Here is a 114,312-nt window from a genome sequence, read left to right on the forward strand (position 1 = left end):
GCTCAGACCTCCTCAAGTAGGTGAGTGTCCGGTCCGTGAGCAGGGCGTTTTCCGTGTCTCGTCTTATCGGAAATCAGATAAGATGTGCGGTAGGGTGTGGGGGTGGATCAAGGGGCGTTGGCGGGGATGCCGCAGCCGGGTGGGTTGTGCGTGCAGGAGTGCGACGGCGTTGTTCTGGTGACCTGTGGGCGGGTGTTGTTGTACCGGTATGACGCCGGGGATACCGGGATGCGGAATCTGGCGATCGTGGCGTTGACCGACGCCGGCCGCCGGGTTGATGAGGTCGCCGGGGTGTTCGGGTTGACCGCGACGTATGTCTCGATCCTGCGGGGGCGGGCCCGGAAGGAGGGCTCGGCGGGGTTGGTGCGCCGGCGTGGGCGGCCGCCGAAGTTGACGCCGCGGCAGGTGGCTTCGGCGCGGGCGTGGGCCGGTGGCGGCGAGAGTCAGCAGGTGATCGCGGACCGGTTGGGGGTGGCCCAGTCGGTGATCAGTGAGGTCCTGGCCCGCGGCGGCCCGCTGCCGGTCCAGCCGACGCTGCCCGAACCGGAGCCCGAGCCCGAACCCGAACCGGAGCCGGAGGCCGGGGCCGGGGCCGGGGCCGGGCCTGTTGGGTTCGGTGGTCCGGTTGCGCAGTCGGCTGCTGCGGGGGCGGGTGGGAGCGGGCCGGTGGGGGCGGTGGCCGGTGGTGGGGGCAGCGCGCGGGTGCGGGCGGGCGGGTTCGGGTGTCGGTATGCCGGGGCGATGTTGTTGCATGCCTATCTGGATCGGGTTGGCGCGGAGGCGGTTTTCGCGACCCTGGCTGGTGGCCCGGCCCGCCGGTATGACGATCTGGGCATCTTGACCTGCGCGAGCGTGGGGTTCGCGCTGGGGATGGACACCATCGAGGGGGCCAAGCACCTGCGCCGCGGTGAGGCCGGACCGGCGGTGGGGTTGAGCGTGATCCCGCAGGTGGCGACGTTGCGGGCCCGGTTGGCCGCGCTGGCGGACGGCTCGGACCCGCTGGCGGTGCAGCGGGCGTTCGCCGCCCGGATGCTGGCCGCCGACCCGGCCGGGGAGCTGGTGCTGGCCGCCGACCCGGCCGGGGAGCTGGTGTACTTCGTCGATGACCACTTCGTGCCCTACGCCGGGGCCCGGCCGGTGGCCAAGGGCTGGAACACCAAACGCCGCCACGCCCAACCCGGCCGCGACGACACCCTGCTGGTCGATGCCCGCGGCCGGGCCGTGGTGTTCGGCTCCGGTGAACCATCCGGGCTCAGCGTCACCTTGCCCGGGGTGTTGGCCCAGCTCCGTGCGGTGATCGGCCCGGACGCGCCGGTGCTGCTCGGGTTCGACCGGGGCGGGTCCTACCCGGGCGTCTTCACCGCCTGCCGCGAGGCGGGCGCGGACTGGGTCACCTACCGACGCGCCCCACTGCTCGTGACCACCGTGACGCCACGGCGGTCCGCGACGGTGCGCGACGGGCAACGGATCACCATGCTGCTGGCCGACGAGACCGTGCACATCACCGGATACGGCCCGGCTCGGCAGTTGACCCTGGTCGAGCACGACCAGCCGGTGCTGCAGGTCCTGACCAGCGAGACCCACGCCACCGGCGCGGACCTGCTCTGCTGGCTACGCTCCCGGTGGCGGATCGAGAACATGTTCAAATACGCCGCCGAACACAACGGCATCGACGCCCTGGCCGACTACCGGATGGACATCGGCCCGGACCCGCGGATGCTGCCCAACCCGGCGCGGGCCGCGGCCCGCGCCCGGGTCACCACCGCCCAAGCCGAACTGGCCGCAGCCGAACGCGCCCTGCCCCAACTCTTGGGCGATCCCGAGACCAGCCTGACGCAGAAGAACGCCCACCTGCCCGCCGCCCACCACCGGATCCACCAGGCTCAAGACGCGCTCGACCAGGCCCAAACCGCGCTGAAACCGATCCCGGCCAAGATCGCCGCGACCGAGCTGGACCCGCACGCCAAACGCGCCTACCCCCGCCTGGCCCGTCGCGGCCTGCAAATGGTGCTCCGGCTACTCGCGTTCAACGCCGAAGCCTGGCTGGCCGACCACCTCAACGCCTACCTGAACGACGACAACGAATACCGGGCCATCACCCGCCACCTGCTCCACCACAGCGGCCAGATCCACTACACCACCACCAGCATCACCGTCACCCTCGACCGGCCCGACACCCCCCGCATCGCCCGCGCCCTGACCCTACTCACCGAGGAACTCAACACCACCCCCGCACACATCCCCGGCGACCACCGACCCATCACCTACCAGGTCAAACCCACCTGAATCTCAACAGTCAACACACCCCTACTTGAGGAGGTCTGAGGCTGGTTGTATCTGGCGTTGGTCATCGATTGTTTCTCCCGCGCTATTATCGGGTGGGCCATGGCGGCTCATCCCAAACGAGAGTGTAGTTGGGGTCTGAATCCGCCGGCTTCGAGCAGACTGCGGGCAATGTAGTTGGTCAGGTTCCGGAACCCGAGGGCGGAGCCGCGCAGGTGTTCGAGCCGGCCGTTCAAGGCCTCGGTGGGGCCGTTTGAGGTGCCGGGCCGGTCGAAGTAGGCCAGGATGTCCGCGGCGCGCTTCTTCAGGGTCCGGCCCAAGGTGATGATCTCGGTGAGCGCGGCCGGGACGCCGGCGCTGATGGAGTCGATGACAGCCTGCATCCGGGCCTTGGCGGCGGCACGGTCGGGATCGCGGTAGGCGCCGATCATTCGCTGGTAGATGCCCCAGGTCGCTTCGACCTCGACATGGTCCTCAACGGCAAACAACGCCTCGATGCGGGCGCGTTGGCGGTCGGTGAGCAGATCGGCGCCGGTGTGCAGGGTCCGCCGCGCGGCATACAGCGGATCGCCTTTGCGGCCGCGGTGGCCGGTCGTGGCCTGCTGGACCCGGCGGCGTGTCTGATCGAGAGCGTCGCCGCCCAAGCGGACCACGTGAAACGGATCCATCACCGCGGTGGCGGACGGGAGTTCTTGGGCGGCCGCGGATTTGTACCCGGTGAAGCCATCCATCGCGACGACCTCGATCCTCTCCCGCCAGGCCGGGTCCCGCTCCGCGAGCCAGGTCGCGAACACCGCTGAGGAGCGGCCCTCGACCATATCCAGCAGCCGGGCCGGGCCCGTCTTGTCCCGCACCGGCGTCAGATCGATGATCACGGTGACGTACTTCTCGCCCTTGCGGGTGTGCCGCCAACAGTGCTCGTCCACGCCCACAACGGCCACACCATTGAACCGGTCCGGGTCATCGATCAACACCCGGCGTCCTTCAGCCAGAACCGCGTCGTTCGCGGTGTCCCAGGCCACCGCCAACGCCTCGGCGACCCGGGCGACCGTCAGGTGGTAGAGGACCAACGCCTCCAACGCCCAGGCCAGCGCGGCCCGGGACAGCTTCGCGCGCGGCTCGGCTGCTCGGCTGGTGTCCTGGCGCCACACCTTCCCACACGCCCCGCAGCGGTAGCGGCGGACCGTGATCTCCAAAACTGTTGGCCGCCACCCGAACGGGACATGCGCCAGCCGGCGCACCACCGTGTCCCGCACCCGGCCTTCGCTCCCGCAGCGCCGACACCACGGATCGGGCTCGAGGACCCGGCAGGCCAGCACCGCACGACCGGTCTCAAGCCGCTGCCCCGTGATGACCAGACCGAGATCATCAACACCGGTGAAGGTGTCCAGGTCGGGGCAGGTGAAGGTAACGTCAGCCATGTCGAGGTCTTCCAGATGGGAAGTGTCAGAGCTTCCATCATCGGAAGACCTCGACCCTCAACCCGGCAGCGACGCGCCACCCCCCACACTCTCGTTTGGGAAGAGCCGCCATGGCCGATCACTACCGGACCGAGTTGATCACCGACGCCATTCAGATGGCCGCCCGGAACGTCAAGCTGCCGGCCGGCGCGGTGTTTCATTCGGACCGGGGCAGTAATTATACGTCCGACGAGTACGGCCGCGTGTTGGGCGAGTTGGGGATTACGCGGTCCGTGGGTCGGACCGGGATCTGCTACGACAATGCCCTGGCCGAGTCCACCAATGGGGCGATCAAGGTCGAGTTAGTCAACCGGGAGAAGTGGCCGACCCGGAAATCAGCGTCCGCGGCTATTGCGGCGTACATCGAAATCTACTATAATCACCAAAGGATCCACTCCGGACTGGGATACCAGACCCCGCGGGAAATGTTGGACGGGTACCAAAACCACCGGCCAGCAGCCTGAGAACCAAAGTCACCGACTCCGAAAACAGTCCGGCACCCCAGCGGGCGAGTTTGCGGATTTCGGCGTCGAGGGTGTGGTCGAGGCGGGCCGCGCGCAGTCGGGTGAATAGTTTGTCGGCGCGGGCAGCGTGTACGGACAGTCGGCGGCGGATGGCGATGTGGCCGAGGGCGGTCGCGCAGTGGGTCTTGCCGACCCCGACCGGTCCGAGGATGAGCACGCCGTTGCCGGCTTCGGTGAACCGCAAGGTGGCCAGGTCGGCGAGCAACTCGCGGTCGTAGGTGAGGTCATCGAGCTCGTCCCAGGCGTCCAGCCTCATCGCTGGATCCAGCCCGGCAGAACGGGCTCGTAGCATCGCCGAGCGGGACTCGCGTCGGGTGATCTCGTCGGCCAGGACGAGCTGAAGGAAGGTGGCGTGGCTCATCTTCCGCTGCCGGGCCAGGGCGAGTCGCTCGGGCAGGGTCTGGGTCATCTGGCCGAGCTTGAGCGCCTTCAGTGTGCGGGTCAGGTCGGCTCCGACGGGGTCGATCGGCCCGGGGAGTGTGCTCGTGGTGGTGGTGGTCATGCGGTGGTCTCCGTTTCGAGTGTGGCGGTGCCGCCGTGGATGAGGGTGAGCTGGGTGGCGCCGCCGGCCATGGCGAACTCGCCGGGGTCGCGGGCGAACCGCCCGGTGGGTGAGCCGGCGGCGGGCAGGACGGGTTTGCCGCTCTCGCAGGCGCGGTCAAGCATTGCGGCGATCTTGGACACGGACACCACGTCGAGGTCGAGGGAGCGTTCGCAGGCGGCCTCGACCGGGTCGGGGCCGTAGCGGCGGATCAGCCCGAGCAGCCGGTAGACGCTTCGCATCCGGGTCCACGGCAGCGGGTCGTCCAGGACTCGTTCGGCGTAGATACCGATGTTGTGGCCGTGCCCGGCGCACACCGCGATCAGTTTGGCCAGGTCCCGCAGCGCGTACCCGGCCTTGTGTTCGGGCAGGTCGGCGCGGTCGGTGGACCGGCCGCCGGGGGGCTGGCGGGGATGGGTCTTGACCAGCTGACCACGCCAGTAGAGCTTGACCAGCTCGCTGTCGGCGCGGGTATCGAGGCCTCGGCCCAGGTACTGCTCGGGCACCGAGTACAGCGCCTTAGCGACCTCGACGTGGTAGTCACGATGCACCTTCACCGTCGTGAACACCGGCTGGTCATACGGGTCGGGAACCGGCAACAGACGGTGCGCCTCGAACTGAGCGAACGCCTCGACCGGCCGCCGTTGAGTGGTGCCATGGGTCCGCATCCCGGCCCGCTGGGCGCACCACACCTGGGCGCGGGCCTGGGCGTCGGCGAGGTCGGTGAAGTCCTCCCCGGCCCAGAAGTTGCCGCGCACATACTGCACCGCCCGCTCCACCCTCGGTTTGTCCTTGGGTGAGCGGACCCGGGCCGGGTCGGTGACGAACCCGGCGTGCTGGGCGTAATCCAACCAGCCCTGGCTCAAGCGCGGGTTGACCGCGTCGGCGTCGGTGACGACCGGTTTGAGGTTGTCCGGGATGAGCACCTTGAACACCCCACCGAAGAACACCCACGCGGCCTCGCAGCCCGCGATCACCGCGACCAGGGTCTGTGAATAGGTCAACCAGATGAACATGTGCCGGGAATAGGCGGCCGTGAAGATCAGCGCGTGGACCTTCCGCCGCCGCCCATCGACCGGGTCGAGCAGGTAACCCATGTGACCGAAATCGATCTGAAGCTCAGCCCCGGGCTCGCCGTCGGCCACACGCACCGTGGTGGCCTTGGCCCGGTACCCGCACCGTTCCGTCGCGAAGCGGTGCAGGGTCCGGTAGGGAACCACACCCCTGCCGGGCCAGCAACTCCTCGATCTTGACCAGCGACAACGGCGTGGCGTCCTTACCCCCACCCGCCACCCAGGCACGAATCTGCTCCTCGTGGGTCAGCAGCGCCTCCCAGGCGCTGCCGTGCCCGTTCGGGCGGACCGGGCGCACCGCGGCCACCACTGCGCCAACGAGCCCATCATCGACGGCGTCCAGGCCGGCGGTCCGTTCCAGCCCCGCGGCCTGCGCAGCATTCACATACCGGCGCGCCGTCTTGCGGTCCACCCCCGCCCGCTCGGCCACGGTCCGCAGCCCGGCCCCGTCAAGCCATCCGCGCAACACCTCTCGTACCTCGATCACGCTGACCTCCCTGAATCCCACGCCCGCAGACCTCCATGTCGACGACGCTGACACGGCCGATCAAACGAGCACGCGAAGAACCCACCGGCCAGGCGCGCCGGGTGGTCCCATGACTGGCAACCCAGGTGGTCCCATGAACCTGGCAGAAAACCACTCAGAGCGGTCCCATGCTCATGGCAGGCGACATCCGGGTCAGACCCGGATCCGCGAGTAGTGGTGGGGTGATCGGCGTGTGATGTGACGAAGGTGCTTGTCCTACTGGGAGAATCGGGGTTACGAAGCCTTCGATTGGCCAGCGAGGAGAAGCACCTTGTCGATGAAGAGAGTACGTGGTCGTGGCCGGGTGCGGAAGCGGGTGCGGATCGGCGCGCCGGATCCGTCGTTGACCGGGACCTCGGGGGTGGCAGCGCTCGCGGAGTTCATCGAGAAACTGGATCTGGTCGGGCGCCTGGACCGGGGGATCGGTGCGATCAAGGAGCGGGAGCGGGGCGCGACGGCCGGGCAGGTGCTGGTGTCGCTGGCGCAGTGCCAGTTGCTCGGCGGGGATGTGCTGGCCGCGTTGGACCGGCAGCGCCAGGATGTGGCCGGGTCTGCGTTGTCGGCGGTGCCGGTGTTGGCCTCGACCACGGCGGCGGGGTTGGCCCGCCGGTTCGGGCCGGCGCAGCTGGCCGGTCTGGAGGGTGCGGTCGCGGACCTGACCGGTCATGCGGTCGGGTTGTTGCCGGCGTCCCGCCGGGCGGTGTTGGCCGCGGCGGTGACGGTGGACTTGGATTCCACCGATGTGGAGGTGTACGGGCCGACGAAGCAGGGCGTGGCCTACAACTATCACGGTCAGCGCGCGGGCCGTCCGCATCTGGGGACCTGGGCCGAGGCCGGGTTGACCCTGGCCGCGGAGTTGCTCGCGGGGAATGAGGATGTGAGGCCCCGGGCCGCTGACCTGTTGCGCCGGGTCCTGGCCGGGATCCCCGAGGACATCCGCTCGGCCGCGGCCGACTGGGATCGGTTGCGGGTGCGCGCGGATGCCGGCTACTTCACCGCCGACCTGGCCCACGCCGCGGTGGCGGCCGGGTGTGACTTCGCCATCGCCGCGAAACGGAACACCGCGATGTGGCGCGCCTACGCCGCCATCCCCGAGGACGCCTGGGGTGCGGCGGAGGGGATGCCCGGCGCGCAGGTCGCCGCGGTCGACTACGCCCCGCAGGGGTGGCCGCCGCACACGTACACCATCGTGCGCCGGGTCCGCATCGAGGCCGAGGACATCTCCGACGACCCCCGCTCACGGCGCCGGCGCACCATCGAGACGAACCAACTCACCCTCGCCTTGGAGGGCGCGGCCACCCACGCCCACGCGGTCTCCTTCATCGTCACCAATATCCCCGCCAACGACCACCCGGCCAACCCCACCGAGCCGGCCGAGCCGGCCGAGCCGGCGGAGCCGGCGGAGCCGGGTGAGGCGGCCGCACCGGTTGCCTCGATCACGCAGGTCGAGTCCTGGTTCCGCCGCCGCACCGACATTGAGGACCGGATCCGGGAAGCCAAGCTCGGGGCCGCGCTGCGGCACCTGCCCTCGGGCGACCACGCCATCAACACGGTGTGGATGTGGGCTGCCCTGCTCGCCGGGAACATCTCCGTTCTGCTGCAAGCCCTGACCGGGATCGACCAGCGTCACCGCGCCCACGGCGCCCGCCTACGCCACGAACTGCTCTGCGTCCCAGCCCGCCTGGTCCGCCACGGCCGCCAGCTGATCCTGCGGCTGCCACCCGGACAGCAACTCCTGCCCACCGTCCTGGCCCGGATCCGGGCCTTACCCACCGCGGCCTAACCCGCCGCGCCCCTGCCCCGACGACCCAGGACCCCGAAGACCCGCCCACCCGAGCGCCACCGGGCCATCCACCCTGCCCGCACCCAAAAACACACTGCCACAACACAAAATCTATCCGCCGTTCACTGGCCGCCCAACCCACACGCAAGCTACTCGCGGATCCGGGTCAGAACAGCCGCTTGAATGTCCAACACTCGAAGAGGTTATGTGCCCGACTGGAGCCTAGGCCTAGGAACCCCGGCCAACTGCCAATCCCGAGTCGGAAGTCCCGCCGGAGACGTGCGAGCAAGTCCTGTCCAGACTGAGTGGCGATCTCGTTGACTGCCACGCCGAGGTCGGCAGACAAAGGCATCTCGACCCGCGTCAAGTCAAGATGGTCGCGCTGGACCTCATTGCGCTTGCTGAGCTGGGCCGCCCACCAGTCATTCGACGTGCGCGCCATGAGAAGAAGCCGAATCCGCACACGGGCCGGTGTGGGCAAAAGTAGTCGCTGAGCATATCTGTCAGTCCGGCGGCCGTCTCCGCGTAATCGACGACAAACAGGGTGTTTCTTGGCCCTGCCGCAACGTGGCGCGGCGCCGGGCTGGGAGTGTCGAGAAGATCGGACCGCGGCCGATTCGCGATAGCTCGTTGTCGCTGCTGCGCCCATTCAAGAGCGCTGGGTGCGAACACGCCAATCGCCACGACTGCTGCTCCAACCCAGGCAGCAACGCTCAACGGGCCTTGCGCCGCGACGGCGGTGGCGACGAGAACGACCAGAGCCAAGACCACCGCCGGCAGCCAGCGGGACCACTTCATGCGGGCCCCTTGCAGGACTTGTCTTCACGCCACATGAGCCACCCTATGAGGCCGCCCATCCCCGGCGACTTCTGGTCACGGGGGGGCTAGTGCGGGGAGGCATCGGGCAAGAAGCCCCTGCCGGCGAATCACCATGGGATGAGCTCGGCCGGGAGTCGGTTGGAGCTTCGCGCCGCGAACCATGTCGCCCAGGTTAGCGACCCCTTAGGGCGCGGCGGTCCATCCGGGCCTTCATGGGATCGATGCCGGGGGGCAGCTGCTGGCGGATGCCGGGGATGGACTTCAGCCGCTTGTTGACCGCTGCCATCTCCTCCTTGGTCAACACCGGCTTGAGCTTGGCCATCACGCGGGGCAGCTTGCGGACCTCGGTCTGCTCCTCGCCGTCACCGACATACAGGCTGTGCACCGGCACCCCGGGCGCGACCCGGGAGACCTTCTTGACCTCCTTGTCCATCAGCTTCTTGGCCCGCGGCAGCGGGCCCTCGCCGATGAGCACGACGCCGCACCGGCCCAGCGCGCGGAAGATCATCGCCGCGTTGGCGACCTCCTGCGGGCGGGCGGCATCGGCGGCGACCGGCTCCTTGTCGTAATACCAGCCGCGGCGCAGCATCGACAACGCGCCAGCGGTCTGCCCGGCCTGACCGGCCATCGCCCCGAACGCTGCCCGCTCCCCGCGCCGGGAGAGGGTGATCATCGCCCCGAGCAGCGCCAGCGGCAGCCCGATGAAACCGAAATAGACCGGGTGGTCGACCAGGAAGCCGATGCCGATGAAGACCGCCAGCACGACCAGGAAGACGCCCGCGATCCACCACCCGATCTTGGGGTCGATCGTCTTGACCGCCTTATAGACCGTGGGGATCTGCTTGAACAGATTGGGGCGTTTCTCCTTCGCCGGAGCGTCGGACTTCGGGGTGCGGGCCATGGCGTCCAAGGATACCGGCCGGCCGCGCCGACGCCGCGGTCGATCAGGGGCGCGGCGCGAGCAAACTCGCAGCCTCCTGGCGCGCCGGGGTCTGGCTCGCGGCCGCCAGGTGCGCCAGATTCTCCGGTATGCCGCGGCCCCACTCGCGCATGGCGCTCGCCCACAGTCGGCCGGCGCGATAGGAGCTGCGCACCAGCGGGCCGGCCATGACGCCCTTGAAACCGAGCTGCTCGGCGAACTCGCTCCACCGGACGAACTCCTCCGGGGTGACCCACCGGGCGATCGGATGGTGCTTGGGGGAGGGCCGCAGGTATTGCGTGATCGTCAGGATGTCGCAGCCGGCGGCATACAGGTCGGTGATCGCCTGCTCGATCTCCTCCGCCTCCTCGCCCATGCCGAGGATGAGGTTGGACTTGGTGACCAACTCCGCCTCGCGGGCCATGGTGAGCACCCGCAACGACTTCTCGTAGCTGAACGCCGGGCGGATCCGCTTGAAGATCCGCGGGACCGTCTCGAGGTTGTGGGCGAACACCTCGGGCCGGGCGTCGAAGACCTGGCCGACCTGCTCGGGCTGGGCGCCGAAGTCCGGCGGCAGGATCTCGACGCCGGTGCCCGGGCTGAGCGCGTGGATCTGGCGGATCGTCTCGGCATACAGCCAGGCGGCGCCGTCGGGCAGGTCGTCGCGGGCGACGCCGGTGACCGTGGCATAGCGCAACCCCATCGTGCGCACCGACTCGGCGACCCGGCGCGGCTCGTCACGGTCGAGCGGGCCGGGTTTGCCGGTCGCGATATCGCAGAAGTCGCACCGGCGGGTGCACACATCGCCGCCGATGAGGAAGGTCGCCTCGCGGTCCTCCCAGCACTCGAAGATGTTGGGGCAGCCGGCCTCCTGGCAGACCGTGTGCAGACCCTCGCTGCGGACCAGACCCTGGATCTCGGCATACTGCGGACCCATCTTGGCGGTGGTGCGGATCCAGGCGGGTTTCCGCTCGATCGGAGTCTCGGCGTTGCGCGCCTCGACCCGCAACAGCTTGCGTCCTTCGGGAGCGATCGTCACCGCGCCAGCCTACGCGGGGGCGGCGTCGTAGCGAAGGCCGTGACCCAGCCGATAGCGGTTGCCGTCGGCGTCGACGTAGGCGTAACTCATCCCCTCCGGCAGGTACTGGTCCTTGTCATAGCCGGGAACATCGTTGGGAGAGATGCACACTCCGTCGGTCACCGCGATCACTGCCTCGCTTGCCGGGAGCGTGAGCGGCAGTTTGCCGTGCGGCTGTGCGGCCCCGGTCATGACCGCGCACTGGGCGCCGTAGAACGTCGAGAAGCCGGCGATCAGGGCGTCGGCCAGCGGCTCGACATCATCGATCACCCACGGCAACGGGAAGTTCACCGAGACCACGACGGTGGCGCCGCGCTCGCGGCCGGCCGCGCACAACTCCCGGAAGCGGGCGAGCCCGCTGAGCGTCGTCTCGGTGACCGTCGAGCCGTCCACCGCGGTCAGCGTCTTGTCCTCGCAGATGGTCAGCTCGAGCAGCGCCGGGGTGGCGCTGAAGTAGTCACCGGACTGCGGGTCGAGGAAGAGCACCAGCGCGTCGGCGGTCGCGGCGTCCTCGACGATGGATAGCCCCGCCACCGTCGCCGCCTCCGCGCGTGCCTGGGCCGTCTTGGTCGCCGCCACCGCCGGGTCCTTGTGGAAGACCTCGACGTATGCCGTGGCGCCCGCCGCCAGCGGCAGCGCGCCACCGGAGTTCTTGAGCAGCACCGCGGACTTGCGGTGGACCTCCTCGGCCAACGTCCAGCCGGGGGAGGCCGAGACGGCGGCGTCCGCGGCGTCGGCGTCGACATAGGTCTTCCCGTCGAACAGGCCGAGGGCGAACATCTCGATCAGCAGCCGCTCGCAGGCCTGGTTCATCCGGCGCTCGCTGATCATCCCGGCCTGCGCGGCCGTCAACAGGTCCTCGACGTTGTTGGAGTCGGCGATCATGTCGGTGCCGGACATCACCGCCTTGGCGAACCGCTCGGGCCGGCTGAGGTCCTCGACGCCCCAGCACATGTTGTCGGTGATGCCGGAGTCGGAGTTGATGTATCCCGCAAAGCCCCACCGCTCCCGCAGCACCTCGCCGAGGAAGTAGTGGTTGAACGCGAAGCCGGTCTCCTCATAGGGGACGTCGATGTCATCGATCGCCTGCACCGCGCTCTTCTTGATCGACGGCGCGGAGTAGTAGGGCATGAAGGACGCCGCCTTGAGCGCGGCCCGGAACGGCGGCAGGTGGTATTTCTCCAGGCTGCCTGGCGTCGGGTAGCAGTTCCACTTGCCCTCGACGTAGTGCGGGTCGAAACCGTTCTCCCGGGGCCCACCGCCGGGGAAGTGCTTGATCGTGGCCGAGATCGAGTCCGGCCCGAGCTGCTCGCCCTGCAAGCCGGCGACAAGCCGCCCGATGATCTCGGCGATCAGCTCGGGGCTCTCCCCGAAGGTGCCATAGATCCGCTGCCAGCGCGGGTCGGTGACGACATCGGCCATGTACATATAGCCCTTGCGGATACCGCTGGCGTTCCACTCGGTGCGGATGGCCGCGGCGAAGCCGTCGATGATCGCGGCATCGCCGCCGTCGGCCTGGTCGCCGAGGACCGCGGCGGCGATCCCGAGCGTGGAGGGGAAGGTGGAGAAGATGCCGACGGCGTCGTTCATCCCGAACACCATCTCGCCGTTCTCGTTGCGCGAGTTGGAGGCGATGATGCACGGGATGCCGAGGCGAGTGCCCTCGCACACCTCGTTCATCGCATTCACCCAGGCGGCCACCCGGCTCGGCGGCTCGTTCTCGCGAAGGATGAAGTGGCGCAGGCCCATCCGCTCGATCGTCTCGGTCGTGCCATAGACCTTGCGGGTGGCGAAGATGCTCGTGCCCGCCTCGATCGTCCGCTCATCGAGGATCCCGTCGTGCGACTTCGGCTCGTCGGCGGCGGTCTGATAGCCGGTGAAGCGGCTGTTGATCAGCATCAGCCCGACCTTCTCCGCCAGCGTCATCTGCGCGACCAGGTCGGCGGCCCGCTCGGCCGGGCTGAGCCGCCAGTCCTCGTAGGGATCGAGCACGCCATTGCCGTTGAGATCCTTGAACCTCAGCCCATCGACCTCGATCACCTGCTTCGAACGAACCTGCAGGTCGGGTTGGTCCATGGCGCGTCCTCCGCTTCGATGCCGTTGACGATCGTCCAAACCTACCGCGACGGGCCGACGGCGGCGCGTGGCCGGCCGCTAACGAACTCGCCAGCGGCCTGGCTCCGGCGACGCCGGTGGGTGCATCTGCTCGGCCGAGGTGATCGGTCGCGCACCCGCGACGAGTCGCGCCAGGGCCGACCCATGTCGTATGCCGGTCGTCAGGCTCGCGCGCGCACAGGCCCGCTCCAGTGCGCCGAGATCGAGACCGGCAGGGCCGGCGACCAGGACCGTGTTGCCGAACCGCCGCCCCTTGAGGACATCGTGAGTGGCCATTAACGCCAACTGTCCGAAGCCAACGGCCGACCAGGTGGCCAGGCAGCGGGCCGCGAAGCGCAGCCCGGGCTCATCGGCCACATTGGCCACCAGCACGCCGCCAGGGCGCACTACCCGTCGCAGCTGGGTGGCGAACGCGCCGGTGACGAGGTCGGCGGGGACGCGGCCAGCGGCATACGCATCCACGACGATCGCGTCGGCGCTGGCGTCGGCGAGGCCGGGGACCCCGGTCGCGCCGTCGAGCGGACGCACCCGGATGCGGTGCCCGCGCGGCAGCGGCAACCGCTCCCGCACAGCGGCGGTGAGCGCGGCATCGGGCTCGAAGACGATCTGTGGCGAGCCCGCTCGGGTGTGCTGGACATAACGAGGAACAGTCAAGCCGCCACCACCGACATGGGTCACCGCGAGCGGCCCGGGCCGGAGGCTGTCGAGGACCAACCCGATGTGCTGGACGTACTCGAACACGAGCAACCCGGGATCGGCCAGGCAGACATGGGACTGCGGGTGTCCGTCGGCGACGATTGTCACGCCCACGTCGTCGTCGACGAACGCGACGCTCACCCGGCCGGGACGGCGGCGGTCAGGACGTCGGCGAGGTGCTTCTCGGCATACGGGAGGATGTCGGCGACGGTGATCGTGCGCCCGGACTCGATCGACAACGAACTGACCCCGGCGTCGGCGATGCCGCAGGGGACGATGATCTGCGACCACGACAGGTCGGGATTGGCGTTGAGGGCCAGGCCGTGCATCGTCACGTCGTGGCTGACCCGCACCCCGATCGCGCCCAGCTTGCGTTCGCCGCCGCGATCGTCAGCGCTCATCCACACCCCGGAGCGACCGTCGATTCGGGTGACGGCGACCCCGAACTCCGCGCAGATCCGGATCATCGCCTCTTCCAGGCGGCGCACGTGCGCGACCACGTCGACAGGAGACGGCAGCCGCACGATCGGATAGGCAACCAGCTGACCCGGGCCGTGCCAGGTGATCTTGCCGCCCCGGTCGACATCGATGACCTTGGCGCCATTCCACGGGCGCTCATGCGGCTCGGTGCGCTTGCCCGCGGTGAACACCGCCTCGTGCTCCAGCAGCAGCACGGTGTCGGGGAGCGTGCCCGCGACCACCTCGGCGTGGACCTCGCGCTGGTGCTCCCACGCCTGCTCATAGTCGACGAAGTGGGGGTCGAACCCGAGGTGCTCGAAGCGCATGACCCCTACCGTATGCCGCGGCGGCACCTCCCGGCGAGGACAACGCGGCGCGGCGGCCGGGCAGGGGAGGACGAGTGGTGCCTTAGTCTGGCCGGGACATGAACGGATATGTAGGCCGCCGGCGGCGGCCACGCGGGGAGCCCGGCCCCCCCGACCGCGCCCGTGGACCACGGTGGCTGGTCCTGCTGGTGGTCCTCGGCTGGCTGCTGCTGGGCAGCATCGGTGGCCCGCTGGTCGGGCGGCTGTCCGAGGTCCAGCAGAACGACAACGCCTCCTTCTTGCCGCAATCGGCCGAGTCCACGGCCGTCGCCGATCTGTTGCCCCGGTTCTATCCCCGCAATGACCTGCCCTACTTCGTGGTCATGGAGGCGCCGCAAGCGGTGACCACCGCGGACGAGGTGGCCGCCGCGACCTATCTGAAGTCGCTGGCGGACATCCCCCTGCCCGCACTCGGCCCGCGCGCGAAACTCGGGGATTACCTATCCGGCGAGCCGACCGGCCCGATCCCCAGCGCCGACGGCAAGGCCCTGCTCGGCGTCGTCAACCTCGACGCCGACAAGGCCGACGATACAATCAACGGGACCACACCGCTGTATGAGGCCGCGACCGCCATGCGCGGCGCCGTCGGCGATGTCTTCACCGGGACGACGGTGCAGACGTCGATCGGCGGCCCCGGCGGGACGCTCGCCGACTTCATCACCGCCTTCGAAGGCATCGACGGGCTGCTGCTCCTGGTCGCCCTGGCCGTCGTCTTGGTGATCCTGCTGGTCGTCTATCGCAGCCCGCTGTTGCCGCTGGCGGTGCTCTTTTCGGCGGTGCTGGGCCTAGGCGTCGCCGCGATGGTGATCTTCCCGCTCGCCAAACACGGCGTGATCAAGTTGTCGGGCCAATCCCAGGGGATCTTGTTCATCCTCGTCGTCGGGGCCGCAACCGACTACGCGCTGCTGTTGGTTTCCCGCTACCGGGAAGAGTTGCACGACACGCCGTCGTCGTGGACGGCGATCCGCGTCGCCTGGCGGGGGGCGGCGCCACCGATCCTCGCCAGCGGCGCCACCGTCATCCTCGGCCTGCTCTGCCTGCTGTTGTCCCGGCTGGGCAGCACCGCCGGGCTGGGGCCGGTCGGGGCGCTCGGCATCGCCGGGGCGATGCTGGCGTCGCTGACGTTCCTTCCCGCGGTGTTGCTGCTGCTTGGGCGCCGGGTGTTCTGGCCGGCGATTCCGCGGGTCGACCACGTCCACGACGTCGACAAGCTGCAGCGGCACGGGGTATGGGGCCGGGTCGCCCGCCTGGTCGGCACGCACCCCCGCCGCACCTGGGTGATCACCGCCGGCGCGCTGCTGCTCGCGGCCGCGTTCTTGCCGACCTTCCGCGCCGACGGCGCCTCCACCGACGAGTTGTTCTTGAACAAGGTCGAGTCGGTCACCGCGACCCGAGCCCTGGAGCGGCACTATCCGGCAGGCGCCGGTTCTCCGGTGCAGATCCTCGCCCCCGAGGAGGACACCGACGCGGTACTCGCCGCGCTCAAGAAGGAGGACGGGGTCACCGATCCGTTCGCCGGCGTGGCCAAGGGCGCTAAGCCGGAGGCGGTGGACGGGGCGATGCTCGTCCAGGCGACGCTGACCGACCCGGTCGACTCGCCCGCGGCGGTCGCGGTCGTCGAGCGGCTGCGCAGCGACTTCGACACGATCGACCGGACGGTCCTCGTCGGCGGGCAAACCGCGACCAACCTCGATGTGCGCGAGGCGACCGACCGGGACCTGCGGGTGATCGTCCCGGCGATTCTGCTCGTGATCTTCGTCGTGCTCACCGTGCTGCTGCGCTCCATCGTCGCGCCGGTGTTGTTGGTCGCGGCCAATGTGCTCTCCTTCGCCGCGACGATCGGGGTGGCGGCGGTCGCGTTCAACCACCTCTTCGACTTCCCCAACTCCGACCCGGCCACGCCGCTGTACGGGTTTGTCTTCCTCGTCGCGCTGGGCATCGACTATTCGATCTTTTTGATGACCCGGGTGCGGGAGGAAACGCCCGAACGGGGAACCCGGCAGGCGATCCTCGTCGGTCTGGCCGTCACCGGCGGGGTGATCACCTCGGCCGGCATCGTGCTGGCGGCCACCTTCTCTGCACTCGGGGTGTTGCCGCTGCTCTTCCTCGTGCAGATCGCCTTCATCGTGGCCTTCGGTGTCCTGCTCGACACCCTGGTCGTGCGGTCGCTGTTGGTGCCGGCGCTGGCCTATGACATCGGCCCGCGGATCTGGCGACCGAGCGATCCCGACCAGGAGGAGCCGGAATGGGATGAGTTCGGGTCCGAGGACGGGCCGGACCCGGAAGCGGGCGACCTGGCTGGCGCCGACGAACCGGCCGGCGCCGACGAACCGGCGGATGCCGCGGCATCGGCGGACGGCCCGGCGGATGGGTCGCGGCCGGCCACCGATCCGGCGCGCCGGTGAGACCGGCGAGATGGCGGCCGGCCGGGTGATGGCCGCGACGCCTCGCCCACGCGTCGGCGTCTGCATCCTCCCCGAGCACCCCTGGGCGGTGGCGAGGCGGATGTGGCAGCACGCCGAGGACTACGGCTTCGACCACGCCTGGACCTATGACCACATGACGTGGTCGCGCCTGCCGCACTGGCCCTGGTATGCCGCGATGCCCACCCTCGCCGCTGCCGCGACGGCGACCAGCCGCATCCAGTTGGGCACCTTCGTCTCCTCGCCGAACAACCACCATCCCGTCCAGTTCATCCGGGAGATCCTGGCGCTGCACGACATCTCGGTCGGCCGCTTCCTGCTCGGCGTCGGCGCGGGTGGCGATGTGGATGCCGTCGTGACCGGAACGTCGGTGGCCCTGGGCCAGCGCACGGCCCGGTTCCGCGAGTTCACCGAGTTGCTCGATGAGCTGCTGCGCCGGGACGGCGTGACCTGGTCCGGTTCCTACTTCGCGGCCACGAGCGCAGGCAGCCAGCCGGGCCCGGTCAACGATGAGGCGAGCAGCGGCGTGCCGCTGCTCGTCGCCGCGAACGGGCCGCGCGGCATACGGCTCGCGGTTGAGCGCGGCGACGGGTGGGTGACCTATGGCGCGAAGGCCGACGACGAGACGGCCTGGTGGGCCGCGGTCGGCGAGGCGGCGCGCCGGGCCGACGCCGAGGTGGCGCGACAATCCCGGGTGCGGCCGTTGCCGCGCTATCTGGGCCTCGACTCGGCGCCGGACTACCCGCTGCAGAGCATCGGGTGCTTCGAGGATGCGCTCGGGCGCGCCACGCAGCTGGGATTCACCGATGTGGTCGTCACCTGGCCGCGACCGGCGCAGCCGTATGCCGCGTCCGAGGCCGTCCTCGACGAGGTCGCCGTTCGCGTGCTCTCCAGACCGGTCCTACCGGGGGACGCTCCGGGGCGTTCGTTAGCCGTGAGATGTGGCGATTAGTCCGCTAGTGGGAGCGATTGATCCCTCAGTTTCCGGAGGGACGTCGAGAGCAGATTGGTCCCCCGGACGCCGACCCAACATTGGACGCGCGCTTCTTGCGTCTCTTTGGTGAGCTTCAGTTCGCGGTCGAACCTGGCAAATGGCGTGAGGGCGTATTCTTGGAAAGCAGCGGCACAGTCGACGTCGTCTGCCTGAGAATAGATGAGCTCGGCTTCATGCGGTCGATCGCACCCAAAGGAGTCACGGGGTTGTGAGTTCCGGCAAACGCGAATCGTCGAGCCTCGGCTTGTGTCCAAGAAGCGAGCAAGCGAAGTGGTCCGCTGCGACTCGGAAAGGTCCGATGCGCGGCACGACCCTGGTTCTGCTTGGGTGAGCGTTGGGAGGGGGGCGAGGACTTCAATTCCGGGATCCCCGCCCATGTATGTGATCAGTTCCGCCGCGTCGCACGTCGTGGCCTGGAACACCTCACTGTCATGCTCAACGACACACGCGACCGGCGATTGATCGGGTGCGTAGCAGCCGGGGGCATCTTCTCCGGCTGCGCCGCTATTCCCCGAGGTCTGCGCTGAGGACATCGGTGACGCGGAACCACTGCTGCTCGTCGCCGAAGGTTGGTGATTAGGGGTATTACCCGGCCCGGTCGTCTTCGCGGTGGCATACGCTCCCACCGCGATGGCGGCCACGATCCCACAGGCGATCATCAACGCATTTCTACCGGTCTTCGCCACGCGGATCTGATTCGCCAGCAGTCCGGTCAGCACGCCGACCACTGCCCCAGCAACCAGGCCGAGAATGACCGCGCCCATCAGGGTGAACCCTCGGCTGATTGGCCGGCGCGTGGGCCAGTCTCGCCTTGAATCACGACGTGCCTCAGCCCGGTCAGCTCAATTGCATGTCGTAGAGCACGGCAATTACTTGGCCAAGGCTCGTGCAGTTCTCCACCGTCTCATCGAGATAGGCGCGGAGCACGAGTGCGTTTACTCCGGATACATCGAGGCTTATTCACGAGGCTAGTTTCAGGAATTGTAGCCCGAGGACAGCGGTGATGGTTTGAGCGAATGTGTGGTAAGGCCGCCGGTAGTCGGTGTGGAGGATCCGCCAGGTTTTCAGGTGGGCGATGGTTCGTTCGATGGTGGCGCGGATCGCGTTGAGTTCTTTGTTGAATTGTTTCCGGTCGTCGGTGAGTTCTCCCTTGGGTGGCTTTTTGATGGGGGTAATCAGGCCGGCGCCGATGTAGCCTTTGTCCGCGATGATCGTGGCGTCACGGTCGCCGTCCAGGAGGCCGCTGGCGCGCAGGGCGGTCAGGTCGTGGGTGGACCCGGGAAGGGGATCGGAGACCCACAGCAGGCGACCCGACAAGGTGGCGGCGACCTGGACGTTGACACCGGTGGTGTGGTGTTTGCCGGAGTAGAGGTCGGGAACATCGGCCCAGGACCAGCACGGGAGCAGAGTTCCGTCGATGATCAGCACGACCTCGGGGTCGAGGTCGTCCGCGACCGGGATCCAGTCGGCGGTGGCGTCGGCCAGCACCGGGGTCATCGCGGCGATCGTCCGCGAGATCGTGGGCTGGGAGGTGGCGTACCGGTCGGCCAGGTCGTCTTGGGTGTGGTTTCGCCGCAAATAGGTCAGGGTGATGATGATCGACTTCCGTAATCCCAGCGACGGCGGGTAGGCCAGCGAATATCCCGCGTTCTCCAGGTCGCGGATCAGGACGACCAGACGGTCGATCTGGCCCCTGGTGTAACCGGTGGAAGAATACATTCGCGACAGTCCGATCTGGAGGTTTGAGTGTGGAAACCAAATCTTCTCTTGGAGCGGGCTGTCGCTTTGTCAGGCGCTCCGATCAGAATGTCGCGATTGTATTACATTCCCCAACGTGAATAAGCCTCATCGACTCTGAATTCGTGTGTCTCGTTGAATTGGACCCGCTGAACTTCTAGTTGTTCATTATTGCCAATAACGGCGACTTGTAGGGTTTGGGCCGATGACGGTGAGTCATTTGCTTGTCCGGCCTTAAAGCGTAGGTCCCTGAACTTGTTGGCGAGCCTGAGTTCCAAAGACCGGGTGTAAGTGCCATTGTCACCACAGTTAACGACGTCGACACCCATGCCCTTGACCTGGTTTGTCGTGGCGATGTCAAAGCGATCGTCTTTCCATTCTCCAGTCGCCGAGAATACGTCTGCCAGCGTCAGGAACCGGCTCCCGATTTCCGTGGGATCGAGGGCAGAAGGGCTCGATGAGCCGTCGCCGGGGGTGTCGGTTTCCGGAGGACCGGATGTCGTTTCCGTGGTTGGGTCGAGTGTCGACGTGGAGGTGGTGAGGCTGGAATCTGACGCTGACGGGCTCGGCGAGCTCGACTCGGTGACCGTTACCGTCTGTGGGCCGGAACTGGACGTGCTGTCCCCGCCGGAGCACGCGGCGGCCGAGAGGGCCAAACCGACCACAACCAACAGTGCTCGCACTTTCGGCACGTAGCCTTCACCCCTCGCGTCATCGTTACATGACCAGCATTTGCGTCGATCTAGAGCAATTGTTCATTGTCGCCTGTTCGCCTTCGGCAGGGCAACGAGCGCGGATGGATTGTTGACATGTTGTTATCAACGGCGAAACGAGCAGCCGTGCGAGCGTCTTATGGAACTCACCGTTGGTCGCCGGACCGGGCGGGGCCGCACGCGCGTCGTGGGGAGGCTCGACCCGGTGGGCCTTGGCCTGGTGGGATGCGCTGGCAGACGCGTCGTTCCGGCCGTGGGTGCCGGGGGGTGCCGGGGCGAGAGGGAGCCTGTGGATAACTTTCTGCGCCGATCGCCGATGTGCGCCACAGTGGATGTGCACGCGTTCCGAGGAGGCGGTGGAGATGTCAAGCCGGTCAGGGTTTCCGGAGGTTGCGGGCTATCGGCTGGACGAGCGGTGCGACAGCGACGAGGTGGGCGCCTGGTATCGCGGGCAGGCCACCTCTGGGGGCGGGCACCCCGTGTGGATTCGGGTGGTCGAGCGCTGCTCGCCTGGCGCCCGCTCGGGACCGCGCGGGGGTATGGCTGCCGGTGGGCCGATGCGGGGGAGCGGCCCACCGGCTGACGAGTCCTTGGGGCGCGGCATACTGCCGGTTCTTGAGCTTGTGCCGGTGTCGCGAAGCGGGACGGCGGCGGGCGGCGAGATTTCAGTCGCGCTGGTCTATGACGATCCCGGGGGCGTGTTGCTGGTTGACCTGCTGGCCGAGGCGGGCAGCCTGCGACCGGGCCAGGTGGCCGGGCTGTGTGGCGACATCGCGGCCGCGCTGCGCAACGGTGACGGCCAGGTAGCGGCACATGGCAGGCTCGCCCTGAGCACCGTCATCATCGACCGCGAGCTGCGGGTGTGGGTGAGCGATGTCGGCGTCGCCGAGGTGATCGGCGTCGAGGCGAGCTGCCGCAGTGACGCTGTGGCCTTGGCCCGCCTGGGCGTCCTGGCGCTGACCGGGGGGCCGCCGACTGCGGACCTGGCGGACGCTGCTCCGGCCGGTCCTGTGGCTGCTGGAAACCGAGAGGGGATGGCAAACCCACCGGACGCTGGCGAGCCGCAGGCGGGCACGCGCGAGAATGTGGGAGCGAAGACAGGAGGGCCGCACTCCGACCCGGTTGTGGCCTTGGGGCGGGACACAATCCAGGACGCGCCGGGCGCGATGGCGGCGACGCTCTCGCGACTCGCACTCCAGCCGCCGGAGGGTCTTGACGTGCAAGCCGTGGCGGATGCCGCAACCAGCTCCGCGGCACCGGAGGATCTGGTGGTGCCGCCACGGCTGCTGCTGGCCGTCGGAAACGACCTCGCGGGACGCCTGCGCGCCCTGGCCGGCGATCGGCGCGATTTTGATATCGACGGGCCGGATCACCGGTGGGTCGGCCCGAAGTCGGCGGTCACGGGCACCGGCCGACGTCTGCGCGGCTTGCTCCCCGGCGCAGGAACCGCGGCGACAGATCGCCTCGGCACTGGTCGGCACGCGACCAGCCGCACCAAGCAGCGCGGGGCCGTGGATCCACGCACGCCGGCTGCGAGGGCGGCGCGAGCCGACGGCAACGGTCGCGGGCGTTCGTCTTCGCGCGCCGGCGTGAGGTCGTCCTCCGCGGATGTGCCGCGGGCAACGCGGTCGTCCCGCTCTGGCGCTCGGTCGCGCTCGACGCCCGCCGGACCGGGACGGGCGCGGTTGTTGCCGATGGGGCGCTGGCGTAAGCGGGCGGGTGAGGAGAGCTCGACCAGGCGAGACGACACCGGGGGCCGAACGCGCGTGAGGACCGGGCGCGCCGGAGCCGCAGCAACTGCGAAGGCTCGGGTCAGGGGGGTCGTGTCGGCCCCCGCTGGGGGAGCGGTCCTCGCGCTCGTCGCGGCGCTATTACTGCTCGTGGGGGTGCGGGCGGTGACCGGGGGAGAAGGCGACGCGCCGGTGGCCGCGCCCACGTCGCCAGCCTCGCAAACCTCGACACCGGCTCCGAGCATGGGCGTCAGTGAGCGGGCGGCGACCCGCGGCGGCGAATCCAGTGCGGAAGCACGGCATACGGAGCGCAGAGCGCCGGCGACGGCGATCGAGGATCCCGCGAGCCCGGTGACGGCGACGCGCGAACTCGCCCAGGCGCTCGCCGACCTGCGGCGCCGCGCCTGGTCCGACCTCGATTTGGACGCGGCGGCCCTGCTGAACGCCCCCGGCTCCCCGGCCGCGCGGGCAGACTTCTCGGGCATCCGGCAGGCACGCGCCGACGGCGTGCGGTATGAGGGGCTGGCGTTCGTCGTCCGCTCCGCCCGCGCCCGCGATCATGACGACGACCGCGTCCTGCTCGACCTCCGCATGGATGTGCCGGCCTATTCGATCGAGACCGGCGCCAAGCCGACTCGCCGGCCGGCCGCCAAGGGGGAGCGGGTGCGGCTCCTCGTCCATTGGTCCGGGGAGCGGTGGCAGGTCGAGCGGGTGGTGAGCGCATAGCCTGGGCAATGCTGTGTCCCGAGTTCTCGGCGCGTGCGATGCGAGGAACACGATGATGGCGCTTTGATTGACCCGTGACGATCGACCACCCCCCAAAACTCGCTCCTGCAGCAGGCGTCGATGCGGCGGGGGAGACGCTTTCGCAATTCCTAGCGCGGGTGCTGAACCAACTGTCGTTGAGCGCATGGCTGCCCTCGGCATTGATGGTGCTCGGGCTATCGTGGATATTCGCCCTCGGGAGCGCGCACAAGGCGAGCCGAGGCAACCTGGGGTATTCCGCCAGTGTGGCCGTCCAACCGTTGGCCAGGATCAGCGTGGGAGGTGCGCTGTTGCTCTTCGCTGGCGTGGTGATCGCGACCATGCTTACTCAGGCGTTCTCCTTCAACGCGATCCAGTTGTTTGAAGGATACTGGGGCATGCAGTGGCCGCTGCGTCAGCTTGCCGCGGCCTGGACCACCAAGGCAGAGACCAGGGCGCGAGGGCTTCGGGAAGAGAGACAAGAGATCCTGAGGCTAGCTTTTGGAGCGGCCGAGCCACATGTTCGTCAGGCGCTGGTGAATCCCGGCCCGGACCGCTTTGCCGTCGATCCAGGGCGCCTTCGCGCCGTGACGGCCTACCTGGAAGGAACGATCCTGGGCGGGCCTTCGCTCAAGAGCGACGTGACGAAAGCCGAGGCGTTGGCTGCGACACAGACCCACTGGCGTCGCTTCGCGCCGCACGAACTGCTGCGCCGGCTCACACTTGTCGAGTGGCACCTGGAAGACCACCCCGCGGCAGGCAGATGCCTACCCACAAAACTCGGAAACGTCCTTCGTGCTTGGGAGGATCGAACGAACGACCCACAGGTGAGGACCCTGGTCCTTCGGCAATACGACAACTTGACGCCGAGCGTTCGGAGCCGCCACGACCAATATCGCAATCGGCTCGATCTTTACGGGGCCCTGGCCATGGTTGCGATGGGCTTGACGTTCGCAGGTGCACTTGCGGTCTGGGGAGACCTGGGCGATGTCATCGTCATGGCAGTCATCGGCTCTGCCGGGGTGCTGTTCTCGTATAGGGCGGCGATCACTAGCGCTCGGGTCTACGGAGTTCTACTTGTGGACATTGCCTCTCGGAGTCAGGATGTCGGCTCCGGCTGAGGCGGGTTCTGCAACTCCTGCGCGCGAACCATCTCGAAACCAGAACAATGGTCGTCAGGCTTCGCTGGCGCCTCAACCGCGTGGATGCACTTGGGATTTGAACAGATCCACATGTCCATCGTCGTGTCCTGTCGTGTCCCGACTCGGGACCAGTGGATTGTTCACGCTCCCATCATCCGCTCATCTGCTTGACGTGACAAGGGGCGCTCAGCCGCGACCCCCGTGATTGGATCCATGGGGGCCAGCTTGGCTGTCAGGCGACGGTGGTGGTGGGTCCGCGTTCGCGCAGGAGGTGAGTGTAGCTGCCTGGGGTCAGATCCCAGGTCACGCGGTGGCGGTCTTCGTCGTCGGTTCCGGGGGGTCCGGTGGTGACCCGGCCGGCCAGGCGGCGGGAGTGGACGATGTGGTGGTGGTAGCTGCAGAGCAGGGCGGCGTTGTCGAGGTCGGTGGCCCCGCCGTCGATCCAGTGGATCAGATGGTGGGCGTCAGTCCAGCCGGCGGGCCGGGTGCAGCCGGGGAAGGTGCAGCCGCGGTCGCGGACCATCAGGGCGAGGATTTGTTCGGTGGTGAATAGCCGTTTTGTCCGCCCGATCAGGACGGGGTTGCCAGCGCCGTCGAGGATCACGGGAGTGAGCCAGCCGATACAGGACAGCCGGCGGGCGGTCAGTGGGGTGAGGAACCGGCCGGCGTCCAGCCCGCCCATGGTAGTGGCGGTGCCGGTCTCGTCGGCCAGGTCGTCGGCGGGGATGATGATCGTGGTGTGGCTGCTGCCGCGGGAGGGGGTTTTGGGGTCGGCGCCGACCGCCCGGGCGATCAGCTCGCTCAGGGCGTGCGCGCGGCGGGTGGCGACCGAGCGGGGGTCGGGGGCGCCGTCGGGTCCGGGCACGGGTTTGGTTAACGGGTCCAGCGCGGCTTCGAGCAGCGCCGCGGCTTCGGGGTCTAGGCCGAGGCGGTATTCGGTCAGCGGGCCGGCGCTGGTGTGGCCGGCGGACAGGTAGGCCCGGGCCCGGGCGGCGGTCTCGTCGCGTTCGTTGTCGCTGGCGCGGCCGTACTTCGCCAGCAGCGCGGGCCGCAGTTTGCGGACCTCGGCGACATCACCGGCGGCGGCCAGGTCGGTATAGCCCTGCCAGACCACCTCGATGGCGTCGGGTTCGAGGTCGGGGATCAGGCGGGTCATCTCGGCCACCGCGGCCGCGGCCGCCCCCACCGGCGCGGCCCCGGACAACACCGCGTGCGCCAGACACTCCGGCAGTCGCTTCCCGGATGCCGTGCGGATCCCGAACGCCGCACCCATGCCACCACCATCGTTCCCGGCGCCCTCCGCGCTACCGCCCTCGGCACCTGCGCCGTCCGCACTCCCGGCCCCAACCACGCCCGTCTCAGCCGCGTCAGCGGCATTAGTGGCCTCGCAAGCCGCGGTGTCCTCGGCGGCATCCGGTGCAGGGGTGGCAGCCGGTGCGGGGCGTGCACGGTCGGTGTCCTTGACCCCGGTGGCGAGTTTGACCAGGTTCGCCGCCGACCGCCCGGTCGGGTACCGCCGGGAATAGGCACTGACATACTCATGCGGCGGCAACGGGCACTCCCCGCTGGAATGCTCCCCCCGTTGGAGGACCTCGGCCATCACCGCGACCTCGGCGGCGTCGGCGATCAACGCCACCTCGCCCAACACCCCGAGCGCCTCGGCCAGGTCGGCGCCGCCGGCCTGCCAGGTCACATCCCGCACCCCAGCCAACACTTCCCGCGCCTGGCCAAGCAGGGTCAGACAGTCAGCGAACGGGAGCGCCTCCCGCTCGGTTTGCTGTCCTGCCTGCCGCTCAGCCATGTTTAATACTATTCCTGTTCGTAGCGGATATCAAGTAGATACGCAGGGAAATTACGCAGAGAGTTCCGATTTTTGGTTGCTGTTTCTGCGGATTCCAGTGACCTGGTTGGCGGCTTGAACGGAGACAAGCCGGGCGGGCCGGTTCAGCGAGTCGGCGGTTTCGTCCCCCGTCACTCACCTCGTCCCCCTGACGACGTGCTCCCTGCCAGTGCCTCTGACGCTGGTTACCAGTCTCCCACCTGCCACCGACAACCCCCCTCGAACCGCCGTCCGCCGCCGACAGCACCAACCACTCGGCGCCGCCATGGTCGGTCCCTGGAGCCGACCAGACGGCGATCGTGGTGGTGGTCCCCCGTCGTCACCCGTGCCTCAGCCTCGCGCACTCTAGGCCGAAGTTGCGAGTGGTTTGAGGGCTGATCCCCGTTTTGACCTGCAGTGATGCGGCTTCTAACCCCTCGGTGTGTCGTCACTAAAGTGGATCGATCGATCCGGCACGGTGTGATATTTTGGCGGTATGGCGAAACGTGGTGGAGCGGTTCATGTGACCACGCACCGTCGTCACTATGTTGGTAAGGACGGGGTGGCCCGGGACTACGAGACCCACCTGTTGCGGCGTTCCTGGCGGGAGAACGGCAAGGTGCGCAACGAGACGGTCGCGAACCTCTCCCACCTGCCGGCCGAGCTGATCGAGGTGATCCGGGCCTGCCTGGCCGGGCAGGCGTTCATCCCGGCCGACCAGGCCGCCACCATCACCCGCTCCCTGCCGCACGGGCATGTGGCCGCGGTGTGGGCCCAAGCCCGGGCCCTGGGCCTACCCGGGCTACTCGGGCCGCCCGGGCGGGCCCGGGACCTGGCGATGGGGCTGATCATCGCCCGAGTGCTGGCACCCGGCTCGAAGCTGGCGACCATCTCCTGGTGGGCCGACACCACCCTGGGCGTCGACCTCGACCTGGCCGGTGCCTCCACCGACGAGGTCTACGCGGCGATGGACTGGCTACTCGGGCGCCAGGACGCGATCGAGAAGCAGCTGGCCCGGCGCCACCTGGCCGCCGACGCCAACCCCGCCCGGATGGCGCTGTTCGACCTATCGTCCTCGTGGATGGAAGGCAGCCACTGCCCACTGGCCCGGCGCGGCTACTCCCGCGACGGGAAGAAGAACCGCACCCAGATCGAGTACGGGCTGCTGACCGACCCGGCCGGTCGCCCGGTCGCGATCCGGGTCTTCCCCGGCAACACCGCCGACCCCACCGCGTTCATCGAGGCCGTCACCCTGGTGCGGGACACCTTCAAACTCACCGAGATGGTCATGGTCGGCGACCGCGGCATGATCACCACCGCCCGGATCACCGCGATCCGCCACACCAACACCGACCCGGCCACCCGAGCCGACCTCGGCTGGATCACCGCGCTCCGCGCCCCCGCGATCAAAACCCTTGCCGCCGAGGGCGGCCCGCTTCAACCAACCCTGTTCGATGAACACAACCTGGCCGAAATCAGCCACCCCGACTACCCCGGGGAACGGCTGATCGCCTGCCGCAACCCGTTCCTGGCCACCGAACGCGCCCGCAAACGCGAGGACCTGCTCACCGCCACCGAAACCGCCCTGGCCCCCACCCAGCGAGCAGTGGCCGAGGGCCGGCTAGCCGGCGCCGACACGATCGGCCTGCGGGTCGGCAAACTCCTCAACAAATACCGGATGGCCAAACACTTCGACCTGACCATCACCGACACCACCGTGGTGATCACCCGCAAAACCAGCCAGATCGCCGCCGAAGCCGCCCTCGACGGCATCTACGTGCTACGCACCCCAACGCCCGCCGAGACCCTCACCCCCGCCAGCATCGTCCAGGCCTACAAAAACCTCGCCCACGTCGAACGCGACTTCCGCAGCATCAAAGCCACCGACCTCGACCTGCGCCCGATCTACCACCGCCTCGAAGACCGCGTCCGCGCCCACGTCCTGATTGTGATGCTCGCCGCCTACCTGACCTGGCACCTACGCGCCACCCTAGCCCCCCTGACCTACACCGACGAACACCCGCCAACACCCGCCGACCCGGTCGCCCCCGCCCACCGCTCCCCAGCCGCGGACCGCAAAGCCTCCCGACACACCGACGACCACGACCAGCCCGTGCGGTCCTTCCCGGCCCTGCTCAAACACCTCGCCACCCTGACCCGCAACGACCTGCGCTACGGCACCGACCACACCACACCCCTCGTGCCCACCCTGGCCGAACCCACCCCCACCCAACGCCACACCTTCGCCCTCCTAAACGCCCCCATCCCCCTAACCATCAACGGCAAGTAGACAGAACCACCAACACCCAAACCAGCGAACCCCCTGCCCAGCAGGGGGTTCGCCACGTCAACCAGCCGTAACTTCGGTCTAGGCGCCTGCCCTTCGGACCTCGGCCGCGCCCACGGTCAGCGGCCGTCGCGACCCAACAGTTCGACCCAACCGTTCGTCCAAGATCCCCGTCCGCCCGTGCGGCCCTGCTGGTTCGGAGCTGTCCGTCCGGCTCTGTCCGTCCGGCTCTGTCCGCCCGCATCTGCTCGTTCGGATTGCGTGACCGTGCCGGCGCCGGAAGCGAACGGCGCGGCCGCAGAGCTACTCCGCCATCGTCGCGAAGCGAATTATGGCCGCAAGACCTAATCCGCCTGCGTCGCGAACCGAATAATGGCCTCCAGATCCCGATGCCGGTGCTGAAAGCCCGCCTCCACCAGCTGGGCCGGCAGCACCCGCTGGCTGGCGGTGATCTCGCCGGCGAACTCACCGACGACAACCCGCACAGCCGGCGGGGGAGCCGGCAGCCGCGCGGGGCGGTGCAAGGCGGCACCGAGTGCGGCGGCGACATCACGTTGCCGGGCAGGCTCAAGCCCGACCACGTTGACCGGGCCGGTGATCTCGGGATGGTCGATCAGGAAGAGCAGCGCGTCGACCTCGTCGGCGAGAGAGATCAACGGCCAGAAGAACCGGCCCCGACCGATCGGGCCGCCCAGGCCGAATCGGGTCAGCCGGATCAGTGGGGCAAAGGCGCCACCACCGGCGCTGGCGACGATGCCGGTCCGCGCGAACGCCACGCTCACGCCCCCACCCGGACGGCCGTCGGGCAGCGACTGCGCCGCTGCGGCACCGTTGAGCACGGACTGCGCCGCAGGGTCACCGTCGGGCAGCGACTGCGCTCCCGGGTCACCGCCGAGGATCGACTGCACCGCGCCCTCCCAGGCCTGGACGACCTCACTGAGGAACCCGACTCCGGGCCCGCGGTCCTCGGTGAGCAACTCCTCCCCGCGATGACCGTAGTAGCCGACCGCCGAACCGTTCACGAGGCGGATTGCCCGCCCACTCGCCTGGATGCCGCTCGCCACGGCCTGCGTCGCGTTGACTCGCGAGCGCAGGATCTCTCGTTTGTGCGCGGTGGTCCATCGCTTGTCGCCGACCCCGACGCCGGCGAGGTTGACGACGGCATCGACCCCGTCGAGCACCGCCGGGTCCAGCGTCCCGCTGGCCGGGTCCCACGAGCGCTCGTCCGGTCCGTATGCCGCTCGGCGCACCAGGGCGATCGCACGGTCGCCGCGCGCACGCAGCGCCGTCACCAGCGCCGACCCGATCAGGCCGGAGGCGCCGGTGACGGCAACGGTGTGCGGCATACGAACTCAGCCAGCGATCAGCCGAGAGATCCCTCGAAGTTGCCCTCCTCCAGCCGCTCCTTGACGGTCATCAAGAAGCGAGCCGCGTCGGCTCCGTCCACGACCCGGTGGTCATAGCTGAGCGCGAGGAACATCATCGAGCGGATCGCGATGCCCTCGGCACCGTCAACGTCGACGACAACCGGGCGCCGCACGATCGCGCCGGTGCCGAGCATCGCCACCTGCGGCTGGTTGAGGATCGGGGTGTCGAAAAGCGCGCCCCGGCTGCCGGTGTTGGTGATCGTGAAGGTCCCGCCCGCGAGGTCGTCCGGCGTGATCTTGTTGTCGCGGGTGCGGGCGGCGACATCGGCGATCGCCCGGGCCAGGCCGGCGATGTTGAGGTCTCCGGCGTTCTTGACCACCGGGACGAGCAAGCCGCGCGGCGTATCGACGGCGATCGCGAGGTTCTCGCTGCCGTGATAGACGATCTCCTCGCCCTCAACGCTGGCGTTGATGCCCGGGTGGGCCTTCAGCGCCTCGCACGTGGCCAGCGCGATGAATGGCAGGAACGACAGCTTGGTGCCCTCGCGCTGCTCGAAGTCGCCCTTGGCCTTGGCGCGCACGGCGGCGACCTTGGACATGTCGACCTCGACGACCGTCGTCAGCTGCGCTGAGACGTGCAGCGACTCGACCATGCGCGCGGCGATAATCTTGCGCAGCCGGCTCATCTTCTCGCGGCTGCCGCGCTTGCCCGAGGTGTCGGACGCCGGGGCAGCCTTGGGGGCGGCGGCCGGCGCCGATGAGGGAGCGCCCGCCGGGGCCGCCGGCCCAGCGGAGGCGGGTTCCGCGGGAGCGGGCTCGGGCTGCTTGGCCTTCTCGATCGCGTCGAGGACATCCTGCTTGCGGATTCGTCCGCCGATTCCCGTGCCGGTGATCGAGGCCAAGTCGACTCCGCCGTCGGCGGCTAGCTTGCGAACGAGGGGCGTGACATACGCCGACGCGTCGCGATCGCCCTCGGGGGTCGCCGGCTCGGGAGGTGGCGCCGGGGCCTGTGCCTGCGCGGCCGGCGCCGCGGCGGGTGCCGCCGCCTGTGCTACCGGCGCCGTCTGCTGTGCCGTCGTGTCCGCGGGCGCCTCGGTCGGGGGCGGCGACCCGGCGTCGGACCTCTCCGACCCGTCGGTGCCCTTCGGGGCCTCGGATTCGGTGGACGGCTGCGGCTCCTCGGTCGCGGCCTCGGTGGCCTCCTGCTCCGCGGGGGTGCTTTCCTCGGCGCCGCCGCCCGACTGCTGCGCCGGGGCCGACTGCTGTGCCGGGGCCGACTCCTGCGCCGGGGCCTGCTGCTGGGCAGCCCCGCCTCCGCCACTGACGGTGCCGCCGATGATCGCCAACTCGGCGCCGACGGGGACGGTCTCGTCCTCGCCGACCAGGATCTTGGTCAAGGTGCCGGCCGCGGGCGACGGGATCTCGGTGTCGACCTTGTCCGTGGAGACCTCCAGCAGCGGCTCGTCGACCTCGACGTCGTCGCCCTCCGCCTTCAACCAGCGGGTCACCGTGCCCTCGGTCACCGACTCGCCGAGTGCCGGCATGGTGACCGTCGTACCCCCCTCGACGCCGCCTCCACCGACGTCGCCACCCCCAGAACCGCCAGCGCCCGCCCCACCGGCCTCGCTTGCGGCTGGCGCCCCGGCCTGCGGCTCTTGCTGGGCCGCCGTCTCGGCCGGCGCCTGCTGCGCCTCGGCCGGCGCCTGCTGCGCCTCGGCCGGCGCCTGCTGCGCCTCGGCCGGCGCCGCCGGCTCCTGCGCCTGGGCAGGTGCCGCCTGCTCCTCGGCCTGGGGTTGCTGCCCACCACTCCCCGCCTCGCCGGCATCGCCGATCACACACAAATCGGCACCCACCGGGACGGTCTCGTCCTCCTGCACCAGGATCTCCGTGAGCGTGCCGGCAATCGGCGACGGGATCTCGGTGTCGACCTTGTCCGTCGATACCTCCAGCAGGGGCTCGTCGACGGCCACTTCATCGCCGACACTCTTCAGCCAGCGCGTCACGGTGCCTTCGGTGACGGATTCGCCCAGGGCCGGCATGGTCACGCGTTCAGACATGGATTCTCGAACTCCTAGGGGGAGAGGGTGTCGGGTAGTAGTTGTGGTCAGGGTCTCACGCATCAAGGCCAGGGACCAGCTTCGGCTAGCCATGGCTGTGCAACGGCTTGCCCGCCAACGCCAAGGCGGCCTCGCCCAAGGCCTCGTTCTGGGTCGGGTGCGCATGGATCAGCGGCGCCAGGTCATCGGGGAAGGCCTGCCAGTTCACGATCAGCTGCGCCTCGCCGATCTGCTCCCCGATGCGCGCCCCGAGCAGGTGCATCCCGACGATCGGGCCGTCCTTGGCGCGGACGAGCTTGACGAACCCCTTGGTCCCGAGGATCTGGCTCTTGCCGTTGCCGCCGAGGTTGTATTCGACGACCTCGACCTCCCCGTATGCCGCTCGCGCCGCCTCCTCGGTCAGCCCGACCGAGCCGATCTCCGGGTCGCAATAGGTCACTCGCGGTATGCCGCTCTCCGGCACCGGCCGCGGCGAAAACCCGGCGATGTCCTCGGCCACGAAAATCCCCTGGGCGAACCCGCGATGAGCCAGCTGCAGCCCGGGGACGAGGTCGCCCACGGCATACACACCCTCGACCGAGGTGCGGCAGCGCTCGTCGACCTCGACGTGCGCCCCCGACATCGTCACCCCGAGCGCGTCGATTCCCGGCACCGGGCCGGGGCCGCGGCCGACCGCGACGAGCAGCAGGTCGGCGACCAGCGGGTCGCGACCTTCCAGCTCGACCCGCACCTCATCCTCGCCGGCCTCCACCCCGGCCACGCGCACCCCGGTGAGGGCGGTGATCTTGCGCTGCCGGAAGGCCCGCGTCAGCCCCGCCGAGATCGCCGCGTCCTCGGCGGGCACCAGCCGGTCGAGCGCCTCGACGATCGTCACCTTCGCACCGAAGGACCGGAACACCGACGCGAACTCCACCCCGATCACCCCGCCGCCGAGCACCACGACACGCTGCGGCACCGACTCCAGGCGCAGTGCCTCGTCGCTGGTCACCACCCGCGGGCCGAGGGTGATCCCCGGCAGGACCTTGGCCACCGACCCGGTGGCGAGAACGAGGTGACGGCCGCGCAGTATACGGTCATCGACGGCGACGGTCCGGGCGTCGACGACGCGACCCTCGCCGCGCACGACCTCGATCTCGCTGCGTGAGCCGATCAGCCCGGTCAGGCCCTTGAACAGCCGGTCGACGACGCCCTGGCGGTAGCGGCCCACCTGCGCCAGGTCGATCTCGGGCTCGCCCAGCCGCACCCCGACGTGCGCGGCCGAGCGCGCCTCGTCGGCGACCTCGGCGGCGTGCAGCATCGCCTTGGTCGGTATGCAGCCGCGGTGCAGGCAGGTGCCGCCGATCAGGTCGCGCTCGACGAGCGCAACGCGCAGCCCCAGCTCTGCCGCCCGCAGCGCGCAAGCATAGCCGCCGCTGCCGGCCCCGAGGACAACGATGTCGTATGCCGCACCCGCCGCGTCCGAAGTCATCGCGCGTGCCGCTCGGCGAACGCGAGCAGCGTGGCGACGCCGAATCCGGTGCCGCCCTTGGGGGTTGCGCCATAGGCGCTGGCCTCGTTGAACGACGGGCCGGCGATGTCGAGGTGCGCCCACGGCACCGGGTCCTTGCCCTCCCGGGTGACGAACTCGCGCAGGAACAGCCCAGCGGTCAAGGCGCCACCCCACTGGTCGCCCTTGTGCTGCAGGTCGGCGGTCGTGGAGTCGAGCTTGCTGCGCAACTCCTCGGGCAGCGGCAACGGCCACATCGCCTCCCCGCTCGTCAGGGCCGCCGACAAGACCGCGTCGTTGACGTGTTCGTCGTTGCTCATCACCCCGGCGACCCGCACCCCGAGCGCGATCATGCAGGCGCCGGTCAGCGTGGCGATGTCGAGGATCGCGTCGGGGTCGGATTCGGCGGCCAGCGCCAGCCCGTCGCCCAGGACCATCCGGCCCTCGGCGTCGGTGTCGATGATCTCGACGGTCTTGCCGTTGCGCATCGTCACGACATCGCTCGGGCGCTGGGCGGTGCCGCTCGGCATGTTCTCGGCCAGGCAGAGGTATCCGCTGACCCCGACCGGCAGCTTCAGCTGGGCCGCGGCGATGACGGCGGCGATCACGGCCGCGGCGCCGGCCATGTCGGACTTCATCGCCAGCATCCCGGCGGGTGGTTTAATGCACAGCCCGCCGCTGTCGAAGGTGATGCCCTTGCCCACGAACGCGACCCGACCCGCTGGGTGGCGCGGCCGGTAATGCACCTCCATGATGCGCGGCGGCCGCTGCGAGCCCTGGCCCACGCCGACGATCCCGCCGCACCCCATCGCCGCGAGCGCTTGCTCGTCGTGGACGGTGACGTCGAGTTTGACCTTGGCCGACTTGATCCGCTCCAGAACGTTTTCGACGAAGCTCTTCGGGTAGAGCGCGTTGGGCGGGGTGTTGACCAGATCCCGCGCGTATGCCGTGGCCTCGGCCAGGACCTCGGCGCGGGCGAGGGCGGCCTTGGCGTCCTTGTCCTTGGCGTTGGGCGCGTGGATGAGGATCGCCTTGGCTTGGCGCCCGTTGTGCGTCTGCTCGGGGGCGCTCTTGTGCGCCGTGAAGGAGTAGGACCCGAGGTGGGCGCCGGTGGCGGCGGCGGTCAGCCAGTCCGCGTCCCCAACGGGAACGGAGAGGACGACGGTGTCCGCCTTGCCGATCTTGCGCAGCGCCGCGCCGACGCCGGCGTGCGTGCTGGTTGGGGTCGGCTCGGTGCTGGTCCCGGTGGCGGGGGACAGGCCGGCGAGCACGGTCTTGCGGGCGGCCAGCCCGGGAACCAGCGCCAGGGCGTGGACGTCGTCGACCTTTCCGGTGGCGCCGAGCGCCGGGAGCGCGGCGGCGAGCCAATCGGCCGCCTCGGCCGGCAGGTCGTGTCCGTCGACGAGCGCCGCCCCGTCACCGTCGGCTTTGGTGCCCACGACGATCGCGTCGGCGTCGAGAGTGGCCAGGGGTTTGTCGGTGAGGGCGAAGAGCGTCACCGGGGCAGGTTATCCCGCACCCGGCACGCGGCGCCGTAAGGCGGTACCGTCCGTTCATGAGCAATGACGCCGACCTGCTGACCTCCCCGCTGCATGACCGCCACGTCGCCCTCGGAGCCAAGATGGCCGACTTCGGTGGCTGGCTGATGCCGATCGAATACCCCGGCGGCGGGGTGGTCGCCGAGCACACCGCGGTGCGCGAGCGGGTCGGGATCTTCGACGTCTCCCACCTCGGCAAGGCGCGGGTCAGCGGGCCGGGCGCTGCGGCATACGTCAATGCGTGTTTCACTAACGACCTCGGCCGGATCGAGGCCGGCAAGGCGCAGTACACGATGTGCTGCGACGAGAACGGCGGCGTCGTCGACGACCTCATCCAATATCTGCGCAGCGACGAGGACGTCTTCCTCATCCCCAACGCGGCCAACACGGCGACGGTCTGCGAGCTGCTCCAGGCGAGTGCCCCGGAGGGGGTCAACGTCGAGAACCTGCATTCGGCATACGGGATCATCGCGGTGCAGGGGACCAAATCGGACGAGGTGCTCGACGGGCTCGGGCTGCCGACCGGGCACGACTACATGTCGTTCGCCGAGACCGAGTGGGACGGGCTGCCGGTGATCGTCTGCCGGACGGGATACACGGGGGAGCGCGGCTATGAGTTGGTCCCGATGTGGGCGAACTCCGGTGCCCTGTGGGACGCGCTCGCCGCGGCAATCGCCGATTTTGGCGGTATGCCGTGTGGTCTCGGCGCCCGCGACACCTTGCGCACCGAGATGGGATATCCGTTGCACGGCAACGACCTGTCGCGTGAGATCACCCCGGTGATGGCCGGATCGGCGTGGGCGGTTGGCTGGGACAAGCCGGCGTTCTGGGGCAAGGAGGCGCTCGCCGCGCAGCGCGCCGCCAAGACCTCCCGGCTGATGCGCGGGCTGCTGGTCACCGGCCGAGGCATCCCGCGTGCCGGGTGTGCGGTGCTCGACGCCGAGGGGACGGCTGTCGGTCAGGTGACCTCCGGGACGTTCTCGCCCACGCTCAAGCAGGGCATCGCGCTGGCGCAAATGGACCGGTCGGTGGCGATGGGCTCCGAGGTGTCGATCGACGTCCGCGGCCGCGGGGTTGCTGCTCAGGTCACCAAGCCGCCGTTCGTGGAGGTGCAAGTCCGCGAGGGTTGAGGGTGGGGCCTGAGGTCCGGGACCCTGCGCGCGTGGTAATAGCCGACGACGCGGACACTCAAACGATCAAAGCCGGTGGATTCACCGCAATTGAACGCTCAAATCAATGGTCGTGACACCCATTGATCGTTTGAGTGTCCGGCCCGAGAGTGCACTCGGCCACGTGGCCTGCGGGTCTCGCCCCCCGGCACAGGGTGGTCGCGCTGGCCAAGAGGGGCCGCGCGTCCCGAGCCTAACCAACGCCAGCCACTACCCTGCCGGGATGAGGGACGGGGAGCGCGCGGGCCAGGACGCCGAGGCCCGCGACGTGACAGGCCGTGACACGACGGGCAGTGGCACGAAGGACAGTGACACGAAGGACAGTGACACCGAAGCCCACGACATCAAGGTGACTTACGAGGAGGAGGTGGTCGACCTGCCCGACGACCTCGCGGTGAAGTGGGACTCCTGGCGCGTCACCGAGGGGCCGGTGGTCGACTATTACGCCAAGGGGCCATGCCCCGGATGCGGGGCCGACGCCCAGGGGGTCGGCAAGGACCGATTGGCGCCGATCGAGCGGCAGGGCAATCCGGCGCTCGTGCCGGAGAAGGCCGCCCGCAAGAGCGCCATCGAGGTGGCCGTCAGCTGCCGGTGCGGCTACGCACACGGACAGGACGGGGCGACCGGCTGCGGCCGGCGCTGGTCGGTGCTCGTGGACCGGACCAATTGAGATGGCCGTGAAACCCGCGCCGCGGGCATCGTGGGATGACCACCAGGCCAACGATCAGCTCGACCAGAACGAAGCCGCCCAGCTCGAGACCGTCCGGGCCCGCGCGAAGAACTGGCTCGGGATCCTCAGCGCCCTCACCGGCCTGTTGGCGACCGCGCTCGTGCTCAACGGCCCGGACAAGGTCAGCGATCTCGGGACGGGTGGCGCGGCCGCGGTCGCGCTTCTCCTCGGGTTTGGCGGCCTCCTGCTCGCCGGGGGGACCTACTTTGCCTACCGCGCGGCATACGGCAGCGACAAAGCGCTCGAGGCGGTCAACCGGCAGCCGCTCTCGGGATTGGCCACCCGCGTCCGGGCAGCGGGTGCCGCGGCTGCCGATCGCGCGTTCAAGGACCTGCGGACCGCGCTGGCGGCGACCTTCCTGGGGTTAGTGTTCATCGCTTGTGGGACGATCGCCACCTGGTTCGTCGCCGCCCCCGCCGAGCCCGAGGCTCCGGCGAGCACGTGTATTTCGTTCTCGGGCAAGGTCGTTGCCGAGATCGACGCGGGCTCGGTCGCCGTCTCGCGCCTGGCGCGCGGTGCCCGGGTCGCGCCGTGTCCGAAATGAGCCGTGTCCGAAATGACCGGTGAGCCTCGGCGCGCAGCCTAGCCGCGGTTGACGAATTCTGAATGTGTTCAGACAACTGAAGACATGGTCGCGATCACCCGGACCGTCCGGTCCTCCGAGCTGTCTCGCAATAGCCGGGAGGTCTTCGAGGCCGCTGACCAGGGACCGGTCCTGATCACGAGGCGCGATGGCGACACACTCGTCCTGACCAAAGCCAGCCAGGCCGAGCACGACCGCTTGGGCCTCGAGTTCGCGTCGGCCATTGTGGCGGCGTCCCTTGCCCCAGATGCTATTCCCTTTGTTGAGCGGCTGCGTGGGCCGTTTCCCGTGGCTGGCCCCCTGCTGCGGCCCGGAGAGCAGGAGGCTTATGCGCAGGAGGTCGTCGATGTGGCACGTGATGTGCCTCGGTCTCTCGATATGACCAGCTGCTCGCTACCGTGCACGCGTGGCGACACGGTGGTCGACGCGTGGGATTTCCTCACTCATCGCCCTGAGGAAACGACGCCCACAAACTACCGGCTGAAGGGTGATCTCGCCACCGTGACCCACGCAAACAAGATCCACGCCCGCTGGCAACACAAACTCAGCGGGGGAGCCCGGATGTGGTTCTATGTCGACGGACAGACCGTGCACCTCATCGACGTGCACACGCGGCATCCCAACGCAACGAAGTGAATGCTCGCGCCCCGCTCGACGGAGAACGACCCGGTTGCGCTGTGGAGGTTCGGTGTCCAGGTTCGGTGTCGTCAGCGCGGCACCCACAACTGCCACAACCCCGGGGGCGCCGATCAGGCCTGCGGTTCGAGCGACATTGGGCCATAGACGACAGTGTCGTGGTCGAGCAGCGTCACCGCGCTGACCCCGGCGTCGGCCAATTCCTCCCACGACTCGCCGAGCCAGGCTTCGGCGTCGGCCTGCGTCGGGAAGGCCGGCTCGGGGGCGCCGGCCACCGGCTCCTGGTCGGGGCCAAGACATCGCCAGCGATATTCGGACATCGAGCGGGCCTCCCTGTGTCTTCGCGTGCCTAAGTGAGGCTACCGGGCTGGAGGGTCGACCCTGCGGCTGTCGGCGCCGGTGGCCAGCGCCGGTCGCCAGCGCCCTGAGCGGGATGGCCGGACATTCAAACGATCAATGGGCCGCGAGCAGGCTGGCTTGCACGTTCCAACGGGGCTCCGGCGGGCTCATTGATCGTTTGAATGTCCGCCTGTCGCAGTCCGAGGGCTCACCCCACCCCGGTCAACGGCGCTACCGATCGAGAACGGCGGTGCGCACTACCAGTTACTGCGGATATTGGCCCCGGGCGACCTGCGGCCGGGGCATCCGGGTGGGGCGCATCTGCATCATCCGCATCGCGGCATACGAGGCCAGGCCCTTGAGGTTGGTGTCGGCGCCGAACTTGGCGCGCAGCTTACGTTTGATCCCGCGCCAGGCAAAGAAGCCATCGACGATCGACATGATCACCAGCACATAGATCGCCAAGAATGCGTATGCCGCCCATGTCGCCCGGATGAACTGCAGCACCAGCACGAGCACCATGAACGGAAGTAGGAACTCGGCCAGCCCCCACCGGGCGTCGATGCTGTCACGCACGAAGCGGCGCAGCGGCCCCTTGTCGCGCGGCGGCAGGTAGCGGTCGTCGCCGGTGGCCATCGCCTGGCGCATCCGCATGTTTGCTTCGGTCCGCTTGGCCCGGTCGGCCGCCTTGGCGGCCTTGCGGTCGGTGACGACGAGCGGCCGCTTGCGCGCGGCCTCCTGGTCGCGGCGCTTGGGCGTGGGCCGGTTCTTCGCGCCCTCGCGCGGGACATGGACAGGGGTGTCCTGGGTGGTGGGCTCCGCTGCCTTGGCCTTGCGTCCGAACACGGGGAAAGGATACGTCGCTAGAGTCGTTCGGGTGAGCACGCCTGGAGTCCCCGACGCCGAAGCCCTACGCACCCGCGTCCGCGAACTGCTCCCCGGGGTGCGCGCCGACTTGGAGGCGCTCACCCGCATCCCGAGCGTTTCCCTGGATGCCTTCGACCAAGCCAACGTCGAGGCCAGCGCCCAGGCGATCGCGGACCTCTTCGCCGCCGAGGGCTTCGCCGTCGAAATCGTCCGCGAGGGCGGGCGGCCCGCGGTCATCGCCCGCCGCGAGGGCCCACCCGGCGCGCCGACCGTGCTGCTCTATGCCCACCATGACGTCCAGCCCCCCGGCGCCGAATCCGACTGGGACAGCCCGCCGTTCGAGCCGACCGAGCGCGACGGCCGCCTCTATGGCCGCGGCGCCGCCGACGACAAGGCCGGCATCATGGCCCACCTCGCGGCGATCCGGGCCCATGGCGACGCGCTGCCGGTCACGGTCGTCGTCTTCGTCGAGGGCGAGGAGGAGATCGGCTCCGAATCCCTACCCGCGACCCTCGCCGCACACGGCGACAAGCTGGCCGCCGACGCCATCGTGCTGGCCGACTCCACCAACTGGGCAATCGGCGAGCCCGCCCTGACCACGACCCTGCGCGGCCTGATCCGGGTCGTCGTCACGGTCAGCACGCTCGCCCACGGCATCCACTCCGGCATGTTCGGCGGCCCGGTTCCCGACGCGATCACCGCGCTGATCCGGCTGCTCGCCACGCTGCACGCCGACGACGGCGAGGTCGCCATCGCCGGCCTGCGCTCGGGCACCGCCGCCGAGCTTCCGTATGACGAAGCTCGCCTGCGCGCCGAATCCGGCCTGCTCGACGGGGTCGCCACGATCGGTCGCGGCCCGCTGCTTGATCGCCTGTGGACCAAGCCGTCGGCCACGACGATCGGCATCGACGCCCCGAGCGTCGACACCTCCGCCAACACCCTGGTGCCGTCCGCCCGAGCCAAGGTCTCGATCCGGCTGGCGCCGGACGAGGACCCGCTCGCGGCATACGGGCTGGTCAAGGCGCATCTGGAGGGGAACGCCCCCTGGGGCGCGCACGTCGAGGTGCACCTGGACGACCAGGGCGCCGGGTTCGCCGCGCACGCCGACGGCCCGTTGTATGACGCCGCTCGCGCCGCCTTCGCCGACGCCTGGGGCCACCCGCCGGTCGACATCGGGGTCGGCGGGTCGATCCCCTTCGTCGCCGCCTTCGCCGAGCGCTTCCCCGACGCCGCGCTGCTGATCACCGGCGTCGAGGACCCGGACACTCGCGCTCACGGAGCCAACGAATCACTGCATCTGGGCGAGTTCGAGCGCGTCTGCCTGGCCGAGGCCGTGCTGCTGCGTCGGCTGGCCGGGGCGTCGCGTGTCGGCGACACCGGGCCCGGGATGGCCGACGTCGGCTCTGGCCAACCAGATCCGGATGCCTAGCCAAGGCCTGTGGGCGAACGAGGTCGCGATCTTGGATGCCGCCACGGCACTTGCCGGCCGGCTCGGCTGGTCTGACGACCACACGGTCGCCGCCGCGGCCATCGACCTGCAGGGCCGCGTGCACACCGGCGTCAACGTCTATCACTTCACTGGCGGACCGTGCGCCGAGCTGGTCGTGCTCGGTGCCGCCGCGACCGCGGGAGCCGGCCCATTGGCCGAGATCGTCGCCGTCGGGGACGGCGGGCGGGGAATCCTCGCGCCGTGCGGCCGCTGCCGGCAGGTGCTGCTCGACCAGCACCCCGACATCCTCGTGCTGATGCCGGGGGAGGAGCCGGCGCCGGTCGGCATCGCACAACTGCTCCCCGACGGCTACCGGCAGCCCGACACCCAACCCGTCGGGCGGTTCGTCCGCTTCCGCGACGACTACCACGATCCGATCCTCACCGAGCGCAAGACGGTGACGATCCGCCACGACGACCCGGTGCCCCTCGGCCCGGTGACCTTTGTCTTCGAACGCCCCGACCGGGTGGGCTACCGGCTGCTCCAAGCGAACGTCGACGCCGTCGAGCCGCGGCGCCTGGACGCCCTCACCGACGCGGATGTCCGCGGCGAGAACGCGAACTCGCTCGCGGAGGTGTTGGCCGGCGTACGACAGCACTATCCGGGCCTCGCACCGGACGCGATCGTCGACGTGGTCCGCTTCCACGTCACGCACTGAGCCGTCACGCACTGACAAGCCACGCACGGACCCAGGGCGCGCACCCGGCGTCACGAGACCCGGCGCTCGGCCCGGGCCACCAGCAGCAGCCCGACCACGATCAACGCGATTCCCAGCCACCCGATCGCGCTGATCTGCTCGCGCAGGATGACGGTGGCAAGCACGGTGGCGACCACCGGCTCGGCCAGGGCGAGCGTCGTCGCCGCCGACGCGGCCAGACCGCGCAGGCCATACCCAAAAAGCAGATACGCCAACGCCATCGGGATCAACGCGAGATAGGCGAGGATCGCCAGCCCGCGCGGCTGCAGCAGCGGCCCCGGCCCGGCCATCAGGAACGCTGGGACGAGCACGACCGCCGTCACCGCGAACAGCGCGGCCATGACCGAGCGCGAGCGGTGGCCGCGACCGATCAGCCGGGCAGCCGCCCACGAATAGAGCGCATACCCGAAGCCCGAGGCGAGCGCGAGCACCACGCCCCCAACGGGATTCGGCCCGGGGGCCGAGGACGCGGACGCGCCGAGCAGGGCGATGCCGAGCACCGAGACCGCGGTCGCCACCGCCCACGCCGGTCCGATCGGCCGCTTGTCGATCACCAACTCCAGCAGCGCGGCAAATACCGGTCCCGACCCGAGCGCGAGGACATTGCCGATCGCGACGCCGACCAGGGCCATTCCCCAGTAGTAGAACCCGGCATACGCCCCAACGCCAAGCGCACCGACAAGCAGCAGCGGCCAGGTCGAGCGGTCGGTGAGCAGCCGCCCGACCGGCCGGGAGTCCAGCGCGAGCAGCGCCAGCCCGCCGAACCCGAACGTCGAGATCCCGACGAGCGCGTGGTTGCTCCCGGCTGGGGCATAATGCGCGATCGTGCCGGTCGTGCCCCACAGCACCGACGCGGCCAGGACCGCGCCGATGTGGGCGTGCCGACCGGCCGGGGTGGCCGGCATACGGCTCAGTCTTTGTGGGTCTCGCCCGGCAGGGCGAGCATCTGATCCAACGCCTTGCGCGCGTATGCCGCAACGCCCTCGTCCACGTGGATCGGGTTGACCACCCGCCCGTCGACGAGCGACTCCAGCGTCCACACCAGGTGCGGCAGGTCGATCCTGTTCATCGTCGAGCAGTAGCAGACGTTCTTCTCCAAGAACGCGATCCGCTGGCCCGGGAACTGGTTGGCGAGCCGGCGCACGAGGTTAAGCTCGGTGCCGACCACCCAGGAGGTGCCGTCGGGTGCGGCGGCGATCGTCTTGATGATCTTCTCGGTGGAGCCGACCTCGTCAGCCAGCTCGACGACCTCATAGCGGCACTCCGGGTGGACGATCACCTTGACGTCCGGGATCTCCCGGCGCGCCGCCTCGACCGCCTCGACGGTGAACCGGCCGTGCACCGAGCAGTGGCCACGCCACAGGATCATCCGGGCATCGCGCAGCTGCTGCTCGGTCAGGCCACCACCGGGCCGGTGCGGGTCGAAGACGACGCAGTCCGCCAGCGAGCCGCCGAGGTCGCGGACGTAGGTGTTGCGGCCAAGGTGCTGGTCGGGCAGGAAGAGGACCTTGCCGGTGCCCCCCTCCACCCGGCCGTCGCCGCGCTGCCCCAGCGCCCAGCTCAGCGCGGTCTTGGCGTTGGAGGAGGTGCAGATCGTCCCGTCGTGGCGGCCGGTGAAGCCCTTGATCGCCGCGGAGGAGTTCATATAGGTGACCGGCACGGTCAGCTCCGCAACCCCCGCGTCCGCCAGCACCTCCCAGGCGTCCTCGACCTGGCTGATCGCCGCCATGTCGGCCATCGAGCAGCCGGCGGCCAGGTCGGGCAGGATCACCGTCTGCTCGTCGCTGGTCAGGATGTCCGCCGACTCGGCCATGAAGTGCACACCACAAAAGATGATGTATGGCGCTTCCGGCCGCGCCGCGGCCTCCTTGGCCAGCTTGAAGCTGTCGCCGGTCACATCGGCGAACTCGATGACCTCGTCGCGCTGGTAGTGGTGGCCGAGGACGAACACCTTCTGGCCCAACGCCGCCTTTGCCGCCCGGGCTCGCTCGACCAGCCCCGGGTCCGACGCGGGCGGCATCTCGCCGGGGCATTCGACCCCGCGCTCGGTGTGCAGGTCGCGGCCGGCCCCGAGCACGAGCAGGGGCAGCGGCGCAGGCGTCGTCGTCATCCCTCGATCGTATGCGGCCGGTGGGGTCAGCACCCACTTCCTCCGTCGGCCCTTATCCCCTCAGCGGCCGACGCTATGCCTCGCCAGCACCAGCCGCGTTGCTGACCAGGCCCGCCAAGTCGAAAGGACCCAGTCGGCACGATTCTGGCCACCAAACGTACCGACACGCTCCTCTCGACCCCGGTGTGGCGATAACACCTGACCAGCCATGGGGCGCTCACCCCATTCCCCGTTCCTCGCGTCCGGATTAACGTTCGGAGTGGGGGCAACGCTGCCGCCCGTCCCAGGTGGGACAGCAGTCTGGAGGGGAGCAATGAACAGTCGCATCTTCGGTGCCGGGGTCGCCGTGGCCCTCGCCGTGGCGCCGCTCGCGACATCCGCCGCATCGGCAGTGCCGGCCACCCAGTTCCGGCAGATCGTCGCCGGCACCTACCACTCCTGCGGGGTCACCACGGCAGGCGCTGCGATGTGCTGGGGGCGCAACGATCTCGGGCAAGTCGGGGACGGCACGACGAACGAGCGGCATACGCCCGTCGTGGTGGCCGGGCTCAGCGCCGGGGTGCGCTCGATCTCGCCCGGGTCCTTCCACACCTGCGCGGTGCTCGACAACGGCAGCGTGAAGTGTTGGGGGCACAACGCGTATGGCGCACTCGGCGACGGCACCGAGCGCACCCGGCTGCGGCCGGTGCAGGTGCTCGGCCTCTTCAGCGGGGTTGCGACCGTGCGGGCCAGCTACTACTCCACCTGTGCGCTGACCAAAGCCGGGAAGGCGCTGTGCTGGGGCAACAACGAGCACGGGCAGCTCGGCGACGGCACGACGCATTCTCGACTGACTCCGGCACCGGTCGCCGGGCTGACGAGCGGGGTCGCCGCGATCTCGCTCGCCGACAGGCACGCGTGCGCGCTGCTGACCAGTGGGCTGGCCAAGTGCTGGGGGGACAACTACTACGGCCAGCTCGGCGACGGCACCGCCCGGAACTCCCGGACGACACCCGTCGCGGTCACGAGCGTGGGCGGTTCGGTTGCGGCAATCACCGCGGGCGGATGGTTCTATACCTGCGCCCGGACCTCCGCCGGTGCGGTCAAATGCTGGGGCAACAACGAGTTCGGCCAACTGGGCTTCGGGACGTGGGACGACGACGCGCACCCGGTGCCGACACCGGTCCCCGGTCTGGCCCGCGGTGTGAACGCGATCTCGGTCGGCACGGCGCACGGTTGCGCCCGCCTGACCGGTGGAGCGATGAAGTGCTGGGGACACGGCAACAGCGGCGAACTCGGCAATGGGACCACGCCCGACTACTCTACGGCGGTCCAGGTTTCCGGTATGGACAGCGGGGCCTCCTCCATCAGCGCCGGTGACTACGTCAGCTGCGCCCTACAGGCGGGCGTGGGCAAGTGCTGGGGGACAAACGATTACGGCGAGGTCGGCGACGGCACGACGATCACGCGAACCAGGCCGGCACTTGTCGGCTGAGCAAGCCGCGACCGCACACCAACGCAGACTCGGCCCCGAAGCGCCGGGCAACACGATTGGAGAATGATGAAAACTCGTCTTCTCCGGATGGGGGTCGCAGCGGCGGTCCTCGCGGCACCACTCGCCGTCGGCGCGGCGTCGGCGCAGCCGACTTCGCAGCGGCTGTTCCGCCAGATCGTTGCGGGCGCGGATCACGCCTGCGGAGTGACGTCCGGTGGGGCCGCGATGTGCTGGGGGCGCAACGAGTCCGGGCAACTAGGAGACGGGACCAGACGAGAGCGGCATACGCCCGTGCTCGTTGCCGGCCTGACTCATGGGGTTCGATCGGTGGCGCTGGGCGACTATCACACGTGCGCCGTGCTCGACGATGGCAGCGTCAAGTGCTGGGGGTACAACTTCGTCGGGTCGCTGGGCGACGGCACGCGCCGGACGACACTGCGGCCGGTGCAGGTGCTCGGGCTCTTCCAAGGGGTCGCTTCGATTCGAGCCAGCCAGGACTCCACCTGCGCGCTGACCACCGCCGGAAAGGCACTGTGTTGGGGGGGTAACGAATACGGACAACTCGGCGACGGCACCGGCCAGGAACGGCTGACTCCGACCCCGGTGGTCGGCCTCGGCCGCGCCGTGACCTCGATCACCCTCGGAAACGCTCACGCCTGCGGCCTGCTGGCGAGCGGCACAGCCAAGTGCTGGGGCCGTAGCTGGTATGGCCAGCTGGGTGACGGGACCTGGGGAGGGGGTTCTCACTACACGCCCGTGACGGTCACGGTCCTGAAGGAGCCGATCTCTGCGATCGCCGCGGGCGGTTACGACTACACCTGCGTGCTGACGACGGCCGGTGCGGTGAAGTGTTGGGGGAGCAACTGGTTTGGCCAATTGGGCTTCGGCGGCTGGGATGAGGACGCACACCCTCAGCCGACGACGGTGCCCGGCCTGTCCCGCGGAGTGAATGCGCTTTCCGCCGGCCTTGTCCACAGCTGCGCCCGCCTGACGAGCGGAGCGATGACGTGCTGGGGCTTTGGCCTTCATGGTGAGCTCGGCAATGGTGACGAGCCGAGGTATTCCGCCCCGGTGAGAGTTGTGGGAATGAGCCGCCAGGTGTCCTCCATGAGCGCCGGCGGATATCTGACCTGCGCACTTCAGGCCGGCGTGGGTAAATGCTGGCGTAACAACGACCGAGGCGAGGTCGGCGACGGCACGACCGTGCAGCGCAACCGGCCGGTTCTGGTCAAGTAGGGAGGACGTCATGCCAGGAACACCCATCCGCCTGCTCGCCAGCTGCGCCGGCGCCGGACTGGCCCTCGTCTCGGGGGTCCCGAGCGCCGAAGCGGCGCTGCCCACCTTCCGGGTGGTCGTCGTCGGCGGCGATCACACCTGCGGCATCACCACGGCCGGTGGGGTGCGGTGTTGGGGACGCAACGACACCGGCCAGATCGGGGACGGGACCCGGGAAGACCGGTACGTCTCCACCCCCGTCGCCGGCCTGTCCTCCGGCGTCGCCTCGGTGAGCGTCGGCGGCAGCCATACCTGCGCGGTCATGGCCGACGGTGGGGTGCGCTGCTGGGGCCGCAACAGCAAGGGTCAGCTCGGTGACGGCACAAGGATCAACCGGCTGGTGCCGACGGTCGTGCCGGGCTTGAGCGGCATCGCCGCCGTGCGCGCCGGCGGCGCCCACACCTGCGCGGTCACGACGGGCGGGCAGGCCCGGTGCTGGGGCGATAACGCGTATGGCCAGCTCGGGGACGGCACCACGACCTTGCGGTTGACGCCCGTTGCCGTTGCCGGGCTGGGTCCGGTGCGCCAGATCAGCCCGAGCCTCGACTCCCACACCTGCGCCGTGACCACGGCCGGGGGCGTGAAGTGCTGGGGGCTGAACTACTTCGGCCAGTTGGGCGACGGGACGACCACCGACCGCACCCGCCCGGTCGCCGTGAGCGGGATGGGCAGCGGGGTCTCGGTGGTGGGGGCGGGCGGCTACTTCAGCTGCGCCCGAACGCCCGCGGGAGCCGTCAGGTGCTGGGGCTACAACGCCAGCGGTCAGCTCGGCGACGGCACTCGGATCACCCGGCACCGCCCGGTCGCGGTGTCCGGCTACGCCACCGGCGGAGTCGCCGGCCTGGCCGTCGGCGAAGATCATGCCTGCGTCAAGACGACGGCCGGCTGGCCGATGATGTGCTGGGGCGCCAACGGCTCCTATCAGCTCGGCGACGGCACGCCCACCGACCACTCCCGTCCGCACGCCGTGGGCAACCTGCGCACCGGCGCCACCTCCGTGACCGCCGGTCGCTACACCAGCTGCGCCATCACCCCGGGCAATGTGGCCAAGTGCTGGGGCGAGGGCACCTACGGCAAGGTCGGTCATGGCGACGAGGACTACCCCGGCGTCCCCACGTACTACGGGTACCCGGTGACCGTGCGCTAGCCGGGAGCCGTGGAACCTCTGCTAGCAGCAGTTGGCCGACCTCCGCATACCCTGCAACCTATGGGGGAGCCTGGGACCTTTGCTAGCAGACGTTCCTCGCTCCCCGGCCGGGCCCGCGGCTAGCCTGACCGGATGCACGTGGTCATTGCGCCGGACAGCTACGCCGGGACGCTGACCGCCACCCAGGCGGCGGGGGCGATGGCAGCCGGCTGGGCGCACGCGGCGCCGCACTGCGTGCTGACCCAGGTCCCGCTCTCCGACGGCGGGCCGGGCTTCCTCGGCGTCCTCGAGCGCGGCCTGGACGGACAGATGCTTGCCACCACGGTCCGCGACCCGCTCGGCCGCGAGGTTCCGGCAGGGGTGCTGGTGATCGAGGAGGAGCGGGGGCGCACGGCATACGTCGAAGCGGCGCAAGCCGTCGGTCTGCACCTGCTCGGCGCCAGCGAGCGCGACCCGGTAGTGACGACCAGTTATGGCGTCGGGCAGCTGCTGCGGGCAGCCCGAGACGCCGGCGCCACCCGGATCGTCGTCGGTCTCGGTGGCGGCGCCACCAACGACGGGGGAGCGGGGATGCTCGCCGCGCTCGGTGCCGGCTCGCCGGACGACCTCGCCCGCGGAGGCGCAGCCCTGGCCGACCTCGGCCCGGGCGGCCTCGCCGGGCTGGACCGGGTGATCGCCGACTGGAACAACATCGAGCTGATCGCGGCAACCGATGCCGACACCCCGCTCCTCGGTATGCAGGGCACCAGCGCGGTCTTCGGCCCACAGCTCGGCGCCACCGCCCAGCAGGCGCAAGACCTCGACCGTGCCCTCGGCCATTTCGTCGACCGGCTCGCCGGTCATCTGCCCCGCCGGACCGACCTGGTCTCGGGCACGCCGGTGCGGCTGGACAAGCAGCCGGGCAGCGGGGCGGGCGGCGGGCTGGGCTACGGCCTGCTCGTCCTCGGTGCACAGCTGCGCCCCGGCGTCGACCTCGTCCTGGCGGCCCTCGACCTGGCCACCCTCGTCGCCGCCGCCGACCTCGTCGTCACCGCCACCGGCACCTTCGACTGGCAGAGCCTGCGCGGCAGCGTCGTCAGCGGGATCGCGCAGCTCGCCCAGGCGGCGGCCACCCCGGCCGTCGTCATCGCCGGAGTGGTCCTTGTCGGGCGCCGCGAGACGATGGCCGTCGGCCTGTCCGGCAGCTACGCCGTGGCCGAAACCCCGGCCCAGCAGGAAGCCGCCCACGCCGACCCGGTGGGCACGCTGACGGCGCGCGCCGAGCGCGTCGCCCGGACCTGGTCGCCGCCGCCGCGGTGAGTTGCGCGGGCGTCGCATCCGGCGCCGTCGCGCGGAACCGCGTATCGTGGGGGCACTGCGGGAACACCACGCGCACCGGCTGGCGTTGACCGCCATGACGAGCCTGGTGCCGCCCCACGAGAGAGTTAGGACCTCATACATGACCGTTCAGGATCAGACGAACGTCGCCCAGACTGCCACCCACGGCGTGCTGCTGACCGATGTCGCCGCCGCCAAGGTCAAGTCCCTCCTGGAGCAGGAGGGCCGCGACGACCTGCGCCTGCGCGTCGGTGTCCAGCCGGGCGGGTGCTCCGGCTTGATTTACCAGCTCTACTTCGACGAGCGTACGCTCGACGGTGACCTGGTGCGCGACTTCGAGGGCGTCGAGGTCGTCGTGGACCGGATGAGCGCCCCCTACCTCGACGGCGCCACGATCGACTTCGCCGACACCATCGAGAAGCAGGGCTTCACCATCGACAACCCCAACGCGGGCAGCTCCTGCGCGTGCGGCGACAGCTTCAGCTGAGCCGCGCCAGACTCAGCCTCACCCAGCGGCCGGCCCGGCCTCGACCGGGCCGGCCGCGCCGTTGCCCGCGGGAACCGTCCGCCAGGCTCACCCGTCCATCTCGTATGCCGCCGCCGCGCCGCTCGATCGCCGCTCTCCTTGTGACCTTGGTCACCACGGCGGTAGTGGGCTGCGGCGCGCCCTGCGGGAGTTCGTCGAGCAGCTGCTCACCCTGCAGACCACCGGCACGGCATACGACGCCCCGAGCATCGCCGTCTACCGCATCGGCAACCCGTGGGTGCCTGCCCCATCGTCGAGCACTCCCGCCGGCACCCGCGCTCCGCAGTGGCCGCTCCAGACCCGGCCGGCGCCTTTGCCGCTGACCAGGACCAGACCTGCCTGGTCATCTCCGGCGCCGACGCCGTCCGCCTGCGCACGACGCTCGTGGGCGTCGACGCCGCCGCAACCTGGCGCATCCCCGGCGAGCCGAACCCCGTCACCTTGCTGTTCCGGCCCCTCGTGCCCGGCGACCCGGGCTGCTCGCGCACGCGGCGCTGAGCGGCAAGGCACAATGCCCCCGTGCAGATCCTCGTCACCGGTTCGATCGCCACCGACCACCTGATGACCTTCGAGGGCCGCTTCGCCGACTCGCTGGTCGTCGAGCAGCTCGACAAGATCTCGCTGTCCTTCCTCGCCCACGACCTGGAGATCCGCCGCGGCGGGATCGCCGCCAATATCGCCTTCGGGATGGCCAACCTCGGCATGCGGCCGATCCTCGTCGGCGCGGTGGGGGAGGACTTCGTCAGCTACCGCAGCTGGCTGGAGCGGCACGGCGTCGACTGCGAGTCGATCCACGTCTCGGGCACCAAGCACACCGCGCGCTTCGTCTGCACCACTGACTCCGACATGGCCCAGATCGCGACCTTCTATTCCGGGGCGATGAGCGAGGCCCGCCAGATCGAGCTCGGCCCGATCGCCCGGCGGGTGGGGGCCGCCGACTACGTGCTGATCGGGGCCAACGACCCGCAGGCGATGCTGCGGCATACCCGCGAATGCCGCGCCCGGCGCATCCCGTTCATCGCCGACCCCTCGCAGCAACTCGCGTTCAGCGACGGACCGGAGATCAAGGAACTCATCGACGGAGCCGCCTACCTGATCACCAACGAATACGAAGCCCGCCTGACCGAGCAGAAGACCGGCTGGACCCAGGCCGATATCGCCGAGCGGGTGACTCACCGGGTCACCACCCACGGCAAGGACGGGGTGACGATCGAGTCTCCGGGGCAGGAGCCGATCCATGTCGGCGTCGCCCAGGTCGCCCGCCTGGCCGACCCGACGGGAGTTGGGGATGCCTTCCGCGCCGGCTTCCTCGCCGGCCTGGGCGCCGGCTTCGGCCATCGCCGGTGCGCCGAGATGGGGTCGGTGCTGGCAGCACACGTCATCGAGACCGTCGGCACGCAGGAATACGAGCTGAGCAAGCGCGGCTTCCTGCGTCGGCTGGCCGAGGCCTATGGCGAGGAGTCGGCCACCGAGATCGCGCCGCACCTGCACTGCCCGCGCCCGTGAGCAATCTCGCCGGCCCACGCCGCTGAGCACCGATCACGTCCGTATGCCGCCGCCCGCGCCTCCCGTCGAGCCCCCGCCGAGTGGCTGGGACCTGGGCGCGGCGCTGGCCCGGGCCGGTCGCGACGACGTCATCGCGCTCGGGGCCGACCTGGAGCCGGGAACGCTCCTGCGGGCCTACCGCCAGGGCATCTTCCCGATGGGCCTGGACGGGATCCCCGCGATGGGCTGGTGGTCGCCGGTCCACCGCGGCGTCCTCGAGTCCGGCGCGCTGCACGTCAGCCGGTCGCTGCGGCGCTCGTGCCGCCACTACCGGGTCACCGTCGACCGCGCCTTCGCCGAGGTCGTCGCCGGCTGCGCGACCACCCGCACCACGGGGAACTGGATCACCCGGCCGATCGCCGCGGCATACGAACAATTGCACCGGCTGGGGTGGGCACACAGCATCGAGGTGTGGGACGCGCGTGGCGCGCTCGCCGGCGGCCTGTATGGCGTTGCCCTCGGCGGGCTGTTCGCCGGGGAGTCGATGTTTCACACCGGCACCGACGCCTCCAAGGTGGCGCTCGCCGGGCTGGTCGACGTCCTCGCCGCCGGCGGCCGCACCCACCTGCTCGACGTCCAGTGGCGCACCGAGCACCTGGCGAGCCTCGGGATCAGCGAGATCCCGCGGGCCGACTACCTCGCCCGGCTGCCGACGCTGCTCGCGCTGGCGGACGCCGATTGGGCGGGCGCATTCGCCGCCGGCTCGTGGGCAGCAACGACACCCCCATGGGCGACGTGACCGCCGGGGCAGGAGCGAACCGGACGGGGGCGAGCCCGGCGCCGGACGGGCTGATCTGGGCGTGGGCGTTGCCGCTGCTCGTGCGGGCGGTCACCTGCGGGGCGAGCGCGATCGTGGTGATGGTGTGGGCCCGGACCAGCGGGGCCAGCCAAACCCGCGACTGGTTGCAGCTGTGGGATGCCCGCTGGTATGCCCAGATTGCCGAGTCCGGTTATCCGGCCGGGATCCTGATCGCGCCCAACCGGGACCTGCTGGTCGGGACGGAGTTCGCCTTCTTCCCGCTCTTCCCCGCCGGAGCCGGGCTGCTCGCCCGGATCAGCGGCCTGACGCCCGCGTGGGCGTGCCTGCTGCTCGCCCTGGCCGCGAGCCTGCTGCTGGGACCGGTGACCTTCCGCGCCGCCCGCGGGGAGGGCGCTGGCCGGGCCGGCGCCCTGCTCGCCGTCGCGCTGCTCGGTGCGCTCCCAATGTCGGTCATCTTCATCGCCGGGTATGCCGAGGCGCTCTTCCTGCTCTTGGCCTTCCTCGCGCTCGTCGCCGCCCAGCAGCGGCAGTGGGCCCCGGTGGCCGTCTTCCTGCTGCTCGCCTCGCTAACCCGGCCGGCGGGCCTGGTCACCGCCGCCGGCGTCGGCGCCTACGGGCTGATCCACTGGCGCCGGCGCCGGGGTGCCCCGGGCGAGGCGGCCGCGATCGGTGCGGCGGCCCTGGTGGGTGCGCTCGGCATACCTGCGGTTTGGCAGTTTGTCGAGTGGCGCAGCGGCGTCGAGCGCGGGTGGTTTGTGGTGCAGGAGGCCGGGTGGGGGACGACCTTCGACCGGGGCCGCTCGACGTGGACCTTCGTCAAGCGCCTGGTCGTCGTCCGCGACCTGCCGCCGGTGTTGGCCGCGACCGTGGCCGCGCTGCTGCTGCTGGTGCTGCTGCTGACGGTGGCGCTGGTGGCCTCCTCGGCCGGGCGCCCCTTTGTTCCCTGGCTGCTGCTCGGCTGGATCTCGGTCATCGGGGCGTCGAACTTCTGGTACAGCCGTCCCCGCCTGCTGCTGGTCGACGCCGTGCTCGTCATCCCGGTCGCCGTAGTGCTGGCCGGGCGGGCCCGCTCACGGCTGGTTGTCATCGGAGGCGGCGCGCTCGTCGTGGCCAGCCTCCTCTTCGGCGCCTATCTGACCCTGACCTGGCCGTATGCCATCTGAACCCGCGCCGAGGACGACCTCGTAAGCCACGGCTCCACCGTCTCGCGGCGTTTCCGACCTCAGGGTATGCCCGCGCATCCGGCACCAGGCCGCCAGGTCGGGCCGAGTGGCGGGGTCGCTGGACAGGAGCACGAGCACCGTGCCCGGCCCGCCGCCACGTGCCGCGGCGGCGATCCGGATGATCGGCAGCGGGCAGCGCGCGCCCCGGGCGTCGACGTGGACCGGTTCGCTCACAGCTGATCGGCCCCCAGCCGGCGGCGGACGCCGGCGATGACCCGGGGGAGGGCCTCGATGAGCAACTCGACCGCTCGGCCTCGTTCCGGGGCGACCGCCTCCCACGGAAGGGTCACCCGCACATTGCCATGGGTGAGGACGCCGATGGCCGCCAGGACATGGCTCGGTTCGAGGGTCGAGGCGGTGCACGCCGACCCGGAGGCCACCGCCAGCCCGAGCCGGTCGAACTCGGTGACGATCGCCTCGCCGTCGACATAGAGGGCGCTGAAGGTGACCACGTGCGGCAGCCGGTTGTCGGGGTCGCCGACGACCTCGACGTCACGGACCGCGCCGGCCGCGGCGCGGATCCGGTCGGTCAGCTGACGGGCACCGGCCGCGTCGGCGTCCGCCACGGCGCCGGCCTGCTGCCACGCCTCGGCGGCCGCGAGCGCGAGCGGCACCCACACCGGCGAGTCTGCTCGCCCGAACTCGGCTTCGCGCGGTGGGCCGCTGCGCCCGAACCGGGTCCGCTCCGGGACCACGAGGATCCCCACCGGTGGGCCGCCGACGGTCGCGGCGTCCGCCGCCATCACGTCGTATGCCGTGGGCAGCGCCACCCGTCCCGCGCTCGCCGTCGCGTCGACGAGCAGGGGGACGCCAGCAGCGCGGCAGGCGGCGTGGGCCTGCTCCAGGGGCTGGCTGGTGGCCACTTCGCCGTTGGCGTGCTGGAGGGCGGCTACCGCCGTCCCTGGCTCCTCCACCGCGGCCGCCCAGGCATCGAGGTCGACCCGGCCGAGGCGGTCCACGGCGACCTCGGCGAGCAGCCTGGGGTCGGCGGCCTGCGCGGCGGCATACCGGCCCGGGAATCAAGATCGCGGAGTGCTCGACCGCGCTGGCGACCAGCCGGGAGCCGGTGCGCCGCCGCGGCCAGGCCAGGCCGTCCAGACCGGCGGCGATGGCGGCTCCGGCTCCGCCCGCGTGGAAGGTGACCTCACCGGGGCGGACGCCAAGGTGCCCGGCGAGCACCGCGCGGGCGTTATCGAGCAGCGCGCGAGCCTGACGCGCCCGCCGGTGCAGCCGCCTCGGATCGGCCCAGCCGGCGTCGACGGCGGCGAGCAGCGTGTCCGCGCGCCACCGGGTGCATCGGGCCCGGCGCCGCGTCCAGGCTCGGCGCGCGGCAATGACGATTGCGGCACGGAAGGTCACGTTACGGGACCCCTTGCTGCGCGGCGGGAAGGTCCTACGGTACCTTTTGTCCCAGCTCGATCCGTCCTGCACGGGCGGCCGGAAGCGTGTGAGGTTTCCATCTAGGTCAAAGAGGTGCGCGTTGCGTCTGCCACACTCCGGAACGGCCCGTCGGGGCCGCCGACGGCTCGGGATCGGGCTGACCGCCACGGCGGTCATGCTGAGCCTGGCCGGATGCGGGAAGTTCGGGGCCCAGGGCAAGCTGTCCAACGGCTACCTGCCCGAGGGGGCGACCGAGGGCGCCGACCGGGTCCGGTCGCTGTGGCTCGGTTCCTGGATCGCGGCGCTTGACCGTCGGCGTTCTCGTGTGGGGGCTGACGCTGTGGTGCGTTGTCGCCTACAAGCGCAAGAAGGACGACCCGCCACTGCCGATCCAGCTCAAGTACAACGTGCCGATCGAGATCCTCTACACGATCGTGCCGATCTTCATGATCGGAGTGCTGTTCTACTACACCGACCGGGACGAGCGTGCCCTGACCGACGTCAAGCAGACGCCCGGACGTCGTCATCAATGTCGTCGGCAAGCAGTGGAGCTGGGACTTCAACTACGTCACCGGCAACGCCCACGAGTCGGGCACCCAGGCCCAGCTGACCGGCAAACCCGGGGTCGAGGAAACGCTGCCCGACGCTCTACATCCCGGTCAACAAGCGGGTCGAGTTCCAGCTCACCGCCAATGACGTCATCCACTCCTTCTGGGTTCCGGTCTTCTTGCAGAAGCTCGACATGATTCCCGGACGGGTCAACAGCTTCCAGGTGGTGCCGACCCGGACCGGCACCTTCGCCGGCAAGTGCGCCGAGTTGTGCGGCGCCTACCACTCGCGGATGCTGTTCAACCTCAAGGTCGTCACCCAAGCGGAGTACGACCAGCACATTGCCGACCTGAAGGCCCAAGGCAACGAAGGCCTGCTGCCGCCATCGGTCCTGCGGACCCCGATCATCTCGCAGGACAAAGACAAAGTGACCACGGAGGGCAACTGACATGGCCAGCGTCACCTCGGACTCCACGCTGCTGCGCACCGCCGAGCGGGTCGAGCACAAACGCCTCGCCCCCGGGTCGACCGTCGTCAAATGGATCACGACGACCGACCACAAGGTGATCGGCAACCTCTACTTCATCACCAGCTTCGTGTGGTTCCTCATCGGCGGGATTATGGCGCTGGTGATCCGGCTGGAATTGTTCTCGCCCGGCATCCAGATCGTCGATGACGAGGACCAGTACAACCAGCTGTTCACCATGCACGGCACGATCATGTTGCTGTTGTTCGCGACGCCCCTGTTCGCCGCGTTCGCCAACGCGTTGGTGCCGCTGCAGATCGGCTCACCCGATGTGGCCTTCCCGCGGCTGAATATGTTCGCCTACTGGCTCTACCTGTTCGGCGGGTTGATCGCCGCCTTCGGGTTCTTGACCCCGATGGGCGCGGCCGCATTCGGCTGGTTCGCCTATGCTCCGCTGTCCAACTCGGTCTTCAGCCCGAGCATCGGCGGTGACCTGTGGGTCTTCGGCCTCGCGCTCGGTGGTTTTGGAACCATCCTCGGTGCGGTCAACTTCATCACGACGATCATCTGCATGCGCGCGCCCGGCATGACGATGTTCCGGATGCCGCTGTTCACCTGGACGATCCTGATCACCTCGCTGCTGATCATCTTGATCTTCCCGCCGCTGGCCGCCGCCCTGTTCGCGCTCGGCGCCGACCGCCGCTTCGGGGCCGACATCTTCGCCCCCGAGAACGGCGGACCGATCCTGTGGCAGCACATCTTCTGGTTCTTCGGCCACCCCGAGGTCTATGTCATCGCGCTGCCGTTCTTCGGGATCATCTCCGAGGTGCTACCCGTCTTCTCCCGCAAGCCGCTCTTCGGCTACAAGACGTTGATCTTCGCCACGATCGCGATCGCCGCCCTGTCGGTCAGCGTGTGGGCCCACCACATGTATGTCACCGGGCAAATCCTGTTGCCCTTCTTCGCGATCATGACGATGGCGATCGCGGTGCCCACAGGGGTGAAATTCTTTAACTGGATCGGCACCATGTGGGGCGGGCATCTGGTGTTCAGCACACCGATGATCTGGGCGATCGGCTTCCTCGTCACCTTCTTGTTCGGTGGTTTGACTGGCGTTATCCTCGCCAGCCCCGCACTGGACTTCAGCCTGTCTGACTCCTACTTCGTCGTCGCGCACTTCCACTACGTCGTCTTCGGCACCGTCACCTTCGCGATGTTCGCCGGATATTACTTCTGGTGGCCGAAACTGACCGGCCGGATGCTCGATGAGACGCTCGGCAAGATCCACTTCGTCCTGCTGTTCGTTGGCTTCCACATGACCTTCCTGATCCAGCACTGGGTCGGTCTGGACGGGATGCCGCGCCGGTATGCCGACTACATGCCCGAGGACGGGTTCACGCTGGCCAATCAGGTCTCGACGATCGGCTCGTTCATCCTGGGCGCCTCGATGATCCCGTTCATGTACAACGTGTGGAAGACGTGGAAGACGGCGCCGATCGTTGACTCCGACGACCCGTGGGGCTATGGCGCGTCGCTGGAGTGGGCGACGTCATGCCCGCCGCCGCGGCACAACTTCGAGTCGATCCCGCGGATTCGCTCCGAGCGGCCGGCCTTCGACCTTCACCATCCCGAGGCCGCACCGGCCTCGCTGCGGCGGGCCAACGCCGCGGATGCTCGTCGCCTTGCCCGGAAGGCCAACAACTGATGAAATCGAGCGTGTTGGTGTTCGGATTGATCGCCGTTTTCGGGGCGGTCATGGCACCCATCTATGGCATCGCGACCGACTGGAAAGAGCCGGTCGGGCCGGTCGGCCTGTTCCTCGCCGCCGGCCTCGGCGTCATGGTCGCCTTTTACCTGTGGCTGACCAACAAGCGCCTCGGGTACCTGCCGGATGACAACCCCGAAGGCGAGATCGCCGAGGCCGAGGGCGACTACGGCGACTTCTCGCCGCACAGCTGGTGGCCGCTGTGGCTGGCGCTGTCGGCGGCGGTCACCTTCATGGGAGTCGCAGTCGGCTGGTGGATGGTCGCCGTCGGCGCCTTCTTCGGGGTCTTTGCGCTCATCGGGTGGACGTTCGAGTACTACAAGGGCCCACATCACGCCTGACCCGAGCGGCATCGGGTCCGTGAACGCCACGTGAACGCCAGCGAGCAGAGCGCGGACGGGTTTGGCCGCGAGCGCTTTGCCGCTGCCGACTTTGACGCGGCTGTGCAGGAGGCACTCGACGCCATGCCGATCGAATTGATGAACCAGTTGGACAATGTCGCCTTCTTCGTTGAGGACGAGCCCGAGGAGGACGACGACCCCGACCTGCTGGGGATCTACGTCGGCACCGCCTTGACCGACCGGGACTCCGGCTGGGAGATGGGCAGCCTGCCCGACCGGATCGTCCTCTTCCGGGGGCCGCTGATGCGCATGTGCACCTCCCGCGAGGAGTTGCTTGAGGAGATCCAGGTGACCGTGGTCCACGAGATCGCCCATCATTTCGGCATCGATGACGCCCGCCTCCACGAACTCGGCTGGGGATAGCCGATCCGAACACAGACCTCAGCGGATCCAGGCCTGCCGGGGCTCGCGGCGCCCGACCAACCAGGCTGCCAGGATGCCCGCCAGCGCCCCAAAGAGGTGGCCCTGCCACGAGGTTCCGGGGCGGCCGGGCAGCACCCCCCAGAGCATGCCGCCGTAGACGAGGAAGAGCGTGATACCAAGCGCGATCTGTCCGGTCCGGCGGGTGAAGAAGCCGACGCTGATCACATAGGTGAACCAGCCGAAGACTAGGCCGGAGGCACCGATATGGATGCTGCCGCCCCCGCCGGTCAGCCAGGTCCCGAGCCCGCCGAGCAGCCAAACGATGGCCGTCACGAGCAGCCACCGCTGCAGGCCGGTGCACAGGATGATGAAGCCCAGCACGAGTACGGGCAGCGAATTGGCGAGCAGATGCCCCCAACCGCCGTGCAACAGCGGCGCCCACAGAATCCCCACCAGCCCATCCTCGGTGCGCGGGCGGATCCCGAGGCCGTCCAGGCGGTTGCCGACCAGCGTGTCCACGAACTCGCTCAACCAGAGCACGGCCACGAAAGCCGTGCTGCCGATCGCCGCGGAGGCGATCACGCCGCGGGAGCGGGTGCCCTCACGAGGGGCGGCCACTCGGCGGTATGCGGAGGAGGACATGGCACGACGATAGCCGAGCTCTCTGGGAGATCCCTCAACGCGAACGGATCGGCATCCGAGCCCCGGACTCGGCTGCCGGCCCGAGCGGGCACAATCACCCCCATGACCTCCACTTCGCCCACCGGACGCGGACGAGGCTCCTTCTTGGGTCAGGGGGCGCGCTTCGTCGTCATCGGCGGCCTCGGCACCGCGCTGTATGTCGGGTTGTTCTGGGTGTTCGCGCTGGTGATGGGCACCCAGAGCGCCAACATCTCCTCGTGGGTGCTCGCGACGGTGCTCGGTAATCTGCTGCACCGGCGCTACACGTATGGCGTCCGGGGCGGCCACTTGCGCCGCACCGACAATGTCGTCACGTTCGCGACCGCGCTGGTCGAGTTGGCGGCCAGCGCCGCCCTCCTGGAGGCGTTCAGCGGCGCCGGGGCGCTGTCGCAGGGTGGCCTGGTTGTCCTTGGGACGGTCGTCGGAGGCGCCCTGCGCTTCGTGCTTAACCGGGTCTGGTTCGCCCGCTCCGCGCCGAACATGAACGTGGCTGCGGCCGTCGACGCCTCCTCCTGAGGCGCCGCCGGCGGCCGACAGCCTTCAGTGCGTGCCGGTCGACCTCAGTGCGTGCCCGGCCCGGGAACCTTCCCCCGCCTCAATGGCCTCGTGGGCGTGACCGTCGTGATGCGCGGCGGCCAGCTCCTCCGGGGTCACCGGGTCGACGTGCTGGCCGAAGTAGAACCGCGACAACCGGGCCCGGCGCTTGGACGAGCGGCCACTGCGATCGGCCACACCGTGCGCATCGACGCCCGAGCCGAGTTCGAGCGGGACTTGCCGCTCCTGCTGCACCAACGGCCACCGGGTGTAGTCGTCAAGCGGCTCGTGGAGCTCGAAGAACTTGCCGTCGGCGGTGCGAACGACTCGCCCGGTCTCGCGGCCGTGCAGCACGAGGTTGCGGTCGGCGCGTTGCAGGCTCAGGCACATTCTGCGAGTCACCCAGAACGCGATGATCGGCAAGATGAAGACGCCGGCGCGGAAGAAGTAGGTGATGTCGTTGATCGACATATGCAGTTTGATCGCCATGATGTCGTTGCCGGCGGCAAACAACAGGGCGCCATAGAAGGTGAGGGCCGCGACTCCGAGCGCGGTGCGGGTCGGCTGGTTGCGGGGACGGTCCAACAGGTGATGCTCCCGCTTGTCGCCGGTGACCCAGGCCTCGATGAACGGATAGATCGCCATGATCCCGTACATCACCGGGATCAGCATCAGCGCCCCGATGGAGACGTTGAAGCTGAACGTGAACCCGAACGCCTCAAACTCCAGCCACCCGGGCAACAGCCGCAAGGCGCCGTCGGCGAAGCCCATATACCAGTCGGGCTGGGAGCCGGCGGTCACTGCTGACGGATCGTAGGGGCCATAGACCCAGATGGCGTTGATCTGGACCAGGGCCGACAACAAGGCGGTGAAGCCGAAGACGATGAAGAAGAACCCGCCGGCCTTGGCGGCATACACCGGCATGACCGGGAACCCGACGACATTGTCGTTGGTGCGCCCGGGACCGGGGTATTGGGTGTGCTTCTGCACCGCGACCATGACGATGTGGGCGGTGAACAGCCCGATCAATAGGGCTGGCAGGAGCAGGACGTGCAGGCCATAGAGCCGGGGGATAATCGCCTCGCCGGGGAAGTCACCGCCGAAGAAAATGTAGGCAAGATACGAGCCGATAACGGGGGCCGACAGCATGAAGCCCTGGGCAGCGCGGATGCCGGTTCCGGACAGCAGGTCGTCGGGGAGCGAGTAGCCCATGAAGCCCTCTAGGAGGGCGAGCAAGGACAAGATGCAGCCGATGATCCAGTTCATTTCGCGCGGCTTGCGGAAGGCGCCGGTGAAGAAGACGCGCAGCATGTGCGCGGACAATGCGACGATGAACATCAACGCGGCCCAGTGGTGCATCTGCCGGATGAGCAGACCGCCCTTGACATCGAAGGAGATGTTCAGCGACGAGGCATACGCCTCCGACATGTGCACGCCTTGCAACGGGATGTAGGACCCGTCATACGGGACATGCCCGGCGCTCGGGACGAACCAGAAGGTCAAGAAGACACCGGTCAGCAGGCAGATGATCATCGAATACATCGCGATCTCGCCGAGCATGAACGACCAGTGGTCGGGGAAGACCTTCTTCATCAAGTAGTTGACGGCCTTGGCCGGGCCGAGCCGGTCATCGACCCAGCCGACCACCCCGCCGAGCCGCTTGGCCCCCGCCGACGGCGGTGGGGTCGCCGGAGAATCCCCTTCCCGCAGGCGATCGGCGGGCCGGATGTTGTCCATGGATTCCGCGCTCATCCACGCTCCCAGAAGCTCGGGCCGACTGCCTGGTCGAAGGGCTGTTCGGCAATGAGGTAGCCCTGCTTGTCAATGGTGATCTTCAGCTGCGGGAGCGGTCGCCTCGCGGGGCCGAAGATCACCTTGCAGTCGTCGGTGACATCAAAAGTCGACTGGTGGCAGGGGCACAGCAGATGATGCGTGGTGCGTTCATACAGGCCGACCGGGCACCCGACATGGGTGCAGATTTTGGAGTAGGCGACGATGCCTTGATGGCTCCAGGAGAGCGCCTTTTGCCCCTCCGGGGTGGACTTGAAATCCGACGGGTCGAGCCGCATCAGCAGCACGGCAGCCTTGGCCTTCTCCTCCAGCATGCCGTGCTCGAGTTCGAGCAGTCCCTTGGGGAGCACGTGATAGACCGACCCGATCGTGACGTCCTCGGCCTTGATCTCCAGCCCTTCGGGATCGGTGACCAGCCGGGGACGTTCGAAGATCCGGTCCTGGTTGCCGTCGGCGTCCTCGCGGGGCGGGCCGTTCCAGTACGTCACCGACAAGCGGTTGTGGGGCAGCGGGCCGAGGCTGCCGACCAGCTGCACGAGCAGCGGCAGCGAGAACAGGCCCAGTGCGCCGCCCAGCGTGGCCTTGATGAGCGGCCGCCGGAAGAGCTGGCTCTCCTCGCCACCCGCACGCATGGTGTCGACAAAGCCGGCGCGCGCCTCGTCGCTGCTGCGCATCGGGTGACGCATCTCGACGGTCTCCTCGTCGGGCATCAGCGTCTTGGCCCAGTGCACGGCCCCCAGACCGATACCCAAGAGGCCGAGACCGATGCCGATCCCGAGGAGCAGGTTGATTGTCGAGACGTGACCCAGGCCGGGAATCCAGCTGCGGTGACTTGCCGGGAAGGCGAAGTAGGCGACCAGAGCGACCAGGGTGCCGAGCATCGAGAGCAGGAACAACCCCGCCACCTGACGCTCGGCGCGTTTGGCGCCCTTATCGTCGAGATCGGACATCCGTGGCACATGAGGCGGCAGGCCCGGGTTGGTGAACTGCGCCGGGATGCCGCCATCACCGACGTGGTGGCCCTCATCAAGCCGCACCACGGTCGAGCCGTGCGCGTCGGGGTTGTCGGTGTCGAGGTTGTGACCGTCCGCCATCGCCTTAGGCGCCCTTCTGTCCGAGCCAGTACGCAGAACCGATGAGTATGCCGAGGCCGAAGATCCAGGCAACCAGACCCTCCGGCACTGGGCCGAGCGAGCCGAGCGCCATCCCGCCGGGGTTACCTTCGTCCTGCATCACCTTCAGGTAGGCGACAACATCGCGCTTTGCCTCGGGGGAGAGGTTCTTATCGTTGAAGACCGGCATGCTCTGTGGGCCGGTGAGCAGGGCTTCGATGATGTGCTTGGCGTCGGCGTGCTTCAGGCCCGGGGCGTACTTGCCGCGGGTCAACGCACCACCGGCGCCGGCCGAGTTATGGCACATCGAGCAATTGGTGCGGAAGATCTCCCCACCTCGACCGGGATCACCCTTGGTGTAGTCGGTCTCTTCCTCCGAGGGAACGGCCGGGCCGGGGGCCAGGGAGGCGACATAGGCGCCGATCGCGGCGATCTGCTCCTCGGAGAAGCTTGCCGGGACGCGTGGCGCCTGCACGCCGGGTCCGGCCAGCGGCATCCGTCCGGTGCCCATCTGGAAGTCCACCGCGGCCGCACCGACGCCAGCGAGGTTAGGGCCCTCGTCGGTTCCCAGCGCCCCGGTGCCATGGCAACTCGCGCAGTTGGTGAGGAAGAGCTGACGGCCCTCGTCGACCTGGTCGGCGCTCGCCTCCGCCGCGACGGCGGGTTTGGGGGCCAAGGCGGCATACAAGGAGCCGGTGGCAATCAACCCGAAGAGCAGCAGCAGTGCGATCGCCGCGGGATGACGCCGGCGGCTGGCCAGTGCGTTCACTCGTTGTCCTTCCGTTGCTGATCGACCGGGGTCACTTGAGCAAGTAGATCGTCGCGAACAGGGCAATCCACACGACGTCGACGAAGTGCCAGTAGTAGGAGGTCACGACGGCACCGGTCGCCTGCGCGTGGCTGTAATGCCGGGTGGTGAAGGTGCGTCCGATGATCAGGAGGAAGGCCAGCAGCCCGCCGGTCACGTGCATTCCGTGGAAGCCGGTGGTGATGTAGAAGACCGAGCCGTAGCCATCCGAGGCCAGCGTGATGCCGTCGTGGACCAGGTGGGCGTATTCGAAGACCTGGCCGGCGATGAACATCGCGCCGAAGATGTAGGTCAGGACATACCACTCGCGCATGCCCCAGCCGGCGATATTGAACAGGCTGCCGGTCCGGGCCGGTTGGCCGTGCTCGGCCTTGTAGACGCCGAGCTGGCACCACACCGACGAGACAACGAGCACGATGGTGTTGGCGGTCGCGAACGGCACGTTCAGGATTTGCGTGTGCTGCTCCCACAGATCGGGACGCACTTCGCGAATCGTGAAGTACATGGCGAACAGTCCGGCGAAGAACATCAGCTCGCTGGAGAGCCAGACGATCGTCCCCACCGAGACCAGATTGGGTCGGGTCGCGGGCGCCAGGGCCGCATGGCCCGGCGGATGTGCGGACGAGCCGGATGGAAGCGCGGATGCAGTGGCCACGGCGTCATTATGTCGGTAAACGTTTCGCGGGCGCAGCCGACCCCCCGATAACTGTTGCGTCGCAGTTTCGGGCCCGGCCAGTAGGCTGGTTGTCATGGCGTCCAGCGCACTGACTCATCCCTCTGCCGAGCCCGCCGCCGCGGCCGGCCCCCGCGCCCTGTCGATCCTGCTGTATAGCGACGACATCACGACTCGGGATGCCGTTCGGGCGGCTGTCGGCCGTCGGCCGAGCAAGGATCTACGCGTGGACTCGTGGCACGAATGCGCAACGATGCCGGCGGTCATCGAGACGGTCGAAAACGGGTCGTTCGACCTGTTGATCCTCGACGGCGAGTCCGCGCCCGGTGGGATGGGCTTGTGCCGGCAGCTGAAGAACGAGATCTACGACTGCCCGCCGGTGTTGCTGCTCACCGGCCGGCCCCAAGACGTCTGGCTGGCGGCGTGGTCGCTGGCCGATGCGGCAGTGCCGCAGCCGATCGATGCCCTGGCCGTGTGCGCGGGGATCGAGCAGGCCTTGGCATCGACCTCCTAGCGAGGCAGCGATGACCGCACCGGGTGCCTCGCCTGGGACCAATTGGGCCGATGTGCTCACCGCATTGCTTGCCGGCCAGGCCCTGACGCCCGAGAGCGCGGGGTGGGCGATGGACCAGATCATGTCCGGTGATGCCAGCCCCTCCCAGGTGGCCGGCTTCTTGATGGCGTTGCGGGCCAAGGGTGAGACGGTCGCCGAGTTGCGCGCTATCGCCGATGTCATGCTCGAACACTCCCACCGGTTTGGGGTGGCCGAGCCGAGCATCGACATTGTCGGAACCGGCGGGGACCGCGCGCATACGGTCAACATCTCGACAATGTCGGCGATCGTGTTGGCGGGAGCCGGCCTACGGGTGGTCAAACACGGCAACCGGGCGGCGTCGTCGTCTTCCGGGGCGGCCGACGTCCTCGAGAGTCTCGGGGTCGACTTGACGTTGACCCCTGAGCAGGTGCGGGCCGTGGTCGATCGAGCGGGGATCACCTTCTGCTTTGCCCAGGCCTTCCACCCCTCGATGCGGCACGCCGCGCCGACCCGGCGCGAACTGGGGGTCGCGACCGTGTTCAACTCGCTGGGCCCGCTGACCAATCCCGCCCAGCCCACGTATGCCGCAGTCGGCGTCGCGGACGCGCGGATGGCACCGCTCATCGCGGGTGTCTTCGCCGGCCGCGGCCGCTCGGCCGTGGTTTTCCGCGGCGATGACGGGCTGGATGAGCTGACCATCGCGGCCCCGTCGCGGCTGTGGTGGGTGGCCGGCGGGGCGATCACTGAGCACGTGATCAGCCCGGAGGATGTCGGCCTGGCTCGATCACCGCTGGAGTCGCTGCGCGGGGGCGATCCGGCGCACAACGCTGCCGTCGTGCACGTTCTGCTGGGCGGCGAGCCCGGTCCGGTTCGCGATGCGGTCGTGCTCAACGCTGGAACCGCGATCGCCCTGGCCTCAGGTGCCGTCCCCGACGACGCGGTCACCACGGCGGCGATCCACGCCTCGATCCGCAACGGAGTGCAGGAGGCGGCGCAGACGATCGACTCGGGGGCCGCCGCCGACGCCCTGCACCGCTGGATCGAGGCGACCCGCGCCGTGGCCGCAAACGCGGACTAGCCGACTACCAGCCGACTACTCGATCCCGAGGCTGAACGCCGCCTCCAAGTCGTGCTTGGAGTAGGCGCGAAAGGCGATATGGGTGTCGGTGCTGCGGACCCCGGGCACCTTGTTGAGGTGGTCGGCGATGACCGTGGCCATGTCGTCGTGATGGCGCACTCGCACCATGGCGATCAAGTCGGCGGTGCCGGTCACCGAATAAACCTCGGTGACACCGTCAAGATCGGCGATCTGTTGGGCCACCTCGGGGATCTGGTCGACTTCGGCGTTGATCAGGACGATGGCGGTGATCATGGCTCCCATGCTAGGGGGGCTGCGACCGGTCGAGCCCATGGTCAAGCAGCTGGGCGAACTTGGCTGCTCCACCGACCGGGCAGCTCCACTCGCCGTCGACGTCGACCAGCCGCACTCCCGGCTCCTCGAGCCAGCGCAGCACCTTCTCGGTTTCTTCGACGACGGCGGCCGGTGTCGGGCCGGCCGGGGGAAACACATCCTCGGCGCTGGCTCGCAGGGCCGCCACGTAGGGCATCGGATCGGCGCCGCGGGGACTACGCGTGCTGCCGGCCAGCCGGCCGTGACGGACGCAGATGATCTCCCAACCGCCGAGCGGGTTGCGCCGCGCGGCGAGCAACAGCGCTGCCCGGGCGAGCGGGGCGATGCGTTGGGCCCGGGTCAGCCCGCGCACGAGCGTGCTCAGCCGGTCGCGGACTGTCGCGGCGTCCTCGTACCGCTCCTGCGTCGCCAGGTCCGTCATCCGGTGGTGCAGGCGATCGATGAACTGGCCGGGATCGCCGCGTAGCGCGCCGCTGGTCCGGTCGACGATCGGGGCATAGTCCGCCGGCGTCAACGTGCCCAGGCACGGCGCCGGACACCGGCCCATGTCCGCGAGCGCACACGAGGGTGAGGCTCGCCCAACGGGGATGCGGTGGGTGCATTGCCGCAGTTCGACGGCATCGTGGAGGGCGGCGACCGCGTCCTGGGCAGCGGCGCGGGAAGCGAACGGGCCGAGATGAGCTGGGTCACCGCAGATCTGCCGCACGACGGACAACCGCGGAAAGGGCTCGGTCGTGAGCGTCACCCAGAACGCCTTCTCGGGATGCCGCGAGCGCCGGTTGTAGGGCGGTTTGTGCTCGGCGATCAGGCGCACCTCGCGCACCTGCGCCTCCAGCGCGGTGGCGCACACGATCGGCGTGACGCTCTCGGCGAGCCGGAGCATCTCGCCCATGCGCGGGCGTTGCTCGGAGGCGGTGAAATAGGACCGGACCCGGGTGCGGATGCCCACGGAGGTGCCGACATAGAGGACCCGGCCGGCGCCGTCCTTGAACAGGTAGACCCCGGGTGCGTCGGGCAGGCCGTCGGCCAGATGTCGTTTGCGTCGCCGCTCTTGCGGGACCCGCCGCGAGTAGCCGCTCAACTCCTCCAGGGTCGTCACGCCGAGGCCGCCGAGGCGTCCGAGCAGGCCGTGAAGGACGTCGACCGTGGCTTGTGCGTCGTGCAGGGCACGGTGGTCGGGAACGACGGCCGCGTGAAAGAGGCGGGCCAGTGAGGCGAGACGGTGGTTGGGTGCCTCATCGCGGGTCACGAGGGCACGGGCGAGGTGGACGGTGTCGATGACGACGGGGTCGGGCCAGCGGGCGCCGGTGGCCCGGGCGGCGGCCTTGAGGAAGCCGGTGTCGAAGCGGGCGTTGTGGGCGACGAGAACGGCTCCAGCGGCGAACTCCAAGAAGGCCGGCAGGGCGGCCTCGATGCGGGGGGCGCCGGCCAACATGGCATCGGTGATGCCGGTCAGGACGGTGATGACCTGCGGCAGCGGCCGGTGCGGGTTGACGAGGGTCTGGAACTGGCCGAGGACCTCGCCGCCGCAGACCTTGACGGCGCCGATCTCGGTGATGCGGTCCTCGGCGCTATTGCTGCCGGTCGTTTCCAGGTCAACGACGACGAAGGTGACCTGGTGCAGCGGGGTCCCGGCGACGGCCTCCTCGAAGGGGAGCATGTCGGGGCTGGCGCCGGGAGCTGGCAAGGAGGTGACCGTCATGGCACGCGAGGGTAGGCGTGGGCACCGACAACCCCTCACGAGCGAGGGTGAGCCGTAGCCCGTTGAGGATCACGTCACGTCCGCCCCGAGCGCTGCGACGGCAGGGGTTGTCGGTGGGGGCGATTAGCGTGCGATGCGAGCGGTGGTGATCGGCCGCCGAGGTCAGTGAAGGTCAGTAAAGGAGTGATCCGCCATGTGGATTGGATGCGATGGCTGCCCCATCCAGGGCAGCGCGCGAGCGGCGGCCTACTGTCACACGTGCGTGCTGCCCGCCTTCGTCGAGTTGCGCTCTCGTGGCCCGGCACCGGTGTCTGAGCGGGCCGAACGTGACGCCGACGAAGCCGAGCAGACCGTGCCGCTAGATCGCGCGGAGCGGGCCGCAGTCACCGCACTGGTGGGGGCGGGCTTGATCACCCCGCAGGTCGCGGCCGCGGCTCGGGCACGACCGAATCGGCCCGATCGTCGGGTGGCGGGGTGAACCTGTCTGTCAACCTGTGGGTGAGGGTCGCCGCGTCCACCACGAGGGAGAGCCCGACGATGGCCGCGACCAGCCAGTACTGGTTGTAGAAGGCCTGCTTGTTGACCAGATTGGCCACCAGCAGCACGAGCGCCGACCACCGCAGCACGGTCCCGAGCGGGGGGTCGTGACGACGGATGGTGAGCATCGCGAGGGCGAGCGTGCCGGCAACGATGACGCCGGTCATCCAGAACGGTGGGGCTATTCCCCAGGTGTTGAGCGCCAGCAGATACCACGTGTTGGCAAAACGGATGGGGTGGAAGTCGATCAAGAAGGTGAGAGTGTCATGCACGAAGTCCGCGGGAGCCGTGACGAACCAGGGAGCGATGAGCAAACTGGTGAGCGCGCCCGTGGCCATCACCTTCGCGACACCGAAGGGTCGCCACACCAGCAGCACCAGGAGCAGGAGGACGAGATGCTGTTTGCTCGCGCACGCCAATGCCAGCGGGATGACTGCCCACCAGGGTCGGTCGCGGACCAGCAGCAGCGCCCACCAGACCAGGGCGGCAAAGAGCAGCGGCTCGGTCCAGGCCTGATCGACCTGGGTCAGGGTCCCTGGAGCCAGCAACACCAAGGCCGTGACCGCAGCCGCGGTCCACCGTGCTCGATCAGTCGCCTCGGCAGCGGTGTCAACGACGGCGCAATCGGTTTGGCCGGCGACGCCACTGGCTTGGACCGCGACCTCATTGGATTGACCCGCGACGGCGTTGGCTCGGACGACGGCGTCACAGGTGCGGGCGGCAACGCCTTCGGCGGTGTTGGTCCGGCCGATCAAGAGCAGCCCGACAGCGGCCAGGAGCATCCAGACGAGCATCATCCAGCGCACATCGCCGGCCACGAGCCGGCCGGGAGCCAAGAGCACGGCGCTCCACGGCAGATAGGTGAAGGCATCCTTGACGCCCGGGGAGCCGGTCCAGGTGACCGAATAGAAGTTCACGCCGTCGACCAAGGCATCGGCCGCCTGTTGCAGCGTCACCCAGACATCGATCCGCGGGGCCGGATCGGCTCGGATGACGGCGGCGCCGACCACGGCATACGAGATCACCGCGCACGCCCAGGCGAGCGTGGGCCGGCGCAGCAGGACGAGCGTGATCGCACACACCAGTGCCGTCAGCGCTTCGAGGAGGCGCAGCCGCAGCTCAATCCGGTCAGGCACATAGCTGAACAGGGGGACAGCGAGCGTGATCGGCACGCTGCCGAGCACACCCACGGCGAGCGCGCCCGAGTCCAGCACGACCTTGGCGCGCGCCAGCAGCCACCAGGCGAGCAGCGCTGCGGTCACCGTCAAGGTGAGGACGATGCTGATGCGGAAGCGGACGACGCTCCACTGGAGCACTCCGAAGTAGGCCACCCAGGCGAGCGCGAGGAGCAGCGCGGTGGGCGGCGCCGCCCGGCCGGGGACGCTGCGGGGGCGGCGGCTGGCGGTGCGGCGCACTGCGGCGGTCAGGAGTACAACTCGGCGATCTCGTCCGCGAAGTCCGAGGTGACAACGGTGCGCTTCAGCTTCAGCGACGGGGTGAGGTAGCCGTTCTCCTCGGTGAAGTCGCCCGGGATGACGACGAACTTGCGGATCGACTCTGCCTTGGAGACCGCCTTGTTGGCGTCGTCGACCGCCTGCTGCAACTCCTGAAGCACCACGTTGTCGGTGCGCGCCGCGTCCGTGGTCAGCTCGCCGAGTCCCTTGGTCTGTGCCCAGCCGGGGAGCATCTCCTCATCAAGGGTGAGCAGCGCACCGATGAACGGTTTCTGGTCGCCGACGACGATGCACTGGGAGACCAGGGGATGGGCGCGCAACCGGTCCTCCAGGACTGCGGGGGCGACATTCTTGCCGCCCGCCGTGACGAGGATCTCCTTCTTGCGGCCGGTGATGCTCAGGTAGCCGTCGTCATCGAGGGCGCCGATATCGCCGGTCCGCAGCCAGCCGTCGTCGAGCGCGTCGGCGGTGGCGGCCGCATTGTCGCGGTATTGCTGGAAGACTCCGACCCCGCTGATCAGGATTTCACCGTCGTCGGCAATCTTGATCGTCACTCCGGGCAGCGGGGCGCCGACGGTGCCGATCTTGATCTTGTCGGGCACGTTCACCGTGGCCGGTGCGGTCGTCTCGGTCAGGCCGTAGCCCTCCAGCACGGTGACGCCGATGCCGCGGAAGAAGTGCCCGAGACGGGAGCCCAGCGGCGCGCCGCCGGAGACGGCATAGTGCACCTGCCCGCCCATCAGGGAGCGCAGCCGGGCATAGACGAGCCGGTCGAAGACCAGGTGCCGCACCCGCAGCAGCGGGCGCGCGCCGCGGGGATGGTCCTTGGCCTGCGAATACGCGATGGCCGTGGCCGAGGCCATCGCGAAGATCCTGCCCTTGCCGCCAACCTGCGCGGTCTGCTCGGCCTTGTTGTAGATCTTCTCGAAGATGCGGGGGACCGCCAGGATGTAGGTCGGTTTGAAAGACCCGAAATCGTCAAGGATGTTGGCGATATCGCTGCTGTGGCCCAGCCGACACTGCGCCACGACGGCCAGCACCTCGATGAACCGCGCAAAGACGTGGGCCAAGGGCAGGAAAAGCAAGGTCGAGGCGCCGTTGGCGCGGACGACGACGGCCAGCGACTCCGTGGCCTGCTCGGCGAGGGTCAAGAAGTTGCCGTGGGTCAGCTCGCAGCCCTTGGGACGCCCGGTCGTGCCGGAGGTATAGATGACGGTGGCCACGCTGGCGCGGTCCAGGGACGCGACCCGCTCGTCGAGGTCGGCGTCGCTGACCTGGTCTCCGGTCGCCGCGAGCGCGTCCAGGTCGCCGGCCTCGATCTGCCAGACCTGGGTCAGCTGCGGGACTTCGCCGCGAATGGAGTCGACGAGGGCCGAGTGAGCGGGTGTCTCGACGATGATGGCACGCACGCCGGAATCGGCCAGAATCCAGGTGACCTGCTCGGCTGAGGAGGTCTCGTAGATCGGGACCGGGATCAGCCCGGCGCTCCACGCAGCGAAGTCGGCGAGGGTCCACTCGTAGCGGGTCTTGCTCATGATCGCCACCCGGTCGCCGGGGTTGAGCCCCGCGGCGATCAGGCCCTTGGCCAGCGCCCGCACCTCGGCGTTGAACTGAGCCGCAGACACATCCAGCCAGCCGCCGCCGCTCTTGCGGGAGAAGGCGATCGCCTGTGGATCGGCCGCGGCGTTGCGCCCCGGGAGATCGGCCAGGCTGTCGCTGGGATTGGCGTCAACGAGCATGGGCGCGCTGTATTCGGACACGATGACTGACAACTCCTGGGCCTGCCGGGGCGAAACGAGACGAACGAGGAACACGGCCGCGAGCCCCGGCGCAGCTGGCTGCTGTGCTGGGATCACTCCAGGTCAAGCCTAAGCAACCGGCGACGGTAATGTCTCCTGTCATGGCAGACAGCACGCAGGCCTCGATCACGATCGCTGCGGCGGCCGGATCGGTGCTCGACGTCATCGCCGACCTCGAGGTGTATCCCGAGTGGGCGGGAGAAATCACCCACGTCGTCGTCCTGACCGAGGAGGGCGACGGCTGGCCCGATCGGGCCCGGCTGACCATGGACGCCGGAATCATCAAGGACACCTACACCCTCGACTACGACTGGAATGTCACCGACGACGGGACCGGGTCGGTGTCGTGGCGGCTGGTCGAGGCGAGCGTCCTGAAAGTGATGGACGGGACCTATACTCTGCGCGCTATCGACGACGGGGGGACCGAAGTGACCTATGAGCTGACCGTCGACCTGAAGATCCCGGTCCTGGGGATGCTCAAGCGCAAGGCCGAACGGGTCATCATCGACACCGCGCTGACCGGACTGAAGAAGCGGGTCGAGTCGCTCTGAGCGCATCCCCCGCCGTCGCTGCCGCCAGCCCCACGCCCAGCCCCGAGACCCGCATCCTGCTGTTCACCGGCAAGGGTGGGGTCGGCAAAACCACGACCGCTGCCGCCGTCGCTTTGGCCAACGCCCGCCGCGGTGCGGCCACGCTCGTGTTGTCCACCGACGCGGCCCATTCCCTCGGCGATGCCCTCGATAGAGACCTGAGCGCCTCGGGCTCGACCGGTCCGGTGTCGATCGAGCCGTGCCTGCACGCCCTCCAGGCCAGCGGCCGGGCCCACTTCGACGGGTCGTGGACCATCGTCCACGACTATCTCGCCAGCACCCTGTCGAGCCTGGGGGTCGACCCGCTTGTCGCGGAGGAGATGACCTCCCTGCCGGGGTCGGAGGAGATCGCTGCGCTCCTTGAGGTGCGCGACCAGGTGCGCTCCGGCCGGTGGGATCTGGTGATCGTCGACTGCGCGCCCACGGCAGAGACGCTGCGGATGCTCGCCCTGCCGGAGAGCATCGCCTGGCATCTGGGGCGGATGATCCCCGGCACCGTGGGACTGCGGCGGGCCGCTCGTCCGGCCGCCGCCGCCGCGCTCGGCATCCCGCTGCCGGATGTGCGCTTCCTGGAGGTGATCCGGGCGGCATACGAGGACATGCTCGGCGTGCATGAGATCTTGGCCAGCCCGCGCGCGTCCGTGCGCCTGGTGATGACTCCCGAAGCCGTCGTCATCGCCGAGTCGCGTCGCACGTGGACCTCGCTGAGCTTGTATGGCTATGCCGTCGACGCCGTCTATGTCAACAAGGTGCTGCCGCCAAGTGCGGCCGGTGAGGCCGGCGCGGCAGCGGACTGGCTCGCGTCCTGGAATCGGGCCCAAACCGCGGGGATCGCCGAGGTCAGCCAGTCCTTCGATGGCCTCCCGGTCATTCGGGCCCCCTATTTGCCCCAGGAGCCGGTCGGGCCCGACGCGCTGGCAGGCCTGGCGGCCGCGTGGCAGGACGAGGCCCTGACCGGCCACGTCCTCGACGCCGTGGCAACGCGCACGATGCGGGTCGATCGCACGACCGAGGGATACACCCTCGCGTTGCCGCTGCCGTTGACCACCGCCCGGGAGGTGGGACTGCAGCGGCGCGAGGACGAACTCGTCCTGACCGTGGGTGATCACCGCCGCATCGTCACCTTGCCCGCAGTGTTGACTCGATGCACGGTCGTCAGTGCCCGCGTCCGCTCCGGGGCGCTGACCGTGGGCTTTGTCCCCGATCCGGCCCAGTGGCCGCGATGACCGAGGCGGGTGACCCCAAGGCGGCGACCGACTCGCTCGTGGACGAGGCGGTCCGCCTCCTCGCGGCGCTGCGCGAGAGCCAGTCGTCTTCGGGCGACCACCCACCATCGTGCACGTGGTGTCCCGTATGCCGCGGCGTCGAGGCCGTCCGCGCCGTCGACCCCGCCGCCGTCGACCGGTTGACCGTGGCGATCACCTTGCTCGCCCAGGCGCTCAGCGAGTTGGGCGCCCACCTGCGTGAGCGCGTGGTGCCGCCCGGCTACGCTCCGGAGACACCAGCCCACCCGCAGACCAGCGCCAGCAGATCCGGGCAGACCTTCGACATCCCGGTGACCGACGAGGACCCCGAATGAACCCCATCGCCTCCGCGTTGAGCATCGGCATCGACATCGGCGGGACCAAGGTCGCCGGCGGGACCGTCGACCGGGAGGGGCGCGTGCTCGACCGGGCCGGAGCCGACACCCCGGAGCGTTCCAAGAGCCCCAAGGTCGTCGAGGACACGATTGTCGGCGTCGTCGAGGAGTTGCTCGCTCGAGCCGAGCAGTCGGTGGCCACGGTCGGGATCGGTGCGGCCGGTTTCGTGGCCGCCGACCGAGCCACAATCGTCTTTTCGCCGCACCTGTCCTGGCGCAATGAGCCGCTGCGGGACGCGCTCGCCAAGCGGATCCACCTGCCGATCTTCATCGACAACGATGCCAACGCGGCTGTGTGGGCCGAGGGGAAGTTCGGCGCCGCCCGCGGCGAGGAGCACGTGATGATGGTCAACCTCGGCACCGGTATCGGTGGCGGGATCCTCATGGGCGGCAAGGTGATTCGCGGCAGGTTTGGCATCGCCGGGGAATTCGGCCACATGCAGGTCGTCCCCGATGGGCAACGCTGTGAATGCGGCAATCGCGGCTGCTGGGAGCAATACGCCTCGGGCAATGCGCTCGTGCGGGAGGCACGCAGCCTGATGACCGCCAACTCGCCGGTGGTGCGGGATCTCGCCGAGCGGGTCGGCGGTGATCCGCAAAAGCTCACCGGGCCGTTGATCACCGATGCGGCTCGTGAGGGTGACCCGATTGCCGTCGAGTTGCTCGCCGACATCGGCCACTGGCTCGGTGTCGGCATCGCCGACCTGGCGGCCGCCTTTGACCCCGGGATCTTCGTTATCGGTGGTGGCGTCAGCGCAGCCGGGGATCTGCTGCTCGGGCCGGCCCGCACGACCTTCCGGCGTCATCTGACCGGCCGCGGCTATCGCCCCGAGGCCGTCATCGTCGTGGCCTCGCTCGGCAACGAGGCGGGGTTGATCGGTGCCGCCGATCTGGCCCGGTTGACCGCGAGCGGTCAGGACGTATGAGGCGGATCCGGATTGCGAGCTACAACACCCGCGACTTCCTCGACGACCGGGCCGCCGCCGCCCGCGTTATCCGGGCCATCCGGCCAGACGTGCTCTGTCTGCAGGAGGTGCCGCGGCGGTTGTTCTCGCGCACCCGCGTCGGGCTGTTCGCCGCCGACTGTGGGCTGGTGTGGTCGGGGGATCACCGCGGCAGCGGCGGCACGACGATCTTGACGTCGTTGCGGGTGCAGGTGCGCGAATCCCACCATTTCCGGCTTCGGGTCGCGCTCGCGCAGCGCACCCGAGGGTTCGCGCTCGTCAAGGTCGCCCCGCCCGGGCACCTGCCGGTCGCCGTGGCCTCCGTTCACTTGAGCCTACGGCCGCTGGAGCGGGCCGCCCACGCCCAGCACATCCTCGACACCATCGGGCCGGGGACCCCGGTCGTCCTCTGCGGCGACCTGAACGAGGACGCCGACGGGCGGGCCTGGCAGCTGATCGCGACCTCGTTGCGGCTGATCTCGCCGGCAGGCCCGACCTTCCCCTCGCGTGCGCCTCGGACGATGCTCGACGTCATCTTTGCCTCGCCGCAGATCGAGGTCCTGCCACACGAGAGTGTCGAGTTCGACGCCGCCGACCTTGCCGCCGCGAGCGACCACCGGCCCACCTGGGTGGACATCAACCTGCCGGCATTCCCAACTAACTCCGGCATTCCCAACTAACTTCTGCTAGCAGCAGTTAGTCGACCTACCCATACCTTGCAACCTATTGGGAAGCGTGGAACCCCTGCTGATATGTAGGGCCCGTTTGTCAAGTGGCAGGGTGAAGCGGGGTCCTCTCTGGCCGGAGGGGACCCCGCTTCGTCGTTCATCGGAAAGTGGTGGCCGGGAGACAGCGTGTCAATCGACGCGCGGTCAGTCTGATATACGCGGGTTGGTTACCGCAGGGCCCTGGTTTCGGCTGGAGAGTCTCGGCTGGTCTAGGGTCGAGCGTCGCCCCGGCAAGGCTCGGGGTTACTCATAGCAGGTTCGCTGGTTCTCTCCTCGCGCTGCTGCCCGGACACCAGGGGTGTTCCGTGAACGAGGCGTGGTGTGTGGTTAGGTGTCCATGGTGGCCAAAGACCAGCACCAGCCGGCCAGTTCGCGGGCGATGGCGGTGTTGGCGACGGTGTGCCGTTTCTTGTGTGCGGTCATCCGCTGCCAGGACCGGTGCAGCCGCCGGTTGCCGGCGTCACCGCGTTCAGCGGCCACGGCCGGTGCCAGCGCCCACCGTTGCTGCATGGTTTTCCCGGGGGTGTAGGCCTTCTTGTGGTGCCAGGCGGCCTCGATCAGCAGCCGCCGGGCGTGGCTGTTGCCGGTCTTGGTGATCCCTCCTTGGACCCGGCTGGCGCCGGAGGACGACTCGGACGGCACCAGCCCGAGGTAGGAGCCGATCGAGGACCCGGTCAACTGGTGCCAGTCCCCGATCTCCACCGCTAACGCGAACCCCGTCAGTGTCGAGATCCCCCGCAGGCACCCCAACCGTCGGGTGATCGCGGTGTACTCGCTGTCCGCGGCCAACGCCAGGATCTGCTCATCGAGCCGGTCGCGGCGGGCCAGGAGCTGGGTGACCGCGGTGTAGCCATCATCGAACGCGGCCCGTGTCCCCACGCCGTCAGCCCCCAGCTCGTGCGTGCCGATCCGGCGCAGCCACCGGTCATGGCCACCGGTCCAGGCCTTGCCCTGCAGGTAGACATAGCCGTGCCGCAGCAACAACTTCGACAGCTGGTGGCGGGCGCTCATCAACGCCGCCCGGACATCCTCGCGGGCCCGGACCAGATCCCGGGCCGATTCCTGCGCCGGCGTCGGGATGGTCACCGCGACGATGTCGTCATTGCGGGCCAACCGCGCCAACAACATCGCATCCCGCCGGTCGGTCTTAACCCGCTCCCCGCTCGGACGCAACAACTTCGACGGAGCCGCCACCTGCGTGCGGTGACCAGCGGCTAGCAACCCCCGCGCCAGGCCATACCCGGTCGGGCCCGCCTCATAGGTCACCAGCACCGGACCATGCTGCCGCGTCAGATCCGTGACGAACCCGACCACATCCACGGTCCGCGGCCAGACCATCCGCTCGATCACCTCACCGGTCCTCGTGTCGATCGCGGCCGCCCGCACCGACCGGGCGTGGACATCCAACCCAAGACTTGTACGCTCGGTAAACACCGGAGCCTCCTATCCATCGGCCACCAGCCAGCCCTTCTGGCCAGGTGATCCCCGAGTTGTGGCATACGCGAGGCTCCGGGCACAACCCCCACAAGATCATCCACTCACCGGACCCGGGCCAAACCTGCCAACGCGCCAGAGGAGTCAACGTGGAGCACGCGCAGCGCAGCGAGCATGAACGACGTTGACACCGACAAGCGATGGCAGACAATCACCCGCGCCGGCGAATGGAACCTTGCCGAGACCGAACACCCGGAACACTCGCCAACCCCCATAGGGTCTAGCAGCAGTTAGTTAGTTGACGTCGCTCAGTTAGGGCCTGTGAGGAATTAAGCTAGTTTGGGTCGGGCGTGTCGGGGTAGAGGGTGTAGTTCCATTCCCCGTGGAAGGTGTGGCGGTGGAGTATTCCGCGGCGTTCGAGGTCGGGGATGACGGTGTCGGCGATTCTGACCCGGATCCGCGAGTAGTGGTGGGGTGATCGGCGTGTGATGTGACGAAGGTGCTTGTCCTACTGGGAGAATCGGGGTTACGAAGCCTTCGATTGGCCAGCGAGGAGAAGCACCTTGTCGGTGAAGAGAGTACGTGGTCGTGGCCGGGTGCGGAAGCGGGTGCGGATCGGCGCGCCGGATCCGTCGTTGACCGGGACCTCGGGGGTGGCAGCGCTCGCGGAGTTCATCGAGAAACTGGATCTGGTCGGGCGCCTGGACCGGGGGATCGGTGCGATCAAGGAGCGGGAGCGGGGCGCGACGGCCGGGCAGGTGCTGGTGTCGCTGGCGCAGTGCCAGCTGCTCGGCGGGGATGTGCTGGCCGCGTTGGACCGGCAGCGCCAGGATGTGGCCGGGTCCGCGTTGTCGGCGGTGCCGGTGTTGGCCTCGAGCACGGCGGCGGGGTTGGCCCGCCGGTTCGGGCCGGCGCAGCTGGCCGGCCTGGAGAGTGCGGTCGCGGACCTGACCGGTCATGCGGTCGGGTTGTTGCCGGCGTCCCGCCGGGCGGTGCTGGCCGCGGCGGTGACGGTGGACTTGGATTCCACCGATGTGGAGGTGTACGGGCCGACGAAGCAGGGCGTGGCCTACAACTATCACGGTCAGCGCGCGGGCCGTCCGCATCTGGGGACCTGGGCCGAGGCCGGGCTGACCCTGGCCGCGGAGTTGCTCGCGGGGAATGAGGATGTGAGGCCCCGGGCCGCTGACCTGCTGCGCCGCACCCTGGCCGGGATCCCCGAGGACATCCGCTCGGCCGCGGCCGACTGGGATCGGTTGCGGGTGCGCGCGGATGCCGGCTACTTCACCGCCGACCTGGCCCACGCCGCGGTGGCGGCCGGGTGTGACTTCGCCATCGCCGCGAAACGGAACACCGCGATGTGGCGCGCCTACGCCGCCATCCCCGAGGACGCCTGGGGTGCGGCGGAGGGGATGCCCGGCGCGCAGGTCGCCGCGGTCGACTACGCCCCGCAGGGGTGGCCGCCGCACACGTACACCATCGTGCGCCGGGTCCGCATCGAGGCCGAGGACATCTCCGACGACCCCCGCTCACGGCGTCGACGCACCATCGAGAAGAACCAACTCACCCTCGCCTTGGAGGGCGCGGCCACCCACGCCCACGCGGTCTCCTTCATCGTCACCAATATCCCCGCCAACGACCACCCGGCCAACCCCACCGAGCCGGCCGAGCCGGCCGAGCCGGCGGAGCCGGCGGAGCCGGGTGAGGCGGCCGCACCGGTTGCCTCGATCACGCAGGTCGAGTCCTGGTTCCGCCGCCGCACCGACATTGAGGACCGGATCCGGGAAGCCAAACTCGGGGCCGCGCTGCGGCATCTGCCGTCGGGCGACCACGCCATCAACACGGTGTGGATGTGGGCTGCCCTGCTCGCCGGGAACATCTCCGTTCTGCTGCAAGCCCTGACCGGGATCGACCAGCGTCACCGCGCCCACGGCGCCCGCCTACGCCACGAACTGCTCTGCGTCCCAGCCCGCATAGTCCGCCACGGCCGCCAGCTGATCCTGCGGCTGCCGCCCGACCGCCAGCTCCTGCCCACCGTCCTGGCCCGGATCCGGGCCTTACCCACCGCGGCCTAACCCGCCGCGCCCCTGCCCCGACGACCCAGGACCCCGAAGACCCGCCCACCCGAGCGCCACCGGGCCATCCGCGCTGCCCGCACCCAAAAACACACTGCCACAACACAAAATCTATCCGCCGTTCACTGGCCGCCCAACCCACACGCAAGCTACTCGCGGATCCGGGTCTGATGCCGGCGGGGTAGGGGTTGGTGTCGAGGTCGGCGTCGACGTGCAGGCCGGTGGTCGTGGTGGTCGCGGCGATGGTGTTGACGACGACTTCGTGGCTGGTCAGTGGGCGGCTGCGCCAGTTCATGGAGATGTGCGCGAAGAGGCGGTGTTCGATTTTGTTCCATTTGCTGGTGCCGGGGGGTAGGTGGGTGACGGTGATGGTCAGCCCAGTCCGGGTGGCGAGGTCGGCGAGTTCCTTCTTCCACAGCCGGTTTCGGTAGCCGTTGGAGCCGCCGCCGTCGGCACAGATCAGCAGCCGGGTGGCCCCGGGATGGGCCGCGGATCCCACCCGCTGCCACCAGGTCTCGATGGTGTGCACGGCGAACGCGGCGGTGTCGTGGTCGACCCCGACCGATACCCAGCCGGCGTCGTGGGCGACGTCGTAGACGCCGTAGGGGTTGACCTTGCCGAGGTCTTTGTCGGCGAAGTCGTGGACGTTGACCCGTTCCGGCTGGCCGGCCCGGTGCCATTCCCGACCGGGGTTCTTGAACGGTCCGATGAGTTCTTTCTTCGTCGTGTCGACGCTGATCACCGGGTCCCCGCTGACCTGATGGGCCGCTGCCGCGTCGGCCAGGTAGTGGAACTGGGCATCCCGGTCCGGGTGCTGGCTCCCGTCGAGGACCTTGGCGTTGGCCTGTAGCGAGTAGCCGCCCTCGGCCAGCAACCTGCGGGTCACATGATCACTGACCCGGTGACCCTTCGCGCGTAACTCCCGGGTCAAGGTCCGGATCGACTTACTCGTCCACCGCAACGTCGACATCGGATCCCCCAGCGTGGCCGGTTCGATCAACGCATCGAAATCCGTTGCCAGCGAAGGATCATGGGCCTCAACCCGCTTGCGCCCACCGCCCGGGCGGCGCGAGCGGCCGGGCGCCAATTCCACCCCACCACTGGCCTCGGCCCGACCCCGGCGCACCGTGTCCGCCGCCACTCCGGTCGCCGCGGCGACCACCGCCACGCCCTCGGCGCCGAACTCGGCCGCCTCCGCCCCAAGCCACAACCGACGCTGGAACTCCGACAAATGCGGCGCCACCACCGCATACCGGCGCGCCAACGACTCCGACTCCGACACCGACACCGCGGACGTGGACATACCACAACCGTAGCCGTCCCAACCCCCTAAAACGAAGTTATTTCGTCACAAGCTCTTAGCTGACGCGGCACATCCGAGGCTGGGTGTCTTAGACGACAGCACCGTTGCCGGGACCGCGCTCGCGGGGACCGCGCAGGACGAGCAGGACAAAGCCGCCGACGCACATGGACAGCGACAACCACGTCCACCACTCGCCGACGTTGGGGTTGAAGACGACCAGCCACACCAGGATTAGCGGCCCCCCGATCAGGCCAAGCAGCATCGCCCAGAAGTGGAGGTCGTCCTGCGGAGGCAGCGGCGCGGGCGGCGGCGGGATGAAGTGCTCGTCGTCTTCGGCGTCTAGCGCCTCGTCGAACGTCGGGCCGTAGGCGCCGCGCCACACCGGGATCGTCTCGCCGAGAAGGGTCTCCGACGCGCCGCCGGGGCGCTCCTGGGGGACCGGCTCACGCCCAGCGTCACCGACGGCGCGTTCGGCGTCGCCGGGCGCGCGATCGGCGGGAGGGGCGTCGATAGCTTGCGGGTCGGCGTCGCGGGCAAAGTCGGGATCCTGCTCGAGGGAGGCGATGATCTCGGCGAACCGTTGGTCGAAGTCATCGTCGTGCAAGCGGGGCTCTTGCTCGCGCACGGGGTCGACTCCTTTGCCACGGCCTGCGGCCGCCAGGCCGCTCCACGAGGACAGTGATTATCCCCACGCCCATCCTCGCATGTCCGACACGTCCAGCGAAAGTGCGCGCGTCCATCGCGGGCCCGCCAGGTGCCGTAGAGTTCGGGCGGCACACGTCGTGGAGGTGGCTGGTCTTGGTCTTTTGGCTCTTGCGGTGGGTCCTGCTCGGGCCGTTCCTTCGACGGCTCTTTGAGCTCGACGTCGAGGGGCTGGAACACGTGCCCACCCAGGGCCCGGCCATCTTGGCGAGCAACCACCTCTCGTTCTCCGACTCCTTCTTCCTAGGCGCTGCCGGAACGCGCCGGGTCACCTATCTCGCCAAGGCCGACTACTTCACCGGCCGAGGGCTGAAGGGTCGGCTGACCGCGGCGTTCTTCCGCGCCGCCGGCCAGGTGCCGGTCGATCGCTCCGGCGGGCGCGCCAGCGACGGAGCCTTGCACGCGGGTCTGGAGGTGCTGCAGCGGGGTGAACTCCTCGGCATTTACCCCGAGGGAACCCGCAGCCCCGATGGCCGGCTCTATCGCGGACGCACTGGGGTGGCCCGGCTCGCCCTGGAGGGCAAGGTTGCGGTGATCCCGGTGGCAATGGTCGGCACAGGCGAGGCGCAGCCCACCGGTCAAGTCGTGCCCAAGCTGACGCCGGTGACGGTCCGCTTCGGTGCGCCCCTGGACTTCTCCCGCTACGAGGGCATGGCCGACGACCGGTTCGTGCTGCGTTCGGTCACCGACGAGATCATGTATCAGCTGATGCTGTTGTCCGGACAGGACTACGTCGACGTCTATGCCTCCAGCCACAAGAAGCGGCTGCTGCACGGTGGCCGTTCCCGCGGCGGCGAGCCGCGCCTGGTGACCGCGATCGAGCCACCGAGCGATCCACACATCGTGACACCGTCCGACTCGGGTACTGCTCCGGTGGAGGACTACACGGCCCGCAAGGCCAGCTGACGGCGGTGCGTGCCGAGCCCGTCGTGGTCGGCGCGATGACGCGCGGGTTGACCGCCTTCCGCCCGCTGGCCCTTGCGTATGCCGCCCTGATGGCCTGGCTGCACGTCGAGGACATGAACCGGCCAGCGGTGGCCGTGGCCGTCCTCGCCGGGCTGGGGGCCTGGACCCTCGTCACCATCATCTGGCGCACGATCACCTGGCCCAGCGTGGCCGTCGACGTGGGCCTGGCGGTCGCCGGGATCCTGGCCACCACCTGGGCCTATCCGCGCGCCGGCATCGTGGCAGGAGCGATGACGCTCCCGAGCATCTGGTCGGCTTCCGGCGTCGTCGCCGCAGCGATCAAGGGCGGGGAGCGCTGGGGGATCGCGGCGGCCCTGGTGGTGGCGCTCGCCGATATCGTCGAGGTGGGTCGGGTCAACCAGGGGACGATGCACAACATCGTCCTGCTGCTGCTCGTCGGCTCGCTGATCGGCCTGTCCGCGCGCCTGGCCCGCGAGAGCCAAGGCTTCTTCGAGGCCTCGGTTCGGGCCGAGGAGGCGTATGCCGAACGCGAGCGGCTCTCGCGGGTCGTCCATGACGGCGTGCTCCAGACGTTGAGCTATATCCACCGCCGGGGCCGGGAGATCGGTGGTCCGGGCGTGGAGCTGGCTGAGATGGCCGGGGAGCAGGAGCGCTCGCTGCGGGCGTTGGTGACGGTCGGTCGCGGCATACCCGCCGGACGCGCTCGAGAGGAACTCGGCGCCCGCCTGCGGGCCCTGGAATCGAGCACCGTCTCGGTCAGCCTGCCGGGCTCGCCGGTCGAGCTTCCCGCCGAGCGCTGCGCGGAGTTGGCGGCCGCGGTCGCGGCGGCCGTCGACAACGTCTATCGGCACGCCGGCGACGACGCGCGCGCCTGGGTGCTGCTGGAGGATCTCGGCGCCGACGTGGAAATCACCGTGCGGGACAACGGGTCTGGTATGCCGCCTGGCCGGCTCGCCGAGGCCGCCGCCCAGGGGCGCCTCGGCGTCGCCGCGAGCATCCGCGGCCGGCTCAGCGAGCTCGGCGGAAGCGCCGAGTGGTCCTCATCGCCGGGGAAGGGCTGTTGCGTCAGCCTGCGGGCCCCCAAGGAGTTGCAGCCCCTGGCTCGACCTCGAGCAACGGGAGGCACCCGATGAGAACTGGAAGCCACTCATGACCCTGCGCGTCGTCGTCGCCGACGATCACCCCCTGTGGCGCGATGCCCTCGCCGAGGACCTCGCCAAGGCCGGGATGGACGTGGTCGCCACGGCCCCCGACGGGCCGGCGGCGGTGCGCCGGACCAAGGCGACCCGCCCCGACGTCCTGCTGCTCGACCTGAACCTCCCCGGCCTGCACGGGGCCGATGTGTGCGCCGAGGTCAGTGGGCTGGGCACCAAGGTGCTCATCCTCTCGGCGAGCGGCGAGGAGGCCGATGTGCTCGCGGCGATGAAGGCCGGCGCCTCCGGCTATCTCGTCAAGTCCGCGACCCGGGAGGAGATCCTCGATGCGGTCCACGAGACCGCCGCCGGCCGCGCGACCTTCACCCCGGGCCTGGCCGGACTCGTTCTCGGCGAGTTCCGCAAACTGGCGGCCGAGCCACCGGCCGAGAGTTCCCGGCCGGTCCCGGAGCTGACCGACCGGGAGGTGGAGATCCTGCGGCTGGTTGCCGTCGGGCTGTCGAGCAAGGAGATCGCCGAGCAGCTGGTCATCTCCCACCGCACCGTCCAAAACCACGTCCAGAACACGCTCGGGAAGCTGCAATTGCACAACCGGGTCGAGCTGACCCGCTTCGCCATCGAGCGCGGCTTGGACGAACCGCGCTGAGGACACCCCGGCTGCGATACGCCGCGGGGGAGCCTGTCCGTCGTGGCGGCCCTGTCCGTCATGTCGACACGCCTCGGGGCGCCGCCACGTGGCGCCTATCCTTGTCCGGTGACCGCCACCGCCGAACCGATGAGTCTGTTGCTCGATGGGCCCGCGCGCCCGGCAGCGCAGCAGCCGGTCTGGCCCGACGACACTGCGCTGAAGCAGGCGGTCGACACCCTGTCGATCATGCCGCCGATCGTCTTTGCCGGCGAGTGCGACGTCCTGCGTGACCGCCTGGCGGCGGCCTCGCGTGGGGAGGCGTTCGTCCTGCAGGGCGGCGACTGCGCCGAGACCTTCGCCGCGGCGACCGCGGACAATATCCGCGACCGGGTCAAGACCCTGCTGCAGATGGCCGCGGTGTTGACCTATGGCGCCTCGGTGCCGGTGGTCAAGGTCGGCCGGATGGCCGGGCAATATGCCAAACCCCGCAGCAGCGACACCGAGACCCGGGGCGAGGCCAGCCTGCCGGCCTACCGCGGCGACATGGTCAACGACTTCGAGTTCACCCCGGAGGCCCGCAACCCCGACCCGCAGCGCCTGGTGCGCGCCTATCACGCGAGCACGGCGACGTTGAACCTCGTGCGGGCCTTCACGACCGGCGGCTTCGCCGACCTGCGGCACGTGCACGACTGGAACAAGGGGTTTATCGCCACGCCGGCCAATGCGGCATACGAGCGGCTGGCGCACGACATCGACAAGGCGATGCGGTTCATGATCGCCTGCGGCGCCGATTTCGAGAAGATGAAGTCGACCGAGTTCTTCGCCGCCCACGAGGCGCTCATCCTCGACTACGAGCGGCCGCTGACCCGGGTCGACTCGCGCAGCGGCAGGCTCTATGACACCTCCGGTCACTTCGTCTGGGTGGGGGAGCGCACCCGGCAACTCGACGGGGCGCACATCGACTTCCTGACGCGGGTGCACAACCCGGTCGGGGTGAAGCTGTCGGCCACGGCGAGCGCCGGCTACGTCGAGCAGGTCATGGATCTGGTCGACCCCGATCGCACGCCGGGGCGGCTGACGTTCATCACCCGGATGGGCGCCCGCCAGGTCCGTGATGGGCTGCCGCCGATCATCGAGGCGGCCCAGGCGGCCGGTTCGGTGGCGACCTGGATCTGCGATCCGATGCACGGCAACACCTTTGAGTCCTCGGCTGGTTTCAAGACCCGCGACTTCGCCGACATCGTCGAGGAGGTGCGTGGCTTCTTCGAGGTCCACCGGGGGCTCGGGAGCGTGCCGGGCGGGATGCATGTGGAGCTGACCGGCAACGACGTCACCGAGTGCATCGGTGGGGCCGCCAAGATCCTCGACGCCGACCTGACCAAACGCTATGAGAGCGTGTGCGATCCGCGCCTGAACCACCGTCAGGGTCTCGAGTTGGCCTTCGTGGTCGCCGAGATGCTCGGCGACTGAGAGCGGGGAGGCGATGGCCGAGATCACGGTTGACTTGCTGTCCGACACTCTGACCCGTCCCAGCGAGGGCATGCGCCAGGCGATGGCGGGCGCCGACGTCGGCGATGACGTCTTCGGTGAGGACCCCACCGTCCGGGCGCTGGAGGAGCGGGTCGCCGGCCTGCTCGGCCACGAGGCCGGCTTGTTTGCGCCGACCGGGTCGCTGGCCAACCAGCTGGGGATCCGGCTGCACACCGGACCGGGCCGGGAGTTGATCGCCGACTCGCTCGCACACATCCTGCGCGCGGAACTCGGTGCGGGAGCGACCTTTTCGGGCATCACCTCCCGCACCTGGTCGGCGCCGGACGGCAAAGCCGACCCCGCTGTCGTGCTGGGGATGATGACCCCGATCGCCGATGCCTACCAGGTCTCGACCGCGCTCATCGCGCTGGAAAACACGCACAACTTCGCCGGCGGCACCATCACGCCGTATGACGCGTTGCAGGCCATCCGCGAGGGGTCCCTCCAGCACGGCGTCCGGATGCATCTCGACGGCGCGCGGCTGTGGAACGCGCACGTCGCCACCGGGGTGGAGCTGGCGGCATACGGGCAATTGTTTGACACGGTCAGCGTCTGCCTGAGCAAGGGGCTGGGCGCGCCGGTCGGCTCGGTGCTCGTCGGGTCGGCGGACGCGATGGCGGCGGCGCGGGTCTGGCGCAAGCGTTATGGCGCCGGGATGCGCCAGGTCGGCATCCTCGCCGCCGCCGGCCTGTATGCGCTCGACCACAACCTGGTGCGCCTCGGCGACGACCACGACCGGGCCGCACGCTTTGCGGGCGCGATCGCCGAGATCGACCCGGCCCTGCTGGCCGCGCCCGCCGAGACCAATATCGTCATGCTCGACGCCGGCGCTGTCGGTCGATCCGCTGCCGATATCGTTGCCGCGCTGGCGGATCGGGGCGTGCGCGGCTATGCGATGTCGCCGACGCGGGTGCGTCTGGTCTGGCATCTGGACATCGACGACGCCGGCACCGAGACGGCGATTGCCGCCGCCAGCGCCGTCTTGGGTTGACCCTTACAGGCCCTCGTGGTGCAGGGCCTCCGCGGGCACCTCGGGCGCGCGCGGCTGCTCCCGGCGACCGCCCAATTCGGCGAGATACATCGCGGCGAGAACGAGCGTGCCGCCGAGCAGCATCCGCGCGGTCAGAGACTCGCCGCCGAAGAGCACGGCGAAGAGCGCGGCAAAAACCGGTTCGGTGGTCATCACGATGGCCGCGCGGGTGGCGCTCATGTGGGCCTGGGCCCAGGTCTGGGCCCACAGCGCGAACGCGCCGGCGATCAGCGCCATGTAGAGCAGCGCGGCCCACTGGCCCCCGCCGCGGGGCAGGGTCAGCCCGCCGGGGAGGGCGGCGGGCAGATTGACCAGGCTGATCACGGCCGCCTGCACGCACGCCATGCCGGTGGCCTGCGCGGCCGTCGACCAGCGGCCGAGGCCGACGATGTGCACGGCATACAGCAGCGCGGCAGCGAGCGTCAGGCTCTCGCCGACGCCGACCGACAGGCCGCGCAGCGAGAGCACCGCCAAGCCGGCGGTGGCGAGCAGCACGGCCACCCAGGTGGCCCGGGTGACCCGATCCCGTAGGACGAGCGCCGCGATCAGCGGGGTGAGCACGACATAGGCGCCGGTGACGAATCCGGACACCGATGCGGTGGTGTGCTCCAGCCCGATGGTCTGCAGTAACTGGGCGCCGCCATAGACCGCGCCCAGGATGAGCGCGAACCGCAACTGCGCCGCGGGGAGAGTCCGGATGTGCCGGTGGAACACCACGGCCATAGCCAACGCGGCAACGGCGAACCGCAGAACGAGGAAGTCGGCCGACGGGACGGTCTCGACGAGGTCACGGATGAGGAAGAAGGTCGAGCCCCAGGTGGCCGTGACGACAAGGAGCAGGAGCGTCGCCCACAGCCGCGCTCGGTCGCTGCCCGGCACGCTTAGACGATCGTGATCGTCACGGTGCTGCCCTTGGGCGCCATGGAGTCCCCGGCGGGCGTCTGCCCGGTGCACTGATCGATCGGGGCGCCGAGGAAGCGATTGACATCGACCTTGAAGCCGGCGGCCTCAAGGATCGCCACCGCCTCGGCCTCGGTCTTGCGATAGACATTGGGGACCAGCACCATCTCGGGCCCCTTGGATATGGCCACGGTGACCGTGCCGCCCTTGGGCAGGGTGCCCGTGGCGGGCTGCTGCTCGGCGACCTTGCCCTTCTCGACGTCGAGGCTGTAGACCTCCTCACCGGTGGCCATGACCAGCCCCAATCCGGTCAGGATGCTCTCGGCCTCCTGGGGGGTCTTGCCGGTCAGGTGGGGCACGTCAATCGGCCTGACGCCGAGGCTGAGCACGAGATTGACGGCGGCGCCGCGTTTCAGCGCTGTTCCCGTCGGCGGGGTGCTGGAGATCACCCTGTTGGTCGAGACCGTCTCGCTGTAGTCCTGGCTCACCGTCCCCGCGCGCAGCCGCGCCTTGGTCAGTGCCGCGACCGCCTCGTCCCGGGTTTTGCCGACGAGGTCGGGCACCTCGTAGCGCTCCGGGCCCTTGGACACGGTGACGGTAACCGTGTCACCGCGGTGGGCGACGGTCCCGACCAAGGGATCGCTGGCGATTACGATGCCCTTGGCGACGGTCTCGCTGAAGGTTGGGTCCAGGTGGGCATCGAGGTGGGCCCGGTCCAGGGCGGTCACCGCCTCGGACTGGGTCAGGGCCGCCAGTCGGGGCACGGTCGTGGTGGCTCCCGGCCCAAGAAGCATCCACCACGCGCCCGCGGCGATGCCCAGCAGCAGCGCGAGCAGGAGGACCGGGATCCAGGTGCGCCGCCGCCGCGGGGCGGCGGTCCGATCGGGCGTGCGCCTCGTCGCGGACGGCCGAGAGGCCCGAGGCGGGACAGTGGCCGCGGCCTGCCGCGACAGTGACGGGGCGGCCGGTTGTGACAAAGACGCGGCGGCCGGCGGTGACGCCTGCGTCGCGCTCACCTCGGCGACGTCGAGGACGGCGGTGTCGGTCACGACGCCGCTCGCAGTACCGGCGCCAGGGACCGGCAACGGGGCGGTCTCGCCGGCCAGCGCTCCGGTCGTGACCGGGAGGCGGTCGAGGATCGATGGGCTCAGCCGGCCGCGGACGTGGCGCAACTCCTGGAGGAACTCGCCGGCGTCGGCCGGCCGGTCCTGCGGGTTCTTGGCGGTCGCCATCGCAACGAGCGAGTCGAGGGCCACGGGCAAGCCGGCGACGATGCTCGAGGGGGCGGGCACGCCGCGATGCAGGTGCTGGTAGATGACGTTGGGGATCGAGTCGCCGGTGAACGCCGTGCGGCCGGTGAGCAATTCAAAGAGAATCAGCCCCGCCGAGTAGACATCGGAGCGGGTGGTGACGGCGCTCTGCTCGATCTGCTCGGGCGAGATATACGACAGCGTGCCGAGAACCTCGGTGGCGCCCGCGGTCGCGGTCTCGGCCGTGACCGCGCGGGCCAGTCCGAAGTCGGCGACCTTGACCTGGCCGTCGTCGCGCAGGATGACGTTCTCGGGTTTGACGTCGCGGTGCATCAAGCCGGCCGCGTGGGCGGCGGCCAGCGCCTCCAGCACTGGTTCCATGATGTCCAGCGCCGCCCGCGGCGTCAGCGGACCCTCGTCCTGCAGCACCTCCCGCAGCGTCCGTCCGGGGACGAACTCCATCGCGAGGAAGATCTGCCCGTCGTCCTCGCCCTGGTCGAAGACCGCGACGAAATTGGGATGTGAAACGCGCGCGGCCGACCGGGCCTCGCGCCGGAATCGAGAGACGAACGCCTCGTCGGCCGCCAGGTGCGGACGCATCACCTTCAACGCGACCGTCCGCTCCAGGCGCGTGTCGACGGCGCGGTAGACGCTCGCCATGCCCCCGCTCGCGATCAGCTCCTCGACCCGGTAGCGCCCGTCGAGGAGGGCCCCGACGAGCGGGTCGGAGTCGGGCAGGGTCACGCGCGAATCTTACGGTGCCCGGCTTGGCGCTCCGGTCCACCACACCGGCGCGCGCTCGGGTTCGTCGCGCCGGTGTTCAGCGGCCGGATCTCACAGGCGCGTCATGAAGTACTTGACGTTTGCCACATATTGCCGGGTGTCGGCGAACCACCCGTTCTCCCGCACCGAGCCGAGACCCTGGTAGTAGGCGGCGATCACCTCGTCCTGGTCCTTGGCCATGGCGCCGAGCTGACGCAAGATGACGACACCGGCTGTGACATTGTCCTGCGGATTGCTCAGGTCGAGGCTGCGGCCGATGAGGCCGCCGGCCCAGCTGCCCGACTCGGGCATGACTTGCATCGCGCCGACGGCGCCGGCGCCGGAGCGCGCGGCTTGGTTCCAGCCGGACTCCTGCCAGCCGATCGCCTTGGCGAGGCGCTGATCGACGCCGTATGCCGATGCCGTCGCCGCGATCAGATCCCGGGTCTGGCTCTGGCTGGGCATCGTGTTAGCCCACTTCGCGGCCGCCGCGGTGGGGCCGGTGCTCGCGGCGGCGCCGGATGCACCCGCGGACGCGGACGCGGTGCCGCTGGTCGTGGCGCCGCCGCCGATCTTGAGGGTCTGCCCGGGGAAGATGAACGCGCCCGGCGAGATGCCATTGGCCGCGGCGATGGCCGCGACGCTGGAGCCGGTCGCCGCCGCGATGTGGCTGAGCGTGTCACCGGCGCGGACGGTGTAGCTGCCGCCCCCGCCTGCCGCGGCCGGGCTGGCCGCCGCCGAGGTCCCGGCGCCCGAGGGGATCGTCAGGGTCTGGCCCGGATAGATCATCCCGGGGTTGGACAGGGAGTTGGCGGCCACGAGGGCGCCGACCGACGTCCCATAGCGCTGGGCCAGGTCGAACAGCGTCTCGCCCGCGGCGACCGTGTGCCGCTGCGAGGTCGTCGAATGGCTGACCACCACCGGGACCGACAACGCCGGGGCGAGGGCGGCCGGACGCGCCGCGGTGGGCACTGCGGCCGGCAATGTGGCAGAGAGGGCAGCAGTCAGGGCAAGCAGCGGCAAGGGCGCCATGCAGGGGTGGTCCTTCCAGGGCCAGACACGGGGGACGTGCGGGGGAGACGGGTGACGAACGCGCCCGAGAATAACCCACCCTGTGACAGTGTGTCTGCCGTGGATCCGAAGGATGATGTGGTACAAGCCTGGCTCACCATTCCCGAGGTCGCCGAGCGGCTTTCGGTGCGCGTCACCGCGGTCCGCCGGCTGCTCGAGGACCGCGACCTGGTCGCGGTGCGACGGGGCGAGCGCCGGGTGCTGTCGATCCCGGCGGGCTTCCTCGACGACGACGGTCCGGTGGCGGCGCTCAAGGGCACCTTCACCGTCCTGGCGGACGGCGGCTTCGACGACGAGGAGATCATCGACTGGCTGCACGCGCCCGATCCGTCCTGGCCGGCAGGGGAGAACGCCCTCGGCGCGATCCGGGCCGGCTTCAAGACCGAGGTGCGCCGCCGGGCGATGGAGGAGGCGATGTGACCACTCCGGAGCGGGGAATGCTCAGGTGCTGCGTGCGGTGGTGCGGTCGGCGAGTTCGTCCAGGGCGGCGGCAGCCGCCGGGGTGATCCTCGCGCCGGCGAGCGCCGCGCGGGCGCTCGCGACCAACTCGGTGATCCGGGCCTCCACCGTATCGAGTGCGCCGGCGGCGACGATCAGCGCACGGAGGCGCTCGATCTGCTCGGGGCCGAGGTCGGGGCGGCCGAGCCAGTGCTCGGCATACGCGACCTCGTCGGTGGTGAGCCCGTCGAGCGTGTGCGCGAGCAACACCGTGCGCTTGCCCTCGCGCAGATCGTCGCCCGCCGGTTTGCCGGTCACCCTCGGGTCGCCGAAGACACCGAGGACGTCGTCGCGCAGCTGGAAGGCCAGGCCGAGCGCCACGCCATACCCCGAGAGGGCCGTGCGCGCTGCCTGGTCGAGATCACCGGCGAGAGCGCCGACCAACAGCGGGTGCTCGATGGAGTATTTCGCCGACTTGAAGGTCATCATCCGCTCGCCGGCGGCGATCCGAGCGGCGGTGTCCATCTCGCTCCATGGGCGCACCGAGGTGACGACGTCGAGGTATTGCCCGGCCATCAGCTGGGTTCGCATCCGGTCGAAGACGCCGCGCGCGCGGGCCAGGGCCGCGGCGGGCAGGCCGCACTCATCGAAGGCCTGGTCGGCCCAGCCGAGGCACAGATTGCCCGCCAAGATGGCGCCGGCGACCCCGAACCGGGCGCCGTCACCGTCCCACGCGTGCCGGGCGTGCGTTGCCTCCAGCGCTCGGTGGGCGGTGGGGTGACCCCGTCGAGTATCGCTGGCGTCGATGACGTCGTCGTGGATCAGGGCGCCCGCCTGGATGAACTCCATCGCCGCGGCGAGCGCGATCACGGCGTCACTGTCGGGGGCGTTGGCGGCGCGGTAGCCGGCATACAGGAAGATCGGGCGCAATCGCTTCCCGCCGCGCAGCAAGGTTGTGACGACGCCGAGCAGGTCGTCCGCTTCCGGTTGCAGCTCGGCCAAGTCGGCGCTGCCCCGCTCCAGCTGGGCGGCGACGGCGGCATCGACCCGCGAGCGCACGGCGTCCAGGTCGATCCGCTCGCCCACCGGCGCCTCCTGCTGGACTCGTCGTGGCTGGCTTGGATGTGGCTGGCCTCAACTGTATGCCGCGCCCGCAGCCGCCGCCCAACCGGCCGGTAACCTTGACGGCATGTCCATCCCCGCCGACCTGCGCCAATCGCGGCCGACGATCAGCTTCGAGTTCTTCCCCCCGGCCACGCCGGCCGGCGCCGAGACGCTGTGGGATGCCATCCGCCGCCTGGAGCGGGTGCAGCCCGACTTCGTGTCGGTGACCTATGGCGCCGGCGGCACCACCCAGGACCGCACGGTGGCCGTCACCGAGCGGATCGCCCAGGAAACCACGCTGACCGCGATGGCGCACCTGACCTGCGTGGGGGCCAGCGTCGCGCAGTTGCGCCGGGTCGTCGGGCAGTATGCGGCGGTCGGCATCCGCAACATTCTCGCCCTGCGGGGCGACCCGCCGCGCGGTGGTGACGGGCGCTGGGTGGCCCACCCTGAGGGCCTTTCCCGTGCCGAGGACCTGGTCGCGTTGATCAAGACCCTCGGGGATTTCACGGTCGGGGTCGCGGCCTTCCCCGACATCCACCCGGAGTCCGCCGGCTTCGACAACGATGTCGAGGTGCTCGTCCGCAAGGCCGATGCCGGGGCCGACCTCGCGGTCACCCAAATGGTCTTTGACGCCGACAGCTACCTGCGGCTGCGGGATGCGGTGGCGGCCCGGCGCGACCTGCCGGTGGCGCCCGGCCTGATGCCGGTGACCAACCTGAAGCAGATCGCCCGGATGAGCGAACTCATGGGCACCCCGCTGCCGCAGCCGGTGGTGCGGCGGCTCACTGCCGTCGAGGGGGATCCCGAGGCGGTGCGGCGCGTCGGCGTCGAGATCGCCACCGAGCTGGCTCGCCGGATGCTCGATGAGGGCGCCCCCGGCCTGCACTTCATCACGATGAACCACTCCGGCGCGACGCTGGAGGCCTTCGGCAATCTCGGGCTCGCCGCGGTGCGCTAAGGCGCGTCACGCTCCCGCGACGGGGTGCGGCGCGCCGAGCGTCATCGCCAGCAGTTCGGCATACGTCGTCTCGAAGACCGTGTGCGAGTGGCCGCCGGCCGCCCACACGTGCGCGAACGGCTCGAGGTCGGTGTCGACGATCGTGCGGATCGGCGCCGGGTGGCCGATCGGGGCGACCCCGCCGATCGTCATCCCGGTATGCCGCCGCACGAAGTCCGGGTCGGCTCGATCCAAGCGGGCCAACCCGAGTCGCGCGGCGAGGAAGGCGGTGTCCACCCGGTGGCCGCCGGAAGCCATCACCAGCAGCGGGCTCGCGGCGCCCTCGTCGTCGATCGCCGCGAAGATCAGCGAGTTGGCGATCTCGGCCGGAGTGATCCCGAGCGCGTCCGCGGCCGCTTGGGCGGTGCGCACGGCGTCGGGGAGGTAGCGCACCTGCGGGGACAGGCCGCGCTCAGCGAGCGCGGCGAGCACGCGGGCGACGGCGGGATGCCGGCTCAGGTCGTCGGTCATGCCCGCTTCATATCAGTTCGGCGGGCTGATCAGGACACGGTGTCGGCACCCGTCCACCGGGGATCGCGACCGGACAGGGCGACCAGCCGGTCGATCGCGGGCGCGTCGTCGGCGATCTCGAACCGGGGCGCGAACGCCTTGCCCTCGCCCTGGAAGTCGGGCGTCAGCATCGGCTCGGCGAAGGCGATCGAGTCCTCGACCGGTGCCTCGTCGGGTGACCACGGCTGGCCGGTGGCAGTGGCGAGGTCCCAGCCGTGGACCTGATACTCCCACAACGTCATTGCCAGGGCCATGTCGCCCGGCATCGCGTTGCCGTCGGCGAGCGTGAACGGCCGCTCGGCCCCGCCGCCGGCGATGCCCTCGACGAGCCGGTCGCCGGCGGCCCGCACTTGCGCCGCCCCGGTGCCCTCGACCGCGGTCGCGGAGGCTTCGGGCGCCTGCCCGCCGGAATCGGCGAAGCCCGCGGCGAAGGCGCTCGACCAGCCCACGATGTGCTCGCGCAGGTCGGTGACGTCGAATTCGGTGCATGGGGTGGGGTCGCTGGCCTGGTCGTCGCGGATGCCGTCGAGGACGTCGGCCAGCTGGTGCAGGACGGCGCGGACCTGCTCGGCGGTGGACGTGGCGCCGGTGTTGGCGGCAGTGGTGTCGGCGCCGGTGTTGGTGGCGGTGTCGTTGGTTGTCATGCCAGTGACGTTAGGTCCCGGTCGGGCGGCGCTGCTTGAAGATTCGCGCCACTGCGCGATTTATCCTCGATTCGTGCCCGACCCGCCCGACCCTGCCGCCGACTCGCGGGCGATCCTGCACCCGGCGCGGATGGCCGAGCACGTGCGGCTGGACCGGTTCTCGGTGCCGGACGCCTTCGAGGGCATCCTCGACTGGGTGTGGTCGGTCGAGTGGGATCTGCAGCCCGGCGAGGTGCATCGCCAGGACGTGCTGTCGTTGCCGGCGGTGAACATCAGCGTCGGCACCGGCCCGCCGCCCGGCCCGCACCCACCCCCGGGGCCGTATGCCGTCAGCCCGCGCGTCGTCGGGGTCGCCCGCCGCCGGACCACCCGCGTGCTGAGCGGCAGCGGCTGGAATGTCGCCGCCAAGACGACCGTCGGCGGCCTCGGCGGGCTGATCGCGACGAGCGTGGCGGCATACACCGACAAGGAGGTGGCGATGGGGGAGGTGCTCCCGCTGGATGCGGGGGCGCTGGGGGCGGCGATGGCGGCTGCCCAGGGTGCGTCCGCGCGTTCCCAGCTGCTCCTGGCAGCGCTCGAACCTGTTCGGGCCCAGGCAGATCCGCAGCGACGGCGCACTGCGCGCGAAGTCTCCGCCCTCGCCGACGCGGCCGCGAACAAGCCGGATCTCTATCGCGTGGGGGAGTTGGCGGCATACGCGGGGATGAGCGTGCGCACCGTGCAACGACTGTTCTCGGAGTATGCCGGGATCTCGCCGACGTGGATGCTGCGCCGGTTGCGGCTGATCGAGGCGGCCGAGCGGGTCGCGCGTGGACAGCAGGCCCGGTGGGCCGAGGTCGCCGCCGATCTCGGCTACAGCGACCAGGCGCACCTGACCCGCGACTTCACCGCCGCCGTCGGGCAGTCACCGGCCGCGTATGCCGCCGCGCAGCGAGAGTTCGACGTATAGAAAAGCAACATTGCGCAATAATGATTGTGCAACTACGATTGTGGGTATGACGAAACCCGAAGTGCGCCAACTCCGCGACGCTGCCCCCCTGGCGGCGCTCGCCCATCCCTTCCGCGCCCGCATGCTCGACGCGCTCAAGGTCGACGGCCCGTCGACGGCATCGATGCTCGCCCGCCGCACCGGCCAGGCCGTCGGCAACGCCAGCCACCATCTGAAGGTGCTGGCCGACGCCGGTCTGGTCGAAGAGGCCCCCGAACTCGCCAAGGACAAGCGGGAGCGCTGGTGGCGCCTGGTCTCCAGCGGAACGCGTTGGACGACAAGCGATTTCGCAGGGGACGCGTCCGCTCTCACGGCCGCCCGGGAGGCCGAGGCGCTGCAGCTGCGGCGCCAGATCGAGCGGGTCCAGGCCTGGCTGGCCAATGCCGACTCCGACCCAGTCTGGGGCGATGCCGCCTTCGCCACCCAAAACTGGCTCCAGGTCACCCCGCAGGAGTTGGACCAGGTGGCCGCGGAGGTGATTGCCGTCCTTCTGAGGTGGGGGGAGCGGCAGATCCCGGACGACGGCGCCGACCGGGAGTCGGTGATCGTCTTCGCGCGCGGATTCCCGGCGCAGCCATGAGGACCCGCGAACCGTTGCGTTCCGTCGTCGCTCCGATCCGTCGCGGAGGCGCCCGAACGCCATGACCATCACAACCAGACCGGTTGTCCCCGCCTTGGGTCACAACCGGAACTTCGGCCTGCTCTGGCTCGGCGAGGGCATCTGCGTCCTCGGCTCGATGACCACGCTGGTCTTCCCGCTGCTCGCGGTCACGGCGTTCGACGCCGGGCCCGGGATGATGGGCCTGCTCACCGCGGCCACCTGGCTGCCCTGGCTCCTGCTCAGCCTGCCCGCGGGGGTGTGGATCGACCGCGGCGACCCGCGGCGGATCATGATCGCCGCCGACCTGTGGTCGGCGCTGGCCACCGTGACCGTGCCCCTCGCCTGGGCGCTGGGCCGGCTCACGCTCGCGCACGTCCTCCTGGCGGCGCTGGGGGTCGGCGTGGGCGCGGTCTTCTTCCGCACGGCATACGCCTCGCTCATCCCGCGCGTGGTGGCGAAAGGCGATCTAGAGAGCGCGAACTCGCGCCTGGTGGGGACCGAGTCGGCAATGCAGGTCGCCGGCCCGAGCCTGGGCGGCGCTCTCGTCGCCCTGCTCTCTGCCGCGTATGCCGTTGCCCTCGATACCGTGACCTTCCTCGTCTCCGCGGCCTGTCTGTGGCGGATGCAGCCCGCGCAGCTGCTGGCGCACGAGCCGCCGCCGCGGGAGCCGATGTGGTCCTCCGTGCGGGCCGGCCTGCGCATTCTCCGAAGCGATCCCTATGTCCGCTTCATGGCGTGGCAGGGCGGGGCGTCCAATTTCGCGCTCACCGGGTATGGTGCGCTGCTCGTCCTCTTCCTGGTCCGGGATCTGCACCTCGACGCCGGCTGGACCGGGGTGGTCATTGCGGTCGGGAGCGCCGGCGGCCTGGGTGGGGCGGCGATCGCCCGCCGCGTCTCGGCGTGGCTCGGCCAGGGGCCCGCGATGGTCGCGCTGCAGGTGTTCGGTGGCCCCACGGCGTTGTTGATCGCCGCCGCGCAGCCCGGTCGGCTGGTCGCGCTCGTGCCGCTGGGCGCCGCCTGTGTCGGGGTCGGCGTCGTCGGCGCCAATGTGTTGCGCGGTGCCTTCCGGGGACGCTATGTTCCGGCCGCGGTCATGGCCCGGGTGCTCTCGGCGAGTTCGTTGATCAATATGGGCACGATGCCGCTGGGTGGGCTAGCCGCCGGTTGGCTCGGCTTCCACCTCGGAATTCGCGGGGCCATCGCGGTCCTGGCTGGTTTGCACGCCCTCGCGTCGCTCTCGGTTCTCCTCGGGCCCTACCGGCCGGGCCGGCCACTGCCGGAACACCCGTTGCGCCTGCCCGGGTGAGCCGCCCCGCCTTCCCGAGGGCGTCGCTCGCCAGGGTCCGTGGGGAGAAACTAGGCTCGGCCTTCGTGGTCAGGAGCACGGTGGAGCGGCTGGATCCGCGGCTTGTGCACCGCACCGTCGAACGGCTCGGGCAGCGGATCCGCGCCCGCTTCCCCGAGCGCGGGCTCAACACCGTCGCGGCGGAGCTGGCCGCGATCGCGGCGGACGTGTGCGACAGCGGGCCCGGCCGTCACCGGCGCCTGAAAGCGGTCGCGTGGTTCACCCGGCTCGTCGGGGCGGTCATTCTGGTCGCCACGGCCGCCCTGCTCGTCGTCACCGTCCGGGACGCCGTCCTGCACGGGCCCGATCAGTCCTTCGAGTGGGTGCCGCTGGTCGAGTCGCTGATCAACGATCTCGTCTTTGCCGGGATCGCGCTGTTTTTCCTGGTCGCGCTGCCGGAGCGGATCGCGCGCCGGGAGCTGTTGGGGACCTTGCACCGGCTGCGGTCGCTGGCCCACATCGTCGATATGCACCAGTTGACCAAGGACCCCGAGCGGCTGCGCCCGGACTTCGTCAAGACCTCGGTGTCGGTCGACCCGGGGCTGGATCGCGATGACCTGGAGCACTATCTCGACTACTGCTCCGAGCTGCTCAGCTTGATCGGCAAGGTCGCCGCCGTGTGCGCCGAGGAATCCGAGGACAGTCTCGTCCTGGACACGATTAGCACGATCGAGACGATGACGACCGGCATGGCCGGCAAGATCTGGCAGAAGATCTCCCTCCTGCCCGATTGACCATTTCCATGCTGGGCACCCCTATGTGGCAGCTGCAACGAGGCCAGTGCTTAGAACATAAGTTCGATGTGTTAGGGGGGCCCAACGAACGGCACCAGGGCCGCCGAACGCGTTCGAGTAGCGAGGTCGGCCGACTGTAGCTATCCTAAGGCTTGGGTGGCAGGCAGTCACCCAGAGAAGTCAGGGGACAAGGATGAGACAATCAATGAGTTGGGAGGGGGCGCATCCTCGAGATGACTGCCGCCCTTAGTTTGATCTCAGCGCCCGCATTTGGCGCTGAGTACATGCGGTATTTCAATGCGTTTATTTACGGAACTCAACGACTCCCAGGGAGTTCGTCGGACGATCCTATCTTACCCAGCGTGTCCAATGGTGCCGTATGGACGGATGCGCCGTCCGGATACTGCAACAACCGCTATAAGTTCCAATTCATGCGGGATGTCCCTGGTCTCCCTCCCGACGTCACCGTCGCAAGTGGATCGAATATTCGCTTTTGCGATGGCCAGTATGGAGTTGTTGGGCTGACGTGGCCGAATGCTCGCTACCACTTCAGTGTTGGAGTCACCGACAGGCCGAATTCGGGCAGTGGCTCAGGCTGGATTAGTGCCCGGTACTAGCGTCCTCATCCAAGGGCTCGCCCAGGGATACGGGAGTCGCCAGGTGCTCTTCGACATTAGCGTCGCGTTGGATGCAGGGATCACCGCGCTTCTCGGCCTTAACGGCGCCGGTAAGAGGACGTTGATCCGTTCCTTGGCGGGAGACCTCCCGCCCTGGAGCGGATCAATAACACTGGGGTGCGCCACTATGTCGGCCCGGTGGGATCGACGGCAACTGGCCACCATCGGTTACCTGCCGCAAGACCCCCGCCTACCGGGGCACATCCGCGTCGGTGACGCCATTGCCTATGCCCAGTGGTTGAAGTGCGGCCAGGGTGGCGTCCTGCGTCAACAAGAGTGCCTCGCTATGGTTGAACTCGCGGACCATGCCCGCGCCAAAGCTGGCACGTTGTCGGGCGGTATGCGCCGTCGGCTCGCCTTGGCGTGTGCGATCGTCTCTCACCCTAAGCTCCTGCTGCTCGACGAACCCACGGTCGGACTCGATCCCGAACAACGTTCGGGCTTGCGTCGCATTATCAGTCGCTCTGCGCAAGACTGCGCATTGGTCTTTAGCACACATGAACTCGCCGAGGTCGACCACTTCGATCCAGGGGTCGTCGTTATCCACGGCGGTCGCATCCTCTTTAGCGGTACAGCCGAAGGTACGCGCCGACTCGCACCTATCGACACGCCCGCCGCGATGCGTTTGGAGGGTGGCTTCTTGACCCTTGATCGCGGGCGTCTAGCGATGCGTGCCTACCGAATTCTGTTGCGTATCAGCTGGACCCGTTATGGAGCCCCGCTCACCGCTGCCATCGCGCTCCTGAGCCTCACCGCCGATCAAGGGTGGGTCGGCGGAAGCGCGTCAACCGCCGTCGCTGTCATGAATGCGGTGGGCCTTGCCCTACCTGTCGCACTGGCTGCGACTGGGTTGGACGGTGCCCGCGACAGGCACCCAGAAAGCTTCTTTGCCCCAGAAAGATCGGCGCAAAGCCCGCTCCGAATTGGCGTGGTTCAGTTCGCGGCGTCGACCACGTGGCCCACGCTCGCGTATGTCGCCGTCGTGCTCGGAGCAACGGTCGCCACGGGTCGAGCAAATTCGGCCGTGTGGCCGCCCGTTCTTCCGCTGGCAATCGGCTATCTTTCGATGCTAGCCCTCGTCGGAGCCGCGCTAGCTATCGGACGTCATACTCCAGTCTTGATTGGGCTCCTATTCAACTCGCTTGGTGCCGCCCTACTGATTGGCTACTTGGGCGTTGGGCCGGAGTCAAGGCCCGCCCTCTTTACACTTCTCGACTCCACCTATGGTCCTCCCGGAATGGTCTTCAACACGCCCACCGGCCTCCGTCAGCTTGCGTTATTCGGGTCGCTTATATTCTTTTCGCTCGTAGCGTTTCAGCGTCGGCTCACGGGGCGCATGTTGCTCGTGGGGACTGCTCCACTTCTTGCCGCTACCCCCTTGCTCTTGCTGGGATCTCCCCAGCGGTGGATTCTGCCAGCGGATCCGGCTGCGGTCTCCTCGTGCCACGTGAACGTGTGCCTCTGGCGGGACCACGCTGCCTTACAGCCTGATGTTCTCGCGGTCGTGAACGCCCTGCTGGCACTCGACCGTAATGGCCTTCCGGCCCCCGCGCGTTGGCAGGAATCTGCTTCTCCCGAACCGGGAGCAGCATCGTTCTATCTCGGAACTCCGCATGCGACGCGCACTGATGTTGGCTCCGCTATCGCGCAAGGCTATCTATTGTGGCTCTCTTGCGGGCAGCCAGCCAGTGACCCCAGCGCAATAGCACGAGAGCAATGGCTGAGTGGTCGGCTGGTGCCCACTAAGGGGCAAACCCTCGAGCACGTGAGCGAAATTGAGAGTTGGTCGAACGCGCGCCAGTGGGACTGGTTCGCTGCGGCCTTGCCACGGGAGTGTCGGCCTGCGTGAGGCTATTCTTCCGGATGAGGCGCGCACGCCTGGGCGTCCTAGTCATTGGCGTTCTCGGAATGGTATCGATAGCGCTTGGCGCGCTCCAGATCCCGTCTTTGCAACCGGTGCTCGGCGACGTGTACGTGCCGCTGCTGGCGAGCGCTCTCATATCCGTTGTCATGGGAATTGCGAGCGCGACCCTTCTCGGCTCGCCTGTCCCCACCATGGAGCGGACAGCGTCTCGGGATCTGCGGCCCAGCCGAGCCTTCGCCCTTGCCGGGCTGGCCCTGTACGGCGTGGCGTTGATGGCGATTAGTGCGGCCATACATCCCGAGAATGGGGCGCTGTTTCGCGAGCCAGCGCATTTCGTCGGCGGCCTTGGATTGGCTCTGCTTTGCATGCGATGGGTCGCAGTGCCACTGGCGTGGTGTGCCATGCTCGCGTACGCACTTGCCTGCCTCCTTGCTGGTGCTGCCTTCCCGCGCTTGGAAGGCGTCATGCTTTTCCATCCCGTAGGGTCGTGGCCCCGTCTGGTCGTGTCTGTTGTGGTCCTTCTGGTTGCTGGTGCTCTATACGTTGTCAACCCCGCCCTGCCGGCGAGCTACGACGACCAACAGTGGTGGCAATGATCCGATAGCTGGTGCGCAAGTGGGGGGCCGTGCTCCCAACCGGTGGCTGCTGCGCTCGTGCGACGCTGCGGTTCCCGACCTGCCGGGCGGCGCCTGGCACCGCCCGGCTGTGCTTCGTGTGCTATTTGCCCTGACGATAGGTCGTCCACTGCCCTTGCATCCGCGAGATCTGACCCGCGGAGAAGGTGTTCATGCACGCGTCGTCGGTGTAGTCCATGAAGTTCTTGATCGGGTCATTGCCCGCCTTGTTGCGGCAGCTGTCGCGGCCGGTCGGGCAGCCGTAGGCCGCCGACCGCTCGGCCGGGGTGTCGGCGACATAGTCGCCCTGGCCGTTACAGCCGCCCTGGAAGGTGTGGTAGAGCCCGAACCAGTGACCGGCCTCGTGGGTCGCGGTGTCGCCGAGGTTGTAGGGCGATGCGGTGCCGCCGGGCAGGGACTGGTCGAGCAGGACGACGCCGTCCATCACGTCATACGAACTCTTGGGGAAGGTTGCCCAGCCGAGCAGGCCGCCGCCGAGGCTGGCGGAGTAGAGGTTGAGGTCGTCCATGGTGCCCGTGCGCAGGGCGGTCTTCATGGCGCGCTCGGCGGTGGTGCCATTGGTCAGGCCGTTGTACCAGGTCGCGTTGTTGGTGTAGTCCGTCCCGGCCAGGGTGAAGCTGAAACCGGTTCCCGCATAGGCGCTGTTAAGGACGCTGATCTGGTTGTTGATCATGGTCGCACTGAGGTTGCCCTTGGCGCCGTCGGTGATCACGTGGAAGAAGACGTTCACCGTCGTCGCCGCGAAGCGCGCGTCGCTCCTGGCGCGGTCCTTGGCGTAGCGGGCCTCGAGCGCGGCGGCCGCGTCGGGGGAGAGGGTGTTGGGGTCGAGGCGGTTTCCGCCCTTGACGGAGCGCCCGTAGTTGACCGAGTCGGTGTGCGTCACGCAGGCGGCGCCCGCGTCACTCGCGCCGATCGGGCGCGCGGAGGCTGTCGGGGCGCCGGCGGCGAGGGCGGTGAGGGTGAGCAGGCCGGTGGTGGCGGCGAGCAAGCGAGGCGTCTTCATGCTTCCTCCGGTGGGGGAGACGGTGTGGCCGGCTTTGTTACCGGCCGGGAAACAGGATGACGCATGCGAGGCCCGCACGTGGCCGAAACGCGTGCCGAACTTTTTACGGACCTTGGGGTCGGGGCCGGGTTCTGCCTTGACTGGCCGGCGTCCTGGTGTAGAGTCGTAATAGGAAATATGTTCTCCGAATCAGCGTTCCTATGCGGTATCTAGTATGCCGGTTGTCGGTGCCGTGGTCGACCCTGTGAGTCGGTGGTTATGAGTCGGCGGCACCTGCCGGGGGTGTGCCGCGTGGACAGGAGGGTCAGGGATGGGACGTCGCTACGACGAGCCGGTCGAGGTGGATGCCCGCGAGGAGGTCATGCGCGCCTTCATCTGGCGGGGGCGGCTGTATGCCGTGCGCTCGGTGATCGACCGCTGGACCGAGCGCCGCTCGTGGTGGCAGGACCCCGCCGGGGCGCCGCGGACCGGGGAGCGGACGGTCTGGCGGGTCGAGGCCGCGGCGGGCCGGTCGTCGGGGACGGGGATCTATGACATCGGCCTCGATACCGATCTGCAAGCGGAGACACCGACGTGGACGCTGCTGCGCGTCCAGGACTGACGGAGAAAGCGATGACGACCACAACTGTGACGACCACAGCGCTGTCTGCGGCCCGGGTGGCCTCGGCCCTCGACCTGTTGGAGGGTGCGGCGGCCAGCCTGGTCGAGGCCAGCCACGCCGGCCAGATCACCGAGCGGTATGCCGAGGCGCACCTCGCCGCCCTGCGCGCGGCCGCCGCGGTGCTCGCCGCCCATCCACCGCGTGCCGGCGGTGGCAGTCCGCGCAATATCTGGGAGTTGGTGCCGGCGATCGCGCCGGAGCTGGTCGAGTGGGCGGAGTTCTTCGCCTACTCCTCGCGCCGGCGCTGGGCAATCGCCGACGGCATCGAGCTGGCCACTGCCCGTGAGGCCGACGACCTGCTCCGCGCCGCCGCCGACTTCCTCGAGCTGGTGCGCGGCACGCTCGGCCTGCCCCCGCGTGCCGGGCGTTCGTCCGCGCCGCTGCGGCTGACGCCCGCGGGGTGAGGTCGTTTGGGCGCCAGGCCGGATCAGTGTCCCGGGCCGTCTTCTGCACGGCCGGGTGGCTGGTCGTCGAGGAAGGCCTCGGTCGGCACGAAGTACAGCGAGCCGGTCACCGGGGTCGAGAAGTCAAGGATGCGGTCGGTGTTGCCCGCGGGTTTGCCGAGGAACATATTGCGCAGCATCTCCTCGGTGATGCCGGGGTCGGCGGCATACCCGATGAAGTAGGTGCCGAACTCGCGCGTCCCGATCGCGCCGAACGGCATATTCTCGCGGAAGATCTGGCGCTGGGTGCCGTCGGCAGCCGTGATCGTGTTGAGCGCGACGTGGGAGTTGCTCGGCTTGCGTTCCTCGGGCATCTCGATGTCCTCGAGTTTCGAGCGCCCGATGGCCCGCTCTTGGTCCTCGGTGCTCAAGGCACGCCAGCCGTCCAGGTCGTGCAGGTATTTCTGGACGATCACATAGCTCGATCCGGCATACCCCGAATCCTCCGCGCCCACCGTGACGGCGGCGACCGCCTTGGCGCCCTCGGGGTTCTCGGTCCCGTCGACGAAGCCGAGCAGGTCGCGATCGTCGAAGAACTTGAACCCGTGCACCTCATCGACGACCTGGCCGAACCCGCGCAGGCGTTCCTCGACCTGGCGCGCCATCTCGAAGCAGATATCGATGTGGTCGGCCCGCAGGTGCACCAACAGGTCGCCCGGTGTCGAGACAGCCGTATGCCGCTCGCCCTCGATCGCGGCGAACGGGTGCAGGTGCGCAGGCCGCGGTGCGGCATACAGCCGGTCCCAAAGTCCGGCGCCCAGGCCGAGGACGCACAGCAACTGATCGGCCGGGTAGCGAAAGGACACCCCGCGCACCAGCCCGGGCGCGTCGGCGAGGAACTGCCGGATCTGCGTCTCGGCGCCCTCCTGCAGGCTGAAGACCAGGAACATCCCGGCCCGGCTGGGGGGAGCGACGACGTGTTGGATGACCATAGCTATTCCGCAGCCGCGTATTCCGAAGCCGGGCGTGGCGACGGCCTGGCGGCGATGGTGCTGGGTCTGGCCCACGGACCTCTCCGAGGTCGCTGCCAGTTCGCGATGCGACGGTTCACAAGGGCGCTCCTGGATCTCGGCCGGTCGATTTCGAAGCCGCGCCCAGACTACTCACCCGAGGCAGGTCTGCGCCTTGTCAACGCCTCGTGCCGGTGACCCGGCAGGTCCCGCCGGCGGGCAGCTAGCTCACCACCGGCTACCTCACCGCTGGCTAGCACCACCGGCTGGCTCACCACCGGCTGATTCACCGCTGGCCGGAGTTGGTCTTCCAGCCGCGCTCGCACGCGGTGCAAACGGACCCGAGCCGCCCCGGCGGTGACGCCGAGGGATGCCACCGCCTGCGCCGGGGTCAGCCCGTCCCAGACAGTCAACAGAATCAGCTCGCGATCGACATCGCCGAGGGTCGCGAGGGCCTCCTGGACCGCCGCCACGCGTTCGGAGGAATCGCTGGCCGGGCTCGGTCGATCCGGTTCGGGCGGTGCCGCCGTGAGCACCGGTCGGGACGCGCCCTCGCGGTGATGGGCCAGGACCAGCCGGCGGGCGACGCCGAAGACCCAGGCCAACCTGGCATCCGCGCGGGGGATGTCGCTGCGGCGCCAGACGACGAGGAAGGTCTCGGCCAACAAGTCCGGGGCGTCCGCGGCAGCGACCCGCCGGTGAGGTAGGCGAGCACGCGCGGCGCGAGTTCTCGGTAGAGCCGCTCGAACTCCGTCTCGGACAAGGTCACTTGGCCGTCCCTGCGAGGGCGTCGGCGGCGATCTGGCGCATCGCCGCCGAGGATCAACCCGCCGGCGAGGGCGAGCACCTTGCGACGGCGCCGCTGCCGCTGCGTCGCGGGAGTGGGCCAGTCGGACGTAGGCGAGTCGGGGTGGACTTCGGCGGCGATGCGGGCCCACGCGTCCACAAGGACGCCCTGGTCGACCTGGGCGGGGGCGGGGTCGGCGCGCCGAAGCAGGTGGTCGAGGTCGGTCATGGGGAGGACTCCTTGCCGTCGTGACTGATGCCGTCGTCGGGTCGAGCGACGCAGTTGCCCTTAAGTGCGCGGGCGTTACATCCCGCCGATGATCCAAACCTGCCTGCCGCCGAATCCGCGACGTGGGGTTGACACGGCCGCCTGAGAGAGGGGTATTATTAAACTGAATTTCGATTCTTATAGAGTCGATCCGATCTTAGTTTAGCGCACGGAGCCCCGGGGGTGGATCTCGATGACCGACTTCGCCCACCTGCACCTCGCCTCCGGGTTCTCGATGCGCTATGGCGCGGCAACCCCGGAGGCGCTGGTCGAGCGGGCGGCGCAATACGGCCAGCCGGCGATCGCGCTGACCGACCGCGACGGGCTGTATGGCGCGGTCCGATTCGTCCAGGCGGCCGCCAAGGCCGGGCTCGCGCCGGTGCTCGGAATCGACCTGGCGATGGCCGGGGGCATCCTCGACTCCCCGCCCGACCCGCGCCGCCGCCCGCCGCGGACACCGGCCCGTGGCGGAGCGATCGTCGATCCGCGCCTGCCCCGGGTCACCGTGCTTGCCAATGGTTCCGGTGCCCACGGCCCGGCCACCGGCCTGGCGCCCTCCGACGGCTGGGCCGCCCTGTGCCGCCTGGTCACCGACACCCACCTGCGCGGCGAGCGGGGCAACCCGGTGAGCACGCCGTTCCGGGTCGCCGCGTTCGCCACCGGTGCCGCGACGAAGGAATGGGGATCCAGCGGATCGGCGAGAGCGCGGGTTGTCGGTAAGGGGGGCGGGGCGGAAGACCATCCGCGGTCGGTCGCTGCGCTTCCTCCCGCTCCCGCCAGACCCAGCCACCCCCCCGCCCCCCTTTCCGGCAACCCGCTTGAGCCGGCTCGGCTGGTCGTCCTCCTGGGGCCCGACTCCGATGTCGGGCGTGCGGTGTTGCGCGGCGACCGGGCCGGGGCACGGGCGCTGGTGAAGGAATGGCGGCAGATCCTGCCCCGCGACGGGCTGGTGGTCGAGGTCGTCTGTCACGGTGGCCCCGATGGGACGCCGGGGTCGCGCAATCACGCGGCGCGGATGCTCTCGCTGGCCGACGAGCGCGGCATACCAGCAATCCTGAGTTCCGCGGTGCGGCATATCGACCCGGTCGACGCCCGGATCGTCGACGTCCTCGACGCCGCCCGGCGCCTGGTGCTGCTTGACCGGCGCCACCTCGACCGGGTCTCCGAGGCCGGCCACCTCGCCACCACGGCGACCATGCACCGGATCGCCCGCGAGGTCGCCGAGCGGGCCGGCCACACGACCCACGAGCGCGCCGACCGGCTGATCGCCGACACCCTCGCCCTGGCCATGCAGTGCGCCCAGAGCCCGCGCCACGACCTCGGCATCGGCGCGGTGCACCTGCCCGAGCCGGAGGTGATCGGCATACCGGTTGGTGTCGACCCGCAGCGGGTGCTCGCCGAGCGCTGCCAGACCGCGATTTCGACCCGCTATCCGGGCGCGAACGAGAGCGAGCGGCATACGATCGAGTCGCGTCTCCGAGAAGAGTTGAATGTCGTTGCCGCGCTGGGCTATCCAACTTATTTCATGACCGTCGCCACGGTCGTCGACCTGATCCGCGAGATGGGGGTTCGGGTCGCGGCGCGGGGCTCGGGCGCCGGCAGCCTGGTCAACTATCTGCTCGGGATCAGCGGCATCGACCCGATCCGCTACGACCTGCTCATGGAGCGGTTCTGCTCCCCGCTGCGCGCCGAGCTGCCCGACATCGACATCGACGTCGAGTCCGCCCGCCGCACCGAGATCTATCAGCGCATCCTCGACCGGTTCGGCGGCGAGCGGGTCACCTGCGTCTCGATGATGGACACCTACAAGGTCCGCCACGCCATCCGCGACGTCGGCTCCGCCCTCGGTATGCCGCCGATCGAGGTCGACGAGATCGCGAAAGCGTTCCCGCACATCCGGGCTCGTGATGCCCGCCAGGCGATCGCCGACCTGCCCGAGTTGCGCAAGCGCGGTCTCGACGGCGCCCAGCTGGGCACGCTCTTCGACCTCGTCGAGGCGCTCGACGGGCTGCCGCGGCATATCGCCCTGCACCCCTGCGGGGTGATTCTCTCCAATGGCACTCTGTTGGACCGCACTCCGGTCGAATCGAGTTGGCTCGGGTTCCCGATGAGCCAGTTCGACAAGGACGATGTCGAGGTCCTCGGGTTGCTCAAGCTCGACGTCCTCGGCATCCGGATGCAGTCCTCCATGGCGTATGCCGTGGACGAAATCGCGCGCACCACAGGGCAGTCCGTCGATCTGGACAATCGTGACCAGGTGCCGCTGGATGACGAGCCGACGTTCGAGATGATCCGCACGACCCATACCCTCGGGTGTTTCCAGATCGAGAGTCCGGGGCAGCGGGAGTTGATCGGCAAGTTCGGGCCGGTGCGGTTTGAGGACCTGATCATCGACATCTCGCTGTTCCGGCCCGGGCCGGTCAAGTCCGACATGATCCGACCCTTCCTGGAGGCGCGGCACGGGTGGAGCGAGGCCCAATTCCTCCACCCCACACTGATTCCCGCGCTCCAGGAGACCGAGGGCGTCGTCGTCTTCCACGAGCAGATGCTGCGGATCATCGCCGAGACGACCGGGGTCTCGCTCGCCCAGGCCGACGAGGTGCGCCGGGCGATGGGCAGCCCCACGGGGATCGAGGAGATCGAGGTGTGGTGGCGCCCGGCGGCTGTTGCCCGCGGCTACGCCCCCGAGGACGTCGACCGGATCTGGGCGGTGCTCAAGGCATTTGCGTCGTTCGGGTTCTGCAAGGCGCACGCCGCGGCGTTTGCGTTGCCGACCTATCAGAGTGCCTGGCTCAAGACCCACTATCCCGCGCACTTCCTCGCCGGCGTCCTGACCCACGACCCGGGGATGTATCCCAAACGGCTGATCCTCGACGACGCCCGGGTGCACGGGATCGCCGTGCTCGGCCTCGACGTCAACGCCTCCGGCGACAGCTATCGCGTCGAGCGGCTCGACCCCGCCGACAGCGCGCTGCGCCTCGCCCCGCTCGGCACGGCCTGGCATCCCCCGGCGGAGCCCGAGCCCGGGATGGCCGACGGCCGCGGCTGGGGAATCCGGTTGTCGCTCAGCGATGTCAGCGGCATCAGCGAGGCCGAGGTCGCCCGCGTCGTCGCCGGCCAGCCGTTTGCCGGTCTTGCCGACTTCTGGCATCGCGCCCAGGTCTCCCGGCCGATCGTCGACAAGCTCGTCCTTGCCGGCGGCTTCGATGCGATGTATGGCATGGGCTCTGGCGGCAGCGGCCTGGGCCGGCACGGGCGGATCACCCGCCGCGACATCCTGCTCGGGGTGGCCGAGCTCGACCGGTGGGATCGCGGCATACGGACCGGGCGGCGGCGGGCGCGACCCGCGCGGCTGGTGACCGAGGGCGTGGCCTCCGGGCTCGATCCGCGCGATCTGGCTGCCGCCCAGTCGCAGGCGGCGGCGCCGGTGCGGGCCGAGCCGGTTCAGCTGTGCCTCGACCTCGGCGACGAGCCGCAGCTGAGCGCCGGCTGCGGGCTGCCCGATATGGCTGTGCCCGAACGGATTCGGGCCGAGCTCGACATCCTCGGCCTGGACGCGACCGGCCACGTCATGGACTTCTATGCCCCGATGCTGCACGCCCTCGGTGTCACCGCGAGCAAGGACGTGCTCGCCGCCCGCAGCAGCTCCACCATCCTGGTCGCCGGGGTCAAGGTTGCCACCCAGACCCCGCCGGTCCGCTCGGGGCGCCGGGTCGTCTTCCTCACCCTCGAGGACGGCACCGGCCCGTCCGACTCGACCTTCTTCGAGGATGTCCAGGGCCCGTATGCCGAGATCGTCTTCCACTCCTGGCTGCTCCTCGTGCGCGGCCTCACCCGCCGCACCGGCGCCCGCGGAATCTCGTTGCGTGCCACCGGCGCCTGGGAACTCTCGGCTCTCTGGGAGGCCTGGCTGACCGGCGGCATCGACGCCGTCCACGACGCCCTCGCCGCCACGGATATCCCGCTGGATGCCCGCGGCAACCCGGTCACGGGGGAGCGGACCGGCGTCGCCGAGTCCGGCGGCAAGCGCCGAGTCCTGGTGCACGCCAGCGGTTTCCAGCAGAGCCCGTATGCCGACACTCGCCCCCCAGGCGAATCCCTCACCTCCCGCAAGCTCTGGCACGCCAGCCCCGGCTCCTCGGGCTGGTGAGCTATCGCCACGTCAACGCCACAACAGTTCCGGTTGCACGAACCCGCCTCTAATGTCACCCTTAATTGAGGGGCGAATCCGTCCCTCGTCACCGATGTTAGGAGGAAGCATGCCCAAGCTCCATAAGCTCCGCACGGCCGTCCTCGTCGGAGTTCTACTTGCCGCTGGGGGGGGGCGGCGCTAGCTGCCAACGTGCAGCCGAGAGAGTGCACGATCTATGCAAGAACCCCCTACGCATCAAACAACCGAGTGTGGACCGGTGGGTCGTGGTTCGGCTGCGAAGCACCCGTCACCGTTGCCCTCAAGTGGGATCGGGTCGGTCCCGACGGGACGATCGGCAGCAAGCGACCTGCCGTCTCGGATTACGACTACGGATGGGAGTGCCGTTGGGGCACCCCACAGAACCGGACCCTCTACGGGAAGGCTTCCGACAACAATGGGGCCGCTGACGATTCAAGTCGAAAGGGCTTCACCAGTAGCCAAGTCGACTGCGAGGGCTGACAACCACTAACGCCCAAGAGGAGGCTGGCGTCGTGAATCATGTCGTCGCAGAATGCCACGACGTCGTCTTCGGCTAATGGACGGCGACAGGTCTTCGGTGGCCTGTCGCTGGCCATACGCCCAGGCATTACAGGCCTATTGGGCCCGAACGGGGCGGGGAAATCCACCCTCTTCTCGCTCCTGAGCACGCAACGGAAACCTAGCTCCGGAACCATCAACGTGCTTGGGCAGGATTGCACAACAATGGCAGGTCGCGAGGCTGTCCGCTCCAAGATAGGAGTCCTGGCGCAGCGATATCCGCTTGTCGGGTCGATGACGGTACTCGATACTGTTGCCTATGCGGGATGGGCTCAAGGGCTGACCGCGAAATCCGCCTATCCAGCCGCCGAAAGGATCCTTGACAAACTCGATCTCGCCGAGTTGACGGATCGTCGCGTTCGCACTCTCTCTGGGGGTCAACGTCAACGAGTCGGTCTGGCATCCACCCTTGTGCATGAACCCGAGCTGCTCATCTTGGACGAGCCTTCCGCCGGACTGGACCCGGAAGTGCGCATGGGTCTGCGTCGCACCCTGCTCGGCGTCGCCGCCCGGGCGACGATCCTCCTATCAACGCACTTGGTCGATGACGTTCTAGCGGTGTGTAACCACATTCTCGTCATCGACAAGGGGAAGGTCATATTCGAGGGTAAACCCGACGAACTCGCTTCGTATGCAGTGGAAGGGGACCACGCCGGCCCCGGTACTCCTCTTGAACAAGGTTACGAATCCTTGCTGGTGCAGAGGCGCCGTGAATGCGTGAACTGAGCAGACCAACTTGGCCGTTGCCCTGGTGGTCCGTGGCAGGTCCAGCAATCCCCATTGTGGCGCTTTGTGCCTACTCAGTCTCGACATCGCGAGATTGGGCTTACATTGCGCCTGCTCGCCTTTCTGGGCTTGTGGGTGCGTCTGTGTCCGTCAGCGGGGTGATCGCCTGTATGGCCGCAGCGTGGATCGGGGAACGATTCGCGAACCGGCGTTCTCCCCTTGCATGGCCGATTGTCCGTCGCGCCGATGGCCGTATGATCACACGCCTTGGCCGCGTGGTTACCTGCTCTTGGATTCTTATGCTTCTTGTGACGGGAGCCGTCACGGCATACTTTGCTAGCCGCCCTGCCACAGGGGGCCGCTACTATCCTATCGAGATTCTCTTCGCGGCCGCGAACCTAGCGTTCTTCTCCCTCAGTGGCTTGCTTATTGGGCTGCTTGTCGCGAGATGGCATTCTCCCTTGTGGGCGGTCGCCTGGGCGGCTTCCTGGCTTTGGGTGATTCCCGTGTACAGCGGGGTGCTCTTCCCGTATCCGGGCAACGGACTTGAAGTCTTTCTTTTTCCGCAAACGACCGCCTCCGACCACGGGCCGTTAAACAACACCGTGCTTCTGGTTCTCCTGGCCTGGTGGGCTATTGTCTTGGCCTCGTTCGTAGTGACGGCTTGGGCCTGGCAGCGTTTCGTCGCCGGCATGCTCACGGGGAGGCTCATGATCGCCGTCGCCTTTTCGCTGCCAGGCGTGGCTGCCTTGGGCGTCGGATTGGCGCATGGGCTGCCGAGCCCGATCTTGCGATCCCCCCCACAATCAGCGGTTTGCCAGCCCCTCCGAGCGAAGCTGCGAACGCTCGACATCTGCGTCATCGCCGAGCAACGGCCCATCCTCGATGATGTGCGGGCTCGACTCGAAGAGCCGGTAGACCGGATCGGGTCCGCTTGGCCAACTGACGTCAATCGAATTGCCAGTTTCGATGTCAACGGTCGAGGCCGGGACCCCGCTCCCGGTTCCATAGGGATAAATGTGAGTAGTCGCGGTGCCAGAACCCTTGGGATGGACATCGGCACCGGGCTTGCGGGTTTGGATCAGTGCCCCATCGACGGTAGCCAGCCGGTGGCTCTTCATTGGGCGCTGGCCTTCGGGCGCTGGCTCGCCCGCGATGAGGAGGCGCAAGGGAGCCCCGACCCCAGTGACCAGGCTCTATGGCGTGCGAGCGATGACGAAGTGCGTAGGTGGTATGCCTCAAACGCCCACGCTCTACGTCGGTGCTCCTACTCCGGCCCCGGGCCGACGTGAGCAGCGTAAGAGCTGTTCGGCTGGCCCTCGCGCCCAGGTCCTTGTGGCCGACAGTCATAAGCGCTGCGTTCGTTACTCTCGTGGCGTGGCGCTGGCCAGAGGCCTTCGTGGTAGTTGGCGGCGTTCCCGGGGGGCTCGATGGCCGCGTTCTGGGGATCTTTGAGATGGCGCCACTTGCGATGACATTCACTCTGGGCGTGGGGCTGGCTCCGCGGCTGATGGCTTGGGAACGTTTCGGAGTGCGGCGAATGGGGTTGCTGGCATTCGCAATGGCTGGGGTGATAATACTCCTACCGGTTTGTGGCTTCTTCGCTGTTCTCCAGCTTTACCCGAGTGACGGAGATCCCCCAGCACGAACCCTGTGGCCAATAGCCGAGAATGTCGTCGTCGCCGGGATGGCCCTCGTAATCCTTTTAGGGATAGTAGGGCGGCTCGGCGGCTCGGTGGCTTGGTTAATAGGGCTCTATCTCGCGTACTGGGTGCCAACTCGATGGTCGAATCTCGAGTCCTTTTCACCGATGACGCTCCTTCTTCGGGCAGACGGCACGCTCGAATCAGGCACCCGGTGGCCGTGGCTATTGGGACTCGGAGCGACATCGGTAGCAATTACTTGGACGCGTCGTCTCGTGCCCATAGACTGGGTGCTGCGTCCCGCCGAAGAAGCAGACTGAACCTGGGTGCCTCGCCTGACCGTGGCAGCCGAAGACCGCACTAGCCTGGCACGCCAAAGTTGCACACCAACGTTACGGACTCAACGGCACAAGTCCGCCGCCCCGATGCCGGCGGGACTCAATCGCCGGGGAGCGCACGGGAGTTGCCGAGCCCCGCTGCACGCGCCTCGCTCCGGTGCTATGCCAGCGGTTCCAGCCGCGCTCGTATGCTGATACTCCCGGCGCGATGCGGCAAACTGATAGCCCGAGCCCACGGCCAGCGCACAGGAGGCGGACATGCGGTGCGACAAGTGCCGGAGGTCGATCCTCGGGAAGACCTACCCCACCCCCCTCGGCCACCGCGTGTGCGCCACGTGCAACGACAGGATCAACGGCGTCATCGTCGGTGGCATGACCGGAGGCGCCGGTGGGGCCGTGGCCGGGCCTGCCGGCGCTGTGGGAGGCCTGGCAGGACGGCGGCATCGACTCCGTACGCGATGTCCTGGCCGCCCATGACATCCCACTCGACGCCCGCGGCAACCCGGTCACCGGGGAGCGGACCGGCGTTGCCGAGTCCGGCGGCAAGCGCCGGGTCCTCGTGCACGCCAGCGGTTTCCAGCAGAGCCCGTATGCCGACACTCGCCCCCCTGGCGAATCCCTCACCTCCCGCAAACCCTGGCACGCCAGCCCCGGCTCCTCCGGCTGGTAGCTGGCCGCAGTGCCCGCTCTCCAGCTCGCGAACACCAGGCCTCGGCTGCCGTGAGCTCGCTCACCGCAGATCGGGGTCCACGAACCGACGGGCGTTCAGCTCGGCGTTGTAGGCGCCGATGATGCCCTGCATCGCTCCCCGGTCGCTCGGGTCGACGCCCGCCGCGAGCGCGCGCTGCATGAGCTGTTTGGCCGGCCCGGCGAGGTCGTCCTCCTCGGCCAGTTCCCGGAAGGCGCCGGCGTCCTCGTGCACGCGCTCCACCACCGCCGCCACGTGTTCCGGGGCCAATCCCTTGCGGGAGAGGATGAATTGGACCCAGGCGGCGAGCGTCTCCGGCCAGTCCAGCAGGAAACGGTCGACGGCACCGGGGCTCCACGCCTGCACTCCACCGGGCAGGTAGCCGTCGGCGAAGTCGACGAACACGTCGGCGAGCAGGCCCGCAGTGGAGTCGGTCGCCTCCCGCTCCAGCCCGCGCGCCTGGAGGAACTCGCCGATCAGCTGGGGCGCGGTCCTCGTCGGGGAGGGCCGAGAACTCGGGAGTCTCGTCTCGGGCGTAGGGAGCGGCATACCAATGACCGAACGCCCGGCAGGCGGAGTAGTCCGGGTCGCTCTGTCGCGGCCAGTAGAGATCGGTCTGCGTCAACACCGCGGCGATCTCGGCGAGCGCCTCCCGCGGATCGACGGGGCAGCCCCATGCATCCGACGATTGACGCGCTCACCGCCAGGGCGATCTTGCCGCGCGGGGCAAAGAGGCGCAACACCGCCCCGGTGACGAGTGCCATCATCACGATCACGATCGCCTCACACACCAGGATGTTCGCCGGCGTCCACGACGAACCGTAGGTCGTGTAGAAGCCATCGGGCAGATAGGTCTCTGGGGCAGTGGGCCATTGGCGCTTATACGTGCCGTCGCTGATGGCGCGTGCGATGGGTCCGGCCATCATGAGGACCACCAACACGGTCGCTCCGCCCGCGACCATCCAGGTCACCACCGCGGCCCGACAGCGAACGGGCCGGGCGCGCACGCCGTCGGCCACGAGCGAGAGAAGGAAGCACAGACAGGGGATCGTCACCAGACCGGGCAGGAGCAGCAGGATATAGACAACGTCGATCCCCGGAGGCTGTCCTTCGCCCAGGTGGTTACGCACCCCCATTAGGACGAATTGGCAGATCACCGAAACCGCCGGGACCAGAACAGCCAGTCCCCACCGCCGCCCGGGAGCTGGCCGAGGCGGCCTCGCGCCGCGCGCACGGCCCACGTCATCCGGTCGGTCTCCTCCTGGACGCAGCTGCGCCGGGATCTGCCAACCGGTAGTAGCGCCGCAACCGGCCCTGCACCGTCTCCTCCCGGTCGATCCGCAAATCACCTTGGGAGAGAAGGCGATCTAGTGCTCCAGACAAGGTCCCCGCCGACAGTGTCACCCGTCCACCCGACAGTTCCCCGACGCGTTGCGCGATCGCATAGCCATGCAACGGACCATCCGTCAGCGCCAAGAGAAGGTAGTAGGTCTGCTCCCGCACGTCAGCGATCTCCGCCGCATGCGTCAGACTGGTCACCAGGTCGGGCCCCACAGGCCGGTGCATAGGAGGCGGACATGCGTTGCGAGAAGTGCCGGAAGTCAATGCGAGGCAAGAGCTATCCCACCCCCCCCTCGGCCACCGCGTTTGCGCCACGTGCAACGACAAGATCAACGGCGCCATCGTCGGTGGCATGACGGGAGGCGCCGGTGGGGCCGTCGCCGGGCCCGGTCTGATGAGGTGGGTGCGCACCTCGCTCAACCGGAAGCGCTGACCTACCCCGCGATGGGAGTCGGCTGGTAGTGTAATCCCATGGAAGCGACCATCGACTCCGGCGGACGGCTTCTGCTGCCCAAGAGCCTGCGGGAGGCCCTGGGACTGGCGCCGGGATCGAAGGTCGACATCTCGGCATACGGCAACGGGCTGCAGATCACCCCGGGTGGCCGCACCGCGCGCCTCGAGCGCGATCCCCAAGGCCGGCTCGTCTCCCGCGGGGATACAGCCGTCACGGACGACATGCTGTTCGCCGTGATCGATTCGGGTCGACGTTGACGGCTGGCTCGCCGGTTGCGCTCGACACCAGCGTGGCCATTCCGCTGCTCGTGGCCTCGCACGAGGCGCACGCCGCCGTGGCGTCCTGGGCAACCGGGCGATCGTTCGCCATGGGCGTGCAGGCGCTTGCCGAGACGTATGCCGTCCTAACCCGCCTGCCGGGAGATGCCCGGGTGGCGCCGGACGACGCGGTCGTGCTCATCGATGACAACATCATCAATCATCTCGACCTCCCTGGCGAAGTGACTGCACGGTTGCATCGAGAACTGGCCGGTGTGGGCGTTTCGGGTGC

105 protein-coding genes and 1 pseudogene (1 of these 106 only partly in view) are annotated in these 114,312 nt (G+C 69.2%); 58 read left to right on the forward strand and 48 right to left on the reverse strand.

Going from position 1 to position 114,312, the window contains the following annotated elements; translation table 11 throughout:
• Positions 1-102 precede the first annotated feature (102 nt).
• Positions 103-2,286 carry a putative transposase gene (locus V9G19_RS04630; protein WP_462284323.1) on the forward strand — a complete coding sequence of 728 codons (2,184 nt, stop codon included), beginning with the start codon at positions 103-105 and terminating at the stop codon, positions 2,284-2,286.
• A gap of 107 nt (positions 2,287-2,393) precedes the next feature.
• Here the strand turns inward: V9G19_RS04630 and V9G19_RS04635 are convergent, their stop codons facing one another.
• Entirely contained in the window at positions 2,394-3,704 is a 1,311-nt protein-coding gene (locus tag V9G19_RS04635) for an ISL3 family transposase (protein WP_462283955.1), read from the reverse strand.
• A 110-nt stretch (positions 3,705-3,814) separates the two neighbouring features.
• Here V9G19_RS04635 and V9G19_RS04640 point away from each other — a divergent pair, with 110 nt between their 5' ends.
• Positions 3,815-4,207, forward strand: coding sequence for an integrase core domain-containing protein (locus tag V9G19_RS04640; RefSeq protein ID WP_462284324.1), 393 nt, complete (start codon positions 3,815-3,817; stop codon positions 4,205-4,207).
• On the opposite strand, the gene V9G19_RS04645 is transcribed toward V9G19_RS04640, so the two are convergent.
• Genes V9G19_RS04645 through V9G19_RS04655 form a run of 3 tightly spaced genes read right to left on the reverse strand, consistent with a single transcriptional unit; the run spans position 4,092 to position 6,368 of the window.
• Entirely contained in the window at positions 4,092-4,769 is a 678-nt protein-coding gene (locus tag V9G19_RS04645; protein WP_462284325.1) for an ATP-binding protein, read from the reverse strand. The two genes, V9G19_RS04640 and V9G19_RS04645, sit on opposite strands and share 116 nt — an antisense overlap.
• A complete protein-coding gene (gene istA / locus V9G19_RS04650; RefSeq protein WP_462284326.1) occupies positions 4,766-6,028 on the reverse strand; it encodes an IS21 family transposase in 1,263 nt (420 codons plus the stop codon). Before istA ends, V9G19_RS04645 begins: the two co-directional genes overlap by 4 nt.
• Positions 5,928-6,368, reverse strand: coding sequence for a hypothetical protein (locus tag V9G19_RS04655; RefSeq protein WP_462284327.1), 441 nt, complete (start codon positions 6,366-6,368; stop codon positions 5,928-5,930). The genes istA and V9G19_RS04655 overlap by 101 nt, the downstream gene beginning before the upstream one ends.
• A 316-nt stretch (positions 6,369-6,684) precedes the next feature.
• Here V9G19_RS04655 and V9G19_RS04660 point away from each other — a divergent pair, with 316 nt between their 5' ends.
• Positions 6,685-8,190 carry an IS1380 family transposase gene (locus V9G19_RS04660; RefSeq protein WP_462284328.1) on the forward strand — a complete coding sequence of 502 codons (1,506 nt, stop codon included), beginning with the start codon at positions 6,685-6,687 and terminating at the stop codon, positions 8,188-8,190.
• Positions 8,191-9,181: 991 nt separating this feature from the next.
• On the opposite strand, the gene V9G19_RS04665 is transcribed toward V9G19_RS04660, so the two are convergent.
• The 5 genes from V9G19_RS04665 to lipB all read right to left on the reverse strand — a co-directional run bounded on the left by V9G19_RS04665 (position 9,182) and on the right by lipB (position 14,602).
• Positions 9,182-9,910, reverse strand: a complete 729-nt coding sequence (locus V9G19_RS04665) for a DUF4191 domain-containing protein (RefSeq protein ID WP_462284329.1) — start codon at positions 9,908-9,910, stop codon at positions 9,182-9,184.
• Positions 9,911-9,953: 43 nt separating this feature from the next.
• On the reverse strand, positions 9,954-10,967 hold the full coding sequence (gene lipA, locus V9G19_RS04670) for a lipoyl synthase (RefSeq protein ID WP_462284330.1): 1,014 nt from the start codon (positions 10,965-10,967) through the stop codon (positions 9,954-9,956).
• A gap of 9 nt (positions 10,968-10,976) precedes the next feature.
• Positions 10,977-13,082, reverse strand: a complete 2,106-nt coding sequence (locus V9G19_RS04675) for a glycoside hydrolase family 3 protein (RefSeq protein WP_462284331.1) — start codon at positions 13,080-13,082, stop codon at positions 10,977-10,979.
• Between the two features lie 78 nt (positions 13,083-13,160).
• On the reverse strand, positions 13,161-13,958 hold the full coding sequence (locus tag V9G19_RS04680) for a spermidine synthase (protein WP_462284332.1): 798 nt from the start codon (positions 13,956-13,958) through the stop codon (positions 13,161-13,163).
• Positions 13,955-14,602 carry a lipoyl(octanoyl) transferase LipB gene (gene lipB, locus V9G19_RS04685; RefSeq protein WP_462284333.1) on the reverse strand — a complete coding sequence of 216 codons (648 nt, stop codon included), beginning with the start codon at positions 14,600-14,602 and terminating at the stop codon, positions 13,955-13,957. Before lipB ends, V9G19_RS04680 begins: the two co-directional genes overlap by 4 nt.
• 98 nt (positions 14,603-14,700) lie before the next feature.
• Here lipB and V9G19_RS04690 point away from each other — a divergent pair, with 98 nt between their 5' ends.
• Positions 14,701-17,046 (forward strand): MMPL family transporter, encoded by a 2,346-nt coding sequence (locus V9G19_RS04690; protein WP_462284334.1) that lies wholly within the window; start codon positions 14,701-14,703, stop codon positions 17,044-17,046.
• Positions 17,009-18,016: an LLM class flavin-dependent oxidoreductase gene (locus V9G19_RS04695; RefSeq protein ID WP_462284335.1), complete on the forward strand. Its 1,008-nt coding sequence runs from the start codon at positions 17,009-17,011 to the stop codon at positions 18,014-18,016. Before V9G19_RS04690 ends, V9G19_RS04695 begins: the two co-directional genes overlap by 38 nt.
• On the opposite strand, the gene V9G19_RS04700 is transcribed toward V9G19_RS04695, so the two are convergent.
• The 3 genes from V9G19_RS04700 to V9G19_RS04710 form a co-directional block, all read right to left on the reverse strand.
• The gene (locus tag V9G19_RS04700; RefSeq protein ID WP_462284336.1) at positions 18,013-18,822 is read right to left on the reverse strand and encodes a hypothetical protein; all 810 of its coding nucleotides are present in this window, start codon (positions 18,820-18,822) and stop codon (positions 18,013-18,015) included. The two genes, V9G19_RS04695 and V9G19_RS04700, sit on opposite strands and share 4 nt — an antisense overlap.
• A gap of 196 nt (positions 18,823-19,018) precedes the next feature.
• Positions 19,019-19,777 carry a transposase gene (locus V9G19_RS04705; RefSeq protein ID WP_462284337.1) on the reverse strand — a complete coding sequence of 253 codons (759 nt, stop codon included), beginning with the start codon at positions 19,775-19,777 and terminating at the stop codon, positions 19,019-19,021.
• 101 nt (positions 19,778-19,878) lie between these two features.
• Complete coding sequence (locus tag V9G19_RS04710; RefSeq protein ID WP_462284338.1) at positions 19,879-20,487, reverse strand: hypothetical protein; 609 nt, start codon at positions 20,485-20,487, stop codon at positions 19,879-19,881.
• 383 nt (positions 20,488-20,870) lie between these two features.
• On the opposite strand from V9G19_RS04710, the gene V9G19_RS04715 reads away from it, so the two are divergent.
• Both V9G19_RS04715 and V9G19_RS04720 read left to right on the forward strand, forming a co-directional pair.
• On the forward strand, positions 20,871-22,964 hold the full coding sequence (locus tag V9G19_RS04715; protein WP_462284339.1) for a hypothetical protein: 2,094 nt from the start codon (positions 20,871-20,873) through the stop codon (positions 22,962-22,964).
• Between the two features lie 74 nt (positions 22,965-23,038).
• Positions 23,039-24,103: a hypothetical protein gene (locus V9G19_RS04720; RefSeq protein WP_462284340.1), complete on the forward strand. Its 1,065-nt coding sequence runs from the start codon at positions 23,039-23,041 to the stop codon at positions 24,101-24,103.
• Between the two features lie 253 nt (positions 24,104-24,356).
• Here V9G19_RS04720 and V9G19_RS04725 read toward each other — a convergent pair whose 3' ends face one another.
• Positions 24,357-25,925 carry an HNH endonuclease signature motif containing protein gene (locus V9G19_RS04725; protein ID WP_462284341.1) on the reverse strand — a complete coding sequence of 523 codons (1,569 nt, stop codon included), beginning with the start codon at positions 25,923-25,925 and terminating at the stop codon, positions 24,357-24,359.
• Between the two features lie 514 nt (positions 25,926-26,439).
• On the opposite strand from V9G19_RS04725, the gene V9G19_RS04730 reads away from it, so the two are divergent.
• Entirely contained in the window at positions 26,440-28,233 is a 1,794-nt protein-coding gene (locus tag V9G19_RS04730; protein WP_462284342.1) for an IS1634 family transposase, read from the forward strand.
• A 341-nt stretch (positions 28,234-28,574) separates the two neighbouring features.
• Here V9G19_RS04730 and V9G19_RS04735 read toward each other — a convergent pair whose 3' ends face one another.
• The 4 genes from V9G19_RS04735 to V9G19_RS04750 all read right to left on the reverse strand — a co-directional run bounded on the left by V9G19_RS04735 (position 28,575) and on the right by V9G19_RS04750 (position 34,639).
• The gene (locus V9G19_RS04735; RefSeq protein WP_462284343.1) at positions 28,575-29,576 is read right to left on the reverse strand and encodes an epimerase; all 1,002 of its coding nucleotides are present in this window, start codon (positions 29,574-29,576) and stop codon (positions 28,575-28,577) included.
• A 17-nt stretch (positions 29,577-29,593) separates the two neighbouring features.
• Positions 29,594-31,654 carry a 2-oxoglutarate dehydrogenase, E2 component, dihydrolipoamide succinyltransferase gene (sucB, locus tag V9G19_RS04740; RefSeq protein WP_462284344.1) on the reverse strand — a complete coding sequence of 687 codons (2,061 nt, stop codon included), beginning with the start codon at positions 31,652-31,654 and terminating at the stop codon, positions 29,594-29,596.
• A gap of 85 nt (positions 31,655-31,739) precedes the next feature.
• Complete coding sequence (gene lpdA, locus V9G19_RS04745; protein ID WP_462284345.1) at positions 31,740-33,122, reverse strand: dihydrolipoyl dehydrogenase; 1,383 nt, start codon at positions 33,120-33,122, stop codon at positions 31,740-31,742.
• Positions 33,119-34,639 carry a leucyl aminopeptidase gene (locus tag V9G19_RS04750; RefSeq protein WP_462284346.1) on the reverse strand — a complete coding sequence of 507 codons (1,521 nt, stop codon included), beginning with the start codon at positions 34,637-34,639 and terminating at the stop codon, positions 33,119-33,121. Before V9G19_RS04750 ends, lpdA begins: the two co-directional genes overlap by 4 nt.
• 56 nt (positions 34,640-34,695) lie before the next feature.
• On the opposite strand from V9G19_RS04750, the gene gcvT reads away from it, so the two are divergent.
• The 4 genes from gcvT to V9G19_RS04770 all read left to right on the forward strand — a co-directional run bounded on the left by gcvT (position 34,696) and on the right by V9G19_RS04770 (position 37,796).
• A complete protein-coding gene (gcvT, locus tag V9G19_RS04755; protein ID WP_462284347.1) occupies positions 34,696-35,808 on the forward strand; it encodes a glycine cleavage system aminomethyltransferase GcvT in 1,113 nt (370 codons plus the stop codon).
• 262 nt (positions 35,809-36,070) lie between these two features.
• Positions 36,071-36,517 (forward strand): hypothetical protein, encoded by a 447-nt coding sequence (locus tag V9G19_RS04760; RefSeq protein WP_462284348.1) that lies wholly within the window; start codon positions 36,071-36,073, stop codon positions 36,515-36,517.
• 7 nt (positions 36,518-36,524) lie between these two features.
• The gene (locus tag V9G19_RS04765) at positions 36,525-37,121 is read left to right on the forward strand and encodes a hypothetical protein (RefSeq protein ID WP_462284349.1); all 597 of its coding nucleotides are present in this window, start codon (positions 36,525-36,527) and stop codon (positions 37,119-37,121) included.
• 84 nt (positions 37,122-37,205) lie between these two features.
• Complete coding sequence (locus V9G19_RS04770; protein ID WP_462284350.1) at positions 37,206-37,796, forward strand: hypothetical protein; 591 nt, start codon at positions 37,206-37,208, stop codon at positions 37,794-37,796.
• A 113-nt stretch (positions 37,797-37,909) separates the two neighbouring features.
• Here the strand turns inward: V9G19_RS04770 and V9G19_RS04775 are convergent, their stop codons facing one another.
• Both V9G19_RS04775 and V9G19_RS04780 read right to left on the reverse strand, forming a co-directional pair.
• The gene (locus V9G19_RS04775) at positions 37,910-38,116 is read right to left on the reverse strand and encodes a hypothetical protein (protein ID WP_462284351.1); all 207 of its coding nucleotides are present in this window, start codon (positions 38,114-38,116) and stop codon (positions 37,910-37,912) included.
• Between the two features lie 283 nt (positions 38,117-38,399).
• On the reverse strand, positions 38,400-38,981 hold the full coding sequence (locus V9G19_RS04780) for a DUF3043 domain-containing protein (RefSeq protein ID WP_462284352.1): 582 nt from the start codon (positions 38,979-38,981) through the stop codon (positions 38,400-38,402).
• 31 nt (positions 38,982-39,012) lie between these two features.
• Between V9G19_RS04780 and V9G19_RS04785 the strand changes: the two genes are divergently transcribed.
• Positions 39,013-40,431, forward strand: coding sequence for a M20/M25/M40 family metallo-hydrolase (locus tag V9G19_RS04785; RefSeq protein WP_462284353.1), 1,419 nt, complete (start codon positions 39,013-39,015; stop codon positions 40,429-40,431).
• A complete protein-coding gene (locus V9G19_RS04790; RefSeq protein ID WP_462284354.1) occupies positions 40,424-41,149 on the forward strand; it encodes an ASCH domain-containing protein in 726 nt (241 codons plus the stop codon). Before V9G19_RS04785 ends, V9G19_RS04790 begins: the two co-directional genes overlap by 8 nt.
• A gap of 50 nt (positions 41,150-41,199) precedes the next feature.
• Here the strand turns inward: V9G19_RS04790 and V9G19_RS04795 are convergent, their stop codons facing one another.
• Complete coding sequence (locus V9G19_RS04795) at positions 41,200-42,093, reverse strand: DMT family transporter (protein WP_462284355.1); 894 nt, start codon at positions 42,091-42,093, stop codon at positions 41,200-41,202.
• Between the two features lie 5 nt (positions 42,094-42,098).
• Positions 42,099-43,298, reverse strand: a complete 1,200-nt coding sequence (gene nadA / locus V9G19_RS04800) for a quinolinate synthase NadA (protein WP_462284356.1) — start codon at positions 43,296-43,298, stop codon at positions 42,099-42,101.
• 313 nt (positions 43,299-43,611) lie between these two features.
• On the opposite strand from nadA, the gene V9G19_RS04805 reads away from it, so the two are divergent.
• The 9 genes from V9G19_RS04805 to V9G19_RS04845 all read left to right on the forward strand — a co-directional run bounded on the left by V9G19_RS04805 (position 43,612) and on the right by V9G19_RS04845 (position 52,505).
• Positions 43,612-44,772, forward strand: coding sequence for an RCC1 domain-containing protein (locus V9G19_RS04805; RefSeq protein WP_462284357.1), 1,161 nt, complete (start codon positions 43,612-43,614; stop codon positions 44,770-44,772).
• 63 nt (positions 44,773-44,835) lie between these two features.
• Entirely contained in the window at positions 44,836-46,008 is a 1,173-nt protein-coding gene (locus V9G19_RS04810; RefSeq protein ID WP_462284358.1) for an RCC1 domain-containing protein, read from the forward strand.
• A 10-nt stretch (positions 46,009-46,018) separates the two neighbouring features.
• Positions 46,019-47,194, forward strand: a complete 1,176-nt coding sequence (locus tag V9G19_RS04815) for an RCC1 domain-containing protein (RefSeq protein WP_462284359.1) — start codon at positions 46,019-46,021, stop codon at positions 47,192-47,194.
• A gap of 132 nt (positions 47,195-47,326) precedes the next feature.
• Complete coding sequence (locus V9G19_RS04820; RefSeq protein WP_462284360.1) at positions 47,327-48,493, forward strand: glycerate kinase family protein; 1,167 nt, start codon at positions 47,327-47,329, stop codon at positions 48,491-48,493.
• Between the two features lie 139 nt (positions 48,494-48,632).
• Complete coding sequence (erpA, locus tag V9G19_RS04825; RefSeq protein WP_462284361.1) at positions 48,633-48,998, forward strand: iron-sulfur cluster insertion protein ErpA; 366 nt, start codon at positions 48,633-48,635, stop codon at positions 48,996-48,998.
• A 273-nt stretch (positions 48,999-49,271) separates the two neighbouring features.
• Positions 49,272-49,535 (forward strand): hypothetical protein, encoded by a 264-nt coding sequence (locus V9G19_RS04830; RefSeq protein ID WP_462284362.1) that lies wholly within the window; start codon positions 49,272-49,274, stop codon positions 49,533-49,535.
• A 21-nt stretch (positions 49,536-49,556) separates the two neighbouring features.
• Positions 49,557-50,543, forward strand: coding sequence for a carbohydrate kinase family protein (locus V9G19_RS04835; RefSeq protein ID WP_462284363.1), 987 nt, complete (start codon positions 49,557-49,559; stop codon positions 50,541-50,543).
• A 43-nt stretch (positions 50,544-50,586) separates the two neighbouring features.
• The gene (gene aat, locus V9G19_RS04840; RefSeq protein WP_462284364.1) at positions 50,587-51,321 is read left to right on the forward strand and encodes a leucyl/phenylalanyl-tRNA--protein transferase; all 735 of its coding nucleotides are present in this window, start codon (positions 50,587-50,589) and stop codon (positions 51,319-51,321) included.
• A complete protein-coding gene (locus V9G19_RS04845) occupies positions 51,309-52,505 on the forward strand; it encodes a hypothetical protein (RefSeq protein WP_462284365.1) in 1,197 nt (398 codons plus the stop codon). Before aat ends, V9G19_RS04845 begins: the two co-directional genes overlap by 13 nt.
• Here the strand turns inward: V9G19_RS04845 and V9G19_RS04850 are convergent.
• Both V9G19_RS04850 and V9G19_RS04855 read right to left on the reverse strand, forming a co-directional pair.
• Positions 52,413-52,844 (reverse strand): sulfurtransferase TusA family protein, encoded by a 432-nt coding sequence (locus V9G19_RS04850; protein ID WP_462284366.1) that lies wholly within the window; start codon positions 52,842-52,844, stop codon positions 52,413-52,415. The two genes, V9G19_RS04845 and V9G19_RS04850, sit on opposite strands and share 93 nt — an antisense overlap.
• The gene (locus V9G19_RS04855; protein ID WP_462284367.1) at positions 52,736-53,524 is read right to left on the reverse strand and encodes an aminotransferase class V-fold PLP-dependent enzyme; all 789 of its coding nucleotides are present in this window, start codon (positions 53,522-53,524) and stop codon (positions 52,736-52,738) included. Before V9G19_RS04855 ends, V9G19_RS04850 begins: the two co-directional genes overlap by 109 nt.
• Before the next feature lie 1,073 nt (positions 53,525-54,597).
• Between V9G19_RS04855 and V9G19_RS04860 the strand changes: the two genes are divergently transcribed.
• From V9G19_RS04860 to V9G19_RS04875, 4 genes are all read left to right on the forward strand, one after another.
• Positions 54,598-54,942: a cytochrome c oxidase subunit II gene (locus V9G19_RS04860; protein ID WP_462285023.1), complete on the forward strand. Its 345-nt coding sequence runs from the start codon at positions 54,598-54,600 to the stop codon at positions 54,940-54,942.
• Position 54,943: 1 nt separating this feature from the next.
• On the forward strand, positions 54,944-56,665 hold the full coding sequence (gene ctaD, locus V9G19_RS04865; RefSeq protein ID WP_462284368.1) for an aa3-type cytochrome oxidase subunit I: 1,722 nt from the start codon (positions 54,944-54,946) through the stop codon (positions 56,663-56,665).
• The gene (locus V9G19_RS04870; protein WP_462284369.1) at positions 56,665-57,066 is read left to right on the forward strand and encodes a cytochrome c oxidase subunit 4; all 402 of its coding nucleotides are present in this window, start codon (positions 56,665-56,667) and stop codon (positions 57,064-57,066) included. The genes ctaD and V9G19_RS04870 overlap by 1 nt, the downstream gene beginning before the upstream one ends.
• A gap of 123 nt (positions 57,067-57,189) precedes the next feature.
• Entirely contained in the window at positions 57,190-57,489 is a 300-nt protein-coding gene (locus V9G19_RS04875) for a metallopeptidase family protein (protein WP_462285024.1), read from the forward strand.
• Between the two features lie 18 nt (positions 57,490-57,507).
• Here the strand turns inward: V9G19_RS04875 and V9G19_RS04880 are convergent, their stop codons facing one another.
• Entirely contained in the window at positions 57,508-58,131 is a 624-nt protein-coding gene (locus V9G19_RS04880; RefSeq protein ID WP_462284370.1) for a rhomboid family intramembrane serine protease, read from the reverse strand.
• 102 nt (positions 58,132-58,233) lie between these two features.
• Here V9G19_RS04880 and V9G19_RS04885 point away from each other — a divergent pair, with 102 nt between their 5' ends.
• A complete protein-coding gene (locus V9G19_RS04885; protein ID WP_462284371.1) occupies positions 58,234-58,686 on the forward strand; it encodes a GtrA family protein in 453 nt (150 codons plus the stop codon).
• A gap of 24 nt (positions 58,687-58,710) precedes the next feature.
• On the opposite strand, the gene qcrB is transcribed toward V9G19_RS04885, so the two are convergent.
• Genes qcrB through ctaE form a run of 4 tightly spaced genes read right to left on the reverse strand, consistent with a single transcriptional unit; the run spans position 58,711 to position 63,070 of the window.
• Complete coding sequence (gene qcrB, locus V9G19_RS04890) at positions 58,711-60,456, reverse strand: cytochrome bc1 complex cytochrome b subunit (protein ID WP_462284372.1); 1,746 nt, start codon at positions 60,454-60,456, stop codon at positions 58,711-58,713.
• Positions 60,453-61,589: a cytochrome bc1 complex Rieske iron-sulfur subunit gene (gene qcrA, locus V9G19_RS04895; protein ID WP_462284373.1), complete on the reverse strand. Its 1,137-nt coding sequence runs from the start codon at positions 61,587-61,589 to the stop codon at positions 60,453-60,455. The genes qcrB and qcrA overlap by 4 nt, the downstream gene beginning before the upstream one ends.
• A gap of 4 nt (positions 61,590-61,593) precedes the next feature.
• Complete coding sequence (qcrC, locus tag V9G19_RS04900; RefSeq protein ID WP_462284374.1) at positions 61,594-62,376, reverse strand: cytochrome bc1 complex diheme cytochrome c subunit; 783 nt, start codon at positions 62,374-62,376, stop codon at positions 61,594-61,596.
• A gap of 31 nt (positions 62,377-62,407) precedes the next feature.
• Positions 62,408-63,070: an aa3-type cytochrome oxidase subunit III gene (ctaE, locus tag V9G19_RS04905; RefSeq protein ID WP_462284375.1), complete on the reverse strand. Its 663-nt coding sequence runs from the start codon at positions 63,068-63,070 to the stop codon at positions 62,408-62,410.
• Between the two features lie 94 nt (positions 63,071-63,164).
• Here ctaE and V9G19_RS04910 point away from each other — a divergent pair, with 94 nt between their 5' ends.
• Entirely contained in the window at positions 63,165-63,602 is a 438-nt protein-coding gene (locus V9G19_RS04910) for a response regulator (protein ID WP_462284376.1), read from the forward strand.
• A 10-nt stretch (positions 63,603-63,612) separates the two neighbouring features.
• The gene (trpD, locus tag V9G19_RS04915) at positions 63,613-64,701 is read left to right on the forward strand and encodes an anthranilate phosphoribosyltransferase (protein ID WP_462284377.1); all 1,089 of its coding nucleotides are present in this window, start codon (positions 63,613-63,615) and stop codon (positions 64,699-64,701) included.
• A gap of 15 nt (positions 64,702-64,716) precedes the next feature.
• Here trpD and V9G19_RS04920 read toward each other — a convergent pair whose 3' ends face one another.
• The 4 genes from V9G19_RS04920 to V9G19_RS04935 form a co-directional block, all read right to left on the reverse strand.
• Positions 64,717-64,995 carry an Lrp/AsnC family transcriptional regulator gene (locus tag V9G19_RS04920; protein WP_462284378.1) on the reverse strand — a complete coding sequence of 93 codons (279 nt, stop codon included), beginning with the start codon at positions 64,993-64,995 and terminating at the stop codon, positions 64,717-64,719.
• 10 nt (positions 64,996-65,005) lie between these two features.
• Positions 65,006-66,736 (reverse strand): DEDD exonuclease domain-containing protein, encoded by a 1,731-nt coding sequence (locus V9G19_RS04925; RefSeq protein WP_462284379.1) that lies wholly within the window; start codon positions 66,734-66,736, stop codon positions 65,006-65,008.
• A 410-nt stretch (positions 66,737-67,146) separates the two neighbouring features.
• Positions 67,147-68,688: a hypothetical protein gene (locus V9G19_RS04930; protein WP_462284380.1), complete on the reverse strand. Its 1,542-nt coding sequence runs from the start codon at positions 68,686-68,688 to the stop codon at positions 67,147-67,149.
• Positions 68,689-68,696: 8 nt separating this feature from the next.
• Entirely contained in the window at positions 68,697-70,487 is a 1,791-nt protein-coding gene (locus V9G19_RS04935) for an AMP-dependent synthetase/ligase (RefSeq protein ID WP_462285025.1), read from the reverse strand.
• 140 nt (positions 70,488-70,627) lie between these two features.
• On the opposite strand from V9G19_RS04935, the gene V9G19_RS04940 reads away from it, so the two are divergent.
• From V9G19_RS04940 to V9G19_RS04960, 5 genes are read left to right on the forward strand one after another with little or no spacing between them, the layout of a single operon-like run.
• Entirely contained in the window at positions 70,628-71,077 is a 450-nt protein-coding gene (locus V9G19_RS04940) for an SRPBCC family protein (protein WP_462284381.1), read from the forward strand.
• Between the two features lie 53 nt (positions 71,078-71,130).
• Complete coding sequence (locus V9G19_RS04945) at positions 71,131-72,342, forward strand: ArsA family ATPase (RefSeq protein WP_462285026.1); 1,212 nt, start codon at positions 71,131-71,133, stop codon at positions 72,340-72,342.
• Entirely contained in the window at positions 72,339-72,695 is a 357-nt protein-coding gene (locus tag V9G19_RS04950; protein ID WP_462284382.1) for a hypothetical protein, read from the forward strand. Before V9G19_RS04945 ends, V9G19_RS04950 begins: the two co-directional genes overlap by 4 nt.
• Positions 72,692-73,681, forward strand: a complete 990-nt coding sequence (locus tag V9G19_RS04955) for an ROK family glucokinase (RefSeq protein WP_462284383.1) — start codon at positions 72,692-72,694, stop codon at positions 73,679-73,681. Before V9G19_RS04950 ends, V9G19_RS04955 begins: the two co-directional genes overlap by 4 nt.
• Positions 73,678-74,379 carry an endonuclease/exonuclease/phosphatase family protein gene (locus V9G19_RS04960; protein WP_462284384.1) on the forward strand — a complete coding sequence of 234 codons (702 nt, stop codon included), beginning with the start codon at positions 73,678-73,680 and terminating at the stop codon, positions 74,377-74,379. The genes V9G19_RS04955 and V9G19_RS04960 overlap by 4 nt, the downstream gene beginning before the upstream one ends.
• Before the next feature lie 375 nt (positions 74,380-74,754).
• Here V9G19_RS04960 and V9G19_RS04965 read toward each other — a convergent pair whose 3' ends face one another.
• Positions 74,755-75,861 carry an IS110 family RNA-guided transposase gene (locus V9G19_RS04965; protein WP_462284385.1) on the reverse strand — a complete coding sequence of 369 codons (1,107 nt, stop codon included), beginning with the start codon at positions 75,859-75,861 and terminating at the stop codon, positions 74,755-74,757.
• A 569-nt stretch (positions 75,862-76,430) separates the two neighbouring features.
• Between V9G19_RS04965 and V9G19_RS04970 the strand changes: the two genes are divergently transcribed.
• A complete protein-coding gene (locus V9G19_RS04970; protein WP_462284386.1) occupies positions 76,431-77,936 on the forward strand; it encodes an IS1380 family transposase in 1,506 nt (501 codons plus the stop codon).
• 166 nt (positions 77,937-78,102) lie between these two features.
• On the opposite strand, the pseudogene V9G19_RS04975 reads toward V9G19_RS04970, so the two are convergent.
• Together V9G19_RS04975 and V9G19_RS04980 are read right to left on the reverse strand one after the other, a co-directional pair.
• Positions 78,103-79,239 (reverse strand): annotated as a pseudogene (locus tag V9G19_RS04975) (ISAzo13 family transposase); the annotation flags it as partial.
• An 88-nt stretch (positions 79,240-79,327) separates the two neighbouring features.
• Positions 79,328-79,864, reverse strand: a complete 537-nt coding sequence (locus V9G19_RS04980) for a hypothetical protein (RefSeq protein ID WP_462284387.1) — start codon at positions 79,862-79,864, stop codon at positions 79,328-79,330.
• Positions 79,865-80,037: 173 nt separating this feature from the next.
• Here V9G19_RS04980 and V9G19_RS04985 point away from each other — a divergent pair, with 173 nt between their 5' ends.
• Genes V9G19_RS04985 through V9G19_RS05005 form a run of 5 tightly spaced genes read left to right on the forward strand, consistent with a single transcriptional unit; the run spans position 80,038 to position 85,171 of the window.
• Complete coding sequence (locus V9G19_RS04985; RefSeq protein ID WP_462284388.1) at positions 80,038-80,847, forward strand: lysophospholipid acyltransferase family protein; 810 nt, start codon at positions 80,038-80,040, stop codon at positions 80,845-80,847.
• Positions 80,848-80,852: 5 nt separating this feature from the next.
• The gene (macS, locus tag V9G19_RS04990) at positions 80,853-82,001 is read left to right on the forward strand and encodes a MacS family sensor histidine kinase (protein ID WP_462284389.1); all 1,149 of its coding nucleotides are present in this window, start codon (positions 80,853-80,855) and stop codon (positions 81,999-82,001) included.
• Between the two features lie 16 nt (positions 82,002-82,017).
• Positions 82,018-82,668: a response regulator gene (locus V9G19_RS04995; RefSeq protein WP_462284390.1), complete on the forward strand. Its 651-nt coding sequence runs from the start codon at positions 82,018-82,020 to the stop codon at positions 82,666-82,668.
• A 60-nt stretch (positions 82,669-82,728) separates the two neighbouring features.
• Entirely contained in the window at positions 82,729-84,120 is a 1,392-nt protein-coding gene (locus V9G19_RS05000; protein WP_462285027.1) for a class II 3-deoxy-7-phosphoheptulonate synthase, read from the forward strand.
• Between the two features lie 13 nt (positions 84,121-84,133).
• Positions 84,134-85,171 carry a threonine aldolase family protein gene (locus V9G19_RS05005; RefSeq protein WP_462284391.1) on the forward strand — a complete coding sequence of 346 codons (1,038 nt, stop codon included), beginning with the start codon at positions 84,134-84,136 and terminating at the stop codon, positions 85,169-85,171.
• A 3-nt stretch (positions 85,172-85,174) separates the two neighbouring features.
• Here V9G19_RS05005 and V9G19_RS05010 read toward each other — a convergent pair whose 3' ends face one another.
• The 3 genes from V9G19_RS05010 to V9G19_RS05020 all read right to left on the reverse strand — a co-directional run bounded on the left by V9G19_RS05010 (position 85,175) and on the right by V9G19_RS05020 (position 89,154).
• Positions 85,175-86,089 carry a DMT family transporter gene (locus V9G19_RS05010; protein WP_462284392.1) on the reverse strand — a complete coding sequence of 305 codons (915 nt, stop codon included), beginning with the start codon at positions 86,087-86,089 and terminating at the stop codon, positions 85,175-85,177.
• A gap of 2 nt (positions 86,090-86,091) precedes the next feature.
• Positions 86,092-88,104, reverse strand: coding sequence for a Stk1 family PASTA domain-containing Ser/Thr kinase (gene pknB / locus V9G19_RS05015; protein ID WP_462284393.1), 2,013 nt, complete (start codon positions 88,102-88,104; stop codon positions 86,092-86,094).
• Between the two features lie 90 nt (positions 88,105-88,194).
• Positions 88,195-89,154: a lytic transglycosylase gene (locus V9G19_RS05020; protein WP_462284394.1), complete on the reverse strand. Its 960-nt coding sequence runs from the start codon at positions 89,152-89,154 to the stop codon at positions 88,195-88,197.
• 99 nt (positions 89,155-89,253) lie between these two features.
• Here V9G19_RS05020 and V9G19_RS05025 point away from each other — a divergent pair, with 99 nt between their 5' ends.
• Complete coding sequence (locus V9G19_RS05025; RefSeq protein WP_462284395.1) at positions 89,254-89,613, forward strand: Rv2175c family DNA-binding protein; 360 nt, start codon at positions 89,254-89,256, stop codon at positions 89,611-89,613.
• A gap of 21 nt (positions 89,614-89,634) precedes the next feature.
• Here the strand turns inward: V9G19_RS05025 and V9G19_RS05030 are convergent, their stop codons facing one another.
• Complete coding sequence (locus tag V9G19_RS05030; RefSeq protein ID WP_462284396.1) at positions 89,635-90,717, reverse strand: polyprenyl synthetase family protein; 1,083 nt, start codon at positions 90,715-90,717, stop codon at positions 89,635-89,637.
• 103 nt (positions 90,718-90,820) lie between these two features.
• Between V9G19_RS05030 and metF the strand changes: the two genes are divergently transcribed.
• A complete protein-coding gene (gene metF / locus V9G19_RS05035; RefSeq protein WP_462284397.1) occupies positions 90,821-91,696 on the forward strand; it encodes a methylenetetrahydrofolate reductase [NAD(P)H] in 876 nt (291 codons plus the stop codon).
• A 6-nt stretch (positions 91,697-91,702) separates the two neighbouring features.
• On the opposite strand, the gene V9G19_RS05040 is transcribed toward metF, so the two are convergent.
• Positions 91,703-92,206 (reverse strand): YbaK/EbsC family protein, encoded by a 504-nt coding sequence (locus tag V9G19_RS05040; protein WP_462284398.1) that lies wholly within the window; start codon positions 92,204-92,206, stop codon positions 91,703-91,705.
• A 29-nt stretch (positions 92,207-92,235) separates the two neighbouring features.
• Complete coding sequence (locus tag V9G19_RS05045; protein WP_462284399.1) at positions 92,236-92,889, reverse strand: TIGR03086 family metal-binding protein; 654 nt, start codon at positions 92,887-92,889, stop codon at positions 92,236-92,238.
• A 73-nt stretch (positions 92,890-92,962) separates the two neighbouring features.
• Between V9G19_RS05045 and V9G19_RS05050 the strand changes: the two genes are divergently transcribed.
• The 6 genes from V9G19_RS05050 (at position 92,963) to V9G19_RS05075 (ending at position 99,694) form a co-directional block, all read left to right on the forward strand.
• Complete coding sequence (locus V9G19_RS05050; RefSeq protein WP_462284400.1) at positions 92,963-93,838, forward strand: helix-turn-helix domain-containing protein; 876 nt, start codon at positions 92,963-92,965, stop codon at positions 93,836-93,838.
• Between the two features lie 46 nt (positions 93,839-93,884).
• Entirely contained in the window at positions 93,885-94,457 is a 573-nt protein-coding gene (locus tag V9G19_RS05055; RefSeq protein WP_462284401.1) for an ArsR/SmtB family transcription factor, read from the forward strand.
• A gap of 61 nt (positions 94,458-94,518) precedes the next feature.
• Positions 94,519-95,784: an MFS transporter gene (locus V9G19_RS05060; RefSeq protein ID WP_462284402.1), complete on the forward strand. Its 1,266-nt coding sequence runs from the start codon at positions 94,519-94,521 to the stop codon at positions 95,782-95,784.
• Positions 95,785-95,849: 65 nt separating this feature from the next.
• On the forward strand, positions 95,850-96,557 hold the full coding sequence (locus V9G19_RS05065) for a hypothetical protein (protein WP_462284403.1): 708 nt from the start codon (positions 95,850-95,852) through the stop codon (positions 96,555-96,557).
• Positions 96,558-97,091: 534 nt separating this feature from the next.
• The gene (locus tag V9G19_RS05070) at positions 97,092-99,083 is read left to right on the forward strand and encodes an ABC transporter ATP-binding protein (protein WP_462284404.1); all 1,992 of its coding nucleotides are present in this window, start codon (positions 97,092-97,094) and stop codon (positions 99,081-99,083) included.
• Between the two features lie 59 nt (positions 99,084-99,142).
• Complete coding sequence (locus tag V9G19_RS05075) at positions 99,143-99,694, forward strand: hypothetical protein (protein WP_462284405.1); 552 nt, start codon at positions 99,143-99,145, stop codon at positions 99,692-99,694.
• A 121-nt stretch (positions 99,695-99,815) separates the two neighbouring features.
• Here V9G19_RS05075 and V9G19_RS05080 read toward each other — a convergent pair whose 3' ends face one another.
• On the reverse strand, positions 99,816-100,736 hold the full coding sequence (locus V9G19_RS05080; protein WP_462284406.1) for a zinc metalloprotease: 921 nt from the start codon (positions 100,734-100,736) through the stop codon (positions 99,816-99,818).
• A gap of 310 nt (positions 100,737-101,046) precedes the next feature.
• On the opposite strand from V9G19_RS05080, the gene V9G19_RS05085 reads away from it, so the two are divergent.
• Together V9G19_RS05085 and V9G19_RS05090 are read left to right on the forward strand one after the other, a co-directional pair.
• Positions 101,047-101,337 (forward strand): DUF6504 family protein, encoded by a 291-nt coding sequence (locus tag V9G19_RS05085; protein WP_462284407.1) that lies wholly within the window; start codon positions 101,047-101,049, stop codon positions 101,335-101,337.
• 11 nt (positions 101,338-101,348) lie between these two features.
• Positions 101,349-101,801 carry an SAV_6107 family HEPN domain-containing protein gene (locus V9G19_RS05090; protein ID WP_462284408.1) on the forward strand — a complete coding sequence of 151 codons (453 nt, stop codon included), beginning with the start codon at positions 101,349-101,351 and terminating at the stop codon, positions 101,799-101,801.
• Positions 101,802-101,824: 23 nt separating this feature from the next.
• Here V9G19_RS05090 and V9G19_RS05095 read toward each other — a convergent pair whose 3' ends face one another.
• On the reverse strand, positions 101,825-102,772 hold the full coding sequence (locus tag V9G19_RS05095; protein WP_462284409.1) for a Dyp-type peroxidase: 948 nt from the start codon (positions 102,770-102,772) through the stop codon (positions 101,825-101,827).
• A gap of 167 nt (positions 102,773-102,939) precedes the next feature.
• The gene (locus V9G19_RS05100; protein ID WP_462284410.1) at positions 102,940-103,458 is read right to left on the reverse strand and encodes an RNA polymerase sigma factor; all 519 of its coding nucleotides are present in this window, start codon (positions 103,456-103,458) and stop codon (positions 102,940-102,942) included.
• A 101-nt stretch (positions 103,459-103,559) separates the two neighbouring features.
• Between V9G19_RS05100 and V9G19_RS05105 the strand changes: the two genes are divergently transcribed.
• From V9G19_RS05105 to V9G19_RS05115, 3 genes are all read left to right on the forward strand, one after another.
• A complete protein-coding gene (locus tag V9G19_RS05105) occupies positions 103,560-103,829 on the forward strand; it encodes a hypothetical protein (protein ID WP_462284411.1) in 270 nt (89 codons plus the stop codon).
• A gap of 208 nt (positions 103,830-104,037) precedes the next feature.
• Positions 104,038-107,994 (forward strand): DNA polymerase III subunit alpha, encoded by a 3,957-nt coding sequence (locus V9G19_RS05110; protein WP_462284412.1) that lies wholly within the window; start codon positions 104,038-104,040, stop codon positions 107,992-107,994.
• A gap of 540 nt (positions 107,995-108,534) precedes the next feature.
• Positions 108,535-109,299 (forward strand): ABC transporter ATP-binding protein, encoded by a 765-nt coding sequence (locus V9G19_RS05115; protein ID WP_462284413.1) that lies wholly within the window; start codon positions 108,535-108,537, stop codon positions 109,297-109,299.
• 364 nt (positions 109,300-109,663) lie between these two features.
• On the opposite strand, the gene V9G19_RS05120 is transcribed toward V9G19_RS05115, so the two are convergent.
• The gene (locus tag V9G19_RS05120; protein ID WP_462284414.1) at positions 109,664-110,011 is read right to left on the reverse strand and encodes a hypothetical protein; all 348 of its coding nucleotides are present in this window, start codon (positions 110,009-110,011) and stop codon (positions 109,664-109,666) included.
• A 94-nt stretch (positions 110,012-110,105) separates the two neighbouring features.
• The gene (locus tag V9G19_RS05125; RefSeq protein ID WP_462284415.1) at positions 110,106-110,420 is read right to left on the reverse strand and encodes a hypothetical protein; all 315 of its coding nucleotides are present in this window, start codon (positions 110,418-110,420) and stop codon (positions 110,106-110,108) included.
• Positions 110,421-111,668: 1,248 nt separating this feature from the next.
• Between V9G19_RS05125 and V9G19_RS05130 the strand changes: the two genes are divergently transcribed.
• A complete protein-coding gene (locus V9G19_RS05130; protein ID WP_462284416.1) occupies positions 111,669-111,950 on the forward strand; it encodes a hypothetical protein in 282 nt (93 codons plus the stop codon).
• Between the two features lie 60 nt (positions 111,951-112,010).
• On the opposite strand, the gene V9G19_RS05135 is transcribed toward V9G19_RS05130, so the two are convergent.
• The gene (locus V9G19_RS05135; RefSeq protein ID WP_462284417.1) at positions 112,011-112,517 is read right to left on the reverse strand and encodes a hypothetical protein; all 507 of its coding nucleotides are present in this window, start codon (positions 112,515-112,517) and stop codon (positions 112,011-112,013) included.
• 126 nt (positions 112,518-112,643) lie between these two features.
• Here V9G19_RS05135 and V9G19_RS05140 point away from each other — a divergent pair, with 126 nt between their 5' ends.
• Positions 112,644-112,793, forward strand: a complete 150-nt coding sequence (locus V9G19_RS05140) for a hypothetical protein (protein WP_462284418.1) — start codon at positions 112,644-112,646, stop codon at positions 112,791-112,793.
• A 417-nt stretch (positions 112,794-113,210) separates the two neighbouring features.
• On the opposite strand, the gene V9G19_RS05145 is transcribed toward V9G19_RS05140, so the two are convergent.
• On the reverse strand, positions 113,211-113,507 hold the full coding sequence (locus V9G19_RS05145; RefSeq protein ID WP_462284419.1) for a PadR family transcriptional regulator: 297 nt from the start codon (positions 113,505-113,507) through the stop codon (positions 113,211-113,213).
• Positions 113,508-113,780: 273 nt separating this feature from the next.
• On the opposite strand from V9G19_RS05145, the gene V9G19_RS05150 reads away from it, so the two are divergent.
• A complete protein-coding gene (locus V9G19_RS05150; RefSeq protein ID WP_462284420.1) occupies positions 113,781-114,020 on the forward strand; it encodes an AbrB/MazE/SpoVT family DNA-binding domain-containing protein in 240 nt (79 codons plus the stop codon).
• On the forward strand, positions 114,017-114,312 hold the 5' portion of the coding sequence (locus V9G19_RS05155) for a PIN domain-containing protein (RefSeq protein WP_462284421.1). The gene runs 127 nt beyond the window's last position; the window shows 296 of its 423 coding nt (coding positions 1-296); its start codon is at positions 114,017-114,019; its stop codon lies beyond the right edge, outside the window. Before V9G19_RS05150 ends, V9G19_RS05155 begins: the two co-directional genes overlap by 4 nt.

Origin of the sequence: Nostocoides sp. (assembly GCF_037045025.1) — a bacterium.
Classification (GTDB): domain Bacteria; phylum Actinomycetota; class Actinomycetes; order Actinomycetales; family Dermatophilaceae; genus Nostocoides_A.

Excerpts from the sequence above, each read along its gene's own strand:
- V9G19_RS04635 (WP_462283955.1), bottom strand. The coding sequence starts at position 3,704 with ATGGCTGACGTTACCTTCACCTGCCCCGACCTGGACACCTTCACCGGT.
- V9G19_RS04640 (WP_462284324.1), top strand. The coding sequence starts at position 3,815 with ATGGCCGATCACTACCGGACCGAGTTGATCACCGACGCCATTCAGATG.
- V9G19_RS04645 (WP_462284325.1), bottom strand. The coding sequence starts at position 4,769 with ATGACCACCACCACCACGAGCACACTCCCCGGGCCGATCGACCCCGTC.
- V9G19_RS04660 (WP_462284328.1), top strand. The coding sequence starts at position 6,685 with ATGAAGAGAGTACGTGGTCGTGGCCGGGTGCGGAAGCGGGTGCGGATC.
- V9G19_RS04665 (WP_462284329.1), bottom strand. The coding sequence starts at position 9,910 with ATGGCCCGCACCCCGAAGTCCGACGCTCCGGCGAAGGAGAAACGCCCC.
- V9G19_RS04675 (WP_462284331.1), bottom strand. The coding sequence starts at position 13,082 with ATGGACCAACCCGACCTGCAGGTTCGTTCGAAGCAGGTGATCGAGGTC.
- lipB (WP_462284333.1), bottom strand. The coding sequence starts at position 14,602 with ATGCGCTTCGAGCACCTCGGGTTCGACCCCCACTTCGTCGACTATGAG.
- V9G19_RS04690 (WP_462284334.1), top strand. The coding sequence starts at position 14,701 with ATGAACGGATATGTAGGCCGCCGGCGGCGGCCACGCGGGGAGCCCGGC.
- V9G19_RS04695 (WP_462284335.1), top strand. The coding sequence starts at position 17,009 with ATGGGTCGCGGCCGGCCACCGATCCGGCGCGCCGGTGAGACCGGCGAG.
- V9G19_RS04700 (WP_462284336.1), bottom strand. The coding sequence starts at position 18,822 with ATGGGCGCGGTCATTCTCGGCCTGGTTGCTGGGGCAGTGGTCGGCGTG.
- V9G19_RS04705 (WP_462284337.1), bottom strand. The coding sequence starts at position 19,777 with ATGTATTCTTCCACCGGTTACACCAGGGGCCAGATCGACCGTCTGGTC.
- V9G19_RS04715 (WP_462284339.1), top strand. The coding sequence starts at position 20,871 with ATGTCAAGCCGGTCAGGGTTTCCGGAGGTTGCGGGCTATCGGCTGGAC.
- V9G19_RS04725 (WP_462284341.1), bottom strand. The coding sequence starts at position 25,925 with ATGGCTGAGCGGCAGGCAGGACAGCAAACCGAGCGGGAGGCGCTCCCG.
- V9G19_RS04730 (WP_462284342.1), top strand. The coding sequence starts at position 26,440 with ATGGCGAAACGTGGTGGAGCGGTTCATGTGACCACGCACCGTCGTCAC.
- V9G19_RS04735 (WP_462284343.1), bottom strand. The coding sequence starts at position 29,576 with ATGCCGCACACCGTTGCCGTCACCGGCGCCTCCGGCCTGATCGGGTCG.
- sucB (WP_462284344.1), bottom strand. The coding sequence starts at position 31,654 with ATGTCTGAACGCGTGACCATGCCGGCCCTGGGCGAATCCGTCACCGAA.
- lpdA (WP_462284345.1), bottom strand. The coding sequence starts at position 33,122 with ATGACTTCGGACGCGGCGGGTGCGGCATACGACATCGTTGTCCTCGGG.
- gcvT (WP_462284347.1), top strand. The coding sequence starts at position 34,696 with ATGAGCAATGACGCCGACCTGCTGACCTCCCCGCTGCATGACCGCCAC.
- V9G19_RS04760 (WP_462284348.1), top strand. The coding sequence starts at position 36,071 with ATGAGGGACGGGGAGCGCGCGGGCCAGGACGCCGAGGCCCGCGACGTG.
- V9G19_RS04770 (WP_462284350.1), top strand. The coding sequence starts at position 37,206 with ATGGTCGCGATCACCCGGACCGTCCGGTCCTCCGAGCTGTCTCGCAAT.
- V9G19_RS04775 (WP_462284351.1), bottom strand. The coding sequence starts at position 38,116 with ATGTCCGAATATCGCTGGCGATGTCTTGGCCCCGACCAGGAGCCGGTG.
- V9G19_RS04790 (WP_462284354.1), top strand. The coding sequence starts at position 40,424 with ATGCCTAGCCAAGGCCTGTGGGCGAACGAGGTCGCGATCTTGGATGCC.
- V9G19_RS04795 (WP_462284355.1), bottom strand. The coding sequence starts at position 42,093 with ATGCCGGCCACCCCGGCCGGTCGGCACGCCCACATCGGCGCGGTCCTG.
- nadA (WP_462284356.1), bottom strand. The coding sequence starts at position 43,298 with ATGACGACGACGCCTGCGCCGCTGCCCCTGCTCGTGCTCGGGGCCGGC.
- V9G19_RS04805 (WP_462284357.1), top strand. The coding sequence starts at position 43,612 with ATGAACAGTCGCATCTTCGGTGCCGGGGTCGCCGTGGCCCTCGCCGTG.
- V9G19_RS04810 (WP_462284358.1), top strand. The coding sequence starts at position 44,836 with ATGATGAAAACTCGTCTTCTCCGGATGGGGGTCGCAGCGGCGGTCCTC.
- V9G19_RS04815 (WP_462284359.1), top strand. The coding sequence starts at position 46,019 with ATGCCAGGAACACCCATCCGCCTGCTCGCCAGCTGCGCCGGCGCCGGA.
- V9G19_RS04820 (WP_462284360.1), top strand. The coding sequence starts at position 47,327 with ATGCACGTGGTCATTGCGCCGGACAGCTACGCCGGGACGCTGACCGCC.
- erpA (WP_462284361.1), top strand. The coding sequence starts at position 48,633 with ATGACCGTTCAGGATCAGACGAACGTCGCCCAGACTGCCACCCACGGC.
- aat (WP_462284364.1), top strand. The coding sequence starts at position 50,587 with ATGCCGCCGCCCGCGCCTCCCGTCGAGCCCCCGCCGAGTGGCTGGGAC.
- V9G19_RS04845 (WP_462284365.1), top strand. The coding sequence starts at position 51,309 with ATGGGCGACGTGACCGCCGGGGCAGGAGCGAACCGGACGGGGGCGAGC.
- ctaD (WP_462284368.1), top strand. The coding sequence starts at position 54,944 with ATGGCCAGCGTCACCTCGGACTCCACGCTGCTGCGCACCGCCGAGCGG.
- V9G19_RS04870 (WP_462284369.1), top strand. The coding sequence starts at position 56,665 with ATGAAATCGAGCGTGTTGGTGTTCGGATTGATCGCCGTTTTCGGGGCG.
- V9G19_RS04875 (WP_462285024.1), top strand. The coding sequence starts at position 57,190 with ATGCCGATCGAATTGATGAACCAGTTGGACAATGTCGCCTTCTTCGTT.
- V9G19_RS04880 (WP_462284370.1), bottom strand. The coding sequence starts at position 58,131 with ATGTCCTCCTCCGCATACCGCCGAGTGGCCGCCCCTCGTGAGGGCACC.
- V9G19_RS04885 (WP_462284371.1), top strand. The coding sequence starts at position 58,234 with ATGACCTCCACTTCGCCCACCGGACGCGGACGAGGCTCCTTCTTGGGT.
- qcrB (WP_462284372.1), bottom strand. The coding sequence starts at position 60,456 with ATGAGCGCGGAATCCATGGACAACATCCGGCCCGCCGATCGCCTGCGG.
- qcrA (WP_462284373.1), bottom strand. The coding sequence starts at position 61,589 with ATGGCGGACGGTCACAACCTCGACACCGACAACCCCGACGCGCACGGC.
- V9G19_RS04910 (WP_462284376.1), top strand. The coding sequence starts at position 63,165 with ATGGCGTCCAGCGCACTGACTCATCCCTCTGCCGAGCCCGCCGCCGCG.
- trpD (WP_462284377.1), top strand. The coding sequence starts at position 63,613 with ATGACCGCACCGGGTGCCTCGCCTGGGACCAATTGGGCCGATGTGCTC.
- V9G19_RS04920 (WP_462284378.1), bottom strand. The coding sequence starts at position 64,995 with ATGATCACCGCCATCGTCCTGATCAACGCCGAAGTCGACCAGATCCCC.
- V9G19_RS04925 (WP_462284379.1), bottom strand. The coding sequence starts at position 66,736 with ATGACGGTCACCTCCTTGCCAGCTCCCGGCGCCAGCCCCGACATGCTC.
- V9G19_RS04940 (WP_462284381.1), top strand. The coding sequence starts at position 70,628 with ATGGCAGACAGCACGCAGGCCTCGATCACGATCGCTGCGGCGGCCGGA.
- V9G19_RS04950 (WP_462284382.1), top strand. The coding sequence starts at position 72,339 with ATGACCGAGGCGGGTGACCCCAAGGCGGCGACCGACTCGCTCGTGGAC.
- V9G19_RS04955 (WP_462284383.1), top strand. The coding sequence starts at position 72,692 with ATGAACCCCATCGCCTCCGCGTTGAGCATCGGCATCGACATCGGCGGG.
- V9G19_RS04960 (WP_462284384.1), top strand. The coding sequence starts at position 73,678 with ATGAGGCGGATCCGGATTGCGAGCTACAACACCCGCGACTTCCTCGAC.
- V9G19_RS04995 (WP_462284390.1), top strand. The coding sequence starts at position 82,018 with ATGACCCTGCGCGTCGTCGTCGCCGACGATCACCCCCTGTGGCGCGAT.
- V9G19_RS05000 (WP_462285027.1), top strand. The coding sequence starts at position 82,729 with ATGTCGACACGCCTCGGGGCGCCGCCACGTGGCGCCTATCCTTGTCCG.
- V9G19_RS05005 (WP_462284391.1), top strand. The coding sequence starts at position 84,134 with ATGGCCGAGATCACGGTTGACTTGCTGTCCGACACTCTGACCCGTCCC.
- V9G19_RS05020 (WP_462284394.1), bottom strand. The coding sequence starts at position 89,154 with ATGGCGCCCTTGCCGCTGCTTGCCCTGACTGCTGCCCTCTCTGCCACA.
- metF (WP_462284397.1), top strand. The coding sequence starts at position 90,821 with ATGTCCATCCCCGCCGACCTGCGCCAATCGCGGCCGACGATCAGCTTC.
- V9G19_RS05040 (WP_462284398.1), bottom strand. The coding sequence starts at position 92,206 with ATGACCGACGACCTGAGCCGGCATCCCGCCGTCGCCCGCGTGCTCGCC.
- V9G19_RS05045 (WP_462284399.1), bottom strand. The coding sequence starts at position 92,889 with ATGACAACCAACGACACCGCCACCAACACCGGCGCCGACACCACTGCC.
- V9G19_RS05055 (WP_462284401.1), top strand. The coding sequence starts at position 93,885 with ATGACGAAACCCGAAGTGCGCCAACTCCGCGACGCTGCCCCCCTGGCG.
- V9G19_RS05060 (WP_462284402.1), top strand. The coding sequence starts at position 94,519 with ATGACCATCACAACCAGACCGGTTGTCCCCGCCTTGGGTCACAACCGG.
- V9G19_RS05070 (WP_462284404.1), top strand. The coding sequence starts at position 97,092 with ATGCTCGCTACCACTTCAGTGTTGGAGTCACCGACAGGCCGAATTCGG.
- V9G19_RS05075 (WP_462284405.1), top strand. The coding sequence starts at position 99,143 with ATGGTATCGATAGCGCTTGGCGCGCTCCAGATCCCGTCTTTGCAACCG.
- V9G19_RS05080 (WP_462284406.1), bottom strand. The coding sequence starts at position 100,736 with ATGAAGACGCCTCGCTTGCTCGCCGCCACCACCGGCCTGCTCACCCTC.
- V9G19_RS05085 (WP_462284407.1), top strand. The coding sequence starts at position 101,047 with ATGGGACGTCGCTACGACGAGCCGGTCGAGGTGGATGCCCGCGAGGAG.
- V9G19_RS05090 (WP_462284408.1), top strand. The coding sequence starts at position 101,349 with ATGACGACCACAACTGTGACGACCACAGCGCTGTCTGCGGCCCGGGTG.
- V9G19_RS05095 (WP_462284409.1), bottom strand. The coding sequence starts at position 102,772 with ATGGTCATCCAACACGTCGTCGCTCCCCCCAGCCGGGCCGGGATGTTC.
- V9G19_RS05110 (WP_462284412.1), top strand. The coding sequence starts at position 104,038 with ATGACCGACTTCGCCCACCTGCACCTCGCCTCCGGGTTCTCGATGCGC.
- V9G19_RS05115 (WP_462284413.1), top strand. The coding sequence starts at position 108,535 with ATGTCGTCGCAGAATGCCACGACGTCGTCTTCGGCTAATGGACGGCGA.
- V9G19_RS05120 (WP_462284414.1), bottom strand. The coding sequence starts at position 110,011 with ATGAGCCTCCCCGTGAGCATGCCGGCGACGAAACGCTGCCAGGCCCAA.
- V9G19_RS05125 (WP_462284415.1), bottom strand. The coding sequence starts at position 110,420 with ATGAAGAGCCACCGGCTGGCTACCGTCGATGGGGCACTGATCCAAACC.
- V9G19_RS05135 (WP_462284417.1), bottom strand. The coding sequence starts at position 112,517 with ATGCCGCTCCCTACGCCCGAGACGAGACTCCCGAGTTCTCGGCCCTCC.
- V9G19_RS05140 (WP_462284418.1), top strand. The coding sequence starts at position 112,644 with ATGCATCCGACGATTGACGCGCTCACCGCCAGGGCGATCTTGCCGCGC.
- V9G19_RS05150 (WP_462284420.1), top strand. The coding sequence starts at position 113,781 with ATGGAAGCGACCATCGACTCCGGCGGACGGCTTCTGCTGCCCAAGAGC.